Source organism: Caballeronia sp. LZ024, assembly GCF_031451455.1.
In the GTDB taxonomy this organism is placed as follows: Bacteria; Pseudomonadota; Gammaproteobacteria; order Burkholderiales; family Burkholderiaceae; genus Caballeronia; species Caballeronia telluris.
In genome coordinates, this window is sequence record NZ_JARUXL010000001.1 from 1,594,798 (window position 1) to 1,683,235 (window position 88,438).

An 88,438-nucleotide genomic window follows, 5' to 3' on the forward strand; every position below is an offset into this window, starting at 1 on the left:
TTCGACGAGACCGTGGCCGTGAAGGGCGTGAACCTGTCGGTGAAGAAGGGCGAGCTGTTCGCGCTGCTCGGCAGTTCCGGCTGCGGCAAGTCGACCTTGCTGCGCATGCTCGCGGGCCTCGAAACCGTGACGTCGGGCCAGATCCTGATCGAAGGCGTCGACCTCGCGAAGATGCCGCCTTACAGCCGGCCGACCAACATGATGTTCCAGTCGTATGCGCTCTTTCCGCACATGCCGGTGGAGTCGAACGTCGCGTTCGGGCTGAAGCAGGAAGGCGTGAAAGGCGCGGAACTGAAGGACCGCGTGCACGGCGCACTCGAACTCGTGCAGATGGCGCGCTTCGCGAACCGTAAGCCGCACCAGCTTTCGGGCGGCCAGCAGCAGCGCGTGGCGCTCGCGCGCAGTCTCGTGAAGCGGCCGAAGCTGCTGCTCCTCGACGAACCGATGTCCGCGCTCGACAAACAAATCCGCCAGCGCACGCAGATGGAACTCGTGAACATCCTGGATCAGGTGGGCGTGACCTGCATCATGGTCACACACGACCAGGAAGAAGCGATGACGATGGCCGACCGGCTCGCGGTGATGAGTGAAGGCCAGATCGTGCAGCTCGGCACGCCGCACGAAGTCTACGAATACCCGAACAGCCGTTTTTCGGCGGAATTCATCGGCTCGACGAACCTGTTCGACGGCAATGTCGTCGAGGACGAGCCGGACCATGTCTTCGTGGAATCGTCCGAGCTGCCCGTGCGCCTTTATGTGAATCACGGCATCACCGGGCCGCTCGGCATGCCGGTGACGATCTCCGTGCGGCCCGAGCGCATCGCGCTGATGCGAAAGCCGCCCGAAGGCGCGTACAACTGGGGGCGCGGCACCGTGGCGAACATCGCGTACATGGGCGGCTATTCGCTGTATCACGTGAAGCTCGACAGCGGCAAGACCGTGGTCGCGAGCGTGTCGAGCCTCGCGCTCGGCGAAATCGACTCGCCCACCTGGGACGACGAAGTCTACGTGCGCTGGAGCGCCTCGGCCGGCGTGGTGCTGACGTCATGAAGCGCGTGCTCGATCTCGTGGCGGCGCCCTGGCGGTGGCTCGGCTTTACCGGACGCTCGGCGGTGATTAGCGGCCCGTTCGTGTGGCTGCTGCTCTTTTTCTTCGTGCCGTTCCTGCTGGTCGTCAAAATCAGCTTCGCGGATTCGCGACTCGGCATTCCGCCTTATACGGAACTCGTCGCGATGAAGGAGGGCGTGCTCAATATCGCGCTCGATTTCTCGCATTACCTGTTCCTTTTCGCCGACAGCCTGTATTTCGCCACCTACGTGAATTCGCTGCTGGTGGCGGCGGTATCGACGGTATTGTGTCTTCTGATCGGTTATCCGATGGCGTATTACATCGCCCGCTCGAAACCGGAAAATCGCAATCTGCTGATGATGGCGGTGATGCTTCCTTTCTGGACTTCATTCCTGATTCGCGTTTATGCTTGGATTGGCATTCTGAAGAACAACGGGCTGCTCAATAATTTCCTGATGTCGATCGGGCTGATTCATTCGCCGATCGAGCTTTATCACACGAATATCGCGGTCTATATCGGCATGGTGTATTCGTATCTGCCGTTTCTCGTGATGCCGCTTTACGCGCATCTCGTGAAAATGGATCTGACCTTGCTCGAAGCGGCATACGATCTCGGTGCGAAACCGTGGAAGGCATTCGTGCAGATCACGTTGCCGCTGTCGAAAAACGGGATTATCGCTGGGTGTCTGCTCGTATTCATTCCGGCGGTGGGCGAATACGTGATTCCGGAATTGCTCGGCGGCGCGGATACGCTAATGATCGGCCGCGTGATGTGGAACGAGTTCTTCGATAACGCCGACTGGCCGATGGCGTCCGCCGTCACGTGCGCGATGGTCTTGCTGCTGCTCGTGCCGATGGCGCTTTTCCAGCATTATCAGGCGAAGCAACTGGAGGAGCGGCCATGATCAAGCCGAGTCGTTCGCTTCAGTTCACGTCGCTTGGAATCGGGTTTTTGTTTCTTTATATCCCGATCATCAGTCTGATCGTTTATTCGTTCAACGAGTCGCAGCTCGTGACCGTGTGGACCGAGTTTTCGCTACGCTGGTACAGGGCGTTATGGCAGGACGAGGAACTGATCAATGCCGCGTGGCTTTCGCTGAGAATCGCGGTGTTGACCGCATGCGCGTCGGTCGTGATCGGCACTTGGGCGGGATTCGTGCTCGCGCGAATGGGGCGCTTTCGCGGATTCACGCTTTTCTCCGGCATGATCAACGCGCCGCTCGTGATTCCCGAAGTCATTCAGGGCATTTCGCTGTTGCTGCTTTTCGTCGAAATGGCGAAAGTGCTCGGCTGGCCCGCCGGGCGCGGATTATTCACGATCTGGATCGGGCATGTGATGCTGTGTATTTCTTATGTCGCGATCATCGTCGAATCGCGGGTGCGGGAATTGAATCCTTCGCTCGAAGAAGCGGCGCTCGATTTGGGCGCCACCCCATTGCGCGTGTTTTTCTCGATTACGCTGCCGCTGATTTCACAGGCGCTCGTGGCCGGGTGGCTGTTGTCGTTCACGCTTTCAATCGACGATCTCGTGCTGTCGGCGTTTCTGTCCGGCCCGGGTTCGACGACCCTGCCGCTCGTCGTATTTTCTCGTGTGCGACTCGGGCTCAATCCGGAAATGAATGCGCTCGCGACGTTGTTCATCGCTTTTGTGACCGTCGGCGTGATCGCTGCGAATTACTTCATGCAGCGCAACGAACGGCGGAAGATGGCGGGTCTGGTCTGAGATATTGCTGGCGCTCGAAGGCGCTTTCGAACACGACGCGCCGAACGCCAGCCAATACGGCTCTCACGTTGCGTTGGCGATATGCCTCGCGAACGACGACGAATCGGTATTCGTCCCGCACAGCAGCACGCCCACGCGCTTGCCTTGCAGCCGCTCGCGCAGCGGCCCCAGCAACCCGGCCGTGGCCGCCGCGCACGACGGCTCGACGGCCAGCTTCAGTTCGTTGAAAAGCAGCAGCATCGCGCGGCGTAACTGCGCATCGGTGACGGTCACGATCTCGTCGATATGCCGCCGGCACAGCTCGTAGCTGTATTCCTCGGTGTGCGGCGCCATCAGCGAATCGGCGATGCTGTGCATCGCACCCATCTTCACCGTGTGCTTCGCGGCGAAACTGCGGCTCATCACGTCCGCGCCCGCCGGTTCGACGCCGTACACGTGAATCGACGGATTCGCGAGCCGCATCGCCGTCGATACGCCCGCCGCCAGGCCGCCGCCGCCGATCGGCAGGATCACGGCTTCGAGGTCCGGCGCCTGCGACGTCCATTCGTAGCCGAGCGTGGCCGTGCCGAGCACCGTGCGATAGCCGTTGAACGGATGCACGAAGAAGCGGCCTTCCTCCGCTTCGATCCGGCGCACGATCTCGAACGCCTCCGCGCCGTTTTCCGCAAACACGACCTCCGCGCCGAAGCGCCGGGCGAGCCCGACGCGCGTCGGACTCGCGCTGCGGATCATCACGACCTTGGCGCCGATCTCCATACGCATCGCCGCATACGCGACCGCCACCGCATGATTGCCCGCCGACACGCAGGTCACGCCCGCGCTGCGCTCGCTGGCGTCGAGCGCGAGCAGGTTCGAGAATGCGCCACGCGCCTTGAACGTGCCGCTTGCCTGCAGCAACTCGAACTTGAAGGTGACCGGCGTGCCTTCGAGCGTGGGAAAGTCGTGGCGCTCGAAAGTCGGCGTGCGCGTCACCCACGGCGCGAGCGCCATGTGCTGTTCGGCGATGTCGTCGAGGGTCGGGATCGGCGTGCCGTCGATCGTGTGGTCGGTGTGCTGGCTTGCGGCGGACATGGCGGCTTCGCGGGTAGGTGGATCAGCGAACGCCCTGGGCGTCGACCGACATGCTGTGGATGAACTTGCCGAGGAACGCCTCGCACGCGGCGAGCTGTTCCAGCGACACATATTCGTTCGCCTTGTGCGCCTGCTCGATATTGCCCGGGCCGCACACGATGCTCGGCACGCCCGCGTTCGCGAAGAGGCCCGCCTCGGTGCCGTAGGCGACCTTGCGCTTGTCCTGGTTCTCGGTGAGCGCGCGCACGAGCTGCGTGATGGCGGCCTGTTCGGACGCGTCGAGCCCTGGCGCCGAGGCGATCCGCGAAATCTCGATTGCCGCGTTCTCGTGCTCCTTCTGCATCTTCGGCAGAAGCGTCTCGCGCGCGTAGGCTTCGATGCGGCGGTAGACGCTTTCCGGGTCGATCGTCGGCAGGTTGCGGAATTCGAACTGGAAGCTGCACTCGGCCGGCACCGTGTTGATCGCGTTGCCGCCCTTGATCGTGCTCGTCTGCGCGGTGGTGAAGGGCACGTCGTAGAGTTCGTCGAACGGGCCCTTGGCGCGGAATTCGTCGGCGACGTCGCGGATGAAGCAGATGAGCCGCGCCGCGTATTCGATGGCGTTCAGGCCTTTGCTCGTCAGCGACGAGTGCGCGGCGAATCCGCGCACGCAGCAGTTGTACGTGTTGATGCCCTTGTGCGCGATGATCGGGCGCATCGAGGTCGGTTCGCCGACGATGCAGCCGTCCGGCCGCACGCCGCGTTTTTGCAGGTCGGCGATCAGGAGCGGCGCGCCCGCGCAGCCGATTTCTTCGTCATAGGAAAGCGCGAAGTGGATCGGGCGGGCAAGTTTCGTCGACTGCATTTTCGGCAGCAGCGCGAGCGCCGTGCCGATGAAGCCCTTCATGTCGCAGGTGCCGCGGCCGTAGAGCAGGCCGTCGCGGATCTCGGGCTTGAAGGGATCGCTCGACCAGTCCTGGCCGTCGACCGGCACGACGTCGGTGTGGCCCGACAGCACGATGCCGCCGTTGGTTTCGCCGTCGTGCGCGGGGACGGTCGCGAAGAGGTTGGCCCACTGGCCGCGCTCGTCGACGGTGAGCGTCGATGCGATGCCCGCGGCGCGCAGTTCGTCGCGCACGGTTTCGATAAGGCCGAGGTTCGGATTGCGACTGACGGTGTCGAAGGAAACGAGCCGCTTCACCCAGGCAAGCGCGACGGGAGAAGCGGTTTCTGTGTTCGCCGTTTCAGCGATGTGGGACATGGTCGACTCCTGCTGGATAGAGTTCGATCATACCGAAAAAGCGCCCTCCGGTCCGCCGGACAAGGGCGCTGACGGCCGCTCGAACCCTAGCGCGCCGGCGCCGCCTGCTTCACCGGCGCGCCGAGCGCCCGCAGCGTCTCCTTCACGGTCGCGATCCGCACCGACAGATCCGGGCTGCGCGTCTCGATCCTCAGCTTGTCTTGGCCCGCGAGCTTGATGTGCTTGTGCTTCTGCACCATCTCGATGATGCGCATCGCGTCGACGGGCGGATTCGGGATGAACTGCAGCCCGATCACCTGCTCCCCGGCGTCGATCTTCGAGATGCCCAAAGGCTTCGCCGCCAGTCGCAAGCGATGCGTTTCGACGAGCGCATGCGCTTGCGGCGGCAGCTTGCCGAAGCGGTCGACGAGCTCTTCGAGAATGCCGTCGATCGAATCGCTCGACTCGCAGTTCGCGAGCCGCTTGTAGAGCGAAAGCCGCTCCTGCACGTCGCCGCAATAATCGGCGGGCAGGATCGCGGGCGCGTGCAAGTTGATTTCGGTGGTCGCCGCAAGCGGCGCCGTGAGATCGGGTTCGCGGCCTTCCATCAGCGCCTTGACCGCATCGTTGAGCATGTCGGGGTAGAGCTGGAAGCCGACCTCGTGGATCTCGCCCGACTGCTTGTCGCCGAGCACTTCGCCCGTGCCGCGAATTTCCAGGTCGTGCATCGCCAGATAGAAGCCCGAACCGAGTTCCTCCATTTGCTGGATCGCATCGAGCCGACGCTGCGCCTGCTTCGTGAGCGCGGACGGATCGTGCACGAGCAAATACGCATACGCCTGATGGTGCGAACGCCCGACGCGCCCGCGCAACTGATGCAACTGCGCAAGCCCGAACTTGTCCGCGCGATGCAGAAGAATGGTATTGGCGCTCGGCACGTCGATGCCGGTTTCGATGATCGTCGTGCAAAGCAGAACGTTCGCGCGCTGCCCGACGAAATCGCGCATCACGCGCTCCAGCTCGCGCTCGTGCATCTGTCCGTGCGCGACGGCGATGCGCGCCTCGGGCACGAGCGCTTCGAGCATCGCGCGGCGATTCTCGATCGTCTCCACCTCGTTGTGCAGGAAATACACCTGGCCGCCGCGCTTCAATTCGCGCAGCATCGCCTCGCGGATCACGCCATCTTCCTCGCGTCGCACGAAGGTCTTGATCGCGAGGCGCTTTTGCGGCGCGGTCGCGATCACGGAGAAGTCGCGCAGGCCTTCGAGCGCCATGCCGAGCGTGCGCGGAATCGGCGTCGCGGTGAGCGTGAGCACGTCGACTTCCGCGCGCAACGCTTTCAGCGCCTCCTTCTGCCGCACGCCAAAGCGATGTTCCTCGTCGATGATCACGAGCCCGAGCCGCTTGAACTGCACGTCGGACGACAGCAGCTTGTGCGTGCCGATCACGATGTCGATGGTGCCTTCGTTGATCGCCGCGATCGACGCCGAGACTTCCTTCGTGCTCTTGAAGCGCGACAGTTCCGCGATGCGCACGGGCCAGTCGGAGAAGCGGTCGGAGAAGGTCTGCGTGTGCTGTTCGGCGAGCAGCGTGGTCGGCGAGAGAATCGCGACCTGCTTGCCCGCCATCACCGCGATGAACGCCGCGCGCAGCGCGACTTCCGTCTTGCCGAAGCCGACGTCGCCGCAGACGAGCCGGTCCATCGGCTTGCCGCTCGTCATGTCGCCGATGACCGCGGTGATCGCCGCGGCCTGGTCGGGCGTTTCCTCGAAGCCGAAGCTTTCCGCGAACTTGGTGTAGTCGCGCGGTTCGAGCTTGAACGCGTAGCCCGAGCGCGCCGCGCGCCGTGCGTACAGATTGAGCAGTTCGGCGGCGGTATCGCGGATCTGCTGCGCGGCACGGCGCTTCGCCTTGTCCCACTGGCCGGAGCCGAGCGCGTGCAAGGGCGCGCTGTCGGGGTCCGCGCCGCTGTAGCGCGAGATCACGTGCAGTTGCGCGACCGGCACGTAGAGCTTGCTTTCGTTCTGGTATTCGAGATGCAGGAACTCGGTCTCGCCTTCGCCGAGGTCCATCGACACGAGCCCCATGTAGCGTCCGATGCCGTGCTGCGTATGCACGACCGGATCGCCGAGCTTCAGCTCCGACAGATCGCGCACCATCGAATCGACGTTGCTCGCCTGTTCCTGCCGGCGGCGTCCCGCGCGGCGCGCGAGCGGGCCGTACAGTTCCGTCTCGGTGACGATCGCCAGTTCCTCGCCCGGCAGCACGAAGCCGTTCGCGAGCGGCGCGACGCCGAGCGAGAACTTCGCGTCGCCGGTGAGCCATTGCTGGAAGGTGTCGTCGGATGCGCCGCGCAGGCCGTTGTCGGCGAGCAGTTGCTGGATCGTCTCGCGACGCCCCGCCGATTCCGCGACGAGCATCACGCGATTGCTCGTCTGATCGAGATAGTGGCGCAGCGCGAGAAGCGGCTCGTCGGCGTGACGGTCGATCGCGAGGCCCGGCAGCGGCGTCGCCCAGCCGCCTTCGGGCACGGCCGGGAACTTGAGCTGCGCGAAGGGCTTGGCGAACGCGAAGAAGTCGTCGTCGGTCAGAAAGAGGCGGTGCGGCTCCAAGAGCGGCCGCTCGCGGTCGTGCGAGAGAAAGTTGTAGCGCTGTTTCGTGTCGTTGGTGAAGCGCTTGATCGACGCGTCCATGTCGCCGACGAACACCAGTTGCGCGCCTTCGGGCAGGTAATGGAAGAGCGTCGCGGTTTCGTCGAAAAAGAGCGGCAGGTAGTACTCGATGCCCGCCGACGGCACGCCGTTGCCGATGTCCTTGTAAATCGACGAGCGGCTCGGATCGCCCTCGAACACCTCGCGCCAGCGGCTGCGAAACGCGGTGCGCGCGGCTTCGTCGAACGGGAATTCGCGGCCCGGCAAGAGGCGCACATCGCGCACCGGATAAAGACTGCGCTGCGTGTCGGGATCGAACGCGCGGATCGAGTCGACCTGATCGTCGAACAGGTCGATCCGGTACGGCAGCGGCGAGCCCATCGGGAACAAATCGAGCAGCGAGCCGCGCACGCAGTATTCGCCCGGACGCACGACCTGGCTCACGTGCTCGTAACCCGCGAGCGTCAACTGCGCCTTCAGCTTCGCCTCGTTCAGCCGTTCGCCCTGCGTGAACGAGAACGTGTAGGCCGCGAGAAACGACGCGGGCGGCATCCGGTAGAGCGCGGTCGTCGCGGGCACGAGCAGGATGTCGCAGCGGCCTTCGCCGAGATCGTGCAGCGTCGCGAGCCGTTCGGAGACGAGATCCTGGTGCGGCGAAAACGTGTCGTAAGGCAGCGTCTCCCAATCGGGCAGGAGGCGCACGCGCGCGTCGGGCGCGAAATAGGGGATTTCGGCCGCGAGGCGCTGTGCATCGACAGCGCTCGCGCAGAGCACGGTCAGAAGCGGCACCTGTTCGCGGTAGGCCGCGTGATAGCGCGCGATGGCGAGCGCGTCGGACGAACCGACGGCGCCATTGAACACGAAGCGCTGGCCGGCCTTGACGAGGGCGACGGGAGAAGTGGACTGCGAAGTGACGGCTTTTGAAGACATAAGGTGTGCGGGGAACCGTTCGTGCGCGAAAGTGTGCACGGGACCGGCGTGGTCGCGAAGGACCTATTATAAAATCCGAGCTTCACTTTGACTCGGCAACATTTCCCACTCGTGACTGCACGCCTCTATGCCCTGATTCCGTGCGCCGGCACCGGCAGCCGCTCGGGCGCGCCGATGCCGAAGCAATACCAGACCGTCGGCAGCCGCCCGATGCTGGGTCATACGCTTGCCGCCTTCGATGCGTGCTCCGAATTTTCGCAGACGCTCGTCGTGCTCGCTCCCGACGATAGCCATTTCGATGCCCGCCGCTTTGCCGGCCTGCGTTTCGCGGTCCAGCGCTGCGGCGGGGCATCGCGGCAGGCGTCGGTATTCAACGGGCTTCACGCGCTCGCCGGGTTTGGCGCGAAGGACGACGACTGGGTGCTCGTCCACGACGCGGCGCGCCCCGGCATCACGCCGCACATGATCCGCAAGCTGGTCGGCGAGCTGAAGGACGACGCCGTCGGCGGCATTCTGGCGCTGCCGGTCGCGGATACGCTCAAGCGCATCGAGGCCGAAGGCGTGGTGCACGAAGAAGGGCGCATCGCCCGCACGGAGTCGCGCAATGGCCTGTGGCAGGCGCAGACGCCGCAGATGTTCCGGCTCGGCATGCTGCGCGACGCGATCAAGCGCGCGCAGCAGGACGGCCACGATCTCACCGACGAAGCGAGCGCGATCGAATGGCTCGGCCATGCGCCGCGGCTCGTCCAGGGCAGCCTGCGCAACTTCAAGGTCACGTATCCGGAAGACTTCGCGCTCGCCGCGGCGATGCTCGGCGCCGCGTCCTAATCTCTTTACAGCAGGGTTTTATCGATGGATTTCAGAATCGGACAGGGCTACGACGTTCACCAATTGGTGGAAGGGCGCGCGCTCATCATCGGCGGCGTGACGATTCCCTACGAACGCGGCCTGCTCGGCCATTCCGACGCCGACGTGCTCCTGCACGCGATCACCGACGCGCTGTTCGGCGCGGCGTCGACGGGCGACATCGGCCGGCATTTTCCGGACACCGCGAAGGAATTCGCCGGCGCCGACAGCCGCGTGTTGTTGCGCGAGGCGTTCCGGCGCGTGTCGGAGGCGGGGTTCGCGATCGCCAACGTCGATTCCACCGTGATCGCGCAGGCGCCGAAACTTGCGCCTCACATCGACGGCATGCGCGCGAATATCGCCGCCGACCTCGAATTGCCGCTCGATCGCGTGAACGTGAAGGCGAAAACCAACGAGAAGCTCGGTTATCTCGGCCGAGGCGAGGGCATCGAAGCGCAGGCGGCCGTGTTGTTGCGCAGGACTTCGATTGATCGCTGAAAAAACCCAAACGCCACGTTCTTCAACGTGGCGTTTTTGCATTTCCGGCGCGCGAACGGCTTATTTCGCTTCGGCTTCGATGGCGAGCGCTGCGGCGTTGATCACTGCCGCAATGCGGCCGACGTCGCGCAACTGCGTCGTGCTCATGCCTTCCGCGACCAGGTTCTCGTAGTGCGACTTGACGCAGAAGTGGCACTTGCCGATGATGGACGCGGCAAGCGCGTACATCTCGAAACGCCGTTTGTCGACGCCGCCATGCGACGCGTACGCGTTCATGCGCAGGCCGGCGGGCTGGGTCTTCAGCTCGGCGTTGCCGGCCATCTCGAGGTACGGATACCAGACGTTGTTCATGCCCATCAACGCGGCGGCGGTCAGCGCGGCGTTCGTCTCTTCCGGCGACAGCACGCCCGCCGAGCGGATCGTGGTCACGATCTTCGTCGCTTTCGCGGCATAGGCGGCCGCCAGCGCGACGCCGACCGCGTCGTTGCCTTCCAGCGACGAGCGCGCGATCGTCCCGTCGACGTTCAGGCGAATGTCCTTGGCATAATCGGGAATCAGTTCTTTAATCGAAGACAGGAATTCCATTGATTTCTCCTATTCGAATGCCGATAAAAAAGCCCGCTGGCTCATCGACTGGACAAGCATAGCGGGCCGGGCGTCAAGCCGTCGAACGCGCGTGACGCATGCGAATACTTACAGCGTCGAGCCGCCGACAGCGCGGTTGCACGGGCACAGTTCGTCCGTTTGCAGGCCGTCGAGGATACGCAGCACTTCTTCCGGATTGCGGCCGACGTTCAGGTTGTTTACCGAAACGTGCTGGATGACGTTGTCCGGGTCGACGATGAACGTCGCGCGCAGAGCGACGCCTGCTTCCTTGTCGCGCACGCCGAGCTGGTCGATCAATTCGCCCTTCACGTCGCCGAACGCGTAGTGGTTCAGCTTGTTCAGGTCCTTGTGCTCACGGCGCCATGCGAGCTTCACGAACTCGTTGTCGACGCTGCCGCCGAGCAAGACGGCGTCGCGGTCGGCGAAGTCATTGGCGAGCTTGCCGAATTCGACGATTTCGGTCGGGCAGACAAACGTGAAGTCCTTCGGGTAGAAATAGATGATCTTCCACTTGCCCGGGAACGACTGCTCAGTGACTTCTTCGAACGCCGACTGGCCGTTTTCTTCGTGATGGTTGAAACCCGGCTTTGCAGCGGTGACGGTAAACGCTTCGACTTTATCGCCCACGGTCTTCATATGACTACTCCTGTGTTCGTTGGAAGGACAAACCAAATTACCAGATCGCCGTAACGCCAGCATGACATCACGCCCGAAGCGCTTGCCGCTGCCGTCACACGACCTTCACTATACCTCTATTAAATAACTAATTCAATAGATTTTGACTAATGGATCGGATAGCTTTTGGCGAACGGCGAGATAGTTCTCGCCCTGATTGCTCTCCTGCAGCTAGTCCCGCTGCGCATCGAACTTGCCGCCCTTGACGACCGGGAAGTCGATGGTGACTTCGAACCCAGGACCCGGCAAACGGTTTCGTAACCGCAGCGTGCCGCGCTGGCGCGTGACGAGCCGCTGCACGATCGCCATGCCGAGGCCCGTGCCGCTCGCCTGCGTGCGCGCCGTATCGACGCGATAGAACGGGCGTGTGATGAGCGCGATCTGATCGTCGGGGATGCCGCGGCCCTCGTCCATCACTGTCAGCTCGACGCGTCCATGTGTCACATGCGTCTCCAGCCTGATGCGCGCGATGTCGTCGTGTTCGCTGCGGCCGTACTTGCGCGCGTTCTCCAGCAAATTGCCGATCACGCGCCGCGCGTCCGTCGGATCGCCTTCGATCATCGCGCCCTGTGCGAAGTCCGTCTTCATCACGACGCCTTCGTCCGCGTGAAAACGCGCGGCGAGTTCGCCGGCGATCATCGACAGGTCGACGGCTTCCGGCATGCGCTGCATCGGCCGCGCGTAGTCGAGAAAGCGGCCGATAATCATGTCCATTTGCTCGATGTCGTCGATCATCGCGAGCTTGGTGGTTTCGTCGGACGGGCTCATTTCGGTTTCGAGCCGCAGGCGCGCAAGCGGCGTGCGCAGGTCGTGCGAGATGCCCGCGAGCATCAGCGCGCGGTCGGCTTCGAGCTGTTCGAGGTCCTGCACCATCTGGTTGAAGCTTCGATTGGTTTCGGCGGCGACGCCCATGCCGCGCTCGGGCAGCGGTTCGGGCGATTGCCCCGAGCCGACCTTGCGCGCGGCGAGCGCGAGCCGCGCGAACGGCCGGTTCACGAGGCTCGTGATGAACGCCGCGCCGAACAGCGACAGCGCGAGCGCGAAGATGCCCCAGCCGGCCCATTGCAAGCCGGTCACGGAATCGAGCTGATCGCGGTCGAGCGCGACCCAGTAGTCGTCGTCGTCGATCTTGAAGCTGATCCAGACGCCCGGGATGTCGTTGACGGACTGCGCAATGATCGTCTCGTTGCCGAGCCGCCCGCGCACGTTGCGCTCGATCAGCCGATTGAGCGATTCGTCCGGCTGGAGCTTGTATCGGTCGCTGGTTTCGCGCGGGTACACGCGCACGCCTTCGTTGCTTTCCAGATCCTGCAGCAGGGCGCGGCGCAGATCGGGATCGGAATAAAGGAGGGCGGTGCGGGTGAGTTTGACGACCGCGACGAGCTGCAGGGCCACGCGCTGCGCGCGCGGCTCCCGCTCGATGACGCGAAAGCTCTGAAACCAGGCGGCGAGGCTGACCGCGATCAACAGTGCGATCAGCGCAAAGGTCCGCCAGAACAGGCCGCCGAACGCGAGCGTCAGTAGCCGCCTGTCGATGCGCATGAGTCTTTCTGGTCCTGCCCGGAGAGGGTCACGAAACTTGGATTCAGGACGCCTTACGCGGCGCCGTCTGGGATGAAGACGTAGCCGAGGCCCCACACGGTCTGGATGAAGCGCGGGCTGCTCGGATCGGGTTCGATCAGCTTTCTGAGGCGCGAGATCTGGACGTCGAGACTGCGGTCGAACACTTCGTATTCACGGCCGCGCGCGAGCTCCATCAGCTTCTCACGCGAGAGCGGCTGGCGCGGATGACGCGCGAAGACCTTGAGCACCGAGAACTCGCCCGTGGTGAGCGGAATTTCCTGACCGTTCTTCGTGAGCGTGCGCGTGGCAAGATTCAACGCGAATTCGCCGAACTCGAACACCTCGGTGGTTTCCGAAGGCGCGCCCGGCAGTTCCGACGGCGACTGGCGACGCAGCACCGCATGAATGCGCGCGACGAGTTCGCGCGGATTGAAGGGTTTCGGCAGATAGTCGTCGGCGCCCATCTCCAGGCCGACGATGCGATCGACGTCTTCGCCCTTTGCGGTGAGCATGATGATCGGCGTGCGGTCATTACTGCCGCGCAGACGCCGGCAGATCGAGAGGCCGTCTTCCCCGGGAAGCATCAGGTCGAGCACGAGCAGGTCGAAACGCTCGCGCACCCAGAGCTTGTTCATCGACGGCGCGTTCTCCGCCACATAGACGTTGAAGCCCTGTTCGCCGAGATAGCGCCGAAGCAGGTCGCGCAGGCGCGGATCGTCGTCGACTACGAGTATTTTTGAAGGATTTTTGGTTTCCATGCCGGCATCTTAGCGCGATTAGAAAGGGGCCGAGTTTGTAACAATTCCAGTGTAACAGTTGGTTACAAAATTTACGGGGACTGTGGCACGCCATTTTGGTTCTGTGCGTACACTCCTTTACCTAAGCCCGTCATTCGGTAGATACTTCATTAGACCAACGCTCCGCGTCGGCGCTGCACAGAGGCCGTGCCGCTCGCGCAAAAGAGCCTGAGAACTGTCCGGTTGTCGAGCAACGAAGGGAACAACATGAAGGGAGCGCGTCAGCGCGTACCTGTGCGCCCCGAGCGCATCATCAAGAAGACGCTACTCGCTAGCGCGCTTTACGGCGCACTGACCATGCCCCCCGTGGCGGCGCCCGTCTACGCGCAGACCTCGTGGAATTCGACCCGCGACGCCGCTGTGTCAGACCGCACCGTAACCGCGCCGCCCAATCGTTACGACGCCCGCATCATTCGCGCGCACCAGAACTCCGGTAAGAAGCAGGCCGGCGGCCGCAACAGCGATCCGCAGGGGTCCGCGTCGATGCAAACCATCCAGCAGACCGACCCGCCCGCGCGGCCGCCTCGTCATGCCGTCATGACCGCCGACGAAAGACGTCTGTTGCGGCAGCATATCGAGGAAGCGGTCCGCGATCTCTACAAGCGGTGAGCCCGCCCGGCGGTCCGCGATGAACCGGCGCCAGTTCCTGTCGATGAGCGGCGCTGCCGTATGCGCACCCGGCGCATGGGTCGACGCGTCACAGGCTTCGACAGGAAAGAAACCAGGCAAGACGCTCGTCATCGTCGAACTGAAGGGCGGCAACGATGGCCTCAACACGGTCGTCCCGTTCGCCGATCCGCTCTATCGCACGCTGCGCCCGACGCTCGGTCTCGCGCGCGACCGCCTGCTGCAACTCGACGAGCGCACCGCGCTTCATCCCGCCAACGAGCCGCTGATGCCGCTCTGGCGCGACGGACGGCTGGCGGTCGTGCAGGGCGTCGGTTACGCGCAGCCGAATCTATCGCACTTCCGCTCGACGGAAATCTGGGACACCGCATCGCACGCCGATCAATATTTGCGCGACGGCTGGATCGCGCGCGCGCTCGGCGGCTCGCTGCGCGCCGAGACGATCGCGATCGGCAGCGTCGAGGCCGGACCGTTCGCGAAGAACTCGACACGAGGCGTACCGATGCGGCAGGTTGCCGCGCCGTCTTTCGCCGCATCGGTCGATACGGCGATGCGCATGCTCGCCACGGCCGAATCGAGTCGCGAGATCACCGTGCTGCGCCTGACGCTCAACGGCTTCGACACGCATCAGAACCAGGCGCTTCGGCATGCCGCGTTGCTAGGACAACTGTCGGACGGGCTCGTTGCGATGCGTCGGGCGCTCGTCTCGCTCGGGCGCTGGGACGAGTCGCTCATCATGACGTGTTCGGAGTTCGGACGCGGCGCCCGCGAGAATCAAACGGGCGGAACGGACCACGGCAGCGCGGCGCCGCATTTTCTCGCGGGCGGCCGCGTGCGCGGAGGGCTGTACGGCTCGATGCCGGCACTCGCGCGCATCGACGGCAACGGCAACCTGCCGGTCGCGGTCGACTTTCGCCGGCTCTATGCAACCGTGCTCGGCGCGTGGCTCGAACTCGATGCCGGCGCGATCCTGCAACAGCGCTTCGAACCGTTGCCGTTGATCGTCGCGTGAAGGGTCAGCGCGTGCGCCAACTGATCCACAGCTTGCGAATCGGCGTGAGCGCGATGCGCTGATGCAGCACCTGGAAGTTTTCGCGTTCGACTTCGTCGAGCGCCGCGAGCGCGAGCGCCGCCTGCGCGCGCAAGAGCCGCTGGCCTGCGCGCTCGCCCGCGGGAATCGCAGCGAGCGCGTCGTTCAGCGACTTGCGCGCCCGGTCGACCTGAAAGCGCATCAGTGCCGTGAAGTCGTCACTGTATTTGCGGTTGATGAGGTCAGCGGCCGTCACGCCAAAGCGCTGCAACTCGTCGATCGGGATATAGATGCGGCCGTGGCGCGCATCGTCGCCGAGTTCCAGTACGCGCTCGGCCAGCATCAGCGCCGAGCCGAGCGGCGCGGCCCAGACGGCGGCCTGCGCCGCGTCGCGGGCATTCACGCGCGCCACCGCGACGGCGAACGCGCCGCCCGTCTGGCCGAGATAGCGCGCGAGGCCGGGCCAGTCGAGATAGCGCGCCTGATCGAGGTCCATGCCGAAGCCGTCGACGAGCGCCTGCAACGACGCGCGGCCCGCTTCGTCCAGCGCCGGATTCGACTGGCCGCCGTGCGCGGCGAGCGCCTTGGTGACCGGGTGCGACGGCTCGCCGCCGAACAGGCTCGCAAGTTCCTTCTGCCACCACGCGTGCTTCGTGCGGCCGATGGTGGGATCGCTGGTTTCCTTGACGGTTTCCTCCAGCTCGCGACGCAGCGCGTAGAGCGCAGTCAGGAGCGGCTGGCTCGCGGCCGGCGCGCGGCGCAGCGCGTAATACGTGCTGGAGCCATCGGGAGCGGCCTTTTGCTGGCAGTAGTCGTCGAAGTTCACTGGAGTCGGCGTAGTGGGGTGGCCTGTTCTCTTTGCATGCGTCACTGGGACGCATGTCCGGAACGGTCGGCACGAGTAAAAAAAGCCATCGAACATCAATGGCTTTTTTCGTGGCGCCCGATGCTGGAGCACGGCGCCCGGGTGTCACGGGACTTTACTTTGCGATGTCGTCACTGCGCTGGAACCGCAGTGGTGGTGCGAGGAAGGGGACTCGAACCCCTACACCATTGCTGGCGTCAGGACCTAAACCTGGTGCGTCTACCAATTTCGCCATCCTCGCCGCCTGATCCGCGCGCCGCAGTGAACGCGCGTTTCCGCTCTGTCGGGTTTGCACGGACGCCTCGAACAGCCACGCGCCCGCCGCGCCAAGCGCAAGATTCTAACCGATTCGATCTGCGATGTCTGCATCACGGCAACCGTCCCGAGCGATGCGCCGTCACGCCCGGACGGTCCCCCGACGCGGCCCGTCGCGCCCGATACACGGCATTCGCCGACGTCGATTGCGCCTGCCATGCGACCTGCCTACAATTCTTGTCTCGATATTGCTCAGGCAATCCATGACCCGCACCTCGCGCAATCGCATCGTTGCATGGCTCGGCATTGCCGCCATGTGGCTTGCTATTGTCGCGCCGGTCGTGAGCCAGACGATCGCCGCGCGCTCAGGCGCCGCCGATGCCCAAGCGGCGATGTGCTCGGCCGAATTCGCGTCGACGCTCGCTTCAACCGCGCTCGCCGCGCAGGATGACGAGGGCGGACACCATCACGGCGCGCATCAGGCCGCCCAGCCCGCCGCGCCGGACAGCCACCATGCATCGGCCGCCGATCATTTCGATGCGTGCTCGTATTGCGGGCTGCTTGCCCACAACCTGCCGCTCTTGCCGGGCGCCGTGCCGCGCGCCGAGCGCGTCGAGCGTGTCACGCGCGTCGCCGTCGCGGCCGAAGCGCCCGCCGTTCACACCAAGTCCTTCAACGCCGCGCGTGCGCGCGCGCCTCCCGTCGTTTCCTGAAGTCCGTCATTCGTCCGGATCGCCCTGCCCGCGCGTCTTCGCGTCCGGCCGATCCCGCGTTCACCTCTTCAGGATTTGCGATGCTCGACTTATTCAGGCGAGCGCGGCAGCCATCCGGCTGCCGCGCCGCCGTGCGTTCGCGCACGTCCGCTCGCGTGCGCCTGCCGCACGCCTGGCTTCCCCTCTCGCTGATGGTGCAGGCGGCATATGCCGCCTCCGTCGCCGATGCGCCCCCGGCTCCCACCGAGGGCGAAGCGGCCATGCTCGCTCCGGTCGTCGTGACGGCCGCCGCGTCGCGGCCGCCGCTCGATCCGAATCTGCCGGCGAGCGTCACGACCGTCACGGCCGATCAGTTCCAGTACTGGAACGTCGTCACGCCCGAGGACGTCCTCAAATACGCGCCGAACATGGCAGTGCGCAAGCGCTTCATCGGCGATGTCAATTCGACGATCGCCGTGCGCGGCACGAGCAACGCGCAGACGGCGCGCGGTCTCGTCTACGCCGACGGCCTCCTGCTCAGCAACTTCCTCGGCAATACGTTCACCTTTGCGCCGCGCTGGTCGATGGTCTTCGCCGACGACATCGACCGCACCGATGTGTTCTACGGCCCGTATTCCGCGCTGTATCCAGGCAACTCGATCGGCGCGACGGTCGCGATCACGACGCGCATGCCGACGCAGTTCCAGGCCGACGCGAAAGTGCAGGGCTTCTCGCAGCACTTCGACCTGTTCGGCGTGAACCGCAGCTTCAACGGCACGAACAGCTCGGCGACCATCGGCGACAAGATCGGGCGGTTCTCGTACCTGATCGGCGTCGATCATCTGGAGAACACGAGCCAGCCGCTGCAGTTCGCGACGCTCCCGCAATCGACGACCGCCGCGAAGCCAGCCGACCGGCCCGTGGCCGGGGCATATTTCTACAACGACCAGAACAATGCGCGCACGGCGGTGCTCGGCGTGTCGGCGGAAGGGATCGAGCGCACGTTCCAGGACCAGTTGAGGATGAGGCTCGCCTACGATCTCACGCCGACGCTGCAGGCGGGGTTCACGCTCGGCTACTGGCACCAGAAGTACAACAGCGACACGCAGACCTTCCTGCGCGACGCGAACGGCAATCCGGTGTACAGCGGGCTCGTGAATATCGGCGGGTTCGAGTACAACGTGCCCGCGGCGGCGTTCGCGCCGAGCGAGGGATCGAGCGAGAACGTCCTCTATGGACTGTCGCTTCGGACGCGCAATGAAACCGGCTGGAACGGCGAGGCGGTCGCATCCTATTTCGACGTGACGCAGAGCATCGCGCGCATGGCGAATTCGGGCGTGCTGGGCGACGGCCCGGGCACGATCGCGTATGGCGACGGCGCCGGCTGGAAGTCACTCGACCTGCGCGCCACGTGGACGCCGCCTTCGCCCGACGCGGGGCTCGCCGCGCACTGGGTCTCGTTCGGCTACCACTACGACAACTACTTCCTCGACAACGAGACGTACAACACCGTCGCCTGGCGCGACGGCGGCAACGGCTCGTTTGCGAATGCCTTTGGCGGCCGCACGCAGACGCAGGCCGCGTATGTGCAGGATTCGTGGCGCTTTTTGCCGCGCTGGCGGCTCACCTACGGCGCGCGTTACGAGAACTGGAACGCGTATGACGGCACGCGCTCGCTCGGCGCGACGTCGCTCGCTTATGGCGATGCCAGCGAGAGCCACTGGTCGCCGAAGGCATCGCTTTCGTTCGATGTCACGTCGAATTTGCTGTTGCGTGCGTCGATCGGCCGCGCCTATCGCTTTCCGACGGTTGGCGAGCTGTTTCAGGGGCAGGTCAACGGCATCTCGATCGTCAACAACAATCCGAACCTGCAGCCCGAGAACGATCTCTCGAAGGAGCTGACCGCGGAGTGGCAGCACGGCAATGGCCTGTATCGCTTCACGCTGTTCCAGGACGACGTGAAGAACACCATCTTCAGCCAGACCAATACGACCGTCATTCCGAACGTCACGAACTTCCAGAACATCGGCAAGGTGCGCTCGCGCGGCGTCGAGACGAGCTACGAAGGGCAGGACGTGCTGCTGCGCGGGCTCGACCTCGCGGCGAGCGTCGCCTACACGCAGTCGAAGATCATCGCGAACAGCGGCAATCCGGCGTCGGTCGGAAAGTATTTCTATCGCATACCGCTCTGGCGCGCGAACGTCGTCGCGACATATCGCGCCACCGAGAAAGCCTCGGTGACGCTCGCCGCGCGCTACTCCGGCCGCCAGTACAACACGCTGACCAACACCGATGTCAATCCCAATACATACGGCGGCACGAGCACCTACGCGGTCGTCGACACGAAGTTCACCTACCGGCCGACCAGGAAGACCGAGATCGGCATCGGTGTCGACAATCTCTTCGACCATCGTTACTACGTGTTCCATCCGTATGCCGGACGGACCTTCTATCTCGAAGGGCGCATCGGCATCTGAGCCCGAGGCCGTCAGTCACTCATTCCTGGGGATACGCTCATGCAACCAAGCAACACTGTGAACGTCGCGGCCGATCAGCATCGGACCTTGTGGCGCTGGCATTTCTACGCGGGACTCTTCGTGATGCCGCTTCTGATCGTGCTCGCGATCACCGGCACGCTCTACTGTTTCCAGCCGCAGATCGAGCCGCTGCTCTATCGCGACCGGATGATCGTCGAGGCGCAACCCGTGCATCGTCTGCCGCGCGACGTTCTGCTCGCGAAAGCCGCCGCGAGCGAGCCGCGCAACGCCGTGGCGAGCACCGTACAGATCGATTCAGATCCGCGCCGCAGCGGGGAGTTCGTCTTTCGACTGCCCTCGGGCGAGAGCGAAAGCGTCTACGTGAATCCGTACACGGGCGCGGTCCTCGGCACGCTCTCCGTCGAGCATCGCGTGATGAAGCAGATTCGCGACCTCCATCGCGGACTGATGCTCGGCAAGACCGGCGAACTCGTGATGGAGTTGGCGGGCTGCTGGACGCTCGTGATGATCGGGACGGGCATCGCGCTGTGGTGGCCGAACGCGCGACAAAAGGGCAGTCAAAACGGCGGTCAAAAGGGCGGCGTCTGGACACCGCGCCTCGCGCTTCGCGGGCGCGCGTGGTGGCGCGACATCCACGCGGTCGGCGGAATCTGGCTTGCGGCCGGCGCCTTGTTCTTCGTGCTGAGCGGGCTGCCGTGGTCCGGCTCGTGGGGCAAGCAGTTCAAGGCGCTCGCGACATCGGCGCAACTCGGCTATCCGAAGGGCGCCTGGGGCGAGGCTCACGTGCATTCGGAGAAGCCGTCGGCGGGCGCCGAAGCTCCTAACGATGCCCACGCGCACGCGGACATGTCAGGCATGTCCGGCATGAAGATGGACGACTTGCCGCTCGCGCAGACGCCGTGGGCCGTCGGCCTCACGCCGGTGCCGCACGCCGCCGCGCCCGAGCAGGGCGCCGGGCGCATGTCGCTCGACGCGGTGGTCGCGCTCGCGTCGGCGAAAGGCGTGAGCGACGACTACAGCATTGCGCTGCCGACATCCGCGAACGGCGTTTATACGGTGTCGTCCTTTCCCGCCGATCCGCGCGCGGAGCGCACGCTGCACATCGATCAGTACAGCGGCAAGGTGCTGGCCGACATCGCCTACGACGACTATGGCCGCGTCGCGCAGTGGATTTCGTTCGGGACGTCGCTGCACATGGGACGCTATTTCGGGCTCGCGAACCAGCTCGTCTGCGCGGCGATTTCGCTCGGGCTCGCCGCGATGGCGCTGACCGGTTTCGTGATGTGGTGGAAGCGCCGCCCGCAACGCGCGCTCGGCGCGCCGGCGCGGCCCGCGCGACGCCTGCCGATGCGCGCGTGGAAGAGCGGTCTGACGATGCTCGGGCTCGTCTTCCCGCTGATGGGCTTGACGATGCTGATCGTGTGGGTGTCGGACCGGCTCGTGTTCGGGCGGGTGCCACGCGCGCAATCGTGAGCGATCACGATGACGGGCACGCAACGGCGCGTGCCCGTCATCCGGCGAACTCCGGTCGCGCGGGCGCCCGAACCCGCTTTACCGCACTCCGAACTTCAGACGCGTGAGTTGCTCGGCTTCGTTCGTGAGCAGCGTCGCGGCATCGCGGATCGCGACTTCGAGCGTGATCGGGCCCGGCGCCGGCGAGAAGCATCCGCTGAAGAATTCGGACAGACGCGGCAGCGCTGCCGGATCGATGCCGCCCGACATCAGCGTCGTCGCGATATTCGCGGCCCGCGCATGCTTGCACGCGATGAAGGGCGCCTTGCCGTGCAGCGTCTGCACGTCCGAGCGTCCTTCGCCGGTGATGAGCCAGCTCGCGCCCTCGAGCGCCGCATCGAGCCCGATCCTGCGCGCGACGACTTCCGCGCCCGGCTCGAACTGCGCGCCCAGCATGTGCAACGCGAAGCCGAGGCCGCCCGCCGCGCCCGCGCCCGGATTGTCGCGGGCGAAGCGTGCGAGCGCCGGTTCGAGCAGATCGGCGAAATGGGCGAGCGCGGCATCCACGTCATTCACCTGCGCCGCGTCGACGCCTTTCTGCGGCCCGAAGATCGCGGTCGCGCCATGTTCGCCGGTGAGCGGATTGTCGACGTCCGACATGCCGATGAATTCCGCGTCCTTCAATCGCGCATCGAGCCCGGAGGCGTCGATGCGGGCGATCTTCGGCAGCGACGACGGCGTCGGCGCGAGTTCGTGGCCGTCGGCGTCGAAGAGCTTGAGACCCAGACCGACGAGCAGACCCGCGCCGCCGTCGTTGGTGCTGCTGCCGCCGAGCGCCACGTAGAAGCGGCGCGCGCCCAGGTCGAGCAGCGCGCGGATCGCCTCGCCCATGCCGCGCGTGTCGCGCTCGGTGACGGGCACGGCCATGCCATCCGGGTCCGTGATGCCGACGACTTCCGCCGTCTCGAGAATTGCGCTGCCGTCGCCGAGCAGGCCCGTCGCCGCCTGACGCCGGTCGCCCGCGGCACCGCGCACGTCCAGCATGCGACGCTCGCCGCCCGCCGCGAGCATCGCGTCGAGCGTGCCTTCGCCGCCATCGGCCATCGGACAGATGCGCACGACAGCGTCCGCGCGGGCGCGGCGCACGCCCGTCGCGATGGCGTTCGCCACCTGTTCGGCGCTAAGCGAGCCTTTGAAGGAGTCGGGAGCGATGACGACGACAGGTGCGGACATGGCGTTTGGCATGGTGTCTCGGGTATTGGAATGGATTGAAAAACGCGCGGCGAGGACGCATGTACTTCGCTTGCCCCATGCATACCGCGCTCAAGGCCGGGCGGCCGAAAGCGCATGTGCGTCGCGCCGGCAAGCTTATCAGCGCGTCGCGCCGCGCAAAATAGCGTCGCTGCGATAGCCGGCATTGTGCGCGCCGTTTCGCGCTTCAGAAACGCGGAATAACGCCGAAATCGGGCCCGAAATGCCCCGGTTTATGCACTCGGTGGGCAAACGCGACGGGCCTGTCGAATTGTTTGCTAAAATGTTGGGCTCTGTTGACTCGTAACGCGTCGACGGCAGCCCGGACACCGGAACACGCAGCGCGCGAGCGCTCCCGGTGCGCGGCGCCGGGCACGAGGCGCTACGAACCCGCCACAGACCAGACACACCGTCAAACGAACCCGAATACCCGAATTTCTCTAGGACGAAAGAAGCCATGGCTAACGTTGAAAACCTCGGCAAGCTCGAACGCCGCGTGACCATCTCCCTGCCGAAGGACACCGTGCAGAAGGAAGTGGATTCGCGTATCCGCCAGTTGGCGAAGAACGTGCGCATGCCGGGTTTCCGCCCGGGCAAGGTGCCGCTCAAGATGGTGACGCAGCAGTACCAGGGCCAGGTCGAAGCCGAAGTGCTGAGCGACAAGGTCGGCAAGGAGTTTTTCGACGTGACGCGCGCTGAAAACCTGCGCGTCGCGGGCCAGCCGAGCTTCGCGCCGAAGGGGGACGAAGCGCCGGCCGACGCCTACGCGTTCGACGCGACCTTCGAGGTCTATCCGGAAGTGAAGCTGGGCGATGTCGCGACGGCCGAAATCGAGCGCACGGTCACGTCCATCTCGGAAGCCGAAATCGACCGCACGCTGGACATCCTGCGCAAGCAGCGCGTGCACTACCACGCGCGCGGCGAAGCGGGCGAGCACGGCGACGGCGGCGGTGACGCCGCGGCCAAGGACGGCGACCGCGTGACGATGGACTTCGTCGGCAAGATCGACGGCGAAGTGTTCCAGGGCGGCAGCGCCGAAGATTTCTCGTTCGTACTCGGCGAAGGCCGCATGTTGCCGGAATTCGAAAAGGCGGCGCTCGGCCTCGCGGTCGGCGAATCGCGCGAATTCGACCTGACGTTCCCCGAGGACTATCACGGCAAGGACGTGGCGGGCAAGACGGCGCAGTTCACGATCACGATGAAGAAGATCGAGTGGCCGCATCTGCCGGAAATCGACGGCGAATTCGCGAAGTCGCTCGGCATCGAAGACGGCGATTTGTCGAAGATGCGCGCCGAAATCAAGGACAACCTCGAGCGCGAAGCGAAGCGCCGCACGCAGCAGATCGTGAAGAACCAGGTGATGGACGCGCTCCTCAAGATCTCCGAACTCGACGTGCCGAAGGCGCTGATCGAGCAGGATCAGGAACGTCTCGTCGAGATGGCGCGTCAGGACCTGCAGCAGCGCGGCGTGCCGAACGCAGCCGACGCGCCGATCCCGGCTGAAATGTTCGCCGAGCAGGCCGAGCGCCGCGTGAAGCTGGGCCTCGTTCTTGCAGAGCTGGTGAAGGCGAACGAACTGCAGGCGAAGCCTGAACAGATCCGTGCGGAAGTAGACGAATTCGCCAAAAGCTACGAAGACCCGAAGGAAGTCGTCCGCTGGTATTATTCGAACCAGCAGCGCCTGTCCGAGATGGAAGCGTACGTCGTCGAAAGCAATGTCGTCGACTTCGTGCTCGGCCGGGCCAAGGTGACCGACAAGGAAGTCAGCTTCGAGGAACTGGCGAGCGCAACGGCGCAAGCCTAAAGCGGCATCCAGGGGCGTGCGGGTCGTCGGCGTGACGGCCCGCACGCCTTTTTTGCATTAAAGTTTGTGCGAGCGGATGCCGTAGTTCCGCTGAATGTTCTCGTGTGGTCCAGTATCCCTATACGAACCAAGGAAATTGCATGACCTTTCGCGCTCAATTGCTCGACACGCTTGCCTCGAATGCGCCGCGGGATTTCGAAGCCCAGGCGCTCGGCCTCGTTCCGATGGTCGTGGAAACGAGTGGCCGCGGCGAACGTGCCTATGACATCTATTCGCGCCTGCTGAAAGAGCGCGTGGTGTTTCTCGTCGGCGAAGTGAACGACCAGACGGCGAATCTCGTCGTCGCGCAGTTGCTGTTCCTCGAAAGCGAGAATCCGGACAAGGACATCAGCCTCTACATCAACAGCCCGGGCGGTTCGGTGTCGGCCGGCATGGCGATCTACGACACGATGCAGTTCGTGAAGCCCGACGTCGCGACGCTGTGCATGGGTCTTGCTGCAAGCATGGGCGCGTTCCTGCTGGCGGCCGGCGCGAAGGGCAAGCGCGTCGCGCTGCCGAACGCGCGCGTGATGATCCACCAGCCGCTCGGCGGCGCACGCGGCCAGGCATCGGACATCGAAATTCAGGCGCGCGAAATTTTGTACCTGAAGGAACGCCTGAACCAGTTGTTGTCGCATCACACGGGTCAGCCGGTCGAACGCATCGCGCGCGACACGGACCGCGACAACTTCATGTCCGGCGACGACGCGCAAGCCTATGGTCTCGTCGACCAGGTCCTGCACAAGCGTCCCTGAGCATTTTCAAGCAACACCGCGCTGGCTTCCGAACGAAGCCAGCCCGCCCGAAGCGCCTGCGGCAGAACGCCAGTGACCTTTCCTTGTCGCGCCGGCCGTATCTGCGTGACGAGATCGAAGGGCGTATTATGTAATCGAGTGTCCGGAGGCTTACACATCTATGGCGGACAAAAAAGGTTCAAACAGCGAAAAGCTGTTGTATTGCTCGTTTTGCGGCAAGAGCCAGCATGAGGTGAAGAAGCTCATTGCTGGCCCGTCGGTGTTCATCTGCGACGAATGTATCGATTTGTGCAACGAGATCATTCGCGACGAAGCAGCCGGCGCGGCGGAAGAAGCCGGACTTTCGAAGTCCGACCTGCCGAGCCCGCAGGAAATCAGCGATATTCTCAATCAGTACGTGATCGGCCAGGAACGCGCGAAGAAGATTCTCGCGGTGGCCGTGTACAACCATTACAAGCGTCTCAAGCATCTCGACAAGAAAGACGAGATCGAGCTGTCGAAGAGCAACATCCTGCTGATCGGGCCGACCGGCTCGGGCAAGACCTTGCTCGCGCAGACGCTTGCACGCATGTTGAACGTCCCGTTCGTCATCGCCGATGCGACGACGCTGACGGAAGCCGGCTACGTCGGCGAAGACGTCGAGAACATCATTCAGAAGCTGCTGCAAAACTGCAACTATGAAGTCGACAAGGCGCAGCGCGGCATTGTTTATATCGACGAAATCGACAAGATCAGCCGCAAGTCGGATAACCCGTCCATCACGCGCGACGTGTCGGGCGAGGGCGTCCAGCAGGCGCTGCTCAAGCTGATCGAAGGCACGATGGCGTCGGTGCCGCCGCAAGGCGGTCGCAAGCACCCGAACCAGGATTTCATCCAGGTCGACACGACCAACATCCTGTTCGTCTGCGGCGGCGCGTTCGACGGGCTCGAAAAAGTCATTACCGATCGCACGGAAAAGACCGGCATCGGCTTCGGCGCGAGCGTGAAGAGCAAGCAGGACCGCGATGCGGGCGAAGTGCTGCGCGACGTCGAACCGGAAGATCTGATCAAGTTCGGCCTGATTCCCGAACTGATCGGCCGTCTGCCGGTGGTCGCCACGCTCGGCAAGCTCGACGAAACCGCGCTCGTGAAGATTCTGATCGAGCCTAAGAACGCGCTCGTGAAGCAGTATCACAAGCTCTTCAACATGGAACGCGTCGAACTCGAAATCCGTCCGGCGGCGTTGCAGGCCATCGCGCAGAAAGCGATCCGCCGCAAGACCGGCGCGCGCGGACTGCGTTCGATTCTGGAACAGGCGTTGCTGGACGTGATGTACGAGTTGCCGACGATGAAGGGCGTGAGCAAGGTCATCGTCGACGACAACACGATCGACGGCGACGGCAAGCCACTGCTCATCTATGAAGATGCACCGAAGGTAGCGGGCTCGAACTGAGGTTGGGCTGTGTGTCGGCGAAAGGCCGTTCATGGCAACGTGAACGGCTTTTTGTTTATTTTTCGGATATCTTGTGGACGTTACTGACGCGAATTTTCGAACTGAACTTTTCCCTCATGCGAAGGCTTGTATTTGTTGTCCGCAGGCCTTACTTACGAACGAACTGATTCCACTACTGGGGAAATGAAATGTCAGGAACCCAACTCCTCCCGCAGGAACAAATTACGCTCCCGCTGCTTCCGCTGCGTGACGTAGTCGTTTTCCCGCATATGGTGATTCCCCTCTTCGTCGGGCGGCCCAAGTCGATCAAGGCGCTCGAAGCCGCGATGGAAGGCGGCAAGCACATCATGCTCGTCGCCCAGAAAACGGCGGCGAAAGATGAGCCGACCGAAAAGGACATGTACGAAGTTGGCTGTATCGCCAACATCCTGCAGATGCTGAAGCTGCCCGACGGCACCGTGAAAGTGCTGGTCGAAGGCCTTCAGCGCGCAAAGACGCTCTCCATCGAAGAGCAGGAAACCCAATTCTCGTGCGACGTGATGCCGCTCGAACCCGACCACGCCGACAGCGCTGAAACCGAAGCGCTGCGCCGCGCGATCGTGTCGCAGTTCGACCAGTACGTGAAGCTCAACAAGAAGATTCCGCCCGAGATCCTGACGTCGCTGTCGGGTATCGACGAAGCGGGTCGTCTTGCCGACACCATCGCCGCGCACCTGCCGCTCAAGCTGGACCAGAAGCAGCACATCCTCGAGATGTTCCCGGTCATCGAGCGTCTCGAGCATCTGCTCGCGCAACTCGAAGCCGAAATCGACATCCTGCAGGTCGAAAAGCGCATCCGCGGACGCGTGAAGCGCCAGATGGAAAAGAGCCAGCGCGAGTATTACCTGAACGAACAGGTCAAGGCCATCCAGAAGGAACTGGGCGAAGGCGAAGAGGGCGCGGATCTCGAAGAACTCGAAAAGCGCATCACCGCCGCGCGCATGCCGAAGGAAGCCAAGAAGAAGGCCGACGCCGAGCTGAAGAAACTCAAGCTGATGTCGCCGATGTCGGCGGAAGCCACCGTCGTGCGCAACTACATCGACACGCTGATCGGCCTGCCGTGGCGCAAGAAGAGCAAGGTCAACAACGACCTTACGAATGCGGAGCGTGTGCTCGACGAAGATCACTTCGGACTCGAAAAGGTCAAGGAACGGATTCTTGAATATCTCGCGGTGCAACAGCGCGTCGAGAAGGTGAAGGCGCCGATTCTGTGCCTCGTCGGGCCTCCGGGCGTCGGCAAGACGTCGCTCGGGCAGTCCATCGCGCGCGCCACGAACCGCAAGTTCGTGCGCATGGCGTTGGGTGGCGTGCATGACGAGTCCGAGATTCGCGGTCATCGCCGCACGTATATCGGTTCGATGCCGGGCAAGATTTTGCAGAGCCTGGCGAAAGTCGGCGTGCGCAATCCGCTCTTCCTGCTCGACGAAGTCGACAAGATGGGCATGGATTTCCGCGGCGATCCGGCCTCCGCGCTGCTCGAAGTGCTCGATCCCGAACAGAACCACACGTTCGCCGATCACTACATCGAAGTCGATTTCGACCTGTCGGATGTGATGTTCGTCGCGACCTCGAACTCGCTGAACATTCCGCCGCCGCTGCTCGACCGGATGGAAGTCATCCGTCTCTCGGGTTACACCGAAGACGAGAAGGTCAGCATCGCGCAGCGTTACCTGCTGCCGAAGCAAAAGCGCAACAACGGTCTGAAGGACGGCGAAGTTGATGTGACTGAACAGGCCATCCGCGACATCATTCGTTACTACACGCGTGAAGCGGGCGTGCGTTCGCTCGAACGTGAGATTTCGAAGATCTCGCGCAAGGTCGTGAAGATGCTGCTTTTGAAGAAGGCAGAAGGCGCGGTCAAGGTCGACGGCAGCAACCTCGACACCTTCCTCGGCGTGCGCAAGTACGACTTCGGTCTGGCGGCCAAGGAGAACCAGGTCGGCCAGGTGACGGGACTCGCATGGACGGAAGTCGGCGGCGATCTGCTGACGATCGAAGCGGCGTCGATGCCCGGCAAGGGCGCGGTGATCCGCACGGGTTCGCTCGGCGACGTGATGAAGGAATCGGTCGAGGCAGCGCGCTCGGTGGTTCGCTCGCGTTCGCGGCGTCTGGGCGTGTCGGATGAAGCCTTCGAGAAGAAGGACATCCACATCCACGTGCCCGAAGGCGCGACGCCGAAGGACGGTCCGTCCGCCGGTATCGCGATGACGACGGCGCTCGTGTCCGTGCTCACCGGCATCCCGGTGCGTGCCGACGTGGCGATGACCGGCGAAATCACGTTGCGCGGCGAGGTGCTGCCGATCGGCGGATTGAAGGAGAAGCTGCTGGCGGCGCATCGCGGCGGCATCAAGCTCGCGCTGATTCCGGAAGAAAACACGAAGGATCTGGCCGACATTCCGGATAACGTGAAGAACGCTATCGAGATCATTCCGGTTCGCTGGATCGACCGTGTCCTCGAACTGGCGCTCGAACGCGTGCCGGAGGCGTTGCCTGAAGAGGAGCCGAAGCCGGCACCGGTGGCGGCCGAAGCGCAGAAGGATTCGCCTGCTGCGGGCGACTTCGTGAAGCATTGAGGCGTCGACACCGGCTACGCAACAGGCGTTGCGTAGCCGAAGACTAAAAACCCGCGGACTTGAACTCCCGCGGGTTTTTTTATTTCGACGACAACTTCTAAAGCGCCGTACAAGGTGCTGGAATCAGGCCCAACCCTCGTTGACACGGCTCTTTCGGCTGCTTCTAATGAGCGCCGCGTCCGGCCTGGCCGGACGTCCGTCGAAGCGATCGACTTCGATGCAGGACACCATCGACAACAACGTGCAACTCAAGACTCGGGGATCACAATGAACAAAACGGAACTGATCGACCATATTGCGCAGCAAGCCGATATCTCCAAAGCAGCCGCCGGCCGCGCACTCGACGCCGTGATCGGCGGCGTGCGCAGCACGCTCAAGAAGGGCGGCACGGTGACCCTCGTGGGCTTCGGTACGTTCGCGGTCGGCAAGCGCGTTGCGCGCACCGGACGCAATCCGCGCACGGGCGATGCGATCAAGATCAAGGCCGCCAAGGTGCCCAAATTCCGCCCTGGCAAAGCACTGAAAGATGCGCTAAACTAGCGGACTCGCTGGATGCAGCAACGCAACACAAAGCATCGTTGCAGTCTGGCGAACGAATCACGGAGCGGGTGCTTAGCTCAGTTGGTAGAGCGGCGCCCTTACAAGGCGTAGGTCGGGAGTTCGAGCCTCTCAGCACCCACCAGTTCCCGATTCAGCAAGTGACATAAGCAGCAACAAAAGGAGTGGTAGTTCAGTCGGTTAGAATACCGGCCTGTCACGCCGGGGGTCGCGGGTTCGAGTCCCGTCCACTCCGCCAGCATCTACGAGAAAGGCGAACTCCGGTTCGCCTTTTTTATTGCCCGCTGTTGTAATATCGGGCGTTTTGTCTTAAGGCAGCGTTACGCATGCTCGATTTTTTCCGTAATCACCAACGCCTGATGATGGCGCTCCTGATCCTCATTATTGTGCCGGGTCTGGGGATCGTCGGCATTCAGGGGTTCAGCAGTTTCTTCGACGAGAACGCGAACGTCGCGAGCGTGAATGGTCACCAGATCACGCGCATCGAATACGACAACGCGTTGCGCCAGCAAGTCGATCGCGCGCGGCAGATGCTCGGCGCGCAGTTCGATCCGAAGATGTTCGAGACGCCCGCGATGCGCACCGCGCTCGTCGACAGCCTCGTGCAGCAGCGCGCGCTCGCCGACGAGACGCAACGCCTGCATCTGACCGCATCCGACGAGGCCGTGCGCCGCGCGCTGCTCGCCGATCCGGTGATCTCGTCGCTGCGCAAGCCCGACGGCACGATCGACGTCGAGCGCTACAAGCAGCTGCTCGCGATGCAGGGCATGACGCCCGAGCAATACGACGAGCGCATCCGTTATGGCCTCGCCACCGACCAGATTCCGGGCAGCATCCAGGCGAGCGCGTTCACGTCGAAGGCGCTCGCACAGAGTCTCACGGAACTCGCCGAGCAACGCCGCGACGTGCAGGGCCTCGCGTTCCGCACGGCGGACTACGTGTCGAAGGTCCAGCCGAGCGACGCGCAGATCAAGTCCTACTACGACGCGCATCGCAACGAATTCGCGACGCCCAAATCGGCTTCGATCCAATATTTGGTGCTGTCGCCGTCGACGCTCTCGGCTGCCATCAAGCCGAGCGACGCCGACCTGAAGAAGTACTACGACGACAATATCCAGCGCTATCGCACGGAAGGCGAAGTGCGCGCGAGCCACATCCTGATCAACGCTCCGAAGGACGCGAGCGCGGCCGACAAGGCTAAGGCCAAAGCGAAGGCCGACGAACTGCTCGCGCAGGTGAAGGCGCATCCGGACCAGTTCGCGCAGATCGCGGAGAAGAATTCGGAAGACCCGGGCTCGGCATCGAAGGGCGGCGATCTCGGCTACTTCGGCCACGGCATGATCGCGGGCGGCAAGGCATTCGACGACGCCGCGTTCGGTCTCAAGAAAGGCGAAGTGAGTGATGTCGTGCAGTCCGACTTCGGTTATCACATCATTCAGACCACCGACGTGAAGCCGGCGAGCACGAAGCCGTTCGACGAAGTGAAGGACGTGCTCACGAAGGACTACGTGGCGCAGCAGGCATCGAAGAGCCTCGCCGACGACGCGCAGGGCTTCACCGACGCCGTGTACGAAAAGTCGAAGACGCTTCAGCCCGCCGCCGACAAGTACAAGCTCCAGATCCAGACGGCGACCGTTGCACCGACGCCGAATCCGCAATTGCCGCAGGACAACCCGCTGAACAACGCGAAGTTCCTCGCTGCCGTCTTTGCTCCGGACTCCGTGAAGGACCACAACAACACGCAGGCCATCGACGTCGGCGGCAACACGCTGATCGCGGCCCGCGTGACGGACTACAAGCCGGCCGCGGTGCCCGCGCTCGACGCCGTGAAGGACGTGGTGCGCGCGAAGGTCGTCGCTGAAGAAGCGGCGGCGATGGCTCGAAAGGACGGCGCGGCGAAGCTGGCCGACGTGCAAAAGTCGAATGCAACGGCGGGTTTCTCGTCGGTAACGACGGTGTCGCGCAACGACCCGCAAGGCTTGCCGCCGGCTGCGCTCGGCGCGATCTTCAAGGCGGATGCGTCGAAGCTGCCGGCTTATGTCGGCGTCGACCTCGGCAACGACGGTTATGCGATCTATCGCGTGAACGGCATCCAGAAGGCTACGCCCGTTGCTGCCGACCGCCTGACGGGTGCACAGCAGCAAGTCGCGCAGGTCTACGCGCAAGCGGAGATGGAAGCGTATCTCGAGTCGCTGAAGGCGCGCTCGAAGGTGAAGATCACACAGGCGCCCGCAACGGCCGCCCAGCAGTAAGCGATCAAGGCCACACTAAAAAGCCCCGATGGTGGAAACCATCGGGGCTTTTTATCGCTTGAGCGTTGAGCGTCAGCGGTCGCGTGGACGCGACTCGTCGGTTACAGGCAGGTCTGGATATCGCCGGTCGCCTCGCTGCCGGCCGCGCCCGAGGCGCGGAAGCCGACCCACGAGCCCGGACCGGTCCAGTTGGGACGCACGACGGCGGCGGCGCCCGAGGGCGGCTGCTGGCCCGGCACGTAGACATCGAGAGCCTGGTCGTTGGCGAGCGTATCCTGCGACACGACCTGTTGCTGCGACTTGTCGGCCCATTTCTGCGAGATGCACTGCGCCACGACCTTCGGCGCTTTCTGACTCGTGCCCACCTGTTGCACGCCTGCAGGCGGCTGGGCGGCACACGCCGAGATCGCAACGGTCATGGCGAGAAGGGACAAATATTTCACGTTACCTCCTTGTTGGGGCGCTCACTGCGGAGCCGGGTTTTAAGAGTGACGCGAAAGTTCAGATAACAGAACCCTGGCCGTGTTCCGCGTTTTGTCTAAATTGCGCCCGGCGCCGTGGTCTCCTGACTCACGCCAGCGAATCATCTGGAGGCCGTCGCGCCCAGCAGCGGTTTCAGGTTCGGCCAGACGTTTTCCAATAGCAAGGGCTGGGCCTGAACCGTGGGATGAATCTGGTCGGCCTGAAACAGGGCGGGTTTGTCGGCGATACCGGCCAGCAGGAACGGCACGAGCGGCACTTTCTTCTCTTTCGACAACTGCTCGTAGACGCCATGGAACTTTTGCGAGTAGTCCGGGCCGTAATTGGGCGGAACGTACATCCCGACGAGTAAAACCTTCGCGTGCACGGCCTGCGATCGCTCGACGATCGCTCGAAGATTCGCCTCGGTCGTCGCGAGCGGCACGCCACGCAGCGCATCGTTGGCGCCCAGCTCGACCACCACGACCGCCGGCTTCAGCCGGTTCAAAATGGCGGGCAGCCGGGCAAGTCCGCCGCTCGTGGTGTCGCCGCTGATGCTCGAATTGGCGACGCTATAATCGAGACGCTCTTTGGCGAGCCGTTCGCGCAGCAGGTTGACCCAGCCCGTATCGCGCGGCAGGCCGTATTCGGCGGAGAGACTGTCGCCGAGCACGACGATCGTCGGCGACGACCGAGCCGCCTGTGCATCCGCGGCATGGACCCGTGGCGATCCCGCCGTCATCGAAAGTGCCGCGAGCATCACGAGCGCAGCAGTGCGTGCGTCCCAGTTCACCTTGAAGTTTTCCATGCAAAACAATATCGAACCAGTCATCGAAGTACGGGGATTGAGCAAGCGGGTCAAGGACGCAACGGGTGAACTGACGATCCTCGATCAGATCGACCTGGCGATTCCGAAAGGCAGCAGCGTGGCAATCGTCGGCGCATCGGGGTCGGGCAAGTCGACGCTGCTCGGCCTGCTCGCGGGTTTGGACAGCGCGAGCGAGGGCTCGGTTCGTCTGCTCGGCAAGGAACTCGGTGAACTCGACGAAGACGGGCGCGCTGCGCTGCGCAGCGGCTCGGTCGGATTCGTGTTCCAGTCGTTCCAGTTGATGCCGCATCTGACGGCGCTCGAAAACGTGATGCTGCCGCTCGAGTTGCGCGCCGAGATGCCGCATCGCGAGATCGCGGCGCGTGCGCGGTCGTTGCTCGATCAGGTCGGGCTCGCACAGCGCACCGGGCACTATCCGAAGCTCTTGTCGGGCGGCGAGCAGCAGCGTGTCGCGCTCGCGCGCGCGTTCGTCACGCATCCGGCCATCCTCTTCGCCGACGAACCGACCGGCAGCCTCGACGCCGCGACCGGCTACGCGATCATCGACTTGATGTTCGAAATGAACCGCCGCAACGGCGCGACGCTCGTGCTCGTCACCCACGACACCGAACTCGCCGGCCGCTGCGACGCGACGGTGACGATCGAAGCAGGGCGGCTCGTGAACGGCCTCGGCGTGTGAAGACGCGCGTCGTCCGTGTTTCAGGGACGACGCGGAACCTCATCAGCGCTTGAGCGCCTTGCGTGCGCGCGCAATCAGCGTCGAAGTCGACGAATCGTGCTTCGCCGGGTCGGCGCTTGCCGCGGTGATGTCGGCTTCGACGACCTTGCCGAGAATCTTGCCGAGTTCCACGCCCCACTGGTCGAACGGATTGATGTCCCACACCGACGCCTGCACGAGCACCTTGTGCTCGTAGAGCGCGATCAGCGCGCCGAGCGTCTGCGGCGTGAGCGCATCGAGCAGGATGGTCGTGGTCGGACGATTGCCGGGGAAGCTCAGATGTGTCGCGAGCGCTTCCTTGCCGGGGCCCGCCACCTTCTTCGCTTCTTCGAGCGTGCGGCCGAGCATCAGCGCCTCGCTCTGCGCGAAGCAGTTCGCGAGCAGCTTCGCGTGATGATCGACGAGCGGATGTTCCGGCGTCAGCACCGCAATGAAGTCGATCGGGATGATCGTCGGCCCCTGGTGCAGCATCTGGAAGAACGCGTGCTGGCCGTTCGTGCCCGGCTCGCCCCAGATCACGGCAGCGGTGGGGTAGTCGACCATCGTGCCGTCGAGCCGCGCCGACTTGCCGTTGCTTTCCATCTCCAGTTGCTGCAGATACGCCGAAAGATAATGCAGCGCTTCAGAATACGGCGCGACCAGGTCGCTTTGCGAGCCGAAGAAGTTTCGATACCAGATGCCGATCATGCCCATCAGTACCGGCAGGTTCTTTTCCAGCGGCGCGGTGCGGAAATGCTCGTCCATCCTGTGCGCGCCTTCGAGCAGGCTCTCGAAGTTTTTCGGACCCACCGCGATCATGATCGACAAGCCGACCGCCGACCACAGCGAATAGCGCCCGCCGACCCAGTCCCACATCTCGAACACGTTCTCTTTCGCGATGCCGAACTTGACCACTTCCTCCGGATTCGCCGACACGCCGACGAAGTGCTTCGACAACGCGTCTTCCGGGCAGCCTTGCTGCGTGAACCAGTCGCGCATCGACCGCGCGTTGGTCATCGTTTCGAGCGTCGTGAAGGTCTTCGACACGATGATCGCGAGCGTCTCTTCTGCGTCGATGGTCTGCAGCACGTTGTAGAGATCGGCGCCGTCGACGTTCGACACAAAGTGCGTCTGCAACTCGGGCGAGGCCAGATGATGCAGCGCGTGCACGACCATCTTCGGCCCGAGGTCCGATCCGCCGATGCCGATGTTCACCACGTGCCGGATGCGCTTGCCGGTGTATCCCGTCCACGCGCCGTCGCGGACCTTCTCCGCGAACGCGGCCATCTTCGCCTTTTCGGCGCGGACCTGCTGCTGGAACGGGGCGTCGTCGGCGGTGGCGCGCAACGCCGTGTGCAGCGCCGCGCGATGCTCGGTCATGTTGACGATGTCGCCCGCGAACATCGCGTCGCGGCGTTCGGTGACCTTCGCCTGCCGCGCCAGCTCGACGAGCAGCTTGAGCGTCGCATCGGTGATGCGGTTCTTCGAGAAGTCGATGGCAAGACCGCCGCCGTCGAACGTGAAGCGCTCGGCGCGCGTCGGCGCGGTGTCGTTTTGCGGCGCGAACCAGTCGCGCAGGCGTTCGCCGGAGATTTCGTCGTAATGGGACTGGAGCGCCGACCAGGCAGGGAGCGAATTGAGCGTCATAGCGGTCCGATGGGCTTGAGTTGGCTTGGATTGCTTCGAGGTGTCTTCATGGCCGTCACTGGCTGAAGGGAACGTTCCGTGCGAATGCCCGCGAGACGCGGAGGCAGGTGCGCGGTCCACTGCGAGTATAGCGACGATGCATGAACGATGGCTTGCATCGCCGTTCGCTTCGATCGCCGTCGATTCAGTTCGAATAGAAGCGGCGGTTGAGCAAGCTGCGTACCTTCGGCGCGAGTTCGCCGGCCGTGAAACCCGCCGGGCCTTCGCCCTCGTCGGTCAGCACTTGCGCCGCGAGCCCGTGCAGGTAGACGCCCGCGAGCGCGGCTTCGTACGCGGGCAGCCGCTGCGCGAGCAATGCTCCGATCAATCCGCCGAGCACGTCGCCCGTGCCGCCTGTCGCGAGCGCGGCGTTGCCCGTGGGATTGATCGCGACGCGTCCGTCGGGCGAAGCGATCACGGTGCCCGAGCCTTTCAGCACGGCGACGGCCGCGAACCGCGCCGCAAGCTGGCGCGCGGCGGCGATCCGCTCGCGCTGCACGTCCTTCACGTCGCGGCCCAGAAGGCGCGCGGCTTCCAGCGGATGCGGCGTGAGGATGCACGGATCGCCCTTCGCCCCACACGCGGCGACGCGCGCGGCCAGTGCGTCGTCGCGGGAAATCAGGTTGAGCGCGTCGGCGTCGAGGAGCTTCGGTACGTCGAGCGCGAGCACGTCGGCGAGGACACGCTTCGCGCGATCGCTCGATCCCATCCCGCAGCCGATCGAGAGCGCGTCCATCTTGTCGAGCGCGAAGCCGTCGACGTGATGCAGCATCAGTTCCGGATGAGGCGGGTCGTAGGGCGGGGCGCCGTCGCCGAGGAACGCGACGTTGACCTTGCCCGCGCCCCCGTAGAGCGCCATGCGCGCGGCGAGGATCGGCGCGCCGCACATGCCGGTGTCGCCGCCGATCACGGCGAGCGTGCCGAACGTGCCCTTGTTGCTCGCGTAGTCGCGCGGTGGCAGGTGCGTCGCGAAAAGCGACGGCGCGTTGAGCACGATCGACGGCTGCGCGGGCGGATCGACGTCGAGCGTCGCGACGTACAGCTTGCCGGTGAGGTCGCGGCCATGCGCGGTGTAATGCCCCGGCTTCGCGCCGATGAAGCTGATCGTGTGCGTCGCGCGCACGGCCGGGCCGCCGCTCACCGCTTCGCCGGTGTCGCTGTTCAGGCCGCTGGCGATGTCGAGCGCGAGCACGCCGCCGTCCTCGCGCGAGCGGCGCGTGAGGCGCGTCGCGATCTCGGCGAACACGCCGTCAAGCGGCCGCGCGAGCCCGATGCCGAACATGCCGTCGACGGCCCAGCTATAGCCCGCGAGCGATTGCGGCGCTTCGTCGGAGATCGGCACGCCGGCCGCGCGCGCGGTGTCGAGCGCCCAGCGGGCGTCGTCCGGTTTGACTTCGACCGGCATGCACACTTCGACGGCCACGCCCGCTTTCAACAGTTCGGCAGCGAGCACGAGCGCATCGCCGCCATTGTTGCCCGGTCCCGCGACGATCCACACCGGCAGCGACTGGCGCTCGGGCGAATGCTGATCGGAGTCGAGGAGAAACTGCGCGGCGGCGGCGCCCGCGCGCGCCATCAGCGTGTGCGCGGGCAGCGCGCTCGCGGCGCGCGCTTCGAGCGAACGGAGTTCGTCGAGCGTGAGAAGGGCGAGCGCGTCGTCGTTCGGAGCGTGATAGGGCGATCGGTGCGAGGTCATGGCGAAATGGCGTGATGAGCGGCATCGGCCGGCCGCTCGCGCCTCGCATCGCCCCGTGCTCAGAACCGGTCGATGCGCAACGCCGCGAGGGTGTCGGCGGGAATGTCGGGGGTGAGCCCGGAAACGAGATCCGCGATCACTTTAGCAGAGCCGCACGCGAGGCCCCAGCCCGCCGGGCCGTGCGCGGCGTTGACGAAGAGCCGAGCGTGGCCCGTCGCGCCGACGACCGGCAGCCCGTCCGGCGAGAGCAGGCGCAAGCCTTCCCAGGTCCGCGCCGCCGACACCTTCGCGGCGCCCGGCACCCAGTCGTGCGTGCCTTGCCCGAGCAGCGCGAACACGCGGTCGGCGAGCGCGGCGGGCAGCGGCTTGAGCGTCTTCGCCTCACTCTGCAGGACGCCCGCGCCCGCGACGCGCAGACGCTGGTTGACGCGCGTCATCGCGATGCGCTTGATCGAATCGACGATCGTGATGTGCGGCGCGTGCTCCTCATAGGCGATCGGCGCGGTGAGGCTGTGCAGGCGCAAGAGGTGCAGCGGCAACTTGCCGTTCACCCCCGACACCAGCGCCGGCGTGCCGATGCCCGCCGCCACGACGATCGCATCGGCCGTGACGCGGTCGTAGTGGACGCCCGCGACCGGCATCAGATCGACGGCCGCGCCGCGATCGTCGAGATGGAGCGACGCGACCTCGCGGCCGAGCCGGAATTGCACGCCGCGGTCTTCCAGGATCTGCTTGAGCTGCTTCGTGAAGAGCGGACAGTTCGCGGTGCGCTCGTCGTCGAGCATCACGCCGCCGGCGAAGGGCGGATCGTCGGGCACGGACGGCTCGGCGGCGGCGCACTCGGCGGCACTCAGCACGCGATGCGGCACCTCGAAGCGCCTGAGCAGGTCGATGGCCGGCGCCGCCTGTTCGAGCTCGCGCGGACGGCGGAACACGTGCAGCACGCCGCGCCGCTGCTCGCAGTCGAGGCCGAACGTCGCTTCGATCTCGTCGATCACGCGCCGCGACAGTTCGACGAGCGGTCGTAGCCGGGCGTATTGCGCGGTGAACGCCTCGGGTTCGCGCAGGCGCGCGAGTTTTTTCGCGAAATCGCGCGCGGCGGAATCGAAACCCGGCCGGAAGACGATGCCCGTCTTCGCCGCGCTGCGAGCACCCATGAAGGTCGGGCCGAACCAGACGTCGAGCGGCGAGGGCAGCATCGGGCCGCCGTGGCCGTAGGTCGCGCCCTGCGCGACGGTCGCGTGGCGCTCGATCACGCAGACGCGGTGTCCGGCCGCATGCAACTGGTAAGCGGTGGCGATTCCGCCGATCCCGCCGCCGATGACGATGACATCCATGATTCTTTGTCGCCCGAAGGCGTGAGACTTGCGTGTTGTGTGGCGAGTGGTGCGCGGCTCGACGCGATCGACGCGAGCCGCAAGCAGTGCCGTGAATTTGACGGGCCGGCGGCGTCGAAAGGGTACGTCCGCGCGGGGAAAGCGCGCCATGATAGCGCCAAACGGCGGTCGCCGGACGCCTCGAAGGCACTCGCGCGTGCGCGTCGCCGCTTGCTGCGGCACGGCGAACCCGTCGTGGCAGGCCTTGCGCGGAATTGGAAAAATTCCGCGCATTTTGCTCGCCGCACGCATTTCGATACACCGCGTGGCGCGGCGGCGAAACCCGGCGAGCGGCATCGGCGGGCGCTCCGGGCGGGGTGCCCGGCCGATTTCGAGACACTTCCGGGTTATAATCCGGGTCTTCCCTTCGCCTCACGCCGCTTCGTCTGCAATGGACGAAACGGCCCATCGACGTCATCGACGCACCGTCACAATGGCCCACTTCTCGTGTTTCCCCGGCGCTTCGGCCCTCTCCGATTTCCGTCAGACTCGTCTCCTTGAAACGCTCGCCCGCATCGACCCGAATATCGTCGGCGTGCGCGGCCAGTATCTGCACTTCGTGAACTCGGCCGAGCCGCTCACCGACGAAGACACCAACCGCATTCACGCGCTGATGCACTACGGCGCGCCGTTCGAGGAACAGAAGGAACGCGGCAACGTCGCGACGTTCATGGTCGTGCCGCGCTTTGGCACGGTCTCGCCGTGGGCGAGCAAGGCGACCGACATCGCGCACCACTGCGGCCTCACGCAGGTGCGGCGCATCGAGCGCGGAATCGAATACACGGTGGTGCTCAAAAGCGGGCTGCTCGGCGGCAAAAAGACGCTCACCGACGAAGCGCGCGCGCAAGTCGCGGCGGCGCTCTATGACCGCATGACCGAAAACGTGGCGCCGTCGCGCGATCACGCGCTGCATCTCTTCGACGAACTGCCGGCCAAGCCGCTGCAAACCGTCGACATCCTCGGCCACGGTCGCGGCGCGCTGGAAGCGGCGAACCTGGAACTCGGCCTCGCGCTCGCGGACGACGAAATCGACTATCTCGTCGATGCGTTCAAATCGCTCGAACGCAATCCGACCGACGTCGAGTTGATGATGTTCGCGCAGGCGAACAGCGAGCATTGCCGCCACAAGATTTTCAACGGCGAATGGACCATCGACGGCGAAAAGCAGGACATCTCGCTCTTCCAGATGATCCGCAATACCGAGAAGTTGAATCACGAAGGCACGATCGTCGCGTATTCGGATAACTCGGCGATCATGGCGGGCGGCGTCGCCGAGCGCTGGTTCCCGCGCGGCACGAACGAGCACTACGCGCGCCACGTCGAGCTGACGCACACGCTGATGAAGGTCGAGACGCACAATCACCCGACCGCGATCTCGCCGTTCGCGGGCGCGGCGACCGGTTCGGGCGGCGAAATCCGCGACGAAGGCGCGACCGGGCGCGGCGCGCGTCCGAAGGCGGGTCTCGCGGGCTTCACGGTGTCGAATCTCGATCTGCCGGACGCGCGCCAGAAGTGGGAAAACGCCCGCGACAGCGCGACGCCCGTGCCGCAGCGCAATCCCGCCGACGCGAACGAGCCGTATGGCCGGCCGGAGCGCATCGCGTCGCCGCTGCAGATCATGATCGACGGGCCGATCGGCGCCGCCGCCTTCAACAACGAATTTGGCCGCCCGAATCTCGGCGGCTATTTCCGCGCTTACGAGCAGAACGTCGCGGGCCGCGTGCGCGGCTATCACAAGCCGATCATGATCGCGGGCGGCATCGGCAATATCTCGGACCAGCACACGCATAAGCTGGACTTGCCCGAAGGCACGCTCCTGATCCAGATCGGCGGGCCGGGCATGCGTATCGGCATGGGCGGCGGCGCGGCGAGTTCGATGGCGACCGGCGCGAACACCGCCGAACTCGACTTCGACTCGGTTCAGCGCGGCAATCCGGAAATCCAGCGCCGCGCGCAGGAAGTGATCAACGCGTGCTGGCAGCAGGGCGAGAAGAACCCGATCCTGTCGATTCACGACGTCGGCGCGGGCGGCATTTCGAACGCGTTCCCGGAACTCGTCGATGGCGCGGGCAAGGGCGCGCGCTTCGAACTGCGCAAGGTGCAACTCGAAGAGACGGGGCTCTCGCCGCGCGAAATCTGGTCGAACGAGGCGCAGGAACGCTACGTCCTCGCGATCGCGCCGGCCGATTTGCCCGCGTTCGAAGCGATTTGCGAGCGTGAGCGCTGTCCCGTCGCGGTCGTCGGCGTGGCGACCGAAGAACGCCAGTTGCAACTAGTTGACGACGAAAACGACGGCCAGGAACCCGTCGACATGCCGATGGACGTGCTGCTCGGCAAGCCGCCGAAGATGCATCGCGACGTGAAGCGCGAAGCGGCGAAGTTCGAGCCCATCGACGTGACGGGCGTGACGTTCTCGGAAATCGCCGTCGATGTGCTGAAGCATCCGACGGTCGCGAGCAAGTCGTTTCTGATTACCATCGGCGACCGTTCCGTCGGCGGCACGACCGCGCGCGACCAGATGGTCGGCCCGTGGCAAGTGCCCGTCGCGGACTGCGCGATCACGACGATGGATTACGCGGGCTTTCGCGGCGAAGCGATGACGATCGCCGAGCGCACGCCGCTCGCCGTGATCGACGCGCCCGCGTCGGGCCGCATGGCCGTCGGCGAAGCGGTGACGAACATCGCCGCCGCGCCGATCGAGTCGCTCTCCAAGCTGAAGCTCTCCGCGAACTGGATGGCCGCGTGCGGCAGCGCCGGCGAAGACGCGGCGCTCTTCGATACCGTGAAGGCCATCGGCATGGAACTGTGCCCGGCGCTCGGCATCAGCATTCCGGTCGGCAAGGATTCGCTGTCGATGCGCACCAAGTGGCAGGACGCGACGGGCGCGGCGAAGGAAGTGGTGTCGCCGGTGTCGCTCATCATCTCGGCGTTCGCGCCGGTCGAGGACGTGCGCCGGCAACTCACGCCGCAACTGAGCCGCGACGTCGACACGGTCCTGATCGCGATCGATCTCGGCCGCGGACGCAATCGCCTCGGCGGCAGCATTTTCGCGCAGGTGACGCAGCAGGTCGGCGACACGGTGCCCGACGTCGACGACGCCCTGGACCTGAAGCGCTTCTTCACCGCGATCCAGTCGCTCAACGCCGACGGCAAGCTGCTCGCTTACCACGACCGCTCGGACGGCGGCCTGTGGGCGACCGTCTGCGAGATGGCGTTCGCGGGGCACGTGGGCGTGTCGCTGAACGTCGACATGCTGACGCTCGACGCGCATCACGAGTCGGATTACGGCGACGCGAAGGACTGGGCCAAGCAGACGAGCGGCCGCCGCGACGACCGCACGATCCGCGCGCTCTTCACGGAAGAACTCGGCGCGGTCGTGCAGGTACGCGCGGCCGACCGCGACGCGGTGCTGGTCGCGTTGCGCGAACACGGTTTGTCGGCGTGCTCGCACGTGATCGGCAAACCGAACGAGCGTGACACCATCGAAATCTATCGCGACGCGAAGAAGATCTACGAAGCGCCGCGCGTCGAGCTGCATCGCGCATGGGGCGAAGTGAGCTGGCGCATCGCGCGTCTGCGCGACAACCCCGCGTGCGCCGATGCGGAATACGAAGCGCTGTCGGATGCGAGCGATCCGGGCATCACGCCGGTCCTGAGCTTCGACCCGGCGCAGGACGTGGCGGCGCCGTTCATCGGCAAGTCGGCGCGCCCGCGCGTGGCGATTCTGCGCGAGCAGGGCGTCAACTCGCATCTGGAGACGGCCTACGCGTTCGATCGCGCGGGCTTCGATGCGCACGACGTCCACATGAGCGATCTGCTCGAAGGACGCGCGACGCTCGCCGACTTCGCGGGCGCGGTGGCCTGCGGCGGCTTTTCCTACGGGGACGTGCTCGGCGCGGGCGAAGGCTGGGCGAAGACGATCCGCTTCAATCCGCGACTCGCCGACATGTTCGCCGCGTTCTTCGGCCGTGCCGATACGTTCGCGCTCGGCATCTGCAACGGCTGCCAGATGATGAGCAGCCTCGCGTCGATCATTCCCGGCGCCGATGCGTGGCCGAAGTTCACGCGCAACAAGTCGGAGCAGTTCGAGGCGCGCTTCTCGCTCGTGGAAGTGCAGAACTCGCCGTCGATTTTCTTCGCCGGCATGGAAGGCTCGCGCATTCCGGTGGCGGTCGCGCACGGCGAAGGTTTCGCGGACTTCTCGCAGCAAGGCGATGCGTCGAAGGCGCTGGTCGCGATGCGCTTCGTCGATCATCGCGGCAACGCGACGGAGCGCTATCCGTTCAATCCGAACGGATCGCCGGAAGGCATCACGTCGGTGACGACACCGGATGGCCGCTTCACGGTGCTGATGCCGCACATGGAGCGCGTGCATCGCAACGTGCAGATGAGCTGGACGCCCGACGACTGGACGAGCGACGGCAGCCCGTGGCTGCGCGCATTCCAGAATGCGCGGCGGTGGATCGGCTGATCTTCTGCGGAGTGCACAAAGCAAAAACGCCACGAACGAAGTTCGTGGCGTTTTTTTATGAGCGCTGCGGCCTTACTTGATTACAGCCTTCTTCTTCAGCCCTTCCTCGAACGCTTGCAGCTTCTCCTGCTGAATCTGCTGCGCGATCTGCGGCTTCACCTGTTCGAGCGGCGGCGGCGGAGTTTCGCGCGAGTCGTCGAGACGGATGATGTGCCAGCCGAACTGCGTCTTCACCGGCGCGGGCGTTACTTCACCCTTTTTCAGCTTCGCGGCGGCCGCGCCGAATTCAGGCACATAAGCCTGCGGACTCGACCAGTCGAGATCGCCGCCGTTCTTGCCCGATCCCGGGTCCTTCGAATACTGCTTCGCGAGGTCTTCGAAGCTCGCGCCGCCCTTGATCTTCGCGATCAGCTCCTTCGCCTGCGCTTCGTCCTCGACGAGGATGTGATGCAGATGCAGTTCCTTGCCGCCGCCCGCCTGTTTCACGAGGTCGTCGTAGCGCGCCTTGATTTCGGCGTCGGTCGGCGGGTTGTTCTTCACGAAGTCTTCGATCAGCGCGCGCAGCACCACAGTCTGCTGCGCAACGGCGATCTGCGCCTTCACGTCGGGACGGGTCGCGATACCGCGGCGCGCCGCCTCCTGGCTCAGGATCTCGCGATTGATCAGCTCTTCGCGAACGGCCGCCTGCAGTTGCGGCGAGTCCTTCTGACCCTGCTGGACGAGCTGGCTCACGAGCGCATTGGCGCGCGCGGTCGGGATCGGCGTGCCGTTCACAACGGCGATGTTTTGCGCGTAGGCGGGCACTGCCGCGAACGCAGCCAGCAACACCCAGAGATGGGTTTTTTTCAAAGTCATCGGAAGTTCCTAACGAGGCAACAGATGCCGTTGAGGCAGGTTAAAGAATGAAAGTGCGTATCGTGTGAGACCCGCGTGGGACCCGGGCAAGCGCCGGCTCCGGGCGACAGAGGCCAACGGAACGTCTGCAACGGCGGGGAAGATCATTCGAATTGTTCTGCGAATTCTTCGGGCGTGTACGCCTTGATCGCGAGCGCATGGACGCCGCGCCGCATCTCCTCGGCCAGCGCATCATACACCAGCCGGTGCCGCGCCACGCGGGGCTTGCCCGCGAAGTGCGCCGACACGATCGTCACCGTGTAGTGACTGCCCGATGCCGCGCCGGCATGCCCTGCGTGAGCGGCGCTGTCGTCGTCGATATGCAGCGACGACGGTTCGAGCGCGGCGTCCAGGCGCGCTTCGAGCTGCGCGATCTTGTCCGCCGCCGATGCGCTCATGAAGTCGCCAAGATGATGAGTCATCGCTCGTCCTCCTTCATGTGTTTTGCGAGCCACAGGCTTTGCAGCACGATGAATACGAAAAGGCAGCCGGTCGCGCCGAAGAGCTTGAAGTTCACCCACTGATCGGTCGTGAAGTTGTACGCGACGAACAGATTCACGATGCCGAGAATCGCGAAGAACACCGCCCACGCGACATTCAGTTGCCCCCACACGCGATGCGGCAGCACGATCTGCTTGCCCATCATCGCTTCGATCAGGTTCTTCCTGAAGCCCAGTTGCGCGACGATCAGCGCCACCGCGAAGAGCCAGTAGAGCGCCGTCGGCTTCCACTTGATGAAAGTGTCGTTGTGCAGCACGAGCGTCGCGCCGCCGAACACAACGACCACGCCCAGGCTCACCCACAGCATCGCGTCGACCTTGCGGTGACGGAACGCAACCCACGCGATCTGCACGAGCGTCGCGACGATCGCCACGGCGGTTGCCGTGTAGATGCCCCAGATCTTGAATGCGACGAAAAAGAGGATGATCGGGAACAGATCGAACAGAAATTTCATGGACGTTCGGACGAGGAGGGCGTGAACATGTGAGCACGCGCCGTTCGCGCGCCGCCTTCAGGGCGGCTACGCAAACGACGCGTGCAGATCAACCGGCGCGCTGAACGCGACCGGCGCGCGGCGGAAAATTACTTGGGTTCGAATTGTAGCGCAGCCGAGTTGATGCAATAGCGCAGGCCGGTCGGCGCCGGGCCGTCCTCGAACACGTGGCCCAGATGCGCGCCGCAGTTCTTGCACTGCACTTCGATGCGCAGCATGCCGTGCGAGCGGTCCGTCTTCTCGGCGACCACTTCGCCGTTGATCGGCCTGAAATAGCTCGGCCAGCCGCAGCCGGCGTCGAATTTCGCATCCGATTCGAAAAGCGGCGTGCCGCAGCACACGCAGTCGTAGATGCCGCGCTCGGTGTGATCCCAGTATTCGCCGGTGAACGGCCGCTCGGTCGCAGCGTGGCGCGTGACCTGATATTGCATGTCGGAGAGTTCCCGGCGATAAGTTTCGTCGTCCTTTTGCAGCGGATGCGCCGGGTCGCGGGTGATGTCGTCGCGGTTCATATCAATCCTCTGGTTGTCGGCCTGGGTTGGCTCATCTAGATAAGGGCGATTTCAGGAAGAACAACTCACTTCGAGATCGCTTGCCCAGTCGGGCGGCAGGCCCGCGTAGGCGTCGAATTCGGGTTGCTCGTCGAACGGGCGGGAAAGCACGCGCAAGAGCCGCTCGACTTCCGAGAAATCCTTCTCCTTCGCCTGGCGGATCGCCTGCTCGGCGAGGTGATTGCGCAACACGTACTTCGGATTCACGCGATTCATCGCAGCCGCGCGTTGCTCGTCGCTTTGTTGTTCCTGCGACAGCCGCGCGCGGTATTGCGCAGCCCACGCATCGAACGCCGCGCGGTCGAGAAAGAGATCGCGCACCGGCGCGTCGCTGGACGCATCGGCCTTCGACAGCTTCGCAAGGTTGCGGAACGTCAGCGTGAAGTCGGCGCGGTTCGCATGCATCACTTCGAGCAGCGCGTTCGCCAGTTTCTCGTCGCCTTCGCGCGCATCGGTCAGGCCGAGCTTCGCGCGAAAGCGGGCTTCGAGCGCTGGCGCGAAGCGCGTCTTGAAGCCTTCGAGCACGCGCTGCGCGTCTTCGATCACGCGTTCGGCGCGCCCTTCCTCGGGATACTGCTGGCCGAAGAGCGGCACGAGCGCCTGCGCGAGACAAAAGAGATTCCAGTAACCGACCTGCGGCTGGCGGCTGTACGAATAACGGCCCTGCGTGTCGGAGTGATTGCAGACGTGATGCGCGTTGAAGCCGTCCATGAAACCGAACGGGCCGTAGTCGATCGTGAGGCCGAGGATCGACATGTTGTCCGTGTTCATCACGCCGTGGCAGAAGCCGACCGCCTGCCAGTCCGCCATCAGGTCGGCGGTGCGGTTCATGACTTCGCCGAGCAGCGCGAGGTAAGGATCGTCGGCTTCGCGGCATCGCGGATAGAAGCGGTCGATCACGTGATCGGCGAGCGCCTTCAGGTCGTCCACGCGATCGTTCGAATAGAAGTGCTCGAAGTGGCCGAAGCGCACGAAACTCTCCGACACGCGCGTGACGATCGCCGATGTCTCGGTGCTCTCGCGGCGCACCGGGAGGTCCGAGCCGATCACGGTGAGCGCGCGCGTCGTCGGGATGCCGAGGTGATGCATGGCTTCCGAGCACAGGAATTCGCGGATCGACGAACGCAGCACCGCGCGGCCGTCGCCCATGCGCGAATAGGGCGTGCGGCCCGCGCCCTTCAGTTGCAGCTCGAAGCGCCTGCCTGCGGATTCGATCTCGCCGAGGCCGATCGCGCGGCCGTCGCCGAGTTGCCCGGCCCATACGCCGAACTGATGCCCCGAATAGACCGTCGCGTAAGGCAGCTTGTCGGCGGGCCAGTCGCGGCTGGGATTGCCGGCGAAGAACTCGGCGAACGCGGGTTCATGCGCCACCGCAGGATCGATGCCGAGTTGCCGTGCGGCATCCACTGAAACGGCGACGAGGTAAGGGTCGGGAACGGGCGCGGCGGGGAGACGGGTCAGGAACCGCGTGCCCAGCTGGGCGAAGGCATCGGCGCGGTCGATATCGATGGCGGCGGCGACTTCGTCCATCGAGAGGGCGTCGCCCGGTTCAGCGTGCAAGGCATTGCTTGGGGAAAACGACATGTTGAGCGCCTCTGGGTTAAACGATATTGTAATTCCGCGCAGGCGGCGCTGCAGAGGCCGCTCCAATGCGCCAAAAGTACAAGACGAAAATCACTGGAGACTTAAGCCCATGACGTCGCCGCTTTACGGCCAGATGATGGATGTGCCGCTGCTCGCTTCATCGCTGTTGTCCCACGCTGCACGCTATTTCGGCGATACCGAGATCGTCTCCCGCCGGATCGAAGGGGACATTCACCGCTATGCGTACCGCGACTGCGAGAAGCGCGCGAAGCAACTGGCGCAGGCGCTGATCGCGCTCGGCGTGCAACCGGGCGAGCGCATCGGCACGCTCGCCTGGAACGGCTACCGGCATCTCGAGTGTTATTACGGCACGACCGGCATGGGTGCCGTCTGCCACACGATCAATCCGCGGCTCTTTCCCGAGCAGATCGCGTTCATCATCGATCACGCCGAAGACGCCTACGTCTTCTTCGACATGACGTTCGCGCCGCTCGTCGACATCGTCGCGCCGCAGTGCCCGAAGGTGAAGGGCTGGATCGCGCTCGGCGACGCGTCGTGCATCCGCGAGCATCTCGGCGACATGGACGTGCCGCTCTTTTCCTACGAGACGCTCGTCACCGCGCAGGACGGCAACTACACGTGGCCGGTCTTCGACGAGCGCACGGCGTCGTTCCTTTGCTACACGTCGGGCACGACCGGCCATCCGAAGGGCGCGCTCTATTCGCACCGCTCGACCGTGCTGCACGCCTACGGCGCATCGCTGCCCGATGCGATGGGCGCGTCCGCCGGCGACGCGATCCTGCCCGTCGTGCCGATGTTCCATGTGAACGCGTGGGGCATTCCGCACGCGGCGCCGCTCGTGGGCGCGAAGCTCGTGTTCCCGGGCAAGGACCTCGACGGCAAGTCGCTCTACGAACTGATGGAAGCCGAGGGCGTCACGTTCTCGGCCGGCGTGCCGACTGTCTGGCTCGGTCTGCTCAATTACATGAAAGAGGCAGGCGTGCGCTTCTCGACGCTCAGGCGCACGGTGATCGGCGGCTCCGCGTGCCCGCCCGCGATGCTGCGCGCGTTCGAAGACCAATACGGCGTCGAGGTGATTCACGCGTGGGGCATGACGGAGATGTCACCGCTCGGCACGCTCGCGCATCTGAACTTCAGGCAGAAAGCGCGTTCGCCCGAAGAGCAGCGCAAGTCGCGCGAGAAACAGGGGCACGTGATCTTCGGCGTCGACATGAAAGTGGTTGGCGACGACGGCCGCGAACTGCCGTGGGATGGCTGCTCGTTCGGCGACCTGCACGTGCGCGGACCGTGGGTGATCGACCGCTATTTCCGCCGCGATGAGTCTCCGCTCGTCGACGGCTGGTTCCCGACCGGCGACGTCGCCACGATCGACGCCGACGGCTTCATGCAGATCACCGACCGCAGCAAGGACGTGATCAAGTCGGGCGGCGAGTGGATCAGCTCCATCGACCTGGAGAACATCGCGGTGTCGCATCCGCAGGTGGCGGAGGCGGCGTGCATCGCGTGCGCGCATCCGAAGTGGACCGAGCGGCCGCTCATCGTGGCGGTGCTGCGTCCGGGCGCAACGGTGACGCGCGAGGAACTGCGCGCGTACTACGAAGGCAAGGTGGCGAAGTGGTGGATGCCGGACGACGTCGTCTTCGCCGACGAACTGCCGCACACCGCGACCGGCAAGCTGCAGAAGCTGCGTCTGCGCGAGTTGTATCGCGATTACGTACTGCCGGGCGTCGCCGACCATCCCGCCTGACTTCCGCCGGCGAAGGCCCGGGTAATCCCCGGCATTCGATTGCCAATACAAAATTGAACGATCGTTCGTTTTTGTGTATTCTGGCACGGTAACTCAGAATAACCTGAGGCACCGCGACCGCTTCGCTTCGTGCGACGCAGGCGGCATCGAATGGAGGCAGACGAAATGGCAGTGGACTACACCATCCGCGGCGGCATCGCCGTCATCACGCTCGACAACCCGCCGGTGAACGGCCTCGGGCACTCGACGCGGCTCGGAATCGTCGAAGGCATCGAGCGGGCGCGCGACGACGCAGCGGTGTCGGCCATCGTGATCACCGGCGCCGGCCGCGCGTTCTCGGGCGGCGCCGACATCACCGAATTCAACACGCCGAAAGCCACGCAGGAGCCGACGCTGCACACAGTCATCCAGGCGGTGGAGGGCAGCGCGAAGCCGGTTGTCGCGGCGATCCACAGCGTCGCGATGGGCGGCGGGCTCGAACTGGCGTTGGGCGCGCATTACCGCGTGGCCGCGCCGGGCGCGCAGATCGCGCTGCCCGAAGTGAAGCTCGGCCTCCTGCCGGGCGCGGGCGGCACACAGCGCCTGCCGCGCGCGGTCGGACTCGAAACCGCGCTCAACATGATCGTGTCGGGAACGCCCGTCCTGTCGGAAAAGCTGGCGAACACGGCGCTCTTCGATGCAATCGCCGAAGGCGATCTGCTCGACGCCGCGGTGAAGTTCGCCAAAGATGCCGGCGCGCGAAGCGGCCCGCATCCGAAAGTGCGCGACTGCAAGATCGTGCATCCGAACGCCGAAGGTTTTATCCAGTTCGCGCGCAACAGCGTCGCGGCCATCGCAAAGAACTTCCCCGCGCCGCACAAGTGCATCGACGCGGTGGAGGCGGGCGTGAAAGAGGGCTTCGACAAGGGTCTCGCCTTCGAGCGCGAATGCTTTCTCGCGCTCGTACAGACGTCCGAGAGCCGCGCGCTGCGTCACGCGTTCTTCGGCGAACGCGCAGCGAGCAAGATCCCCGATGTGCCGTCGAATACGCCCGTGCGCGCGATCGAGCGCGTCGGCGTGATCGGTGCGGGAACGATGGGCGGCGGCATCGCGATGAACTTCCTCAACGCGGGGCTGGCGGTCACGCTGCTGGAGACGAAGCAGGAGGCGCTCGACCGCGGCCTCGCCACGATCCGCAAGAACTACGAAGCGCAGGTCAAGAAGGGCAAACTCACGGCCGAGAAGCTCGACGCGCTCATGGCGCTCGTTAAGCCGACGCTCGCCTATGAAGACCTTGCAGACGCCGATCTCATCGTCGAAGCCGTGTTCGAGGAACTCGGCGTGAAGGAGCAGGTATTCGGCAAGCTCGATGAAGTTGCGAAGCCCGGCGCGATCCTCGCATCGAACACGTCGACGCTCGATGTGAACAAGATCGCCGCCTTCACGAAGCGTCCGCAAGACGTGGTCGGCCTGCACTTCTTCAGCCCGGCCAACGTGATGAAGCTGCTCGAAGTCGTGCGCGGCGAGAAGACCGCAAACGACGTGCTCGCGACCGTCATGCAGCTCGCGAAGAAGATCAGGAAGACGGCGGTGGTCTCGGGCGTCTGCGACGGTTTCATCGGCAACCGGATGATCGAACAGTACATCCGCCAGGCGCTCTTCATGCTCGAAGAAGGCGCGCTGCCCGCGCAGGTCGATCGCGCGATCGAAAAGTTCGGCTTTGCGATGGGACCGTTTCGCATGAGCGATCTCGCGGGCAACGACATCGGCTGGGCGATACGCAAGCGCCGTTATCAGGAGCAGCCGGAACTGCACTATTCGCGCATCGCGGACCGCTTGTGCGAGACCGGCCGCTTCGGGCAGAAGACCGGCGCGGGCTGGTACGACTATAAGGCGGGCGAGCGCAACGCGCTGCCCTCGAAGCTCGTCGACGAGATGGTCGTCGCGTATTCGAAAGAGCGTGGCATCGAGCGCCGCAAGATTGCCGACGACGAGATCGTTGAGCGGCTCGTGCTCGCGCTCGTCAACGAAGGCGCGAAGATTCTCGACGAGGGGATTGCGTCGAAGGCATCCGACATCGACATGGTCTATCTGACGGGCTACGGCTTCCCGCTTTATCGCGGCGGCCCGATGCTGTATGCCGATACGCTCGGCCTCTACAACGTCGAGCGCGCGATCCGCAAATACGCCGCGCAGCCCAACGGCGACGCCTGGGTAAGCGCGAAGCGCGTGACGGAACTCGCATCGCAGGGCAAGGGTTTCAACAGCTGACACGGAGCCGGCGATGAAAGGCGCAGACGAAGTCCTGCTCGCAGTCGACATCCAGAACGATTTCATGCCGGGCGGCGCCCTCGCGGTTGCACACGGCGATGAAATCGTGCCTGTCGTCAACCGGTTTGCGCGCGCGTTTTCGCATGTCGTGCTGACGCAGGACTGGCATCCGCGCGGGCACGTTTCGTTTGCGGCGAATCACGCGGGCCGCGCGCCCTTCGAGACGACGACGCTCGCCTATGGCGAGCAGGTCCTCTGGCCGACCCATTGCGTGCAGGACACCGAAGGCGCCGCGCTGCATCGAGATCTCGACGTGCCGCATGCGCGGCTCGTGATCCGCAAGGGCCATCACGCCGATGTCGACAGTTATTCGGCATTCGTCGAAGCCGATCGCAAGACGCCGACGGGCCTCGCCGGTTATCTGCGCGACGTGGGCGTCACGCACGTCTATCTGTGCGGACTCGCGACCGACTATTGCGTCGCGTGGTCCGCGCTCGATGCGAGGCGCGCAGGCTTTGCGGTGAGCGTGATCGAAGATGCGTGCCGCGCGATCGACCTCGACGGATCGCTCGCGAAAGCCTGGGAAGACATGACGGCCGCGGGCGTGGGGCGCATCGATTCGAGCGCTCTGCCCGCGCGCTGAAACCATACCGAACATCAATTGCAGGAGACGACATGACGGACGCAGTAATCGTATCGACAGCACGCACGGGCCTCGCCAAATCCTGGCGCGGCGCATTCAACATGACCCACGGCGCGACGCTCGGCGGCCACGTGACGAAGGCCGCCGTCGAGCGCGCGGGGATCGACCCGGCGCGCGTCGAGGACGTGATCATGGGCTGCGCCAATCCCGAAGGCGCGACGGGCATGAACATCGCGCGGCAGATCGCGCTGCGCGCTGGTTTGCCGGTCAGCGTGCCGGGCATGACGGTGAACCGCTTCTGCTCGTCGGGGCTGCAGACGATCGCGCTTGCGGCGCAACGCGTGATCGCGGGCGAGGGCGACGTTTATGTGGCGGGCGGTGTGGAGTCGATTTCGTGCGTGCAGAACGAAATGAACCAGCACATGCTGACCGACGGCTGGCTGATGGAGCACAAGCCGGCGATCTACTGGTCGATGTTGCAGACGGCGGAGAACGTCGCCAAGCGCTATGAGATTTCGAGGGCACGTCAGGATGAGTACGGCGTGCAGTCGCAGTTGCGCGCGGCGGCGGCGCAGGCAGCGGGCCGCTTCAATGATGAGATCGTGCCGATGACGGTGCTGGCCGGCGTCGCCGACAAGGCTTCGGGGCAGCTCTTCACGAAGGAAGTGACCATCGCTGCGGACGAAGGCATCCGCGCGGATACGACGCTCGAAGGGGTATCGAAGATTCGCACGGCAATGCCAGGTGGCGTCGTCACGGCGGGCAATGCGAGCCAGTTTTCCGATGGGGCTTCGGCTTGCGTCGTGATGAATGCGGCGGTGGCGGAGCGGGAAGGACTGAAGCCGCTCGGGATTTTCCGCGGGTTCGCGGTGGCGGGGTGCGAGCCGGATGAGATGGGGATCGGGCCGGTGTTCGCCATTCCCAAGTTGCTCAAGCGGGCCGGGCTTTCCGTTGCGGATATCGACCTTTGGGAGCTTAACGAGGCGTTTGCCGTGCAGGTGCTTTATTGCCGCGATACGCTCGGGATTCCGAATGACCGGTTAAATGTGGACGGCGGGGCGATTGCGGTGGGGCATCCGTATGGGGTGTCGGGCGCACGGCTGACCGGGCATGCGTTGATCGAAGGGAAACGGCGCGGGGCGAAGCTTGTCGTGGTGACGATGTGTATCGGCGGCGGGCAGGGGGCGGCGGGGTTGTTTGAGGTGGTTTAAGGTCCGGGGCCCGAGCGTGTTCTTTTTGTTTCTTGATGCGCTCGGGTGACGCGCAATGTGAGCGGTTTGATTCATGACATCAGGATAGGGTGGACAACGGGAGGAGCCGACCGCCGATCGAGTCGAGTGCCGTCAGCCTTGATCAAAGTACTTCTTGATCGCTTCCGTGAAGTTCATCCGCCCGTGACTGGCGCGTTCGAGTAAGCCGACACGTCGTCGAACGTCGACGCCCTCGAGCGGAAATAACGCCAGCGCATCATCCTTTTCCCACGCGACATTCGCCAACTTGGGGACGATCGATATTCCGAAGCCCTGACGGACAAGTGCAATGATCGCCTCGATGGAGTTCAACTCCATGGCTTCGTTCACTTGCACAGCACAACGCTTTAGTACGTCCTGGACGAGAATGCCGGTCCACGTGCTTCTTTCGAATCTCATGAAAGGAGCCGTTTCCAGCATCGCTCGTGGGTCCTGCGGAAGTTCGAAGTGAGGACATCTCGGCACGATCAAAACCATTGGCTCAGAGTACAGCGGACACCATTTCAGGCTTGATGGAATCGGCCTCGGCGACTGCGTGACCACCGCAGCGTCCAACTCTCCACTTTCGACTTTTAGTGCGAAGTCGCTCGACATTCCCGCCAACAAATGCACGTCGAGGCTAGGGTAGCGGCGCCTGATCGACCACAACGCATCCGCAAAAGCGCCCATCAGCGCAGATACCAGCGCCCCAATAACGACGGTGCCGGACATTTCTCCTCCACTGACAGAGGCCTCCAGCAGTTCGTACTGGCTCACGACTTGCTCGGCGCGGCGGACTAGCGACCGACCGACAGGATTCAGCACCACGGCTCGCGCACTGCGATCAAAAAGTTGAACGCCCAGTTCATCCTCGAGTGATCGAATTTGCAGTCCGACCGCCGCCGGCGTCAAGCCAACGATGTCTCCCGCCGCCGCGAAAGTCCCGCAGCGAGCAACGGTGAGGAAAATCTTGAGCGTTCTGATCGACGGCATAGGAGCCTTGATGACGGAACAAATTAGAAAGAATTCCTTTCTCTAAGGCCAATTATTACTCGGTTTTCCTTTATGTGTAGCCCGATCATAATCGTTCCAACCGAAGAGGAAAAGCCCCATAAAACACGGAGACAGCGCTATGGGACCCCAAGTCCATGCATCAGCCTGCACCAGCGAAGAGTCAACGATTCATGGTTCGTTTGGTGTTCAGGTCCGCGATCAGGCGTTCCTTTGCATCGTTTGTTTGGCGCAGCGACAGTGATCGATTTCTTCTCCCAAACGTCCGCTTCGCTTATAGCGGCGACGGGCGTGGGCCTCGACTCGGTCGATCTGCTCATAGCTGGGATGAGCGTCGCCGCAGGGTATTTCGTCTATGGATTAACGGGCTTCGGCTCGTCGATTGTCGCCGTACCGATGTTGACGCAGGTGGTGGCCCTGAGAACGGCAACACCTGTGATGCTAATCCTTGACCTTGCAGCCGGACTCCTGGTCGGCATGCGCGGTATTCGACTTGTGTCGAAATCCGAACTCAGTCGTCTGATGCCCTGGTTGTCGATCGGATTACTGATCGGCGTCTTTGTCCTAGTGGCAGTGCCGGAAGGGCCACTGAAGTTGCTATTGGGTTCAACGCTCCTGGTTTATTCGGTGTGGCGCCTGGTTTCGCGCCAAGGATTCAGCACGATCAGAACAGCATGGTCAGTACCGCTCGGGCTTGCCGGCGGTTGTTTGACGGCGATATTTGGAACTGGTGGCCCTCTCTACACGATCTATCTTGCCGGCCGGCTCAGCGACGCAGAACAACGCAGAGCAACGATAAGCACGCTTATCACGATTACAGCGCTATTGAGGCTCCTGTTGTTCAGTGCATCCGGCCTATACAAAAATCCTGAAGTGTTGACGCTCGCGCTCTGCCTGTTTCCTTGCGGTGCGGTTGGTTTGGGTCTGGGCGCGTGGTTTCGAGGAAAAGTCCCGGCGGGAAAGCTGCTCAAAGCGCTGTGGTTCGTGTTGTTCTTATCTGGCATCAATCTCTGCGCGAGAACGGTATTGAGTTCCTTCCTTTAAGAGGCTGAGCATGCGACGAACTTGAAACGAGGATCCGAGTGGCTCGGTGGTCCCAGAAAAAAATAGATTGATTAGACATTGTCACGATAAGGAGTAGCAAATGATTCACGCAGTTTTGCATGAAGCTAAAGACACGGTCGGTATTGCTGTTGTCGAAGGTATTACCGCAGGGATGAACCTTAACGCGTGGATCATGGACGAGGATGAAATCGTCGCAGTCTCGGCGAAGCAGGACATTCCCATCGGTCACAAGGTCGCTCTGAAAGACATGGCCGTCGGCGACACGGTGTTCAAGTACGGCGTCGACATCGGCAAAGTGGTCGCGCCCATCACGGCGGGCGAACACGCTCACGTGCACAACATCAAGACGAAGCGCTGGTAAGCCGCGCGCCCGGAATCAGCAAATCAACGCATTCCCCATACCGAGAGAGACATCATGAGCGTGATCAGTCTGGACACCACTTTCCGCGGCTTTCGTCGCGACAACGGCCGCGTCGGCGTTCGTAACCATGTAATCATCCTACCGGTCGACGACCTGTCGAACGCGGCGGCGCAGGCGCTGGAAAGCAACATCAAGGGCACGATGGCCCTGCCGCATCCGTACGGCCGCCTGCAATTCGGCGCCGACCTCGACCTGCACTTCCGCACGCTTATCGGCGCGGGCAGCAATCCCAACGTCGCGGCGGTGATCGTGATCGGCATCGAGGAAGGCTGGACGAAGCGCGTCGTCGACGGCATCGCGAAATCGGGCAAGCCGGTGATGGGCTTCGGCATTGAACTGCACGGCGATCATGACACCATCATGCGCGCCTCGAAGGCTGCGAAAGAGATGGTGCAATACGCCACCTCGCTCGATCGCGAGGAATGCCCCCTGAGCGAACTGTGGGTTTCGACGAAATGCGGCGAGTCGGACACGACTTCCGGCTGCGGCGCGAATCCGACCGTCGGCAATGCGTTCGACAAGCTCTACGGACATGGCACCACGCTCGTGTTCGGCGAGACGTCGGAACTGACGGGCGGCGAGCAGATCGTGGCCGCGCGCTGCGCCAACGACGACGTGCGCGAACGCTTCGCCTTCATGTTCGACCGCTATCAGGACATGATCAACCGGTGGAAGACGGACGATCTCTCCGAGTCGCAACCGACCAAGGGCAACATCGCGGGCGGCCTCACGACAATCGAAGAGAAGGCGCTCGGCAACATTCAGAAGATCGGCAAGAAGTGCATGGTAGACGGCGTGCTCGACAAGGCCGAAACGCCGACGCACCCCGGCCTGTGGTTCATGGATTCTTCGTCGGCGGCGGCGGAGATGGTCACGCTCTGCGCGGCCTCCGGTTTCGTCGTGCACTTTTTCCCGACGGGACAAGGCAACGTGATCGGCAACGCGATCGTGCCGGTCATCAAAATCTGCGCGAACCCGCGCACGGTACGCACGATGAGCGAACACATCGACGTCGATGTGTCGGGCATCTTGCAACGCGAACAGAATCTCGATCAGTCGGGCGACCGCCTGCTCGAAACCATGCTCGCCACCGCGAACGGCCGCTGGACCTCGGCGGAAACGCTCGGCCATCGCGAGTTCGTACTGACGCGTCTGTTTGAAAGCGCGTAACCAACCTTGCTCACGAGGAACATCCCAGCTAAGGCTGCGCGCCTACTTATTGCACCGCCCTAAAAGAGGCGAATGAGGCGCGGCCCCAAAGAACGATCTCATCGGCTCTCGGGATACATCGAGAGCGATGAGACAAAGGAGACACCATGCTTGGCCGCAGCTTGAGACACATCTACGTGCAGGTGCTTATTGCGATCGTAATCGGCGTTCTAATTGGTCATTTCTTTCCCACCTTCGGACAGTCGTTGAAGCCGATGTCGGATGCCTTCATCCGACTCGTGAAGATGATCACGCCCCCGCTGATTTTTACAACGATCGTTTGCGGTGTGTCGCAGATCGGTGACCTCCGGTCGTTGGGGAAAGTCGCAGGGAAGGCTTTCATTTACTTCGAGGTGGTTACCACATTGGCGCTGCTGGTCGGCATGATCATGGTGAACCTGCTAGCGCCGGGCGAGGGCATGAACTTGCAGGTCGGTACGACCGATACGCACGTATTGGCCCAGTACCAGACTTCGGTGCAACACGGGAGCGGTGGTCTCGTCGATTTTTTTCTGCACATGATTCCCAGCAGTTTCATGGGTCCGTTCGTTTCCGGGGACATGCTGCAGATCGTCGTGATTGCTTCTCTATTTGCAGTAGGTTTGTCCTATCTAGGTCCGAAAGGCAAATCGCTGCTTTCCTTTTTTGAATCTGTCTCCGATGTCCTGTTTCGCATTGTCGCGCTAATCATGCGTCTTGCTCCGCTCGGTGCGCTTGCTGCGATGGGATTTGCTGTCGGGAAATACGGGCTGTCTTCACTGCACTCGTTGGGAATGTTGTTGATCACGATCTATGTTGCAACGATCTTCTTTCTAGTTGTGGTCGTTGGAACGATCTGTCGGATGAGCGGCTTCAGTCTCTGGAGACTGATGGGTCATCTGAAGGGCGAGATATTGTTGGTGCTTGCAACCACCTCATCGGAATCCGTCTTTCCTCAACTCATCAAGAAGCTGGAAGCGCTCGGTTGTCCGAAACAGGTAGTGGGTACTGTGATGCCGATGGGATACTCCTTCAATCTCGACGGCACCTGCGTCGCACAGGTGATTTGCGCAATGTTCATCGCACAGGCGTATGGCATACCGATGTCCTGGGAGCAACAGATTGCGCTCATGGTTCTCTCGATGGTCAGTTCGAAGGGCGCCGCCGGCGTGTCAGGGGCGGGTTTCGTAACCTTGCTTGCAACATTGACCGCATTCAAAGATATACCAATAGAAGGCGCAGCCCTGATTCTCGGCGTTGATCGCTTCATTTCGGAGATCCGCGCGGTTACGAACATGATCGGTAATGCGGTGGCGACGCTCGTCATCTCGGGCCTGGAGAAAGAGCGCGACGAGACAAAGATGGTATTCGTGCAAAAGCGACGCGCTGCGGAAACGTAAATCAAGGCTTTATCGAATGCAATGAATCATTCGCTTTTTTCTTTGCACTACGCGGGCGCAGACTTCTTCTAGCCGATGCACAACTACACCTGAGACGACATGAGCAACAAGACACTCCGCGTGAAAGTTTGGAGGGGGCGGACCTCCGGCGAGTTGGTTTCTTACGACGTGCCACGGTTTGACAACCAGACTGTGCTGGATGTGGTCATGTACATCCAGCGCAATCTCCAGCCGGATCTCGCCTTCCGATATGCGTGCCGGGTCGGTATGTGCGGATCGTGCGCAATGAGCGTAAACGGCAAGGCCCGGTGGACTTGCAGGACCCACGTATCGAAGGTTGCAGTCGGCGAGGAACTGGAGATCGCGCCGCTGTCCAATTTGCCGGTGATAAAGGATCTGGCGACGAATATGGAGCAATTCTTCGATAAGTGGGCGGAAGCGAAGGGACGATTCAAAGGCGAACGAACACGTGCCGACGACTTTAGCAAGGTGTCGCCACAGAGCAAGAAGCGCACATCGGCCGACGCCGGCATTGAATGTATCGGTTGCGGAGTGTGTTACTCGTCCTGCGACGTCGTGACGTGGAGGCCCGACTATCTTGGACCTGCAGCGATGAATCGTGCTTGGACGCTGATGAACGACGAACGGGATGTCGAAGGCGTCGAGCGGCTACGCGCTGTCGCAGGCGATGCCGGGTGTCACTCTTGTCACACGCAGGGATCCTGCACAGAGCGTTGCCCAAAGCAGCTGTCGCCGACAGCAGGCATCGCAGGATTAAAGCGGCTCGTGATGAAGGCCGCGATCGAGGGAAAACTGTGATGCACACACTCTCTTTAAGAACGCAGGCTCGCTTGTGGTACTGGCAGCGGATGAGCGCGATGGTGCTCGCCGCCTGCGTGGTCTTGCACATCGTCGTCATTGTTTATGCCGTCCACAGCGGGCTAAGCGAGCATGCGATCCTCGCACGTACTCACAAAAATTGGTTCTTTGCCGGCTTTTACACGCTCTTTGTCCTGGCATGTGCAGTTCATGTGCCGATTGGCCTCTTAAGGATCGCGGAAGAGTGGCTCGGATGGCGTGGTCGTCCTGCTCATTTTGCCTGTTCGGTGGTGACGCTTGGCTTGCTCGCGCTCGGCATGCGAGCAGTGACGGGGGTGATCCTGTAATGAGAAAGAACGACTTCCGGGCCAAATCCCACCCCGCGTACTGGGCCTTCATTGTCCATCGTTTGTCAGGAATTGCGCTGGCCTTCTTTATTCCGGTGCATTTCTGGGCGCTCGGCAAAACGCTTTCGCATGACGGCTCACTGGATGAATTTCTGCGCTTCACCGACAAGCCACTGTTTAAATTCGCCGAATGGGGGCTGGTCATCCTGCTTTCGCTACATCTGATGGGCGGCCTGCGCTTGCTCGCCATCGAGTTTCTGCCCTGGAGCGGTCTGCGAAAGAACTGGCTTGCACTGGGCGCCGGAGCAAGTGCCTGCACCGGATTGGCTTTTCTCTTGGCGCTCGTTCATTGAAGTTCGCCCAACACGCTACACCCCACAATCAATAGGAGACGAGAAAATGAGGCTCGACCTGAACGCTGTCGAGAAGGCGGCAAAGGAGCTTTACATCCGTGCGTTGAAGATACTTCCCCCGGACGTAAAAGCTGGAATCGAAACACTGTCATCGAATGAAACGTCACCGATCGCTCAACGCGTGCTCGGGACAATGAAAACGAATATTCGGGTGGCGGAAGAAACTGAAAATCTTCTGTGTCAGGACACGGGGATTCCGATCTACAACGTGAGCATCGGCCGCAATGTCGAATTCGAAGGCTTCGCGTTGAAAGCAGCCATTCGCCGCGGCTGTGAGCGAGCGACGAAAGAACATCCGCTACGCTCGTCCGTGGTTCATCCTCTCACACGAAAAAACAACCATACGTCGTGCGGCATAGAGGTGCCGGTGATTCATATCGATTTCTCTGCCAAGCCGGACCATGTGTCGATTGAAATGGTGCCAAAGGGTAGCGGCTCCGAGAACAACTCGTTTCTCAAGATGGCGGTTCCCGCTGAGGGTATCGACGCGATCAAGACCTTCGTGATCGACTGTGCGGTCTCGGCCGGAGGCAAGACCTGCCCGCCGACAATCGTCGGTGTGGGTCTTGGTGGGACGTCCGACCTTTCTGTCGCGCTCGCCAAGCGCGCCGCCACACGAGAGCTGGGCACCCATTGCGGCGATCCCGAGGGCGCGGCGCTCGAAAAAGAGCTTTCTGCGGCGGTCAACAAGCTTGGCATCGGACCGCAGGGACTGGGCGGCGACAGCACTGCGTTCGCAGTGCATATCGAACTTGCTTCCACGCATATCACGATGAATCCAATCGCGGTAAACATGCAATGTCACTCGGCTCGCCGCGCAAAAGCGATTTTCTCGAACACAGGCATCACTTACGGATTCTGACGCCATGGCCCATTACGAACTCGCCACTCCGGTTGACGAAGCCACAATTCGCAAGTTGCGCGTCAACGACACGGTCACGCTTGAAACAACGCTTTACGGCATCCGGGACGCAACGCAGATTCACCTGTTCGACAAGGGACGAACGACGGACTTCGACTTGCGCGGACATGCGGTCATCCACACTGCGCCCAATGTTCGAAAAGTATCCCCAAGCCCGGAGTACCCCGCAGGCTATCAACCTATCTGCATCGGAACGACCACCTCGGATCGCATGGAGCGCTTTACAAGGCCGCTCATGGAACAGTACGGCGTTCGGATGATCGTCGGGAAAGGCGGCTTGCGCGACGGATCGAAGGCCGCTTTTAAAGAGATGGGCGGTGTCTATCTTGCCATCATCGGCGGTACGGCGGCGCTCGAGACGACCTGGATCGAGCGCATCGACGCGGTAGATCTCGACGATCTCAATCCCGAGTCGCTGTGGCGATTCAAAATCAAGGGGTTCGGGCCATTGCTCGTCGCAATGGATAGCGAAGGCACCAGTCTCTACGATGCCGTCAGCGTCGATACCGCCAAGCGTCGGGCGGCTGCCCTCGAAAGCCTGGGAGTGCATGCATCATGAACATCAAACGAATCCAGACCGATATCCTCATCCTCGGCTCGGGCGGTGCCGGCCTTTTCGCCGCGCTGCACGCGCATCAGAACGCGCCGCAATTGTCGATTACCGTCGCTGTAAAGGGTCTCTTAGGGAAATGTGGCTGTACGCGTATGGTTCAGGGCGGGTACAACGTGGCGCTGGCGCCGGGCGACTCCGTCGAGCGTCATTTCATGGACACGATCGAGGGCAGCAAGTGGCTCTCGAATCAGGAGTTGGCATGGACGTTGGTGAGCACAGCGGTCGAGCGGGTCCGCGAGTTGGAAAACGAACTAGGTTGTTTCTTCGATCGTAATCCCGACGGCTCGATACATCAGAAGGCGTTTGCTGGACAAACCTTCGATCGGACCGTTCACAAGGGCGACTTGACCGGCATCGAGATCATCAATCGCTTGGCCGAACAAGTCTGGAGTCGGGGGATCAACCGACTGGAAGAACATCGCGCGATCGAACTGATCAAGACGCCCAACGGCGATGGCGTGGCCGGCGTACTCATGATCGATATGCGAAGCGGCGAGTTCGTGTTCGTGCAGGCGAAGGCTGTGTTGCTTGCAACCGGCGGAGGGCCGACCATGTACAAATATCACACGCCGTCCGGTGACAAGAGTTGCGACGGGCTCGCGATGGCGCTGCGGGCGGGGCTGACGCTGCGGGACATGGAGATGGTGCAGTTCCATCCGACTGGACTTCTTGCAGGAAGCCACACTCGAATGACCGGCACTGTTCTCGAAGAGGGGCTGCGAGGGGCTGGCGGACATCTCCTCAACGGTCAGCATGAGCGCTTCATGCATTCGTACGATTCCAGGGGCGAGCGCGCGACGCGCGACATCGTCTCGCGCGGGATCTATTCGGAGATGCGTGCGGGCCGTACGTCGCCCAACGGCGGTGTGTATATCAAGATGAACCATCTAGGCCCTGAAAAGGTCCGCAAACAATTTAAAGGCATGGTGGAACGCTGCGCCGACTGCGGATTCGATCTGGCAGGCGGCGAAGTCGAAGTCGTTCCAACCGCGCACTACATGATGGGTGGCGTGGTATTCAAAGCGGACTGTCAGACGGACTTGACCGGGCTTTTTGCCGCAGGCGAGGATACGGGCGGCGTACACGGGGCGAATCGTCTCGGCGGCAACGGCGTGGCGAATTCGACTGTGTTTGGAGGCATCGCAGGCGACAGCATGGCGCGCTGGGTGCAGGCCAATAATAGCTATCGAGTACCCGATGAGCAGTCGATTCTCGCCGCGATCAACGAGGCAGAGCGACCGTTTGCCAAAGAGGGCAAGGACCTTGAGTTGATCCGCGAGTCACTTTTCGAATGCATGTGGAAGGATGTCGGGATCATCAGAAATGGAGAAGGCCTCGTGAAAGCACGAGACAGCCTCTCTGACATGCAGGCGAAGCTGATGGATACTGGTGTCGTCGATGGCGATCGCGCGTTGAATGCTCAGTGGCATGACTGGTTGAACCTGAGAAATCTGATTTCCGTCAGCCGCGTGATCACGGAAGCAGCGCTCGCGCGCGAAAATTCCCGCGGGGCTCACTTCCGCGAAGACTTCCCAGCGGCGGGGAATCTCGAATCTTCGGCCTTTACGACGGCGAAGCTTTCAGGAGGAGCTGTGAAGATCGCGAGGCAGCCAGTGGAGTTTGTCATCGTGAAGCCCGGTGAAACGGTGCTCCGGGAGGAGGATGCCACATTTTCGACGCCGCCGGTCGCGGTGACTTGAGCGTCATTGATGACAGAGACTCGTGGCGCAGACCTCTGCTTCGGGGTGGAGTCAGGCCGATCCTGACAGTTTCGCGCAATCACACACCATGCGAACTCGCCAGCGAGTTAGCGCTCGCGAATGTCCGATGAACTCTGAGACGGGCCGCACGAGTCGACTACGGGCGATGGGCTGAATTGAGTCGCCCACACCAACCCGCGTCACAACCATTCCCAGGCACACCCTTCACGTTTTTGATACGCTTGAGGCCCTCGATCAAAGCCTGCAAAGGAGCGCCCATGCTACGCCACATCGTCATGTGGAAACTGAAGGAAACCACCGAAGGCGCCGACCGTGCCGAGAACGCCCAAAAGCTCAAAGCCACGCTCGAAACCTGCCGCAGCATCGTCCAGGGACAGGGGCACTTCGAGGTCGGCATCGGGCTCGGCCTTCCGGCCTCGACCTTCGACGTCGTCCTCGTCTCCGACTTCGACGACAGCGCCGCCCTCGATTCCTATCAGAAGCACCCGAAGCACGTCGCGATCAAGGGTTTCGTCGGCGCCGTGACCGAAGGGCGCCAGTGCGTCGACTACGAAGTGTGAGCGCAACGATGCCCCAAGACCCACGCGACCCCGTCATCGAAAGCCCTTTCGTCGACAACCTGGGCGTCCAGCTCATCAAGGCCGCCGACGGCGCGAGCGAAGTCGCGATGCCGCTCGCGAGCGGCCACCTGAACACCTGGGGCATCGCGCACGGCGGCGTCACGATGACGCTCGCCGACGTCGCGCTCGCGATGGCCGCGCGCAGCCTCGCGGGCGATGGCATGGGCGTCGTGACCGTCGAGATGAAGGTCAACTTCATGCAGCCCGGCCGCGGCGAGCTGCGCGCCTTCGGCCGCGTGCTGCATCGCTCGACCACGATGGCCTATTGCGAAGGCGAAATCCGCGACAGCGAAGGCCACTTCGTCGCGAAGGCGCTCGGCACGTTCAAGTACATGAGGCGGCTCGCCGTCGGGCGCGACATTGTCCAGCAGAAACTGCGCTCCGATCCCGCCGCGAAGCCCGGTCCGAGCGACGCCTGAAGCGCATCCATCGATCCTCCAAGGAGTGCCGCATGACCGAGCAAAACCGACAAATCCTGCTGGTCTCGCGCCCCGACGGCGAGGCGCGTGCCGACAACTTCCGGCTCGTCGAAACGCCGCTCGCGCCGCTCGGCGACGGCCAGGTGCGCGTGCGCAATCACTATCTCTCGCTCGATCCGTACATGCGCGGCCGCATGAACGACACCAAGTCGTATGCGCCGCCGCAACCGCTCGACGAAGTGATGATCGGCGGGACGGTGGGCGAAGTCGTCGAATCGAAGCATCCGAAGTTCAAGCCCGGCGACAAGGTCGTCGGCATGTTCGGCTGGCAGGAGTACGGCACGTCGGACGGCACGAACCTGAAAGTCGTCGACGACACCCATGTGCCGCTCTCGGCCTATCTCGGCCCGGTCGGCATGCCGGGCGTCACCGGCTGGTACGGGCTCAACCGCATCATCGAGCCGAAAGCGGGCGAAACCGTCGTCGTGAGCGCGGCGAGCGGCGCGGTCGGCGGCGTCGTCGGGCAACTGGCGAAGGCCGCGGGCTGCCGCGCGGTCGGCATCGCGGGCGGCGAGGACAAATGCCGCTACGTGGTCGAGTCCCTCGGCTTCGACGCCTGCGTGGACTACAAGGCGGGCAAGCTCCACGAAGACCTGAAGGCGGCAGTGCCCAACGGCATCGACGGCTGCTTCGAGAACGTCGGCGGCGAAGTGCTCGACGCCGTGCTCCTGCGCATGAACGCGTTCGGCCGCATTGCGCTCTGCGGGATGATCGCGGGCTACGACGGCGCGCCGCTGCCGCTCAAGCGCCCCGCGCTCATCCTCACGCAACGGCTGAAGCTGCAGGGCTTCATCGTGAGCGAGCATATGGAGGACTGGCCGCAGGCGCTCACGCAACTCGGCGGACTCGTCGCGCAGAAGAAACTGCACTACCGCGAAAGCATTGCGCTCGGGCTCGAAAACGCGCCGCAAGCGTTCCTCGGCTTGCTCAAGGGCCGCAACTTCGGCAAGCAGCTCGTGAAGCTGATCTGACCTCCCGACCCCGTCGCAGCGAAAAAAGGAGCCGAGCGTGGACCAGTTCGAAGGCAAGGTCGCGGTGATCACGGGCGGCGGCAGCGGCTTCGGCCGCGCGTTCGCGATCAAGGGCGCGTCGCTCGGCATGAAGCTCGTGCTCGCCGACATCGATCCGGCTGCGCTCGCCGAAACAGTCGAGTTGCTGCGCGCGTCGGGCGCCGAGGCGCTCGGCGTGCCGACCGACGTTGCCGACGCAGCGCAAGTCGACGCCCTCGCGAAAGCCGCGCTCGACACCTTCGGCGCGGTGCATCTGCTCTTCAACAACGCGGGCGTCGGCGCGGGCGGTTTCATCTGGGAAAACAGCGCGAACGACTGGCGCTGGGTCTTCGGCGTCAACGTGATGGGCGTGGCGAACGGCTTGCGCGCCTTCACGCCGGTCATGCTCGCGCAGGGCGAACCGGCGCATATCGTCAACACGGCGTCGGTCGCGGGCCTGCTCGCGGCGCCTGCGATGGGCATCTACAACGCATCGAAGCACGCGGTCGTCGGGATGACGGAGACGCTCTATCACGACCTGAAGCTCGCGGGCGGCCAGGTCGACTGTTCGCTGCTGTGCCCGGCGTTCGTGCCGACCGGCATCGCGAACGCCGAGCGCGCGCGTCCCGGCGACTTGCGCAACGACGCGCCGCCGACCGCATCGCAGAAACTCGCCGGCAGGCAATTGACGAAGGCGGTGGAGGGCGGGCGGCTGTCGGCGCACGAGGTCGCCGAGATCACCTTCGATGCCATCCGCGAGCGCCGTTTCTACGTCATCACGCATCCGGCCATCATGGCGTCGGTGCAACTGCGTCTCGACGACATCGCGCAGTTGCGCAATCCCACCGATCCGCTTTCGCTGAAGCCCGGCGTGAAGGCGAGCCGCTGATCATCCATGCCGCTCAACCCCAAGATCGCGCAGATCCTCGAGATGGTCGCGCGCGCGAATCGTCCGCCGTATCACCTGCTTTCCGCGCAACAGGCGCGCGCCGCCTACGCGATGAGCGCGCAGATTCTCGACATCGCGCCGGCGCCGATGCACGACGTGCAGGACATCGACGTGCCGATGCGCGACGGCGCCGCGATCCGCGTGCGCCTTTATTTTCCGTTCGAGCCGAGTTGGGCCGCGCCGGCGCCCGCGCTGGTGTTTTTCCATGGCGGCGGCTTCACGGTCGGCAGCATCGACACCCATGACGCGCTGTGCCGCAAGCTCGCGATCGACGCGGGCTGCGTCGTGGCATCGGTCGATTACCGGCTCGCGCCCGAGCACAAGTTTCCGGTCGCCGTGAACGACGCCTTCGACGCGCTTCAGTGGCTGCACGCAGAAGCTGCCACGTTCGGCATCGACGCATCGCGCATGGCGGTCGCCGGCGACAGCGCGGGCGGCACGCTCGCGACCGTCTGCGCGGTGCTCGCGCGTGACGCGGGGCTCGCGCTGCGGCTGCAACTGCTGATTTATCCGGGCGTGAGCGCGCGCCAGCAGAGCGGCTCGCACACGCGCTATGCGCAAGGTTTCCTGCTGTCGGGCGAGACGATCCAGTGGTTCTTCGCGCAATATCTCGACGACGATGCGCAACGCGACGACTGGCGCTTCGCTCCGCTCGACGGCACGCGCGGCCAGCCCGACTACAAAGGCGTGGCGCCCGCGTGGATCGCGGCAGCGGACCACGATCCGCTCTTCGACGAAGACGTCGCTTACGCACGCAAACTCCAGGACGCGGGCGTGCCCGTGACGATCGTGCGCTACGAAGGGATGATCCACGAGTTCTTCAAGATGGGCGGCTTCGTGCCCGACGTCGCGCATGCGCACACCGAAGCGGTCCGCGCGCTGCGGGTTGCGCTCGAACCGTAGGCGGCGCGCCTAGCGCTCCACGTCGAATGCGAAGCTGCGCTCGAACGCGCCCGGCCGCACGATGCGATGCGCGCCGTCGTCGTCGCTGCGTTCCTTGATCTCGATCTTCAGGCCGTCGTCGAATTCGAGGACCTGCAACGCGGTCGTGCTGCGCGTGCCGTAATCGGGCGATTCGATGAACGCCGCCGACAGCACGCGCTCACGCTCGATCGAAATGCCGGTGGCGGGCAGCAGATCGTCGTTGGCGATGCGCGGATCGCGCAGCGTGTCGATCAAGAGGTCGAGCGAGGGCTGCCCGCGCTCGTCGCTTTCGTGGATCAGATCGCGCAACGCGTCGCGCTGGGCGACGAGTTTCGGCCAGGGCGTGTTCAGCAGGCTGTTCGAAAGCCCGTGCACGCCCGGTTCGAGCAGCGACGGCGGCGCATCGGCGCGATTGCCGTACCAGCCGATCTCGCGCCGCGTGAAATCGCCGACGAGCAGATTGAAACCGTTGTAACGATCGCCTTCGCGGGCCACGCGGCGCAGATAGTCGAGCGGGGCAACGGGCGCATCGGCGAGGAAGTCGGAGACGAGCGCGCCGCGCGTCGGCGCATCGGGGCGCACTTCGCTCGGCGCGCGAAAATTCGTGAGCGCGGCGAAACGCCCGTCGCGCGTCACGCCGAGCCACGTGCCGCCGCCCGTCAGATCGCGGCCCGCGAGCACGTTTGGCGCGTCGGCCCACCATGAAAGCGGCTCGGTTTCGCGGCGAAAGAACTCGTCGCGGTTCGCGGCGAGCGTGAGAAGCGGACGAACGCTCCCCGAGCGATGCGCATCGGGCCGCCAGTCGAAAACGATCAGGCACATGGTTGCGCGCTCGGGGTCGGGTTGATCAGACGTCGGCGGGGAAAGCGTAGGGCAGCGGCAGGAACGCGAGCGCCGCGCCGTCGGACGAGCCGACGTGCACCGCGCCGTTATCGAGCGCCGTGAGCTTGATCTCGACCAGGCAATCGACGCCGCCATCTTGCGCCGGCGCCGCGTTGATGACCATGCCGCAAGGCTGGCCGGGGTCGTCGGAGTGGAAGACTTCGTCGCCGGGTTGCGCCGCTTGCGCGTGCGCGAGCGCCGTGCGCCGCTTGATCGTGCCGCGATACTGGCTGCGCGCGACGATCTCCTGTCCCGGATAGCAACCCTTCTTGAAGTTCACGCCGCCGAGCACGTCGAAATTGACCATCTGCGGAACGAATTGCTCGGAGGTCGCCTGCGTGATGCGCGGCTCGCCCGCGTGGATGTCGAGCCAGTCCCACATCGACGCCGACGCGCGCGTGAGCTTCTCCTCCAGCTTCGGCAACTGCGCCTCGATGTCGGCTTTCGGCCCGACCCACAGGAATCGCGCGCGGTACGCCGCGTCGGGCACGCGGATCAGCGCGCCGTGCGGGCCTTCCACTTTCACGTGCACGCCGTCGGGCAACGCGTCGAAGATGCCGGAGAGCGCCGCGCGGACGTCGCCCACGAAACCGATCGCGCCGACTTCCGGCGTCGCGTCCGACAGTTTCGCCTTCGCGCGCAGCACGAACATCGAGAGACGCTTCTGGACCGGCGCCTGCACGTCGTGCGAAATCAGAAGGCGCACGGCGTCGCCCGTGCGCCACATCAGGAACGACGCCAGGAGCCGCCCCTTCGCCGAGCAATAGCCGGCAAGCCGCGCCGTGGAGGCATCGAGATGCTGGACGTCGTTGGTCAGCTGGGTGTGAAGGAACGAGGCGGCTTCTTCGCCCTTGACGTCGATGACGCCGAACTGCGTGAGCGGCATGAACGCGCCCGCGTTCAGCACGGCGGTGAATTCGGAGGGATCGGGTGAGGCGGTCGGGGAATTCATGGAGTGTGCTGGAAGTCAATCCTGACTTTGGCGGAAGCGAACAAGTATTATATGGGGTCTATCTCAAGCGTGTTCCGCATGTCCCTTTTCAAGAAATGCCTCATCGCGACGGCGGTGGCCGTCGTGATCGTGATCGCGCTCGCCGGCGGCGTGTATCACTGGGCGATGAGCCCCGTCACGCTCGCCTCGCCGCAACTCGACGTCACCATCAAGCCCCACAGCAGCCTGCGCAGCGTCAGCACTCAGTTGAACCGCGGCGGCGTCCCGGTCGAACCGGAGTTGTTCGTGCTGATGACGCGTGTGCTCGGCCTGCAATCGCAACTGAAATCGGGCAATTACGCGTTCAAGAACGGCATCACGCCTTACGAGGTGCTGCAGAAAATGGCGCGCGGCGACGTGAACGAATACGTGGCGACCGTCATCGAAGGCTGGACGCTACAGAAAATGCGCGCCGAACTCGACGGCAATCCGGCGCTCGCGCACGATACGGCCGGCATGAGCGACACCGATCTGCTCAAGGCGATCGGCGCGCCGGAAGTGGACAAGGCGTCGGCGGAAGGGCTCTTTTTCCCGGACACCTATCTCTTCGACAAAGGCACGAGCGACCTCGCGGTCTACAAGCGCGCCTACCGGCTGATGCAGTTACGGCTCACCGAAGCGTGGAGCGCGCGCGCGCCGGACCTGCCTTACAAGACGCCTTACGAGGCACTCATCATGGCGTCGATCGTCGAAAAGGAGACGGGGCGCGCGGCGGACCGGCCGCTCGTCGCAGCGGTGTTCGCGAACCGGCTGAAGATCGGCATGCCGCTGCAGACCGACCCGACGGTGATCTACGGCCTCGGGTCGGCTTACGGCGGGCGCCTGAAGAAAAAGGACCTGCAAACCGACACTCCGTACAATACCTACACGAGGAACGGCCTGCCGCCGACGCCGATCGCGCTGCCCGGCGTCGCCGCGCTCGCCGCGACGATGAACCCGGCGTCGAGCACCGCGCTTTATTTCGTGTCGCGCGGCGACGGCAGCAGCATCTTTTCCGACAATCTCGGCGAGCACAACAAGGCCGTCGACAAGTACATCCGGGGTCAATGATGGCGCGCGGCAAATTCATCACGTTCGAAGGCATCGACGGCGCGGGCAAGACGACCCATCTCGACTGGTTCAGGACGCGCCTCGAAGCGCGCGTCGCGCCGCTCGGACGCTCGGTCGTCATGACGCGCGAGCCGGGCGGCACGGCGCTCGGCGAAACCTTGCGCGGCATCCTGCTGAACCAGCCGATGGACCTCGAAACCGAGGCGCTGTTGATGTTCGCGGCGCGCCGCGAGCATCTCGCGCAGGTGATCGAACCGGCGCTCGCGCACGGTGACTGGGTGCTCTCCGACCGCTTCTCCGACGCCACGTTCGCCTATCAGGGCGGCGGCCGCGGGCTGCCGCGCGACAAGCTGGAGGCGCTGGAGCGCTGGGTGCAGGGCGGTTTCCAGCCGGATCTGACCGTGCTTTTCGACGTGCCGACGGCGACCGCCAGCGAACGGCGCGGCGCGGCGCGTGCACCGGACAAGTTCGAGAGCGAGTCGGAGGCGTTTTTCAACCGCACGCGCGACGAATATCTGCGGCGCGCGGCGGAATCGCCAGAACGCTTCGTGATCGTCGATGCGACGCGCTCCATCGAAGCCATTCAGGAAGAACTCGAAGAAGTCATCGCAAGTATTTGATATAAAACATGATCTATCCCTGGCAAACCGACAACTGGTCCCGGCTTCAGCAACTGCGCGCGCACTGGCCGCACGCGCTCTTGCTGCACGGCGAAGCCGGCATCGGCAAACTGAAGTTCGCGCAGCATCTCGCGCAGGGGCTGCTCTGCGAGGCGCGGCAGCAAAACGGCGAGCCTTGCGGCAAGTGCGCGGCGTGCGTGTGGTTCAGCCAGGGCAATCACCCGGACTACCGCGCGGTCGTACCCGAGGCGCTGGCGGCGCTCGTCGGCGCGCAGTCGGCCGAAGCGGACGAAAAGTCGGACGGCGACGAAGGCAAGAAAACGCGCACGCCGAGCAAGGAAATCAAGATCGAGCAGGTGCGCGCGCTCCTCGATTTCTGCACGCTCGGCTCGCATCGCGGCGGCGCGCGCGTCGTGCTGCTCTATCCGGCCGAGGCGCTCAATGTGGCTGCGGCCAACGCGCTGCTGAAGACGCTCGAAGAACCGCCTTCGGGCGTCGTGTTCCTGCTGGTCTCGGCGCGCGTCGACCGCCTGCTGCCGACGATCACCAGCCGCTGCCGCCAGTGGCCGATGGCCGTGCCGCAAGGCGACGCGGCGGTCGTCTGGCTCGCGCAGCAGGGCGTCGCCGATCCGGCGGCGTTGCTCGCGGAAGCCGGCGGCGCGCCGCTCGCCGCACTTGCGCTCGCCGCCGACGAAAACCGTCCGCTGCGCGATTTCACATTGGCGCAACTGGCGGCCGGCCCGAACTGCGACGCCTTCGCGTGCGGCGAAAACCTGCAGAAGCTGCCGGTGCCGTTGGTGCTCGGCTGGCTGCAGCGCTGGCTGTACGATTTGCTCGCGCAGCGCACGGCGGGGCGTCCGCGCTACTTTCCGAATGCCGCGAAGGCGCTGGATCGCTGCGCCCGTCAGGCCGACGGCGACGCGCTCGCCCGTTACATGAAGACGGTCACGCGCCAGCGCGCGGTGGAAAACCATCCGCTGAACGCGCGGCTCGTCTTCGAAGAGCTTTTCATCGGTTATCGCGACGTTTTCGCGAATTGAACATTTGCCACTGTCACACATGAGCCTCATCTACCGCGACGCCACGCTCGACGACCTGCCCGCCATCGTCGCCATCTACAATTCGACGGTGCCTTCGCGCCAGGTCACGGCCGACCTCGATCCGGTGACGGTCGAAAGCCGCGTCGCATGGTTTCATGCGCACGGGCCGCACGCCCGGCCGCTGTGGGTGGTGGAAGAGGGCGGCGAGATCGTCGCGTGGCTGAGTTTTTCCGACTTCTACGGTCGTCCGGCCTATTCGCGCACGGCCGAAGTCAGCATTTATCTCGATGAAAGCGCGCGCGGCAAAGGTCTCGGCAAGAAACTTCTGCAAGCTGCGCTCGAAAAAGCGCCCGAGCTTCAGATCGACACGGTGCTCGGCTTCGTCTTCGGACACAACGTGCCGAGCGTCAAACTCTTCCAGGCCTTCGGTTTCGAAGCGTGGGGCACGCTGCCGCGCGTGGCGGCGCTCGATGGCGTCGAGCGCGATCTCGTGATCCTCGGCCGGCGCCTCGGCGCGTCGCGCACCGCCGGAACCGCCTGATCCGCCTGATCCGCCTGATCCGCGCCGCGTCGAGTCAATACAGGAACGCCACATGTTCGTCGATTCACATTGCCACATCAATTTCGAAGGCCTGGCCGACCGCATGCCCGAAGTGCTCGCCAAGATGCGCGAGCTGCAGGTCACGCATGCGCTGTGCGTATCGGTCGACCTGGAAACGCTGCCTTCCGTGCTCGATCTCGCGGAAAAGCACGAGAACATCTACGCGTCGGTCGGTGTGCATCCCGACCACGAAGACGCCGAAGAGCCGAGCGTCGCGCAACTGGTCGAACTGGCGTCGCATCCGAAGGTCGTCGCGATCGGCGAGACGGGGCTCGACTATTACCGCCTGGAAGGCCGCAGCATCGCCGACATGGAGTGGCAGCGCGAGCGCTTTCGCACACATATCCGCGCCGCGCACGCGACGGGCAAGCCGCTCATCGTGCATACGCGCGCGTCGGCGGAAGACACGCTGCGCATCATGGAAGAAGAACGCGCGAGCGTGCCCGGCGGCGTGATGCACTGTTTCACCGAGCCGTGGAGCGTCGCCGCGCCCGCGCTTGCGCAAAATTTTTACATCTCGCTGTCGGGCATCGTCACGTTCAAGAGCGCGAAGGACGTGCAGGACGTCGCGCAACGCGTGCCGCTCGAACGGCTTCTGATCGAAACCGATTCGCCGTACCTCGCGCCCGTGCCGTATCGCGGCAAGCCGAATGAACCTGCTTACGTGAGTTATGTCGGACGTTTCATCGCGCAATTGCGCGGCGTGGCCGACGAAGCGCTTGCCGAAGCCACCACCGACAACTTCTTCCGGCTTTTCAAGATCGCGCGGCCGGGCGCGTGACGAACGCAACAACGCAATTCAAGGCTCACATGAACAACGACTCGATGCACCACGTTTCTTCTCCGGCTTCCAGGTTCGGTCACGCGCGCGCGGTGCTCGCGGGCGTCGTGCTGGCGGCCTGCGCGCTCGCTCAACCCGCGTTCGCCGCACCGGCCGATACGATGATCAAGGCCATCAAGTTCGACGACGTATCGGAGGTGAAAAAGCAGCTCGCGCAGGGCATGGACCCCAATCTCGTCGACAACACCGGCACGCCGCTCCTCGTGATCGCGGCGCGCGAGAAATCGGACAAGGTCGGCCAGGTTCTCGCCGGGAACCCGAAAACCGACCTCGAAAAACAGGACCCGGCGGGCGAAAACGCGATGATGCTCGCGGCGCTCAACGGCGACGCGACGTTCGTGAACCTCCTGATCGCGAAGGACGCCGAGGTGAACAAGAAGGGCTGGACGCCGCTGCATTACGCGGCAACCAACGGCCACGACGACATCGTGAAAATCCTGCTCGACCATTCGGCTTATATCGACGCCGGTTCGCCCAACGGCACGACGCCGCTGATGATGGCGGCGCGCGGCGGACATCTGTCGACGGTGAAACTGCTGCTCGACGAGGGCGCCGACCTGCGCGTGAAGAACCAGATCGGCATGACCGCGGTCGATTTCGCGCAGAAATACAACGAGAAGGACGTCGCGGAAGGGCTGGCGGCCCGTCTGCAGTCGATGCAGCAAGGCGCGAGCGCTCCGCAAAGCGGCGCAAACAGTGCAAAATAATGCGGCCGCCGGGGTTCGAAAGTCACGCGCGACGAACCGAACGGCCACAACCCTGACTGACCCACCCGAATGCAACCGCTCAACTAGAAAAGGAACATCATGCTGCGGTTTTTCGTGATGGCCGGTGTCCTTGCAATGCCGCTTTGCGCGGCCGCGTTCACCGGCAACGATCTCAACAAGCTTTGCACCAAAACCGATCCGGTGTCGCGCAGCGCGTGCGCGTCCTATATCGAAGGCGCCGCGGACGGCATTTACAACACGATCGAAGCGATCGGGGGAACCTCCGGCCCGCAAGTCGGACAATACTTTTGTCTGCCCGCCGACGTGAAGCCGCAACAACTCACCGACGCGGTGCGCAAGTACATCGCCGACAACCCCGACAAGGCGGGATTCAACGCCACCACGATGGTGTCGCTCGGCCTCGGCAAGGCATTTCCGTGCAAGGCGGAGCGCTGAACAGCGTGTGCTGATGCGGCCGGTCCGCGTGACCGGCCGCTTTTGCTTTAGCCCGGGCTTGCACCTTTGCCACGAGGCCTGCGTCGTATTCCGACCGTCGTCACACCTTCCATGCGAGGCTGATTCTACGACGCTCATGATCTCCTTCGACGATTTCATACGCATTGCCGAAGCGCCGTTGCACACGTGGCCCGGCGCGCTCGGCGTCGCGGCCCTCGGCGTGGCGTTCGCGATCGGCGTGCATCGCGTGGGTGCGCGCATCCTCGTGCGCATCGCGCGGCCCTATCCGCTGATGAGCGTCGTGCTGCGCTATATCGACACGCCCGCGCTCGTCCTGCTGATCATCCTCGCGCTCGGTTTCGTGCTGTTCGAGGCGCCCGACACGTTGCCCTTCGCCGCCGTGCTGCGCGATCTCGCGACTGTCGCGCTGATCGTCGCGCTGACGTTTCTCGCGGCGCGCTCCGCGAGCGCGGTCGGCGAGGCGATCGTGCAGGCGCATCCGCTCGACACCGAGAACAACCTCCACGCGCGCCGCATCCACACGCAGGCACGCGTGCTCGCGCGTTCGGTGATGGTCGTGATCGTGATCATCGGGTTCGGCGGCGCGCTGATGACCTTCCCGAGCGTGCGTCAGATCGGCGCGAGCCTGCTCGCGTCGGCGGGCGTCGCGGGGCTGGTCGCCGGTATCGCCGCGCGGCCAGTGCTCGGCAACCTGATCGCGGGCTTGCAGATCGCGCTTTCGCAGCCGATCCGGCTCGATGATGTCGTCGTGATTCAGGGCGAATGGGGGCGCGTCGAGGAAATCACCGGCACTTACGTGTCGATCCGCATCTGGGACCAGCGCCGTCTGATCGTGCCGCTGCAATGGTTTATCGAGAATCCGTTCACGAACTGGACGCGCAACAGCTCGCAAATCATCGGAACGGTGTTCTTCTACGTCGATTACCGCATGCCGATCCTGCCGCTGCGCGAGGAATTGGAGCGCATTCTGGAGCACGCGCCGGAGTGGGACGGTCGCGTGCAGGTGCTGCAAGTCACCGACGCCACCGAGCGCTCGATGCAATTGCGCGTGCTCGTCAGTTCGTTCGACTCGGGTCTGAACTGGGATCTGCGCTGCCGCGTGCGCGAGGGGCTCCTCAACTTCGTGCAGGCGGCGTATCCGCAGTTCCTGCCGCGCACGCGGGCCGATTTGTCGTCGGACAAGGAGCATCTCGCGCACACCGAATTCGCGCCGCCGCTCGAACGCACGGGACCCGCGCCGAAAGCGGCGAGCACGGCCAATACGGCCGCCGATCCGGTCGCGAGCCGCGGCGAGCGCTCAGGGCCCGACCGGGCGGCGCATGCGATGGCTTCGACCACGCCGCAGTCGTCGGCCGAAACGGGCACGCGGCGCTAGCCATCCGGACGATAGCGCCGGAAACCCCGCGCCTTGGCGCGAGTCGTAAAATCAGACGCGGTTCGACGTATCGCCCGCCCGACGCCGGTGCGCATCGTCGAACGCGAACCCATCCAAGCTCGAAGCAAGGAGAAATGCATGAGTCGCCTGGTTGTCGTATCCAATCGCGTTGCCTCGCCCACCGAAACCAAGGGTTCGGCGGGCGGGCTTGCCGTCGGCGTGTTCGGCGCGCTGAAGGACAGCGGGGGCGTCTGGTTCGGCTGGAGCGGCGACGTGGTGAGCGAGAGCGTGGCGAACTCCGGACCGACGCTCGTTCAGGACGGCGCCGTGACCTTCGCAACGGTCGGCCTGCCGAAGAAGGACTACGACCAGTATTACCGCGGCTTTTCCAATGCGACGCTCTGGCCGGTCTTCCACTATCGCAACGACCTGGCGGTGTACGACCGCGAGGAATACGCGGGCTATCGGCGGGTGAATTCGTGGCTCGCGCACAAGGCGATCAAGCTCTTGCAACCCGACGACATCGTCTGGGTCCACGACTATCATCTGATTCCGTTCGGAGAAGCGCTGCGTTCCGAAGGCGTGACGAATCGAATGGGATTTTTCCTGCACATTCCGTTTCCGTCGCCGCAGATTCTGCTGAACATCCCGCCGCATGCGGAACTCGTGAAGTCGCTGTGCTGCTATGACGTCGTCGGATTTCAGACGGAAGGCGACCGCGTCGCGTTTCACGACTACATCGTGCGCCACGCGCACGGCACGGCCACGCCCGACGGGCAGGTCAAGGCGTTCGGTCGCAAGCTCAAGACAGGCGTCTACCGGATCGGCGTGTTTCCGGACGAAATCGCCGAGCAGGCGCGTCGCGGCGAGGCGCGGCAAGATGTGATGGACCTGAAGCAGAGCCTCGAAGGCCGCAAGCTCATCATGAGCGTCGACCGGCTCGATTATTCGAAGGGTCTCGTCGAACGGTTTCGCGCGTTCGAGCAGTTCCTTGAGAAGTCGCCGGAGTGGCGCGGCAACGTGACGCTCGTGCAGATCGCGCCGCCGACGCGTTCGGACGTCGACACCTATCAGCAGATCCGCCAGAACCTCGAATACGAAGCGGGGCGCATCAACGGCCGCTATTCAGGCCTCGACTACACGCCGATCCGCTACCTCAACCAGCGATACGATCGCTGGAAACTGATGTCACTGTTCCGGGAATCGCAGATCGGGCTTGTCACGCCGTTGCGCGACGGCATGAATCTCGTCGCGAAGGAATACGTCGCCGCGCAGAATCCCGACGATCCGGGCGTGCTGGTGCTGTCGCAGTTCGCCGGCGCCGCCGACGAAATGACGGGTGCGCTGATGGTCAATCCGCACGACATCGTCGGCATGAGCGATGCGATTGGGCGCGCGCTCTCGATGCCGCTCGCCGAGCGCCAGGAGCGCTACAAGACCAACATGATCGCGTTGCGCGAAAACGATCTGGGTGTGTGGCGCGACAATTTCCTGGCCGATTTGCGGGGCGTACCGAACAAATAGCGCGCTTCCGGTCTTTCCCTGCGAGTGTTTCCTGAATGTAACAGGGCAATGTAAATGAAAGAGTCGGCTGTTTCCGGCCGACTCGCGTCGATAATGATTCTGCGCGCGATGGTGGCGCGCAGCGCCAGTTAGGGCAAACCTCGTTGTCCGCCGCGTCGCGCGACTGTCATACTCGTGCGCCCGGACGGCCGCGCGCCGAGCCGGTGCGACGGCGCGCGTTCATGAAGACACATCGCACACGCGAACGAGCGCCCGACATCACGAGAAGTGAAGACCCGTGGAGACGAATCGATGAGAATTGCCCAGATTGCCCCTCTGACCGAGTCGGTTCCGCCGAAGCTGTATGGCGGCACCGAGCGCGTCGTGTCCTATATCACCGAGGCGCTCGTCGAACTCGGCCACGACGTGACGCTGTTTGCAACCGGCGATTCGCAGACGAAAGCGACCCTTGAAGCCGTCTGGCCGCGCGCGCTGCGCCTCGACCCGGCCATCCGCGACCGGATCGCCCCGCACATGCTGCTGATGGAGATGGTCCGCCGCCGCGCCGACGAATTCGACGTGCTCCATTTCCACATGGACTATTACTCGTTTTCGCTCTTCAAGCGGCAGGACACGCCGTTCGTCACGACGCTGCATGGCCGGCTCGACCTGCCGGAGCAGCAACCCGTCTTCGATACGTTCAACACGGCGCCGGTGATCTCGATCTCGGATTCGCAGCGTCATCCGCTGCCGCAGGCGAAGTGGCTGACGACCGTCTATCACGGCCTGCCGGAGAAGCTCTACGAACCGCAGCCCGTCGAACAGAAGTACCTCGCGTTTCTCGGACGCATCTCGCCGGAAAAGCGCGTGGACACCGCGATCCGCATCGCGGGCCGCTGCGGGATGCAGATCAAGATCGCGGCCAAGGTCGATTCCGCCGATCACGAGTACTTCGAGCGCGAAATTGCGCCGCTGCTCGAACTGCCTTACGTGGAATTCGTCGGCGAGATCAACGACAGTCAGAAGGCCGACTTTCTCTCGGGCGCGCATGCGCTGCTCTTTCCGATCGACTGGCCGGAGCCCTTCGGCCTCGTGATGATCGAGTCGATGGCGTGCGGCACGCCGGTGATCGCGTTCAATCGCGGCGCCGTGCCCGAAGTGATCGACGAGGGCATTTCGGGCTTCATCGTCGAGGACGAGATCGGCGCGGTGGCGGCCGTGAACCGTCTGCATACGCTCTCGCGCGCACGCGTGCGGCAGCGCTTCGAGGAGCGCTTCACGTCGCACCGGATGGCGCAGCAGTATGTCGACGCCTACCAGGCTGTCGTGCGGGCGCAAAAGCGCGCGCGTTTCAAGCTGATCGACCGCGCGACGACCTGAGCTTCAGGCGAGCGTCCCGGTAAAAGACAAAACCGCCGCGCGGCACGACCCGGAAGTCGTACCGCGCGGCGGTTTTGCTTTGCCGCGCGCCCTATGCCGGCCGAAGCCGGCACGCGGTGCGTCAGATCTTCAGCTTCGAGACCTTCGTGCCGGCGAGCGAAACGTCGGCCATCAGGCCGGCATTCGTCAGGATGAACGCTTCGACCGGTGCGGTGGCCGTGGTCGTGTCGACCGTGCCGTTCGCGCCCATCTTCACGAGCGCGACCGATGCGTCGACGCCGGCAGCCCAGCCGTCGGAGTTGCGGAACTTGTCGAGCGCGTCCTGCGTCATGAAAAGGAAAATCAGCGACTTCGATTGCGCGCCGGCTTGCAGACCGACCGATGCCGAGGTCGTGCTGTAGTAGCCGACCGTGCCGCCGCCGACACGCAGCGCGCCCTTGCCGTATTGCGCGCCGATCACGAAGCCCGCCTGAATGACCGACGGGAACACCAGCACGCCGCGCGACTTCGCGACGAGCTCGCGCGAACCGCGCACGGTCGCATACAGACGCTGCATGGTCGCATCGACGTCGGCGTCGATGGAGCGCCGTTCGTCCGAATCACCGGCTGTCTTTTGCTCGCCCTTGTTCGAGGTCGTCGTGCAGCCGGCAAGCGCGAGGCCTCCCAGAGCAAGCGCAGCAGTCGACTTGAGCATGAAGTTTCGTCTTTGCATCATTTTTCTCCATCGTGGTCTTGGGAAACCCCATATAAGCGGGAGGGTGCAGCATGCGAAGTTATAGCACAGCAACCTGCGCACAACGTTTCGTGAGAATCGCGCCAAGCCTTGTCCCGCTTGGGTCGGCTGATCCTTCACAGAGTCGGGCGGTAATTTTGACTCCCGAGCTTACTCCGTTTTACAACGCTTTTGCGCGGTTTTAAACGGGCGTTTGCACTGAGTTTTGCGCGCCGCCCGAAACCGTTTCTACGATCCTCGTCGCCGAGGGGCGTCGGCAAAGCGGTCAAAACTACCCGCGCCATTGGTATGAGGATCGATCCGAAGGATCACGGAAATCGCCCTGCCATGTTGCGCGAATGCCGCATTCTGTTCACAGCGGGAGTGCACAGCAACGAGCGTGCCAGGGCGGGAACGCCTTTTAGTGTTGCGTCGTCGATTCGACTTCCGGGCGGCCCGCGTGCGGCTGCTGCGAAGGGCGGCGCAGTACCCGCCGGATCGCGCCGATCACGACGCCCAACCCGAACAGGAACGCCGCCGGCACGACCCAGTAGCCGACGAACGCATGCCATAGATATCCGGCGAGGATGCTCTTGCGATGCTCGTATTCGTCGATGGCGTCCTGATGCTTCGCCGCGTTGGCGGCGAGCACGTCGGCCGGACAGCCGGCGGTGCGGGCTTCGTCGGGCATGCCATGACAGCGCGCGGGCGCGCCTTGAGTGCGCTGGACATCGGTGAATTGCCACGTCGACAGCGCGCGTTCGAGATCGACCTTGTTATAGGCCATCTCTTCGCGGATCTCGCTGACCGCGACGATCATCACCGGGACCGCCCAGAAGACGATCACCAGCAGCCACCGCCGGAACCAGCGGTTCTTGTGTTTCCAGGCCATCCACTGTCTCCGTCCGATGCAATGCTGCAAGCCGGAAAAGCCGCGGCGGCCGATGGCGCGTTTCTCGTTCGAATGTGGGGGCCGCCTTCGCGCATCTTATGAGAAAAAGGCGGGCTCGCGTATCACCTTTATAGGTGCGCTGCAATATGAGCGGGGCGAAATGCCGCGCGGATCTCGTGACGAGTATCGGCGGGAAGGGGAGCCGGGCCGTTGCGGCCCGGCGCGATGGCTTATCTGGCGCGAGTGCGCGTTCAGCCCTTCGTGCTCAGACAATCCTTCATGTACGCCTTGCGTTCGTCGCCCTTCTTGCCGGTCGCCGACTTGTTGCACGCGGTCATCTTCTCCTGCTGCGTCATCGGTGTCGACGCCGCGGCGGGCGCATCTGCCGAGAGACAGCTCTTCATGAACGCCTTGCGCTCGTCGCCCTTCTTGTCGGTTGCCTGCTTGTTGCACTCGGTCATCTTCGACTGCTGGCTGTTCGCGGCGAACGCGCCGGGCGCGGCGAGCGCCATGCCGAGCACGGCCACGGCGACGCTCGACTGGATGAATCGGTTGGATCGGATGTTCATGTGACGCTCCCTTGAGTTGGTTTTCGACTTGATGGCTTCTTGGAGGACGGCGAGGCGAGAAAAACATCGAAGCGCCGCCTGCAGACTGGCGTTCGCCAGCGCATTATGGCAAACCGAATATCGCGATTGTGCGACGTCAGGGGAAATCGGGACGCGGCAGCCGGCCAGTTGTCCTCGACGCGGTTCGCAGGAACGCTTCACCGGCTGTAAGCTGCACGAGCGCGCGCCTGTGCATCCAGCGGATTCGCCTTACAGTCGCTTGAAGTAGCGTCGATCCCGTCCGGAACATCGCTCGCAGACCATCGCGCGCCTCACGTTGCACGACCACAACAGCCACACGAAAACCGATCGAAGGAGTCGCTCATGTCTACCCCACTGTCCGATCACTACAAAGGCTTCGAAATCAAGGTGCAGGCATTGCGGCGCGCGAAGGAACGCGACGAACCCGACGACGGCCCGCGGCATTTCGACATCGTCGTGACCATTTCGCGCAGTTCCAGCGGCGAGAGCGGCCGCGCGGAAATGTTCGGCGTGCCGGACCAGGAGCCGTTCGAAAGCCCGATCGACGCGACGCGCGCCGGCATCGACTACGCGCGCGACATCATCGACAACAAGGTGGAAGGCCAGTCGGTCGACGAACTGTAAGCGCGCGTTCAGGTCGGCCGCGACCACGGGCGATGCCCGGTTGACCGGAGGCGCGCCGCAACCGAGAATCGACGGCGGGCGGCAGCGGGAACCGTGCGCACGCGTCATGCGTCACATGCAAGCGGCGGCCGCATGGCGTTCCGATCGCTGCCTGCCGCAACTGCCTTTCGAAGCTGCACGAACCAGACAACGCACAACGATATAACTGGAGATACGCATGAACCGAAACATTCGCCGGCGCGTCCTTTCGGCCGCCGTCGCGCTGGCCGTCTGTACCGTCCTGCCGCTGCCGTTTTCCGTCGCCCAGGCGCAAACGCCGGCGAAGCCGAAAGTCGCGCTCGTGATGAAGTCGCTCGCCAACGAGTTCTTCCTCACGATGGAAACCGGCGCGAAGGACTACCAGAAGCACAACGCCAGCCAGTTCGACCTGATCACGAACGGCATCAAGGACGAAACCGATACCGCGAACCAGATCCGCATCGTCGAGCAGATGATCGTCTCGAAGGTCGACGCGCTCATCATCGCGCCGGCCGATTCGAAAGCGCTCGTGCCGGTCATCAAGAAGGCGGTCGATGCGGGCATCATCGTCGTCAATATCGACAACCGGCTCGATCCGGACGTGCTCAAGTCGAAGGACCTGAACGTGCCGTTTGTCGGCCCGGACAACCGCAAGGGCGCGAAGAAGGTCGGCGACTACCTCGCGAAGCGCCTGAAATCCGGCGACGACGTCGCGATCATCGAAGGCGTTTCGACGACGACCAACGCGCAGCAGCGCACCGCCGGCTTCAAGGATGCAATGGAAGCGGGCGGCATGAAGGTCGTCGCGCTCCAGTCGGGCGACTGGGAAATCGACAAGGCCAATGCGGTCGCCGGCCAGATCCTCAACGCCAATCCGACCGTGAAGGCGCTGCTCTGCGGCAACGACAACATGGCGCTCGGCGCGGTCTCGGCGATCCGCGCGGCGGGCAAGGCCGGCAAGGTGCAGGTGGTCGGCTACGACAACATCAACGCGATCAAGCCGATGTTGAAGGACGGCCGCGTGCTCGCCACCGCCGACCAGTACGCGGCGAAACAGGCCGTGTTCGGCATCGACGTCGCGCTGAAGGCGATCGCGGGCCACAAGAAGCAGTCGGAGTTGTCGGGCGTGGTGGAAACGCCGGTCGAACTGGTCACGAAGTAACGCTGCGGCCACGCGTGCGCCGTTCGTGCTGGAAAGCCTAAAGTTTTCCCGGACGGCGCCGATAAACCGGTGAAGAGCGTGAATCCCGGCATGCCGCGCGCCGTGGGCCGGCCGCACTGGAGAAGCGAACGCGGCGCCCGCGATTCGCGCGCCCCGGAAGAAGCGAGCGTCGCTTTTTCCACTAGGAACAGGATGCCCAACCAAGCCCAACCTGCAACCGCCATCGACGGACCGGGAGCGCCTGCCGTGCTCAGCGTCGCCGGGATCGGCAAGAGCTATGTCGAGCCGGTCCTGTCGGACGTCTCGCTCGAGCTGCACGCCGGCGAAGTGCTCGCGCTGACGGGCGAGAACGGCGCGGGCAAGAGCACGCTGTCGAAGATCGTCGGCGGGCTCGTCACGCCGACGACCGGCACGATGACGCTTGCCGGGACGCCTTACGCGCCCGCGAGCCGCAGCGCCGCCGAGGCGCTCGGCGTGCGCATGGTGATGCAGGAACTGAATCTGCTGCCGACGCTGTCGGTCGCGGAGAACCTCTTTTTGAACCGGCTGCCGACGAAGGGCGGCCGGCTCGGCTGGATCGACCGCCGCACGCTTGCCGAGAACGCGCGCCACGCGATGGCGCAGGTCGGGCTCGATGCGATCGATCCCGACACGCCGGTCGCCGCGCTCGGCATCGGCCATCAGCAGATGGTGGAGATAGCCCGCAACCTGATCGGCGATTGCCGCGTGCTGATTCTCGACGAACCCACCGCGATGCTGACCGCGCGCGAAGTCGATCTGCTGTTCGAGCAGGTCGAACGCCTGAAGGCGCGCGGCGTGGCGCTCGTCTTTATCTCGCACCGGCTGGACGAACTGAAGCGCATCGCCGAGCGCGCGGCCGTGCTGCGCGACGGACGTCTGGTTCACGTCGGCGCCATGCACGAACTGTCGAGCGAGCGGATCGTCACGCTGATGGTCGGGCGCGACATCGGCGAGCGGATCGATCTCGGCGAACGGCGGATCGGCGAGGTGGCGTTGAAGGTGGAAGGCATGACGCGCGGAAACGTCGTGCGCGATGTGTCGTTCGAGGTTCGCGCAGGCGAGATTTTCGGGGTGAGCGGGCTGATTGGCGCGGGGCGCACGGAACTGATGCGCCTCATCTACGGCGCGGACGAAGCCGATGCGGGCGTCGTGAAAGTGGCGCACAAAGGGCCGCTCAAAGCCGCGCGGATCGCCTCGCCGGCGGACGCCGTGAAGCACGGCATCGCGCTCATCACCGAGGACCGCAAGGGCGAAGGCCTCCTGCTGCCGCTGCCGATCGCCGCGAACATTTCGCTTGGCAACATCGGCGAGGTGGCGCGACACGGCATCGTCGACGCGAAAAAGGAAGCCGCGCTCGCGCAGACGCAGATCGACGCGATGCGCATCCGCAGCTCGGGCCCGGCGCAGGCGGTGTCGGAACTGTCGGGCGGCAACCAGCAAAAGGTGGTGATCGGCCGCTGGCTCGCGCGCGACTGCACGGTGCTGCTCTTCGACGAACCGACGCGCGGCATCGACGTCGGCGCGAAGTTCGACATCTACGCGCTGATGGGCGCGCTCGGGCGGCAGGGGCGCGCGCTCGTCGTGGTGTCGAGCGATCTGCGCGAACTGATGCTGATCTGCGACCGGATCGGCGTGATGTCCGCCGGACGCATGACGGGCGTGTTCAGCCGCGAGACCTGGTCGCAGGATGCGCTGCTCGCCGCCGCGTTCGCGGGTTACGCGAATCGCGAGGCGATCATGCACGAGCCGCTCGCACCCGATGCGAAGGCGCCCGACATGCCGGGCGCGAGCGCGGCGGACAACAACACGTTGGAGCATTGAATGACGAGCCAGCCGAGCGAAACCGATGTGCCGGCCGAGCCGCCGAAGGCGGCGAAGGCGGTCGGCACGCGACTGGGGTTTTCGAACTATCTCGGCCTCGCGGGCGCGCTGATCGCGATGATCGCGCTGTTCTCGACGCTGAGTTCGCACTTTCTCACCTACGACACGTTCAGCACGATCGCGAACCAGATTCCGGATCTCGTCGTAATGTCGGTCGGCATGACCTTCGTGCTGATCATCGCGGGGATCGACCTGTCGGTCGGATCGGTGCTGGCGCTGGGCGCGTCGGTGGTGAGCGTGGCCGCGCTGCAGTGGCACTGGCCGGCGTTTCCCGCCGCGCTGCTCGGGCTCGCGGCCGCCGCGCTGACCGGCACGGTGACCGGCATGGTGACGGTCGCGTGGCGGATTCCGTCGTTCATCGTGTCGCTCGGCGTGCTCGAAGCGGCGCGCGGACTCGCGTACCAGATGACGAATTCGCGCACGGCCTACATCGGCGACGCGTTCGATTTTCTGTCGAATCCAATTGCTTTTGGAATTTCCCCTGCATTTTTGATCGCAGTTGCCGTAATGATAGTGGCGCACCTCATACTCACCCGGACGGTGTTCGGGCGTTATCTGGTCGGAATCGGCACCAACGAGGAAGCCGTGCGGCTCGCGGGCGTCAATCCGCGGCCCTACAAGGTGATCGTGTTCGCGCTGATGGGCGCGCTGTCCGGCCTCGCGGCCCTGTTTCAGATTTCCCGGCTCGAAGCCGCCGATCCGAACGCGGGCGCGGGGCTCGAACTACAGGTGATCGCGGCGGTCGTGATCGGCGGGACGAGCCTGATGGGCGGCCGCGGCTCCGTGATCAGCACTTTTTTTGGCGTGTTGATCATTTCGGTGCTGGCGGCGGGACTCGCGCAGATCGGCGCGAACGAGCCTACCAAGCGCATCATCACGGGTGCCGTGATCGTGGTGGCGGTCGTGCTCGACACGTATCGCAGCAGGAAAAGGCGTGCGTGAACACAGCGCGGAACAGAATCGGACACGAGCCGGACACGAGTCGGCACGGCAAGGAAGCAGGAAGCAACACGACAGAGCGGGTGACCGGACGGGGAACATCGACCGTCGAGGCGGATCGATGAAAGCAAGCGCGCGTAAGGGTTGCGCGTGCCGGTAGCCCTCCATCAAAAAAAGCAGGAAGCAGGACCCAAGCCGGAGAAGGACCAAGTATGGCGACGATCAAAGACGTGGCGGCCATTGCAGGGGTGTCGTTTACGACGGTATCCCACGTAGTGAACAATTCGAGGCCGGTTTCGGCCGATGTACGGGCGAAAGTCGAGCGCGCGATCCGCGAACTGGACTACGTGCCGTCGGCGGTCGCGCGCTCGCTGAAGGCGCGCTCGACGGCGACGATCGGCTTGCTCGTGCCCAACGCCACCAATCCGTATTTCGCGGAGTTGGCGCGCGGTGTCGAGGACGGCTGCGCGAAGAACGGCTACTGCGTGTTCTTCTGCAATTCCGACGACGACCCCGCCAAGCAGCGCAACTACCTGCGCGTGCTGCAGGAAAAACGCATCGACGGGCTCGTGATCGCCTCGGCGGGCGAGGACGCGGTGCTCGCGCAGTCGCTCGCGAGTTCGCGCGAGCCGCTCGTGATCGTCGACCGCAATATCGAGGGCATCTCGGCCGATCTCGTGCAGATCGACCACGAAAAGGGCGCTTACCTCGCAACCCGACATCTGCTGCAACTCGGCCACGCGGAAATCGGCTGCATCACGGGGCCGGTGTCGACGGCGGTGAGCGCGATGCGCGTGCATGGCTTCATCCGCGCGATGGCGGAGCGCGGCATCGAGATCGAGCCGGGCGCGATCGTCGAAAGCGATTTTTCCGCGACGGGCGGTTACGCGGCGGCCTCGCAACTGTTCGATTCGATGAAGCCGAGCGCGATCTTCGCGTGCAACGACATGATGGGCATCGGCGCCTTGCGGGCGGCGGCGGAGCGCAAGATCAGCGTGCCCGGCGACTGTTCGATCATCGGTTTCGACGACGTCGAACTGAGCCGCTACACGTATCCGGCGCTGTCGACGGTCGGTCAGTCGGTGCGCGCGCTGGGCGAAATGGCCGCGCTGACGCTGATCGACCGTATCACCGGCAAGCTCGCCGGCACGACGCGCCGGCGCGTGGTCCCGCCGCGCCTCCTGTGGCGCGAATCGACGGCGGTGGTCTCCGAAACGCGCGTGCCGAGGCGCGCCGCCGCACAGAAGGGCAGCGCCTGACGACGCGGCCTGAACCCAGAACGGAGACGAATTTGCCCATGACGGCCGCTCAAACCGCGCCTGCCAGCTCATCCAACGACGACCGCCGCGGCCGCGTGGTCGTGGTCGGCAGCCTGAACATGGACCTCGTCGCGCGGGCGCCGCGCTTGCCCAAGCCGGGCGAAACGCTCGCCGGGCACGCGTTCGCGCAGGTGCCGGGCGGCAAGGGCGGCAACCAGGCGGTGGCGGCGGCACGGCTCGGCGCGCAGGTCGCGATGCTCGGCTGCATCGGCGACGATCCGAACGGCGCGACGCTCAGGCAGGGTCTCGAAGCCGAGTCGATCGACTGCGCGGCGCTCGGCACGAGCGCATCGCCGACGGGCGTCGCGCTGATCATCGTCGACGACGGCAGCCAGAACGCGATCGTCATCGTCGCGGGCAGCAACGCCGACGTCACGCCGCAGACGATCGCCCGGAACGAAGCGCTGCTCGCCACGGCGGACGTGATCGTCTGCCAGCTCGAAACGCCGCCGGACACCGTGCGCGCGACGCTGGCCGCGGGCCGGCGCCTCGGGAAGACGACCATCCTCAATCCGGCTCCGGCCGCGAACGCGCTGCCCGACGACTGGTTCGCGCTCATCGACTATCTGATCCCGAACGAACTGGAAGCCGCGACGCTCTCCGGCATCGAGATCGCCACGCCCGACGACGCCCGTCGCGCCGCTCTCGCACTGCGGCAAAAAGGGGCCCGCAACGTCATCGTGACGCTCGGATCGCAAGGCGTGTTCGCGCTTCTCGGCGACGGCGCGGGCAAGCACATCGGCGCGCCCACGGTGCAGGCCGTCGACACCACTGCGGCCGGCGACACCTTTATCGGCGGGTTCGCTGCGGAACTGGCGCGGGGCCGCGCGGTAGCTGCGGCGATTGCGTTCGGCCAGCGCGCGGCGGCGGTGGCGGTCACACGCGAGGGCGCCCAGCCCTCGATTCCGCACCGCAGCGAAATCGCGGAATAAACGTCTTCAGCGAGCGCATAAAACGAACGTTTGTTCGCGCGCCGCCCGGCGTCCTACGGAAAAATTTCCTCAAGTGAGCGCGGCACAGGCCGTAATCCCGAGATAAGCGGCGCGCACGGCGTCCCGCTTGCGGCGACGGCGCAAGGCTGTCGGCGATCCCACTGACCGCAATCGCTTCCGGCCTCAAGACACCGGGCATCAAGGACAATCATGACCAAGAGTTTGACGATCAAGGCGCGCCTCGGCCTTTCGATGGCGTTTCTCGGCGCACTGCTCATCGCGATCGGCGCGCTCGGCCTGATCGGCATGAGCCGTTCCAACGACGCATTCCTCGATACGTTCTCCAACCAGATGCCGAGCGCGATCGCGGTCGGCAACACGGAGCTGTACGCTGCGCGCGAGCGCCTCGTGTTCGATCGCGCGGCGCTGCTCGCGGGCACCCCGGAGGCGACGGCGACCATCGACCGCGCGCGCATGATGCGCGAGCGCGCCGACAACTACTGGAAGGAATACAACTCGATGCCGCAGTCGCCGTCCGAAAAGGCGCTCGCGGACACCGCGCAGGCCCGGCGACTCGAACTGCAAAAACGTGTGGACGCAGGCATCGCGGCCGTCGTCGCCAACGATCACGACCGCATCGTGAGCGCGGCCAAGGAAATGCAGGCGAGCTACAACGATCTGTCGAACGCCAACGACGCGCTGCGCAAGGAACTCACGGAAGGCTCGCGCCGGGCTTACGACGAATCGCAACAGCGCTTCGGCCTGTTCCGCACGATGAGCATCGGTGCGATCGTCGCGGGACTGCTGGCCGCCGCCTTCGCGTGGGTGTCGCTGCGCCGCGCCATCGCCCGTCCGCTCGACGAGGCGCTCGCGCAGTTCGACGCCATCGCCGCGGGCGACCTGCGCCGCAAGGTCCACGTGAGTTCGAACGATGAAATGGGCCAGTTGCTGCGCGGCCTCGCGAAGATGCAGGCGAGCCTCGTCGGCACCGTCGAAACGATGCGCTCGGGCAGCGAATCCATCGCCTCGGCGACCAAGCAGATCGCGGCGGGCAACATCGATCTGTCTTCGCGCACGGAAGAGCAGGCTTCGGCGCTGCAGGAA

At 64.1% G+C, this 88,438-nt stretch carries 79 protein-coding genes and 3 tRNA genes (1 of these 82 cut by a window edge); 56 read left to right on the plus strand and 26 right to left on the minus strand.

Going from position 1 to position 88,438, the window contains the following annotated elements:
• The 3 genes in view from QCE48_RS07310 to QCE48_RS07320 are tightly spaced (each overlapping or abutting the next) and all read left to right on the plus strand, a layout consistent with a single transcriptional unit that may run on beyond the window.
• Positions 1–1,050: the 3' portion of a polyamine ABC transporter ATP-binding protein gene (locus QCE48_RS07310; RefSeq protein ID WP_309785471.1), read on the plus strand. Its footprint begins 117 nt before the window's first position; 1,050 of the gene's 1,167 nt are visible here — the last part of the coding sequence; its start codon lies off the left edge, out of view; the stop codon is at positions 1,048–1,050.
• Positions 1,047–1,973 (plus strand): ABC transporter permease subunit, encoded by a 927-nt coding sequence (locus tag QCE48_RS07315; RefSeq protein WP_309785470.1) that lies wholly within the window; start codon positions 1,047–1,049, stop codon positions 1,971–1,973. Before QCE48_RS07310 ends, QCE48_RS07315 begins: the two co-directional genes overlap by 4 nt.
• Entirely contained in the window at positions 1,973–2,791 is an 819-nt protein-coding gene (locus tag QCE48_RS07320) for an ABC transporter permease subunit (RefSeq protein WP_309788247.1), read from the plus strand. Before QCE48_RS07315 ends, QCE48_RS07320 begins: the two co-directional genes overlap by 1 nt.
• Before the next feature lie 63 nt (positions 2,792–2,854).
• Here QCE48_RS07320 and QCE48_RS07325 read toward each other — a convergent pair whose 3' ends face one another.
• From QCE48_RS07325 to mfd, 3 genes are all read right to left on the minus strand, one after another.
• The gene (locus QCE48_RS07325) at positions 2,855–3,862 is read right to left on the minus strand and encodes a threonine/serine dehydratase (RefSeq protein ID WP_309785469.1); all 1,008 of its coding nucleotides are present in this window, start codon (positions 3,860–3,862) and stop codon (positions 2,855–2,857) included.
• Between the two features lie 22 nt (positions 3,863–3,884).
• Positions 3,885–5,102 (minus strand): acetylornithine deacetylase, encoded by a 1,218-nt coding sequence (gene argE, locus QCE48_RS07330; protein WP_309785468.1) that lies wholly within the window; start codon positions 5,100–5,102, stop codon positions 3,885–3,887.
• A gap of 86 nt (positions 5,103–5,188) precedes the next feature.
• A complete protein-coding gene (mfd, locus tag QCE48_RS07335; RefSeq protein ID WP_309794101.1) occupies positions 5,189–8,662 on the minus strand; it encodes a transcription-repair coupling factor in 3,474 nt (1,157 codons plus the stop codon).
• Between the two features lie 111 nt (positions 8,663–8,773).
• Here mfd and ispD point away from each other — a divergent pair, with 111 nt between their 5' ends.
• Positions 8,774–9,490, plus strand: coding sequence for a 2-C-methyl-D-erythritol 4-phosphate cytidylyltransferase (gene ispD / locus QCE48_RS07340; RefSeq protein WP_309785466.1), 717 nt, complete (start codon positions 8,774–8,776; stop codon positions 9,488–9,490).
• A 24-nt stretch (positions 9,491–9,514) separates the two neighbouring features.
• Positions 9,515–10,006 carry a 2-C-methyl-D-erythritol 2,4-cyclodiphosphate synthase gene (gene ispF / locus QCE48_RS07345; RefSeq protein ID WP_309785465.1) on the plus strand — a complete coding sequence of 164 codons (492 nt, stop codon included), beginning with the start codon at positions 9,515–9,517 and terminating at the stop codon, positions 10,004–10,006.
• Positions 10,007–10,066: 60 nt separating this feature from the next.
• On the opposite strand, the gene QCE48_RS07350 is transcribed toward ispF, so the two are convergent.
• The 4 genes from QCE48_RS07350 to ompR form a co-directional block, all read right to left on the minus strand.
• Positions 10,067–10,591, minus strand: a complete 525-nt coding sequence (locus QCE48_RS07350; RefSeq protein ID WP_087630315.1) for a carboxymuconolactone decarboxylase family protein — start codon at positions 10,589–10,591, stop codon at positions 10,067–10,069.
• A 108-nt stretch (positions 10,592–10,699) separates the two neighbouring features.
• The gene (locus tag QCE48_RS07355; protein WP_309785462.1) at positions 10,700–11,248 is read right to left on the minus strand and encodes a peroxiredoxin; all 549 of its coding nucleotides are present in this window, start codon (positions 11,246–11,248) and stop codon (positions 10,700–10,702) included.
• Positions 11,249–11,458: 210 nt separating this feature from the next.
• Positions 11,459–12,829, minus strand: coding sequence for an ATP-binding protein (locus QCE48_RS07360; RefSeq protein WP_309785461.1), 1,371 nt, complete (start codon positions 12,827–12,829; stop codon positions 11,459–11,461).
• 53 nt (positions 12,830–12,882) lie between these two features.
• Positions 12,883–13,608, minus strand: a complete 726-nt coding sequence (ompR, locus tag QCE48_RS07365; protein ID WP_062634056.1) for a two-component system response regulator OmpR — start codon at positions 13,606–13,608, stop codon at positions 12,883–12,885.
• Between the two features lie 246 nt (positions 13,609–13,854).
• Between ompR and QCE48_RS07370 the strand changes: the two genes are divergently transcribed.
• Both QCE48_RS07370 and QCE48_RS07375 read left to right on the plus strand, forming a co-directional pair.
• Complete coding sequence (locus QCE48_RS07370; RefSeq protein WP_309788246.1) at positions 13,855–14,256, plus strand: hypothetical protein; 402 nt, start codon at positions 13,855–13,857, stop codon at positions 14,254–14,256.
• Between the two features lie 19 nt (positions 14,257–14,275).
• Entirely contained in the window at positions 14,276–15,286 is a 1,011-nt protein-coding gene (locus QCE48_RS07375; RefSeq protein WP_309785460.1) for a DUF1501 domain-containing protein, read from the plus strand.
• A gap of 4 nt (positions 15,287–15,290) precedes the next feature.
• Here QCE48_RS07375 and QCE48_RS07380 read toward each other — a convergent pair whose 3' ends face one another.
• Positions 15,291–16,130: a squalene/phytoene synthase family protein gene (locus QCE48_RS07380; RefSeq protein WP_309785458.1), complete on the minus strand. Its 840-nt coding sequence runs from the start codon at positions 16,128–16,130 to the stop codon at positions 15,291–15,293.
• A 193-nt stretch (positions 16,131–16,323) separates the two neighbouring features.
• A tRNA-Leu gene (locus tag QCE48_RS07385) sits at positions 16,324–16,410 on the minus strand.
• Positions 16,411–16,687: 277 nt separating this feature from the next.
• Here QCE48_RS07385 and QCE48_RS07390 point away from each other — a divergent pair.
• The 3 genes from QCE48_RS07390 (at position 16,688) to QCE48_RS07400 (ending at position 21,087) form a co-directional block, all read left to right on the plus strand.
• Positions 16,688–17,137: a DUF2946 domain-containing protein gene (locus QCE48_RS07390; RefSeq protein ID WP_309785457.1), complete on the plus strand. Its 450-nt coding sequence runs from the start codon at positions 16,688–16,690 to the stop codon at positions 17,135–17,137.
• Between the two features lie 80 nt (positions 17,138–17,217).
• On the plus strand, positions 17,218–19,593 hold the full coding sequence (locus QCE48_RS07395) for a TonB-dependent receptor (RefSeq protein ID WP_309785456.1): 2,376 nt from the start codon (positions 17,218–17,220) through the stop codon (positions 19,591–19,593).
• Between the two features lie 39 nt (positions 19,594–19,632).
• Positions 19,633–21,087 (plus strand): PepSY domain-containing protein, encoded by a 1,455-nt coding sequence (locus QCE48_RS07400; RefSeq protein WP_309785455.1) that lies wholly within the window; start codon positions 19,633–19,635, stop codon positions 21,085–21,087.
• 78 nt (positions 21,088–21,165) lie between these two features.
• Here the strand turns inward: QCE48_RS07400 and QCE48_RS07405 are convergent, their stop codons facing one another.
• Complete coding sequence (locus QCE48_RS07405) at positions 21,166–22,311, minus strand: glycerate kinase (RefSeq protein WP_309785454.1); 1,146 nt, start codon at positions 22,309–22,311, stop codon at positions 21,166–21,168.
• A gap of 463 nt (positions 22,312–22,774) precedes the next feature.
• On the opposite strand from QCE48_RS07405, the gene tig reads away from it, so the two are divergent.
• From tig to QCE48_RS07445, 8 genes are all read left to right on the plus strand, one after another.
• On the plus strand, positions 22,775–24,121 hold the full coding sequence (tig, locus tag QCE48_RS07410; RefSeq protein WP_309785453.1) for a trigger factor: 1,347 nt from the start codon (positions 22,775–22,777) through the stop codon (positions 24,119–24,121).
• A 140-nt stretch (positions 24,122–24,261) separates the two neighbouring features.
• Positions 24,262–24,915, plus strand: coding sequence for an ATP-dependent Clp endopeptidase proteolytic subunit ClpP (clpP, locus tag QCE48_RS07415; RefSeq protein WP_062634041.1), 654 nt, complete (start codon positions 24,262–24,264; stop codon positions 24,913–24,915).
• A 160-nt stretch (positions 24,916–25,075) separates the two neighbouring features.
• Positions 25,076–26,347, plus strand: a complete 1,272-nt coding sequence (gene clpX, locus QCE48_RS07420; protein ID WP_309785452.1) for an ATP-dependent Clp protease ATP-binding subunit ClpX — start codon at positions 25,076–25,078, stop codon at positions 26,345–26,347.
• Between the two features lie 188 nt (positions 26,348–26,535).
• Positions 26,536–28,959, plus strand: a complete 2,424-nt coding sequence (gene lon, locus QCE48_RS07425; RefSeq protein ID WP_309785451.1) for an endopeptidase La — start codon at positions 26,536–26,538, stop codon at positions 28,957–28,959.
• A gap of 207 nt (positions 28,960–29,166) precedes the next feature.
• On the plus strand, positions 29,167–29,499 hold the full coding sequence (locus QCE48_RS07430) for an HU family DNA-binding protein (protein WP_309788245.1): 333 nt from the start codon (positions 29,167–29,169) through the stop codon (positions 29,497–29,499).
• Positions 29,500–29,565: 66 nt separating this feature from the next.
• Positions 29,566–29,641: transfer RNA gene (locus tag QCE48_RS07435), tRNA-Val, on the plus strand.
• 37 nt (positions 29,642–29,678) lie between these two features.
• Positions 29,679–29,755 (plus strand) — tRNA-Asp (locus tag QCE48_RS07440).
• Between the two features lie 88 nt (positions 29,756–29,843).
• On the plus strand, positions 29,844–31,769 hold the full coding sequence (locus QCE48_RS07445) for a SurA N-terminal domain-containing protein (RefSeq protein ID WP_309785449.1): 1,926 nt from the start codon (positions 29,844–29,846) through the stop codon (positions 31,767–31,769).
• 101 nt (positions 31,770–31,870) lie between these two features.
• On the opposite strand, the gene QCE48_RS07450 is transcribed toward QCE48_RS07445, so the two are convergent.
• Together QCE48_RS07450 and QCE48_RS07455 are read right to left on the minus strand one after the other, a co-directional pair.
• The gene (locus QCE48_RS07450) at positions 31,871–32,212 is read right to left on the minus strand and encodes a hypothetical protein (RefSeq protein WP_309785448.1); all 342 of its coding nucleotides are present in this window, start codon (positions 32,210–32,212) and stop codon (positions 31,871–31,873) included.
• A 140-nt stretch (positions 32,213–32,352) separates the two neighbouring features.
• Positions 32,353–32,970, minus strand: a complete 618-nt coding sequence (locus tag QCE48_RS07455) for an arylesterase (protein WP_309794103.1) — start codon at positions 32,968–32,970, stop codon at positions 32,353–32,355.
• Positions 32,971–33,034: 64 nt separating this feature from the next.
• Here QCE48_RS07455 and QCE48_RS07460 point away from each other — a divergent pair, with 64 nt between their 5' ends.
• The gene (locus tag QCE48_RS07460) at positions 33,035–33,736 is read left to right on the plus strand and encodes an ABC transporter ATP-binding protein (protein WP_062634028.1); all 702 of its coding nucleotides are present in this window, start codon (positions 33,035–33,037) and stop codon (positions 33,734–33,736) included.
• Between the two features lie 42 nt (positions 33,737–33,778).
• Here the strand turns inward: QCE48_RS07460 and pgi are convergent, their stop codons facing one another.
• The 3 genes from pgi to QCE48_RS07475 all read right to left on the minus strand — a co-directional run bounded on the left by pgi (position 33,779) and on the right by QCE48_RS07475 (position 38,473).
• Positions 33,779–35,401 carry a glucose-6-phosphate isomerase gene (gene pgi / locus QCE48_RS07465; RefSeq protein ID WP_309785446.1) on the minus strand — a complete coding sequence of 541 codons (1,623 nt, stop codon included), beginning with the start codon at positions 35,399–35,401 and terminating at the stop codon, positions 33,779–33,781.
• A gap of 184 nt (positions 35,402–35,585) precedes the next feature.
• Positions 35,586–37,136: an NAD(P)H-hydrate dehydratase gene (locus QCE48_RS07470; protein ID WP_309785445.1), complete on the minus strand. Its 1,551-nt coding sequence runs from the start codon at positions 37,134–37,136 to the stop codon at positions 35,586–35,588.
• Between the two features lie 59 nt (positions 37,137–37,195).
• Positions 37,196–38,473, minus strand: a complete 1,278-nt coding sequence (locus QCE48_RS07475) for an FAD-dependent oxidoreductase (protein WP_309785443.1) — start codon at positions 38,471–38,473, stop codon at positions 37,196–37,198.
• 472 nt (positions 38,474–38,945) lie between these two features.
• On the opposite strand from QCE48_RS07475, the gene purL reads away from it, so the two are divergent.
• A complete protein-coding gene (gene purL, locus QCE48_RS07480; RefSeq protein WP_309785442.1) occupies positions 38,946–42,983 on the plus strand; it encodes a phosphoribosylformylglycinamidine synthase in 4,038 nt (1,345 codons plus the stop codon).
• Positions 42,984–43,055: 72 nt separating this feature from the next.
• Here purL and QCE48_RS07485 read toward each other — a convergent pair whose 3' ends face one another.
• The 5 genes from QCE48_RS07485 to QCE48_RS07505 all read right to left on the minus strand — a co-directional run bounded on the left by QCE48_RS07485 (position 43,056) and on the right by QCE48_RS07505 (position 47,006).
• Complete coding sequence (locus QCE48_RS07485) at positions 43,056–43,838, minus strand: peptidylprolyl isomerase (protein WP_309785441.1); 783 nt, start codon at positions 43,836–43,838, stop codon at positions 43,056–43,058.
• 143 nt (positions 43,839–43,981) lie between these two features.
• Complete coding sequence (locus tag QCE48_RS07490; RefSeq protein ID WP_309785440.1) at positions 43,982–44,299, minus strand: BolA family protein; 318 nt, start codon at positions 44,297–44,299, stop codon at positions 43,982–43,984.
• A complete protein-coding gene (locus tag QCE48_RS07495) occupies positions 44,296–44,832 on the minus strand; it encodes a septation protein A (protein ID WP_062634015.1) in 537 nt (178 codons plus the stop codon). The genes QCE48_RS07490 and QCE48_RS07495 overlap by 4 nt, the downstream gene beginning before the upstream one ends.
• Positions 44,833–44,960: 128 nt before the next feature.
• Positions 44,961–45,383, minus strand: coding sequence for a peptide-methionine (R)-S-oxide reductase MsrB (gene msrB, locus QCE48_RS07500; protein ID WP_309785438.1), 423 nt, complete (start codon positions 45,381–45,383; stop codon positions 44,961–44,963).
• Between the two features lie 51 nt (positions 45,384–45,434).
• Complete coding sequence (locus QCE48_RS07505; protein ID WP_309785437.1) at positions 45,435–47,006, minus strand: protein adenylyltransferase SelO family protein; 1,572 nt, start codon at positions 47,004–47,006, stop codon at positions 45,435–45,437.
• A 109-nt stretch (positions 47,007–47,115) separates the two neighbouring features.
• Between QCE48_RS07505 and QCE48_RS07510 the strand changes: the two genes are divergently transcribed.
• From QCE48_RS07510 to QCE48_RS07525, 4 genes are all read left to right on the plus strand, one after another.
• Positions 47,116–48,774, plus strand: a complete 1,659-nt coding sequence (locus QCE48_RS07510; RefSeq protein ID WP_309785435.1) for a 3-(methylthio)propionyl-CoA ligase — start codon at positions 47,116–47,118, stop codon at positions 48,772–48,774.
• A gap of 165 nt (positions 48,775–48,939) precedes the next feature.
• On the plus strand, positions 48,940–51,024 hold the full coding sequence (locus QCE48_RS07515; RefSeq protein ID WP_309785434.1) for a 3-hydroxyacyl-CoA dehydrogenase NAD-binding domain-containing protein: 2,085 nt from the start codon (positions 48,940–48,942) through the stop codon (positions 51,022–51,024).
• Positions 51,025–51,037: 13 nt separating this feature from the next.
• Positions 51,038–51,667, plus strand: a complete 630-nt coding sequence (gene pncA / locus QCE48_RS07520) for a bifunctional nicotinamidase/pyrazinamidase (RefSeq protein WP_309785433.1) — start codon at positions 51,038–51,040, stop codon at positions 51,665–51,667.
• A gap of 32 nt (positions 51,668–51,699) precedes the next feature.
• Entirely contained in the window at positions 51,700–52,878 is a 1,179-nt protein-coding gene (locus QCE48_RS07525) for an acetyl-CoA C-acyltransferase (protein ID WP_309785430.1), read from the plus strand.
• A 132-nt stretch (positions 52,879–53,010) separates the two neighbouring features.
• On the opposite strand, the gene QCE48_RS07530 is transcribed toward QCE48_RS07525, so the two are convergent.
• Complete coding sequence (locus tag QCE48_RS07530; protein WP_309785428.1) at positions 53,011–53,889, minus strand: LysR family transcriptional regulator; 879 nt, start codon at positions 53,887–53,889, stop codon at positions 53,011–53,013.
• A gap of 258 nt (positions 53,890–54,147) precedes the next feature.
• Between QCE48_RS07530 and QCE48_RS07535 the strand changes: the two genes are divergently transcribed.
• The 15 genes from QCE48_RS07535 (at position 54,148) to QCE48_RS07605 (ending at position 66,756) form a co-directional block, all read left to right on the plus strand.
• A complete protein-coding gene (locus tag QCE48_RS07535; protein ID WP_309785427.1) occupies positions 54,148–54,951 on the plus strand; it encodes a sulfite exporter TauE/SafE family protein in 804 nt (267 codons plus the stop codon).
• Between the two features lie 100 nt (positions 54,952–55,051).
• Positions 55,052–55,333 (plus strand): UxaA family hydrolase, encoded by a 282-nt coding sequence (locus QCE48_RS07540; protein WP_309785426.1) that lies wholly within the window; start codon positions 55,052–55,054, stop codon positions 55,331–55,333.
• A 54-nt stretch (positions 55,334–55,387) separates the two neighbouring features.
• Positions 55,388–56,563 (plus strand): UxaA family hydrolase, encoded by a 1,176-nt coding sequence (locus QCE48_RS07545; RefSeq protein WP_309785425.1) that lies wholly within the window; start codon positions 55,388–55,390, stop codon positions 56,561–56,563.
• Positions 56,564–56,709: 146 nt separating this feature from the next.
• Positions 56,710–57,981 carry a C4-dicarboxylate transporter DctA gene (dctA, locus tag QCE48_RS07550; RefSeq protein WP_309785422.1) on the plus strand — a complete coding sequence of 424 codons (1,272 nt, stop codon included), beginning with the start codon at positions 56,710–56,712 and terminating at the stop codon, positions 57,979–57,981.
• 99 nt (positions 57,982–58,080) lie between these two features.
• Positions 58,081–58,800, plus strand: a complete 720-nt coding sequence (locus QCE48_RS07555; protein ID WP_309785420.1) for a 2Fe-2S iron-sulfur cluster-binding protein — start codon at positions 58,081–58,083, stop codon at positions 58,798–58,800.
• Positions 58,800–59,147 carry a succinate dehydrogenase gene (locus tag QCE48_RS07560; RefSeq protein WP_309785419.1) on the plus strand — a complete coding sequence of 116 codons (348 nt, stop codon included), beginning with the start codon at positions 58,800–58,802 and terminating at the stop codon, positions 59,145–59,147. The genes QCE48_RS07555 and QCE48_RS07560 overlap by 1 nt, the downstream gene beginning before the upstream one ends.
• On the plus strand, positions 59,147–59,500 hold the full coding sequence (gene sdhC / locus QCE48_RS07565) for a succinate dehydrogenase, cytochrome b556 subunit (protein ID WP_309785417.1): 354 nt from the start codon (positions 59,147–59,149) through the stop codon (positions 59,498–59,500). The genes QCE48_RS07560 and sdhC overlap by 1 nt, the downstream gene beginning before the upstream one ends.
• Before the next feature lie 46 nt (positions 59,501–59,546).
• The gene (locus tag QCE48_RS07570; protein ID WP_309785414.1) at positions 59,547–60,422 is read left to right on the plus strand and encodes a fumarate hydratase; all 876 of its coding nucleotides are present in this window, start codon (positions 59,547–59,549) and stop codon (positions 60,420–60,422) included.
• Positions 60,423–60,426: 4 nt separating this feature from the next.
• The gene (locus QCE48_RS07575; protein ID WP_309785413.1) at positions 60,427–61,041 is read left to right on the plus strand and encodes a fumarate hydratase C-terminal domain-containing protein; all 615 of its coding nucleotides are present in this window, start codon (positions 60,427–60,429) and stop codon (positions 61,039–61,041) included.
• Positions 61,038–62,795, plus strand: a complete 1,758-nt coding sequence (locus QCE48_RS07580) for an FAD-binding protein (protein ID WP_309785411.1) — start codon at positions 61,038–61,040, stop codon at positions 62,793–62,795. Before QCE48_RS07575 ends, QCE48_RS07580 begins: the two co-directional genes overlap by 4 nt.
• A gap of 278 nt (positions 62,796–63,073) precedes the next feature.
• A complete protein-coding gene (locus tag QCE48_RS07585; protein ID WP_309785409.1) occupies positions 63,074–63,376 on the plus strand; it encodes a Dabb family protein in 303 nt (100 codons plus the stop codon).
• A gap of 8 nt (positions 63,377–63,384) precedes the next feature.
• Positions 63,385–63,855, plus strand: a complete 471-nt coding sequence (locus tag QCE48_RS07590) for a PaaI family thioesterase (protein ID WP_309785407.1) — start codon at positions 63,385–63,387, stop codon at positions 63,853–63,855.
• Positions 63,856–63,887: 32 nt separating this feature from the next.
• Entirely contained in the window at positions 63,888–64,886 is a 999-nt protein-coding gene (locus QCE48_RS07595) for an NADP-dependent oxidoreductase (RefSeq protein ID WP_309785406.1), read from the plus strand.
• Positions 64,887–64,923: 37 nt separating this feature from the next.
• Positions 64,924–65,793: an SDR family oxidoreductase gene (locus tag QCE48_RS07600; RefSeq protein ID WP_309785404.1), complete on the plus strand. Its 870-nt coding sequence runs from the start codon at positions 64,924–64,926 to the stop codon at positions 65,791–65,793.
• Between the two features lie 6 nt (positions 65,794–65,799).
• Positions 65,800–66,756: an alpha/beta hydrolase gene (locus QCE48_RS07605; RefSeq protein WP_309785402.1), complete on the plus strand. Its 957-nt coding sequence runs from the start codon at positions 65,800–65,802 to the stop codon at positions 66,754–66,756.
• A gap of 9 nt (positions 66,757–66,765) precedes the next feature.
• Here the strand turns inward: QCE48_RS07605 and QCE48_RS07610 are convergent, their stop codons facing one another.
• Positions 66,766–67,599, minus strand: a complete 834-nt coding sequence (locus QCE48_RS07610; protein ID WP_309785401.1) for an NRDE family protein — start codon at positions 67,597–67,599, stop codon at positions 66,766–66,768.
• 25 nt (positions 67,600–67,624) lie between these two features.
• Positions 67,625–68,611: a folate-binding protein gene (locus QCE48_RS07615; protein ID WP_309785400.1), complete on the minus strand. Its 987-nt coding sequence runs from the start codon at positions 68,609–68,611 to the stop codon at positions 67,625–67,627.
• Positions 68,612–68,689: 78 nt separating this feature from the next.
• Between QCE48_RS07615 and mltG the strand changes: the two genes are divergently transcribed.
• The 10 genes from mltG (at position 68,690) to QCE48_RS07665 (ending at position 78,244) form a co-directional block, all read left to right on the plus strand.
• Positions 68,690–69,700 carry an endolytic transglycosylase MltG gene (mltG, locus tag QCE48_RS07620; protein ID WP_309785399.1) on the plus strand — a complete coding sequence of 337 codons (1,011 nt, stop codon included), beginning with the start codon at positions 68,690–68,692 and terminating at the stop codon, positions 69,698–69,700.
• Complete coding sequence (gene tmk, locus QCE48_RS07625; RefSeq protein WP_309785397.1) at positions 69,700–70,320, plus strand: dTMP kinase; 621 nt, start codon at positions 69,700–69,702, stop codon at positions 70,318–70,320. The genes mltG and tmk overlap by 1 nt, the downstream gene beginning before the upstream one ends.
• A gap of 8 nt (positions 70,321–70,328) precedes the next feature.
• Positions 70,329–71,360, plus strand: a complete 1,032-nt coding sequence (locus QCE48_RS07630; RefSeq protein ID WP_309785395.1) for a DNA polymerase III subunit delta' — start codon at positions 70,329–70,331, stop codon at positions 71,358–71,360.
• Between the two features lie 19 nt (positions 71,361–71,379).
• Positions 71,380–71,901, plus strand: coding sequence for an N-acetyltransferase family protein (locus tag QCE48_RS07635; protein ID WP_309785394.1), 522 nt, complete (start codon positions 71,380–71,382; stop codon positions 71,899–71,901).
• 52 nt (positions 71,902–71,953) lie between these two features.
• Entirely contained in the window at positions 71,954–72,742 is a 789-nt protein-coding gene (locus QCE48_RS07640) for a TatD family hydrolase (RefSeq protein ID WP_309785393.1), read from the plus strand.
• A 29-nt stretch (positions 72,743–72,771) separates the two neighbouring features.
• Positions 72,772–73,509, plus strand: coding sequence for an ankyrin repeat domain-containing protein (locus QCE48_RS07645; RefSeq protein ID WP_309785392.1), 738 nt, complete (start codon positions 72,772–72,774; stop codon positions 73,507–73,509).
• A gap of 99 nt (positions 73,510–73,608) precedes the next feature.
• Positions 73,609–73,965: a Rap1a/Tai family immunity protein gene (locus tag QCE48_RS07650; protein ID WP_309785391.1), complete on the plus strand. Its 357-nt coding sequence runs from the start codon at positions 73,609–73,611 to the stop codon at positions 73,963–73,965.
• Positions 73,966–74,101: 136 nt separating this feature from the next.
• Positions 74,102–75,361, plus strand: a complete 1,260-nt coding sequence (locus QCE48_RS07655; RefSeq protein WP_309785390.1) for a mechanosensitive ion channel domain-containing protein — start codon at positions 74,102–74,104, stop codon at positions 75,359–75,361.
• Positions 75,362–75,499: 138 nt separating this feature from the next.
• Entirely contained in the window at positions 75,500–76,885 is a 1,386-nt protein-coding gene (otsA, locus tag QCE48_RS07660) for an alpha,alpha-trehalose-phosphate synthase (UDP-forming) (RefSeq protein ID WP_309785389.1), read from the plus strand.
• 291 nt (positions 76,886–77,176) lie between these two features.
• Positions 77,177–78,244 (plus strand): glycosyltransferase family 4 protein, encoded by a 1,068-nt coding sequence (locus tag QCE48_RS07665; protein ID WP_309785388.1) that lies wholly within the window; start codon positions 77,177–77,179, stop codon positions 78,242–78,244.
• Positions 78,245–78,365: 121 nt separating this feature from the next.
• Here QCE48_RS07665 and QCE48_RS07670 read toward each other — a convergent pair whose 3' ends face one another.
• From QCE48_RS07670 to QCE48_RS07680, 3 genes are all read right to left on the minus strand, one after another.
• A complete protein-coding gene (locus QCE48_RS07670; protein WP_309785387.1) occupies positions 78,366–78,956 on the minus strand; it encodes a YSC84-related protein in 591 nt (196 codons plus the stop codon).
• A gap of 421 nt (positions 78,957–79,377) precedes the next feature.
• On the minus strand, positions 79,378–79,848 hold the full coding sequence (locus tag QCE48_RS07675) for a hypothetical protein (RefSeq protein ID WP_309785386.1): 471 nt from the start codon (positions 79,846–79,848) through the stop codon (positions 79,378–79,380).
• Between the two features lie 251 nt (positions 79,849–80,099).
• Positions 80,100–80,417, minus strand: a complete 318-nt coding sequence (locus tag QCE48_RS07680; protein WP_309785385.1) for a PsiF family protein — start codon at positions 80,415–80,417, stop codon at positions 80,100–80,102.
• Between the two features lie 363 nt (positions 80,418–80,780).
• Between QCE48_RS07680 and QCE48_RS07685 the strand changes: the two genes are divergently transcribed.
• From QCE48_RS07685 to QCE48_RS07715, 7 genes are all read left to right on the plus strand, one after another.
• Entirely contained in the window at positions 80,781–81,062 is a 282-nt protein-coding gene (locus tag QCE48_RS07685) for a hypothetical protein (RefSeq protein WP_062633971.1), read from the plus strand.
• Positions 81,063–81,279: 217 nt separating this feature from the next.
• A complete protein-coding gene (locus QCE48_RS07690; protein ID WP_309785383.1) occupies positions 81,280–82,242 on the plus strand; it encodes a substrate-binding domain-containing protein in 963 nt (320 codons plus the stop codon).
• A gap of 192 nt (positions 82,243–82,434) precedes the next feature.
• Positions 82,435–84,084 (plus strand): sugar ABC transporter ATP-binding protein, encoded by a 1,650-nt coding sequence (locus tag QCE48_RS07695; protein ID WP_309785382.1) that lies wholly within the window; start codon positions 82,435–82,437, stop codon positions 84,082–84,084.
• Positions 84,085–85,086, plus strand: a complete 1,002-nt coding sequence (locus QCE48_RS07700; protein WP_309785381.1) for an ABC transporter permease — start codon at positions 84,085–84,087, stop codon at positions 85,084–85,086.
• A 209-nt stretch (positions 85,087–85,295) separates the two neighbouring features.
• Positions 85,296–86,342, plus strand: coding sequence for a LacI family DNA-binding transcriptional regulator (locus QCE48_RS07705; RefSeq protein ID WP_309785380.1), 1,047 nt, complete (start codon positions 85,296–85,298; stop codon positions 86,340–86,342).
• Between the two features lie 38 nt (positions 86,343–86,380).
• Positions 86,381–87,334: a ribokinase gene (gene rbsK, locus QCE48_RS07710; RefSeq protein WP_309785379.1), complete on the plus strand. Its 954-nt coding sequence runs from the start codon at positions 86,381–86,383 to the stop codon at positions 87,332–87,334.
• A gap of 210 nt (positions 87,335–87,544) precedes the next feature.
• The coding region (locus tag QCE48_RS07715) for a Tar ligand binding domain-containing protein (RefSeq protein ID WP_309794106.1) at positions 87,545–88,438 on the plus strand (894 nt) is incomplete at its 3' end.

Bases quoted from the DNA above. Each gene is read 5' to 3' on its own strand.
- QCE48_RS07510 (WP_309785435.1), top strand. From the start codon at position 47,116: ATGACGTCGCCGCTTTACGGCCAGATGATGGATGTGCCGCTGCTCGCT.
- QCE48_RS07395 (WP_309785456.1), top strand. From the start codon at position 17,218: ATGCTCGACTTATTCAGGCGAGCGCGGCAGCCATCCGGCTGCCGCGCC.
- QCE48_RS07665 (WP_309785388.1), top strand. From the start codon at position 77,177: ATGAGAATTGCCCAGATTGCCCCTCTGACCGAGTCGGTTCCGCCGAAG.
- tmk (WP_309785397.1), top strand. From the start codon at position 69,700: ATGGCGCGCGGCAAATTCATCACGTTCGAAGGCATCGACGGCGCGGGC.
- QCE48_RS07370 (WP_309788246.1), top strand. From the start codon at position 13,855: ATGAAGGGAGCGCGTCAGCGCGTACCTGTGCGCCCCGAGCGCATCATC.
- QCE48_RS07560 (WP_309785419.1), top strand. From the start codon at position 58,800: ATGCACACACTCTCTTTAAGAACGCAGGCTCGCTTGTGGTACTGGCAG.
- otsA (WP_309785389.1), top strand. From the start codon at position 75,500: ATGAGTCGCCTGGTTGTCGTATCCAATCGCGTTGCCTCGCCCACCGAA.
- QCE48_RS07505 (WP_309785437.1), bottom strand. From the start codon at position 47,006: ATGTCGTTTTCCCCAAGCAATGCCTTGCACGCTGAACCGGGCGACGCC.
- QCE48_RS07455 (WP_309794103.1), bottom strand. From the start codon at position 32,970: ATGACGGCGGGATCGCCACGGGTCCATGCCGCGGATGCACAGGCGGCT.
- QCE48_RS07325 (WP_309785469.1), bottom strand. From the start codon at position 3,862: ATGTCCGCCGCAAGCCAGCACACCGACCACACGATCGACGGCACGCCG.
- QCE48_RS07650 (WP_309785391.1), top strand. From the start codon at position 73,609: ATGCTGCGGTTTTTCGTGATGGCCGGTGTCCTTGCAATGCCGCTTTGC.
- QCE48_RS07475 (WP_309785443.1), bottom strand. From the start codon at position 38,473: ATGGATGTCATCGTCATCGGCGGCGGGATCGGCGGAATCGCCACCGCT.
- QCE48_RS07690 (WP_309785383.1), top strand. From the start codon at position 81,280: ATGAACCGAAACATTCGCCGGCGCGTCCTTTCGGCCGCCGTCGCGCTG.
- ispF (WP_309785465.1), top strand. From the start codon at position 9,515: ATGGATTTCAGAATCGGACAGGGCTACGACGTTCACCAATTGGTGGAA.
- QCE48_RS07555 (WP_309785420.1), top strand. From the start codon at position 58,081: ATGAGCAACAAGACACTCCGCGTGAAAGTTTGGAGGGGGCGGACCTCC.
- QCE48_RS07615 (WP_309785400.1), bottom strand. From the start codon at position 68,611: ATGAATTCCCCGACCGCCTCACCCGATCCCTCCGAATTCACCGCCGTG.
- QCE48_RS07610 (WP_309785401.1), bottom strand. From the start codon at position 67,599: ATGTGCCTGATCGTTTTCGACTGGCGGCCCGATGCGCATCGCTCGGGG.
- QCE48_RS07350 (WP_087630315.1), bottom strand. From the start codon at position 10,591: ATGGAATTCCTGTCTTCGATTAAAGAACTGATTCCCGATTATGCCAAG.
- QCE48_RS07635 (WP_309785394.1), top strand. From the start codon at position 71,380: ATGAGCCTCATCTACCGCGACGCCACGCTCGACGACCTGCCCGCCATC.
- QCE48_RS07645 (WP_309785392.1), top strand. From the start codon at position 72,772: ATGAACAACGACTCGATGCACCACGTTTCTTCTCCGGCTTCCAGGTTC.
- QCE48_RS07445 (WP_309785449.1), top strand. From the start codon at position 29,844: ATGCTCGATTTTTTCCGTAATCACCAACGCCTGATGATGGCGCTCCTG.
- rbsK (WP_309785379.1), top strand. From the start codon at position 86,381: ATGACGGCCGCTCAAACCGCGCCTGCCAGCTCATCCAACGACGACCGC.
- clpX (WP_309785452.1), top strand. From the start codon at position 25,076: ATGGCGGACAAAAAAGGTTCAAACAGCGAAAAGCTGTTGTATTGCTCG.
- QCE48_RS07540 (WP_309785426.1), top strand. From the start codon at position 55,052: ATGATTCACGCAGTTTTGCATGAAGCTAAAGACACGGTCGGTATTGCT.
- QCE48_RS07515 (WP_309785434.1), top strand. From the start codon at position 48,940: ATGGCAGTGGACTACACCATCCGCGGCGGCATCGCCGTCATCACGCTC.
- QCE48_RS07705 (WP_309785380.1), top strand. From the start codon at position 85,296: ATGGCGACGATCAAAGACGTGGCGGCCATTGCAGGGGTGTCGTTTACG.
- QCE48_RS07390 (WP_309785457.1), top strand. From the start codon at position 16,688: ATGACCCGCACCTCGCGCAATCGCATCGTTGCATGGCTCGGCATTGCC.
- QCE48_RS07595 (WP_309785406.1), top strand. From the start codon at position 63,888: ATGACCGAGCAAAACCGACAAATCCTGCTGGTCTCGCGCCCCGACGGC.
- QCE48_RS07525 (WP_309785430.1), top strand. From the start codon at position 51,700: ATGACGGACGCAGTAATCGTATCGACAGCACGCACGGGCCTCGCCAAA.
- QCE48_RS07700 (WP_309785381.1), top strand. From the start codon at position 84,085: ATGACGAGCCAGCCGAGCGAAACCGATGTGCCGGCCGAGCCGCCGAAG.
- QCE48_RS07315 (WP_309785470.1), top strand. From the start codon at position 1,047: ATGAAGCGCGTGCTCGATCTCGTGGCGGCGCCCTGGCGGTGGCTCGGC.
- QCE48_RS07590 (WP_309785407.1), top strand. From the start codon at position 63,385: ATGCCCCAAGACCCACGCGACCCCGTCATCGAAAGCCCTTTCGTCGAC.
- dctA (WP_309785422.1), top strand. From the start codon at position 56,710: ATGCTTGGCCGCAGCTTGAGACACATCTACGTGCAGGTGCTTATTGCG.
- mltG (WP_309785399.1), top strand. From the start codon at position 68,690: ATGTCCCTTTTCAAGAAATGCCTCATCGCGACGGCGGTGGCCGTCGTG.
- QCE48_RS07680 (WP_309785385.1), bottom strand. From the start codon at position 80,417: ATGAACATCCGATCCAACCGATTCATCCAGTCGAGCGTCGCCGTGGCC.
- QCE48_RS07400 (WP_309785455.1), top strand. From the start codon at position 19,633: ATGCAACCAAGCAACACTGTGAACGTCGCGGCCGATCAGCATCGGACC.
- QCE48_RS07545 (WP_309785425.1), top strand. From the start codon at position 55,388: ATGAGCGTGATCAGTCTGGACACCACTTTCCGCGGCTTTCGTCGCGAC.
- QCE48_RS07580 (WP_309785411.1), top strand. From the start codon at position 61,038: ATGAACATCAAACGAATCCAGACCGATATCCTCATCCTCGGCTCGGGC.
- ompR (WP_062634056.1), bottom strand. From the start codon at position 13,608: ATGGAAACCAAAAATCCTTCAAAAATACTCGTAGTCGACGACGATCCG.
- purL (WP_309785442.1), top strand. From the start codon at position 38,946: ATGGCCCACTTCTCGTGTTTCCCCGGCGCTTCGGCCCTCTCCGATTTC.
- QCE48_RS07360 (WP_309785461.1), bottom strand. From the start codon at position 12,829: ATGCGCATCGACAGGCGGCTACTGACGCTCGCGTTCGGCGGCCTGTTC.
- QCE48_RS07670 (WP_309785387.1), bottom strand. From the start codon at position 78,956: ATGCAAAGACGAAACTTCATGCTCAAGTCGACTGCTGCGCTTGCTCTG.
- QCE48_RS07485 (WP_309785441.1), bottom strand. From the start codon at position 43,838: ATGACTTTGAAAAAAACCCATCTCTGGGTGTTGCTGGCTGCGTTCGCG.
- QCE48_RS07375 (WP_309785460.1), top strand. From the start codon at position 14,276: ATGAACCGGCGCCAGTTCCTGTCGATGAGCGGCGCTGCCGTATGCGCA.
- QCE48_RS07405 (WP_309785454.1), bottom strand. From the start codon at position 22,311: ATGCCAAACGCCATGTCCGCACCTGTCGTCGTCATCGCTCCCGACTCC.
- QCE48_RS07640 (WP_309785393.1), top strand. From the start codon at position 71,954: ATGTTCGTCGATTCACATTGCCACATCAATTTCGAAGGCCTGGCCGAC.
- QCE48_RS07490 (WP_309785440.1), bottom strand. From the start codon at position 44,299: ATGACTCATCATCTTGGCGACTTCATGAGCGCATCGGCGGCGGACAAG.
- QCE48_RS07605 (WP_309785402.1), top strand. From the start codon at position 65,800: ATGCCGCTCAACCCCAAGATCGCGCAGATCCTCGAGATGGTCGCGCGC.
- QCE48_RS07570 (WP_309785414.1), top strand. From the start codon at position 59,547: ATGAGGCTCGACCTGAACGCTGTCGAGAAGGCGGCAAAGGAGCTTTAC.
- QCE48_RS07460 (WP_062634028.1), top strand. From the start codon at position 33,035: ATGCAAAACAATATCGAACCAGTCATCGAAGTACGGGGATTGAGCAAG.
- QCE48_RS07355 (WP_309785462.1), bottom strand. From the start codon at position 11,248: ATGAAGACCGTGGGCGATAAAGTCGAAGCGTTTACCGTCACCGCTGCA.
- QCE48_RS07585 (WP_309785409.1), top strand. From the start codon at position 63,074: ATGCTACGCCACATCGTCATGTGGAAACTGAAGGAAACCACCGAAGGC.
- argE (WP_309785468.1), bottom strand. From the start codon at position 5,102: ATGTCCCACATCGCTGAAACGGCGAACACAGAAACCGCTTCTCCCGTC.
- QCE48_RS07655 (WP_309785390.1), top strand. From the start codon at position 74,102: ATGATCTCCTTCGACGATTTCATACGCATTGCCGAAGCGCCGTTGCAC.
- QCE48_RS07630 (WP_309785395.1), top strand. From the start codon at position 70,329: ATGATCTATCCCTGGCAAACCGACAACTGGTCCCGGCTTCAGCAACTG.
- tig (WP_309785453.1), top strand. From the start codon at position 22,775: ATGGCTAACGTTGAAAACCTCGGCAAGCTCGAACGCCGCGTGACCATC.
- QCE48_RS07695 (WP_309785382.1), top strand. From the start codon at position 82,435: ATGCCCAACCAAGCCCAACCTGCAACCGCCATCGACGGACCGGGAGCG.
- pncA (WP_309785433.1), top strand. From the start codon at position 51,038: ATGAAAGGCGCAGACGAAGTCCTGCTCGCAGTCGACATCCAGAACGAT.
- mfd (WP_309794101.1), bottom strand. From the start codon at position 8,662: ATGTCTTCAAAAGCCGTCACTTCGCAGTCCACTTCTCCCGTCGCCCTC.
- QCE48_RS07530 (WP_309785428.1), bottom strand. From the start codon at position 53,889: ATGCCGTCGATCAGAACGCTCAAGATTTTCCTCACCGTTGCTCGCTGC.
- lon (WP_309785451.1), top strand. From the start codon at position 26,536: ATGTCAGGAACCCAACTCCTCCCGCAGGAACAAATTACGCTCCCGCTG.
- pgi (WP_309785446.1), bottom strand. From the start codon at position 35,401: ATGACGCTCAATTCGCTCCCTGCCTGGTCGGCGCTCCAGTCCCATTAC.
- QCE48_RS07685 (WP_062633971.1), top strand. From the start codon at position 80,781: ATGTCTACCCCACTGTCCGATCACTACAAAGGCTTCGAAATCAAGGTG.
- QCE48_RS07495 (WP_062634015.1), bottom strand. From the start codon at position 44,832: ATGAAATTTCTGTTCGATCTGTTCCCGATCATCCTCTTTTTCGTCGCA.
- sdhC (WP_309785417.1), top strand. From the start codon at position 59,147: ATGAGAAAGAACGACTTCCGGGCCAAATCCCACCCCGCGTACTGGGCC.
- QCE48_RS07470 (WP_309785445.1), bottom strand. From the start codon at position 37,136: ATGACCTCGCACCGATCGCCCTATCACGCTCCGAACGACGACGCGCTC.
- msrB (WP_309785438.1), bottom strand. From the start codon at position 45,383: ATGAACCGCGACGACATCACCCGCGACCCGGCGCATCCGCTGCAAAAG.
- QCE48_RS07675 (WP_309785386.1), bottom strand. From the start codon at position 79,848: ATGGCCTGGAAACACAAGAACCGCTGGTTCCGGCGGTGGCTGCTGGTG.
- clpP (WP_062634041.1), top strand. From the start codon at position 24,262: ATGACCTTTCGCGCTCAATTGCTCGACACGCTTGCCTCGAATGCGCCG.
- QCE48_RS07575 (WP_309785413.1), top strand. From the start codon at position 60,427: ATGGCCCATTACGAACTCGCCACTCCGGTTGACGAAGCCACAATTCGC.